The sequence below is a fragment of the Polaromonas sp. P3_B1 genome (assembly GCF_056402935.1).
Genome location: NZ_JBFUGK010000006.1, coordinates 55,268 through 168,675 on the forward strand (window position 1 = coordinate 55,268; position 113,408 = coordinate 168,675).

Consider the following 113,408-nt stretch of genomic DNA (forward strand, 5'->3'; position numbering starts at 1 on the left):
GCAGCATGGCGATTCCGCACCCCTACGGCCGCCTGCAGTTCGGCGCCGACCTGGAGCTGCACTTTCGCACGCTGATAGGCGCGGGCTGCAACCCCAACGTCGCGGCCGTGGTGGTGATCGGCATTGAAGACGGCTGGACCAAAAAAGTGGTCGACGGCATCGCCACCACCGGCAAGCCGGTGGTCGGCTTCGGCATCGAAGGCCACGGCGACCACGAGACCATCATGAAGGCCTCCAAGGCSGCGCGCGARTATGTGCAGTGGGCCAGCGAAAAGCAGCGCGAAGTGTGCGGCATCTCCGAGCTGTGGGTTTCCACCAAATGCGGCGAGTCCGACACCACCTCGGGCTGCGGCGCCAACCCCACGGTGGGCAACGCGTTCGACAAGCTCCACCCGCTGGGCAACTACCTGTGCTTCGGTGAAACCTCTGAAATCACCGGCGGCGAAAAGATCGTGGCCGACCGCTGCGCCAACGATGCGGTGCGCGACCAGTTCATGTTCATGTTCAATCGCTACCAGGACATGATCAACCGCCACAAGACCAGTGACCTCTCCGACTCGCAGCCGACCAAGGGCAACATCGCGGGCGGCCTCACGACCATCGAGGAAAAAGCCCTGGGCAACATCCAGAAGATCGGCAAGGTCTGCACGGTGGACGGCGTCATCGACAAGGCGGAGAAACCCACGCACCCGGGCCTGTGGTTCATGGACTCGTCAAGCGCCGCGGCCGAGATGGTGACGCTGTGCGCCGCGTCGGGTTATGCGGTGCATTTCTTCCCCACGGGCCAGGGCAATGTGATCGGCAATGCCATCGTTCCCGTAATCAAGATCTGCTCGAACCCGCGCACGGTTCGCCTGATGAGCGAGCACATCGACGTGGACACTTCTGGCCTGCTGCAGCGCGAAATCACACTGGACCAGGCGGGCGACAAGCTGCTCGAGAACATGCTGCGCACGGCCAACGGCCGCCTGACCGCGGCCGAAGCCCTGGGTCACCGCGAGTTCGTGCTGACGCGCCTCTTTGAATCAGCCTGAACGCGGAGGACGCATGGCGCGCATTGTCATCTGCGAGTTCATGGACGAGCGCGCCGTGGCGCGCCTCAAAGCGGCGCACGACGTGCTCTACGACCCGCAGCTGGTGGGCGACGCCGCCCGCCTGCGGGCCGAGGCGGCCACGGCCGACGCGCTGATCGTGCGCAACCTGACGCAGGTGCGCGGCGAGCTGCTGGCCGCACTCACGCGCTGCAAGGTGGTGGGCCGGCTGGGCGTGGGCCTGGACAACATCGACGTTCCGGCCTGCGAGGCCAAGGGCATCAAGGTGATCCCCGCCACCGGCGCCAACGCGCTCAGCGTGGCCGAGTATGTGATCGCCAGCACCATGCTGCTGCTGCGCGGCGCCTTTGCCTCCAGTGCCGCGGTGGCCGGCGGCAAATGGCCGCGGGCGGCGCTGGGCAACGGGCGCGAAACTGCCGGGCAGACGCTGGGCATCATAGGCTTCGGCTCCATAGGCCAGACCACGGCGCGATTGGCGCGGGGCCTGGGCATGCAAGTGATCGCTCACGACGCCATGCTGGCGCCCGATGCGCCCGTGTTCGCGCAGTCCGGCGTCCGCGCTGCGAGCCTTGATGAACTCGTGCGCAACGCCGACGCCGTCACGCTGCATATTCCCCTGCTTGACAGCACGCGCGGCCTCTTCAATGCGGCCCGCATCGCCGAAATGAAAAAAGATGCGGTGCTGATCAATACTTCGCGCGGCCACATCGTCGACGTCGATGCGGTCGCCGCCGCGTTGCGCGCGGGCCGCCTGGGCGGCGCGGCGATCGATGTGTTCGACCTGGAACCCCTGCCTGTAAGTCCTTTGTTGCAAGATTGCCCTAATCTGTTGCTAACCCCCCACATCTCAGGTGTCAGCGCGCAGTCCAATGGGCGTGTATCGGTGATGATCGCCGACAAGGTTTYGGAAAGTTTTTCGTAAATGGCGCATCTGACTCTTGAAGAAGCTCGTCGCCTGGCAACGCAGGCGCTACGCGAAGCCGGTGCCGCGGAGGCCATGGCCGCCGCCACGGCGAAGGCATTGGTTCGCGCCGACGCACAAGGCCTCGCCTCACATGGCTTGAGCCGCGTGCCGCAGTACGCCACCCATCTTCGCAACGGCCGCGCCGACGGTCAGGCCGTCGCCGTTGTGTCGCATCAAAAAGGCGCCGCCGTGCTGGTGGATGCGAAGCAGGGGCTGGCCTTTCCCGCCTGTGACCTGGCGATCTCCACGGCGATCGCAACCGCGCGCGAACTGGGCGTTTGTTTCGTCGGCATTACCAATAGCCATCATTGCGGCGTGCTGATAGACCACCTGCGCGCCGCAGCCGATGCCGGCCTGGTGGGCCTGGGCTTTGCCAACGCGCCGGCGGCCATGCCGGCCGCCGGCGGCAAGCACCCGGTGTTCGGGACCAATCCCCTGGCCGCGATCTTTCCGCGCCGCGACGCCGACCCGCTGATGATCGACCTCTCGCTCAGCGAGGTCGCGCGCGGCAAAGTCATGCTGGCCGCCAAGGAAGGCAAATCGATCCCGCTGGGCTGGGCGCTGGACACCGAAGGCCGGCCGACCACGGACGCGCAGGCGGCGCTGGAGGGCTCCATGCTGCCGCTGGGCGCGGTGAGCAGCCCCAAAGGCTCGATGCTGGCACTGGTCGTCGAGCTGCTTGTCACCGCCGTGATAGGCGCGCGCTTTTCTTTTGAGGCATCCTCCTTTTTTGTCGATGAAGGCAACCAGCCGCGCATAGGCCAGGCCTTTATCCTGATAGACCCGGGCGCCCTGGCCGGCGCCGACAGCTACTTTGAGCGTATGGAAACCCTGATCGCCGAAATGCTGCAAGATGACGGCGTGCGCCTGGCCGGCGCGCGGCGCATCGCGCTGGAGGCCAAAGCACAGCAGGCGGGGATCACCATCCCCGACGCGCTCAAGTTTCAATTGGATCAGTTAGTCAGTGAGGGATCAGTCGTCTAGTTAAAACTCAAGGAGTAAAGCATGAAGCGTCGTGACATCGTGTTGGCATCTGCAGGTGCAGCCCTGACGGGCGTTCCGGGCCTGGGTCTGGCCCAGCAAACTTTTCCCAAACCGGGCAGCACCATCAAGTATGTGGTGCCATTTACGCCCGGTGGCCTGACCGACATCATGGCGCGCACGGTCGCCCAGAAGCTCTCCGAAGCGTGGAAGACTTCGGTGATTGTCGAAAACAAGGCCGGCGGAAACGCGCAAATTGGCGCCGAGTTCGTCGCCAAGTCACCGCCCGACGGCAACACGCTGCTGGCCATCACCTTGACGCATGCGGCGAACGTATCCCTTTATCCCAACGCACCCTTCAGCTTCACCAAGGACTTGCGTCCGGTCGCCCTGCTGGCCAATTCGCCGATGCTTGTTGTGGTTCCCGCCGCCAGCCCGATCAAGGACTTCAAGGACCTGATAGCGGTATCCAAAACCAAGCAGTTGAGCGCGGGTTCGAGCGGCAACGGCACGCCGGCGCACCTGACCATGGCCTTGTTCTGTGAACTGAACAAGACCAAGATGATCCATGTCCCCTACCGCGGCGGCGCACCGTCGATGGTCGACCTGATCGGCGGCCAGCTGGACGTGATTTTTTCCAACTTTCCGGAATCGATCACCCATGTCAAGAGCGGCAAATTGCGCGCGATCGCTATCTGCAGCCTGGGCCGGCACCCGGGGGTGCCGGACGTGCCGACGGCCTTTGAAGCCGGCATGACCGGACTCTTTGTCGAGAACTGGACAGGGGCCATGCTCCCGGCCAAGACTCCGGACGATATCGTGGACAGGTATTCGCGCGAGATGATCAAGATCATGTACAGCGCTGAAGTGGAAGAGCGCGCCAAAGCGCAAGGCTTTCGCGTCTCACAAAAAGGTTCTGATGAGTTCGCCCGCTTCCTGAAAAGCGAAATCGACCGCTGGAGCCGGATTATCAAGACCGCGAAAATCACGCCGACCTGAGGCCGCACGGCCCGCCGTGGCGGCGGGTTTTGTCAATCGGCCCCAGCTGTATTAAAGTGGAAGAAAAAAAGGCGCTGATGGCGCCTTTTTTCCCAAAGGAGACAGATATGGACAATACGGCGGACGCTCCCGATACCCCCGACACGCCCGGCGCACCGGCCGGATCCCGCAAAGTCGATCAGTTGCTCGCGCACTACGGCGAAAGCCACCAGAACCCACGCAACGAGCTGATTCACTTCGTGGCCATTCCCCTGATCATGCTGAGCCTGGTCGGCATGCTGTTTGCGCTGCATCCCTATGTGGCCTATGCCTTTGTCGGGGCCAGCATGGTGTACTACGCCCGCCTGTCTGCGGTGTTCTTTGTGACCATGGCACTGTGGTCCGTGCTATTCATGACGCTGGTGTTCGCCATGGGGCCGCTGGTATTGCCGATCTGTATCGGCATTTTTGTAGGCGCCTGGATCCTGCAGTTCATCGGCCACAAGATCGAGGGCAAAAAGCCTTCGTTTTTTGAAGACATCCAGTATCTCTGGGTCGGCCCGCTGTTTGTGCTCAGCAAGCTGTTTGGCAGGTTGGGCATCCGCTGGTGATTCGTCCAGTTGCGGGTAGCTTGAAATGAAGGGGCCCGCCTCCATTTGAGGGGTTTAAACCTCCTCAAGGTGCTTCGCTTGATCGGCAAAATTCTGCGTTTTTTCCTCAAACTGCTGCTGGGCCTGTTTGCAGTGGTGTTTGCCGTCAGCCTCCTGGTGGCCGCACTGATCGTTGTGGCGCTGAGCCTGCTGAAGTCCCTGGTTACCGGTCGCAAACCGGCGCCGGCCATGGTATTTGGCCGCTTCCAGCGTTATTCGCCCCAGGGCATGTGGCCCGGCGCCAGCCGTGACGCCGGCAACCCACCCGCCAGCGACATCGTGGATGTCGAGGTCCGCGAAGTGCGCGACGACCAGCGCCTGCGCTGAACTTCGCGGCTCTCCCAACCGCCCTGTACATCGCCGTTACCCGCATTTACACCCCCGAAACCTGGGCGCTTGAACCAAGTAACCGCCGGCACGGTCATACCAAGGGTTTCTACCGATTAGCCTTGCGCTATCCGAGTCATTGAACCTATTGCTTAGCACTCACTCCAACAGAGTGCTAATATTTAGCGCTAGAGAAAAGGAGTTCTGCAGTGTCATATGCTCTTTCCCCCCAATCGCTGACCGCTGCCGTGGCCGTGCCCCAATCGGGCGCCGTCGCAGCCGTCAACCCTTGGTCGCTGGTTCCCCCGCTGGGCAACCTGGACGCTTACATTTCCGCCGTTAACCGCCTTCCGATGCTCACCCTGGAGCAGGAGCAGGAATTTGCCAAAAACCTCAAGGAAAACAACGATCTTGATGCAGCCGGCAAGTTAGTGCTCTCTCACTTGCGCCTGGTGGTGTCGATTTCGCGCAAATACCTGGGTTACGGCCTGCCCCACGGCGACCTGATCCAGGAGGGCAACATCGGCCTGATGAAAGCCGTCAAACGCTTTGACCCGGACCAGAACGTGCGCCTGGTGAGTTATGCCATGCACTGGATCAAAGCCGAGATCCATGAGTACATCCTGAAAAACTGGCGCATGGTCAAGGTCGCCACGACCAAAGCCCAGCGCAAGCTGTTTTTCAACCTGCGCTCGATGAAGCAGGGTTTCAAGGACGACGCCGATGCGGCGACGCACCGCGACACGCTGACGGAAGGCCAGATCGATTCCATGGCCAAGACGCTGAACGTCAAGCGCGAGGAAGTCATTGAGATGGAGCAGCGCATGTCGGGCGGCGATGTGCTGCTGGACCCCAGCCCCGGCGACGACGGCGAAGACGCCTTTGGTCCCATCGCCTACCTGGCCGATGCGACGCAGGAACCGACGGCGCTGATGGAGTCGCGCCAGCGCGACAACCTGGCCTCTGACGGCATCACAGCCGCACTGGAGGAACTGGATCCGCGCGCGCGGCGCATCGTGGAAGAGCGCTGGCTCAAGGTGAACGACGACGGCTCCGGCGGCATGACGCTGCACGACCTGGCCGCCGAGTACAAGGTCAGCGCCGAACGCATTCGCCAGATTGAGGTGGCAGCGATGAAGAAGATGAAAAAGGCGCTTGCAGCCTACGCATAAGGGCATAAAGGCATAAAGGCGAACGCCCGAGCCAAGGCGAACACGCTCGCCCCGGCCTCCCCCAAAGCCCGCATCCCACCAGGTGCGGGCTTTTTTGTGGAGAAATGCACGCTTCGTCCCGACTTTCCGCTGCAATAAATTGCAGTTGTGCGCGCACCACTTGGCTGGAATGCCGGCGCCAACGCAAATTTAGTACGCTTTTACTCGCGCGCAGCCGCACAATGAAAGCGTGCTGATTCCCCCTGCGCTCCCCGGCAAGCCCGGACGCTTTCGGCAGTTCGTGCGCGCCCTCCTCTGCCGCCGCGGCCTCGGGGGAGTGCTGGCAGCGTGCCTGCTGACAGGGGCGGTAGCAGGATGGGCACAACAAGGCGCCGACGCGCGGCTGCCGGTGCTTCAGCTCAACGCGCCCGACGGCCAGATCGCCCTGGCAGAACACAGCCAGTTCTGGATCGATGCGACGGGCAACGCCCTGCTTGAGCAGGTTGAGGCCTGGGAATACGACCTGCCGTTTGCGATGCGCCCGGCCGGCCACACCGCCACGCTGGGCAAGCAGGTGATGTGGGTTCGCTTCAGCACCATGCAACCCGACCTGTCGCAGCGTTGGGTGCTGGAAGTCAGCAGCGCGGGCGTGGACCGCGTGAGCCTGTACTACCGTGACGACGCCGGGAACTGGGCCGTACAAGATGCGGGCGACAAAATCCCGGTGAGCCAATGGCCGCGCCCCGACCGGGTCCCGGTTTTCGACCTGGACAGCGAGCAGGCCCAGCCGGTCACCTATTTCCTGCGCATCGAGCAGGCGCGCAGGCCGTTTTCCGCGCCGCTCTATATCTACAAGCACCCCGCCCTGCTGGCGCATCGCATGCAGGAGCAGTTCCTGCTGGGCGCCTACTTCGGCCTGGCGCTGCTGATGGCCCTGGTGGCGGCCGCCAACGCCGTGGCGTTCAGGGATCGGAGTTTCGCGGCCTATGCCGCCTACATCGCCGCGCTGGCAGCGGCCCAGGCCGCGCTGCTGGGCATAGGCGGGCAATACCTCTGGCCGGAATGGGCGGCATGGAACGATCTCTCCGCTTTCCTGCTGCCGGTGCTGGCCGCTTGCAGCGGCCTCTGGTTCGCTCGCGTGGTGACCCGGCCACGGCAGTTCCCGGCCGCACTGGACTGGCTGTCGCTCAAGATGATCATCGTGCTGCCGCTGCTGACGGCGCTGGACACCCTGTTTCCGACGCACGCGGGCTTTATCGGCATCACGGCCCTGATCATCGCGACCATCGTGCTGATCTTCGCCATGGTCTTCATCGCGTGGCGAAGCGGTGATCCCAGCATGCGCTGGATCGCGCTGGGTTTTGTGCCGATGGCGGCAGTGGCGCCCTTTCCCATACTGCGCGACCTGGGCCTGATTCCTGTCAGCTTCCTCACGCAATACGGCCTCACCCTGGGCGCGGCACTGCAGACGCCCATGCTGTTTTACGGCCTGCTGAGGCGAGCCGCGCAACGCCGTGAAGCGCGGGCGCGCGCTGCGGCACTGGCGCAAACCGAACCGCTCACAGGGCTGAACAACCTGCACACCTTCGAAGCACGGCTGCACGAAGCGCTGCTGCGCTCCGGCCGCTACCGCCACCGCAGCGCGCTGCTGATGATTGACCTGTCCAACCACGGCTGGTTCGCCAAAGAACACGGGCGGCAGATCGCTGATTACGCGCTGGTGCTCACAGGCTCCTGCCTGCGCAAGCTGACACGCGACATCGACATTGCGGCGCGTGTCGGTGACAGCGAGTTTGCCTTGCTGATCGAAGGGCCGGTGACCGCCGCGCAGGCCGTGGCCGCGGCTACGCAACTGGTGGCGCATGCGCTTCAGCCTTCGGACTTGCTACCGGTAGGCTCGCACCTCAAGCTGCATGTGGCGATCGCGATGGTGCCGGATGCGCATTGCGGAAACCAGGGCGATGCGGCGCAGCACCTGGCTTATATGCTCAACTCCCTGCGCGAGATGCCGGCCAACACGCGCAAATCCATCAAGACGGTGAACTTTTAGCCGGGAAGTGGCTGCTCAGGAGGTTTTCAATAGCAGACGAATGTCGGACGCCAGCGCCTCCGCGCCGCTGCCGTAGCGGTTGTAGAGGCGGATGCGGCCCTTGCCGTCGAAAACATAGCTGCCCGCGGAGTGGTCCATGGTGTAGCTCCCCGGCGTCTTGCCGTCGACCTTTTTGTAGTAGACCTTGAAGTCCTTGGCGACTTCGGGCAACTGGGCCATGGTAGGCCGCAGCGCCAGAAAGCCCGGGTCGAAATTACCCATGTAGGCCTTGAGCAGTTCGGGCGTGTCGCGCTCGGGGTCGACGGTGATGAAGATGGCCTGCAGCTTGTCGCCGTCAGGGCCCAGCAGCTTCTTGACCTGGGCCAACTCGGCCATGGAGGTCGGGCAGACGTCGGGGCATTGCGTGAAACCAAAGAAAACCACGACCACCTTGCCTGGGAAATCTTTGAGCGTGCGCACCTGCCCGTTGTGGTCGGCCAGCGTGAAGCCCTGCGCATAGTCGGCGCCGGTCAGGTCTATGCTTTTGAATTGCGGCTTGTCGGGCGCGCAGGCCACCAGCAGGCCGGCCGTGGCCGCAAGCGCAGCGCCGCCGGCCAGGGTTCGGATCGCGCCTCGGCGGGTGGATAACAGGGTCTTGGCGGTGTTCATGCGAGTATCAGACAAGGTAGTGGTCCAGCAGCAGGGCCGCGAACAGGACCGAAAGGTGGATCAGCGAAAAACGGAAGGTCTTGCGCGCCAGTGCATCGGAGTAACTGCGCCACAGGCGCCAGCCGTACCAGCTGAAGCCTATGCTCAGCGCCACGGCGGCCACCAGGTAAAGCCAGCCGCTCATCTTGAAGATGAAGGGCATCAGGCAGGCGGGAAACAATACCAGCGTGTAGAGGAATACCTGCAGGCGCGTGAACTCGTTGCCGTGGGTGACAGGCAGCATGGGCAAGCCGGACTTGCGGTAATCCTCGACGCGGTACAGCGCCAGCGCCCAGAAATGCGGCGGCGTCCAGAGGAAGATGATCAGGAAGAGGATCAGCGCCTCAGGGCCGACTGCACCCGTCATCGCGGCCCAGCCCAGCACCGGCGGCATGGCACCCGAAGCGCCGCCGATCACGATGTTTTGCGGCGTCATGGGCTTGAGAATCACGGTGTAGACCACCGCATAGCCGATAAAGGTGGCGAAGGTCAGCCACATGGTGAGCGGGTTCACCCACACATACAGGATCCAGGAGCCCAGCGCGCACAGCGCGGCCGAAAAGGCCAGCGTGAGCGGATTGCTGAGCTCGCCCTTGGCCGTGGGGCGCCAGGCGGTACGGCGCATGCGTGCATCGATCTGTTGTTCGACCAGGCAGTTGAAGGCCGCTGCCGCGCCAGCGACCAGCCAGATGCCGGCGCAGGCGATCAGCGCGAGTCTGATGTCGGGCCAGGTGGGCACGCCGGGAACAGCCAGCACCATGCCGATGAGTGCGCAGAACACGATGAGTTGCACCACGCGCGGCTTGGTCAGCGCATAGAACTGCGCGAACTTCGACGGGGCGTGCGGTGCGGTGGAAGCCGGGGCGGCGGACGGGGTGCTGGGGTTCATGGGGAATCGCTGGATCTTCAATTTTGACGCATGTGGCGCTGGGGCTCGCCGCGGCCGGAAAAGACCACGCCACTGAGCACAATGACCAGCGCCGCGGCGCCTCCGGTGTGCATGACGGCGGCCAACAGAGGCCAGCCCAGCACCACGTTGCTGATGCCCGTAAGGGCCTGCAGCACGATCAGCCCCGCCAGCCAGCGCGCGGACACGCGGAACGCCGGCGCGCGGTGCAGGAAAAAGGCCAGCGCAAGGAACACGGCAAACACAAGGTAGGCGGTGAGGCGGTGCACATAGTGGATGGCGGTAAGCGCCTGGAAGCTGATGTTGGCCCCGTCATGGCCCGCGCCCAGCTCACGCCACAACGTGAAACCCTGGTGGAAATCCATGGCCGGCCACAAGGAATTCTGGCAAGCCGGAAAATCGGTGCAGGCCAGCACCGCATAGTTGGTGCTGACCCAGCCCCCGAGCGCGATCTGCAGCCACAACAAGGCAAATGCGGCCAACGCGGCCAGGCGCAGGCCCTTGCCCAATCCCTGGGCCGGCAGCGCCTGCAGCTCGGCATAGCGCAGCGACTGCGCGCGCAGCAAAGCCAGCAGCACCAGGCCGCCCAGCAAATGCAGGGTGACGATGGCGGGGAATAATTTCATGGTGACGGTCAGCGCGCCGAAAGCGCCTTGCAAACACACCCACACCAAGGTGACGGTGGGCCACCAGGGTGACACGGCTATGCGCTTGCGTTCCAGCCAGCTGGTCACCGTGAGCGTGAGGATCAGCACCCCGACGCCGGTGGCCAGGTAGCGGTGAATCATCTCGATCCAGGCCTTGGAGTGCGTGACCGGCCCCGTCGGCATGGCGGTCTGCGCAGCCTCGATGTGCATTTGCGCACCGACCGGGCTCGCGCTGCCGTAGCAGCCGGGCCAGTCGGGGCAACCCAGGCCCGAATCGGTGAGCCGGGTGAAGGCACCGAAGATCACCAGGTCAAAGGTGAGGAACAGCGTGACCAGCGTCAGCACGCGCAAACGCTGCGCCCACAGCGCATTCTTGTTGTGCACCCACACCCAGGCCAGCGGCGCGAGCGCGACCGCCAGGCCCATGATCATCAGGCGCAGGGCGGGGCTCAGGTCGTAGAGGGCGGTACTTGACATGGTGCGATGTGAGAGAGACCTTAAACCGGCTTTGCGGTCTACCGTCCTTCCTTGTCCCAGCTGCTTGAGGCGCGCAGCAGGCGCTCCAGGTCGCGCTTGGCCTTGGCGGCTGCGGCGGCATCCATGTCGGCGGGGAAACGCATCATCAAATTGCCGATGGGATCGACCAGGTAGAGGTGGTCTTCCAGGCGCTTGCCCGCGGCGGGTTCCAGCCACTGCGCGAGCTCGGCCGGCGCCACGCGCAGCACGGCCGAAGAGGTCAATGCCGGCAGCAAGGCGTCGCGCACAGGCACGTCGTCGGCCACCAGCCAGACACGGTCCAGGCGGTCTTTTTCCTTGCCCAGCGACTCGCGCAGCTGCCGCTGGAAATACAGATTCTGCTCGCAACGCGCATCGCAGGCGCCGCCGGCCACGCTGACGAGCAGCCACTGGTTTTTAAGGTCCGTCAGTGTGCCGGTGCGGCCGTCGAGCGTGCGTGTGACCATTGGCGGCAGGGGTCGCTGCGGGTCAATCAACTCACCGAAATTGCGTCGGCCTTCGGGCCGGACCACGTAATAAGTGAAATAGGAGGCGATCACCGGGGCGGCGCATACCAGCAGCACGGCCAGCATCTTCCAGCGGCCGGCGACGGTGTTCGGTTCGCGCGTGCTGGACTGGTCCAGCACCGGCATGGTGTGCACGGTCAGCCCCAGGGGCTGGTCCTGCGGGGCCGGCGCGGCGGCGGAATTGGGAGAGGTGTCAGGCGTATTTGTCACGGAGGTCACGGCATTTGATCGCTGCTTTTTGGGCGGCGTGATGAGGTACGGGCGCGAAAAGGAAGAACCAGCTGAAACCAGCCGTAAAGAATAAACACCAGGGCACAGAGGCCGAACCACTGGAAGGCGTAACCGTAATGCTTGTCCACGCCAAGGTTGGGCGCGGCCCATTCACGCAACAAGCCTTCGCTGGCCGCGCCGGTCTGCAGCAAAGAGACCTCCAGCAGCGGCAGGCCGGTTTGCGCCCGGTAGGCCGGCAAGTCCAGATTTTGCCGTATCCGACCCGTCTCTACCCCCCGGAACTCATAAAGCCTGGAGGGAGCGGCGGCAATGCGGCCTTCCACTGTGACGGGACCTGTTGGCGTTGCCACCTCCGGCAGGCGGGTTCGATCGGCAAAATCGCGAGGCACCCAGCCGCGCTGGACCACGATGGCTTGCGCCGTGCCATCGAGCACCAGGGGTGTCAGCACCACAAAGCCGGTTTTGCCGGCCATGGGGCGGTTGTCGAGGTAAACCGTGTGTTCGGGTCGCCAAGTGCCTTTGAGGACGGCAGGCCGGTGGATCTCGTCCGCCATGTTCGGGTTCGCAAGCAGCGAACGCGCATCGAGCGCGGGAAGCCGTCCTTTGGACTCGACAGCGGCCTGCAGCGCTTCCTTCTGCGCGGCGCGGCGCAGTTGCCACTGGCCCAGCGAAAACGTGGTGCCGGCCACCAGCACGGCGGCCGCGGTCAGCAGCCAGAAGCGCGGGGAATGCAGGGCCGAAGTCATGCGCGGATAATCCTGTTCATGAACTACCTCGTTGCACTGGCATTTATCGCCATCCTGGCCAGCCTGGCCTCCGCGCTTTTTTTCATGCTCAGGGGCAGCGGCGGCGAGAACAAGGACGGCAAGCGCAAAGCCAGCAATATGGCGCGCGCACTGGCCTTCCGTATCGGGTTCTCGGTGCTGCTGTTCATCTGCATTCTGATTGCGTGGAAGCTCGGTTACATACAGCCCACCGGTATTCCCGCAGGCAAATAAACGTCACTCCAGGTGACGAAATAAAGAACAAAGGCCGCATCAAGCGGCCTTTGATTGAGCGGCCGTAGCCGCCATTGGTTCCAGAGACCAGGTTTTTAGAGCCAGTACACCAGGATGTACAGGCCCAGCCACACCACGTCCACGAAGTGCCAGTACCAGGCGGCGCCTTCAAAACCGAAGTGCTTTTCAGGCGTGAAGTGGCCTTTTTGCAGACGCAGCGTGATGAACAGCAGCATCAGCATGCCGACAAACACGTGGAAGCCGTGGAAACCCGTGAGCATGAAGAAGGTCGATCCGTACACGCCGGAAGACAGCTTCAGGTTCATCTCATGGTAGGCATGGAAGTACTCATAGCCCTGCACGAACAGGAAGACCACGCCGAGCACAACCGTGGCCCACATGAAAGCGATGGTGCGGGCACGCTTGCCTTCGATCAGCGCGTGGTGGGCAATGGTGATGGTGACACCGGAGGTCAACAGCAGCGCCGTGTTGACGGTCGGCAGGGAGCCCATGATGCTGGCCCAGATGCCGCCGCCAAYGGCCAGCGGCTTCATGGCGGTGAATGGCTCGATGATGTCGGCCGGCGAAGCGGTCACGCCGGCGGCCAGGCTGGGCCAGACGGCTTTGAAGTCAGGCCAGAGCAGCGCGTTGTCCAGGCTGCCCAGCGCGGGCAGCGAGTGCGCGCGGGCCCACCAGAGGGCAGTGAAGAAGGCGCCGAAAAACATCACTTCCGAGAAGATGAACCAGCTCATGCTCCAGCGGAAGGACATGTCGATCTTGCGGCCGTACATGCCGCTTTCACTCTCGCCGATGGACTGGCTGAACCAGCGGTACAGCGTCACCAGCCACCAGACCATGCCGAAGGCCAGCGACCATTTGCCCCAGTCGTGGCCGTTGATCCATTGGCTGGCGCCGAGAATGACAAAAAACAGGCCGATGGACGCCATCACCGGGTGGCTCGATGGGCTGGGGACAAAGTAGTGTGGGGTTGACCCGTGGGTTGCTGCTGACATCGCTGGACTCCTGTTTTTCTCTCGAATTTCAATAATCTCTTAATTCACACCGTGATGCGCTGGGGTGGCGCGGCCTCAGCGCGCGACCATCCACTTCGCCAGCAGCACCAGGACTGCGACAAACACCACCACGGCGACCAGCCCGACCACAATGATGTGGAGGGGGTTCAAATTTTTCACGTCTTCTTCGTAGTCGCCGCGTGCGCGCAATCCTACGAAGGACCAGGCGACGGCCTTGACCGTGCGCCAGAAGGAAGGTTTTTTCGCAGGTGCGGCTGCCATGCTGCTCATGCGCCTGCCTGCTTGTCGGCCGCCACGCCGGCCGTCGTCGCTTTAGACGTGACCGGTGCGGCCGGCGTCTTGCCGCCGACTTCAAAAAAGGTATACGACAGCGTGATGGTGCTCACGTCTTTGGACAGCTTCGGGTCGATGACAAACGCCACCGGCCACTGTTTCTTCTCGCCGGGCGCCAAGGTGTACTGGCTGAAGCAGAAGCATTCCAGCTTGTTGAAATGCGCACCGGCCTGGGCGGGCGCATAACTGGGAATGGCTTGGGCGGACATGGTCCTGTTCTGCACGTTCTGGAATTCGTACATCACCGTCGTCAATTCGCCCGGATGCACCTGCAGCGTGTTTGTCGCGGGCTTGAACTGCCAGGGGCCGCGTGAGTTCGCGTCGAACTCGACCGTGATGGTGCGCGTACGGTCCACTTGCGTGTTGGCCGGCAAGGCGGAAGTGGCCCCGGGAATCTGGCGGTCGCCCAGGGCGAGTACGTTGATGCCCGTCATTTCACAGATGGCCTTGTAGATCGGCACCAGCGCATAACCAAAACAGAACATGCCGAGCACGATCACGCCCAGCTTGCCCATCATGTTGAAGTTTTCGCGCTTGAGCCGCATCACAGTGGTATCGATTTGAACCTGGGGCCGGACAGAGTGGCTCAGTGGCCCAGGAAAATCATCTTGGCCATGAAGCCGAGAAAAAAGACCAGCGCGACCGAGGCCAGTATCAGGGCCAGCCTCAGGTTGCTCTTCTTTTGTTCAGGGGTCGTCATGGCGATTTACCGATGAAATTCGATCAACCGATCACGCGGGTTGCCGAGGCATCCAGCTTGGGCGGGGTTTCGTAGGTGTGGAAAGGCGCGGGAGACGGAACTTCCCACTCCAGGCCTTCAGCGCCCTTGCCGCCTTCGTCGACCCAGGGGTTTTGCTTGGCCGGGGCACCCTTGCCGCGCATCGTGGGCACCACGATGAACAGGAAGAAGTAGACCTGGGCGAAGCCGAAGAAGAACGCGCCCACGCTGGCCACGGCATTGAAGTCGGCAAACTGCATGGGGTAGTCGGCATAACGACGCGGCATGCCGGCCAGACCCAGGAAGTGCATCGGGAAGAAGGTCACGTTGAAGGAAATCAGCGACCACCAGAAGTGGATCTTGCCGCGGGTTTCGTTGTACATGACGCCAGTCCACTTGGGCGACCAGTAGTAGTAACCGGCGAACAGGGCATAGAGCGAGCCGGCCACGAGCACGTAGTGGAAGTGGGCCACGACGTAATAGGTGTCTTGCAGCTGGATGTCGATCGGTGCGACGGACAGGATCACGCCCGTCAGGCCACCGATGGTGAACACGAAGATGAAGCCCACTGCGAACAGCATGGGGGTTTCAAAGGTCATGGAACCGCGCCACATGGTGGCGATCCAGTTGAACACCTTCACGCCCGTGGGCACGGCGATCAGCATGGTGGAGTACATGAAGAACAGTTGGCCCGTGACCGGCATGCCGGTGGTGAACATGTGGTGCGCCCACACGACGAAGCTCAGGATCGCGATGGAGCCGGTTGCATACACCATGGAGGCGTAGCCGAACAGGCGCTTGCGCGAAAAAGCGGGAATGATCTGGCTGATGATGCCGAAGGCCGGCAAGATCATGATGTAAACCTCGGGGTGGCCGAAGAACCAGAAGATGTGCTGGTACATCACCGGGTCGCCGCCGCCGGCGGGGTTGAAGAAGCTGGTGCCGAAGTGGCGGTCGGTCAGCGTCATGGTGATGGCGCCAGCCAGCACGGGCATCACGGCGATCAGCAGGTAGGCGGTGATCAGCCAGGTCCAGCAGAACATCGGCATCTTCATCAGCGTCATGCCGGGAGCGCGCATGTTCAGGATGGTCACGATGATGTTGATCGAGCCCATGATGGACGAGGCGCCCAGGATGTGCATCGCGAAAATACCGGCGTCCATGGACGGACCCATCTGCAGCGTGAGCGGCGCGTAGAGCGTCCAGCCTGCAGCGGGCGCGCCGCCGGGCATGAAGAAAGAGCCGGCCAGCATGAGGCCGGCGGGGATCATCAGCCAGAAGCTGAAGTTGTTCATGCGCGCGAATGCCATGTCGGCAGCGCCGATCTGCAGCGGGATCATCCAGTTCGCGAAGCCCACGAAAGCCGGCATGATGGCACCGAACACCATGATCAGGCCATGCATGGTGGTGAGCTGGTTGAAGAGCTCGGGGTTGACCAGTTGCAGGCCGGGCTGGAACAGCTCGGCGCGGATCAGCAAGGCCAGCACGCCGCCGAACATCAACATGAAGAAACTGAACAGCAGGTAGAGCGTTCCGATGTCTTTATGGTTGGTCGCGAAGACCCAACGGCGCCAGCCCACCGGGGCATGGTCGTGGTGGTCGTCGTGCGCGTGGTCGTGATGGTCTAGAACTGCACTCATCTTGGCTTCCTTTGGTGGCTTTGGCCTGTAGCTTTATCTTGGCGGCCGGCGCGCATATGAATATGGCGCCGGCGAATTCTGGTCGAGGGTCGGATCGGCTTACTTGCGGGCAGCTTGCACTTCAGCGGGCTGAACGATCTGGCCGGTCTGGTTGGACCAGTTGTTCTTGGTGTAAGTGATCACGGCGGCGATGTCGGTGTCGCTGAGCGACTTCCAGGGAGGCATGGCGCCGGGGCCGCCCTTGCCGTTCAGCACGATATCGATCTGCTTGAGCTTGTCGGCGTCCAGAACCACGGGGGAGCCGTCCAGTGGCTTGATCGGGCCGGCACCCTTGCCGTTGGCCTGGTGGCAGCTTGCGCAGTTGGCATAGACTTTTTCACCGCGGGCCTTCAGGTCGACCAGGGTCCAGACCTTGGAAGGATCGTCAGCTTTGGCGGCGGCTTCCTTGGCCTTGACGGCGACCCACGCGGTGTAGTCGGCGGCGGACACGACCTTCACGTGGATGGGCATGTAGGCGTGCTCCTTGCCGCAGAGTTCCTGGCACTGGCCGTAGAAGTCACCGATTTGCTCGGCACGGAACCAGGTGTCGCGAACGAAACCGGGGATCGCATCCTGCTTGATGCCGAAGGCCGGCACGGCGAAGGCGTGGATCACATCGCTGGCGGTGGTGATGATGCGGATTTTCTTGTTGACGGGAACGACCAGCGGGTTGTCCACCTTGAGCAGGTAGTTGTCGGGCGCTTCGCCGGCCTTGGGACCGCCGTTGTCCGACATTTCGCGGTGGGTGTTGTCGAGCGTGGAGACAAAGCCGATGCCTTCGCCTTCGCCCTTGATGTAGTCATAGCCCCATTTCCACTGGATGCCGGTGGCCTTGATGGTGAGGTCGGCGCCGGTGGTGTCCTTCTGGGCGACCAGCACCTTGGTGGCGGGCAGCGCCATGCCGATGACGATGAGGAAAGGGACGACGGTCCAGGCGATCTCAACAGCGGTTGACTCGTGGAAGTTGGCCGATTTGTGTCCCACCGATTTGCGGTGCTTCAGGATGGAATAAAACATCACACCGAACACCGCCACAAAGATCACGAGGCAGATGGCCATCATGAACCAGTGCAGCCACTGCTGCTCTTCGGCGATCTTGGTCACGGCCGGGTGCAGGTTCAGCTGGTTGACGGCGGGACCGCCCTTCAGGTCGTTGACGGCGTAAGCGGCGGTGCTGACCCAGGCGGCCGCAGATACCAGAATTGCGCCTGCATGCTGCATGCCAAGCCGTGTCATTTTGCTCATGGTGTTGCTTACGTTCATCGTGATCACTTTTTCTGCTTCAATTACCGACCAAATTAACCGGCTGATTATAAAGTTAGCGGCGGGTCCCCCCGCCGCACCTGAACTGACGCGAGACTTTCAGCGCCTCTTCAACCATCCCGCAACGCCATCCGGATTTCGCGGGCCAAGGCCGGGCGCAATTCAGGCCGCACATGCCGGCCCACTCGCACCGAACGTCCCTGTCCCGACACCTCGATCAGCGAGCCGTCCCCGTCCTTGGGTTCGATGCGCACCCATTCGCGGTTGAACTCCGCGCGCTCGGTGCGCCCCGCCGTTTCGGTTTCCACCACCAGTTGCCCACCCTCGAGAACGATTTTTTCACCGTCCCCCACATGGCGGGCATACACCACAAAAGCCGCGCCCACCGCAAGCAGCTCGGCCCAGGCGAAGGGCATCACCATCGTGGCGCCCTGGGCCCAGAAAAATGCGGYGATTCCCAACGAAACGCCGCACAGCGACACGTACAACCACCCCAGTTGGGCCGGGGTGAGTGAACAGTGACGCTTGAGAAGCCACAGCACAGCACCATGGCTGTGGGCGCCCTGCGCGGGCAAGGTGGCAAAACGAAACGCTGGCGTTGGCTGCAGCATGCGGCAACCCCCCAAAAAAACAGCGGTCCATGCCAGGCAGGGGCCGCACGAGGCTTGGGAACATCCCCAAAATCTGTAGTGAATTGTAGCCGCTTTGCCCCGCCGCCCCCTCGAAAAACCCCCTAAACCATTGGCAACGGCAGGAGCGGCGGGCGCCCACGCAACAACCCGGTCTCCGGTGCAGTTCTCAGGCGCCGGGCCGCCCGCCCTGCAGCATGCTGCGCATGTCGGCCACCGACACCGCACTGAGCGCGCTGACCTTGACCTTGGGCGGCGCCTTCAGCGCGTGGCCGTAGATGACTTCAAAGGTCAGCGACAAACGCCCATCCTCGCCCTTCACAAGCTGGTGGGCCAGCGCCTCTTCAAGCCTGGCTTTCCAGGCGCGCCCGCGCAAGGCCGGGAAGCGAGCGGGATGAAAGTTGCGGCCCAGTTCGGCCAGGTCCTGCAACAGCCGCGCCGGCGTCGCGTAGGTCAGCGTGATGCGCTCCATGTCCATCACCGGCTCGGCAAAACCGGTCTGCACCAGCATGTCGCCCCAATCGTGCATGTCGGTCAGCTCATGGCCGGCTGGCGACCAGCCCAGTTGCGCATAGAGTTCGCGCAATTCTTTCGCGGTGTCGGGCCCCAGGCATGAAAACATCAGGAAACCGTTGACCTTGAGCGTCTCCCGCCATTGCGCCAGCAAGGCCTGCGGGTCGGCCGACTCGTGCAGCGCCATATTGGCCCACAGCATGTCGGCGCTGCCGGGCGGAGGCGCCTCAAAACGCACCGGGGCAGCCGTCCATCGCCGCGGCTTCCACCACGGCTCCACAATGTGCTTCATCGCCTCCTGGGTACGCTGCGGGCCGTTTTCAAGCACAAAGGCCGTGGCGCCCGGATAAGTCTTTGCCAGTTGCGCATGGGCCTGCAAGCCGCCGCGCAGCGCCCCCCAGTGCACCCAATTGCCGGGTTGCAGCTTGATCCATTGCAGCCGGTCCATCATGCGGCGCGCCACTTCCTCATGCAGCCAGGGCGAAGCCATGGGCGCGGTGCGATCCCAGCGGCCAACGGCAATCGGGTCCAGCGTGGGAGGACGCTCGGTGGGTGTCATGGGGGAAGGCGGAGAAGGCACAGGACGGCGTTCATTCAAAGGTACGCGAGTATATTGACACGGTGTTCACACGCCTGCTCGCACCCACCACATACCTGCCTCGCCTGGCCGGCTTTGCTTGCGGCTTGACCGCGGAAATCGCCAGCCAGTGCGCGGTCTGCCGCAGCTGGCCCGCGCAACAGGTGTGCCGCCCATGCGTGGCCCGCTTCGCTCAGCCAGACACCCGCTGCGCACGCTGCGCCCTCGCCTTGCCGGCCGATCTCTCCATGGGCCTGAGGACGGGCCCGCCGCTGTGCGGCGCTTGCGCCGTAGAGCCCCCGCCGCTGGACCGCGCCTTCGCCGCCGTCGCCTATGCCTACCCCTGGTCCAACCTGGTTGCGGGCTACAAGTTCGGCGAGCGGCACGGCTGGGCCGGTTTTTTTGCAGGCCTGCTGCTGCAGTCGCCCGGCCTTGCCCCCATGCTTGGCGAATTGGAGCCTGATGACTGGCTGCTTCCGATGCCGCTGTCGGCCGAGCGCCTGCAGGCTCGCGGCTTCAACCAGGCCTGGGAGCTGTGCGCCGCGCTGGCCCGGCAGGCGGCGCCCCTTGCCCGCGCAGACGCGCGGCTGCTGCTGCGCACCAGGCACACCCGCCCGCAAAGCCAGCTCAAGCGCCAGGAGCGGCTGGCCAATGTCAAAGGCGCCTTCCAGGTCGACCCGCTGCGCGCCGCGGAACTGCGGGGCCGCCGCGTGGTGCTGGTCGACGACGTGATGACCAGCGGCGCCTCGCTGTACACCGCGGCGCAGGCTTTACGTGATGCTGGCGCCGCGCATATCACCACAGTGGTGTTTGCCCGAACAGCGCCCGCCTAGAATCCCGGGCTCCGCCTCACCGCTCTCCCGCATGTTCAATATCGTCCTGGTCGAACCCGAAATCCCGCCCAACACCGGCAACGTGATCCGGCTGGCGGCCAACACCGGCTGCCGGCTGCACCTGGTGGAGCCGCTGGGCTTTTCGATGGACGACAAGCACATGCGCCGCGCCGGGCTGGATTACCACGAATACGCACAGTTGCTGCGCCACGCCAATTGGCAGGCGCTGCTCGAAAGTGAGCAACCACCCGCGGCCCGCATATTTGCCATGACCACCCGGGGTTCGGGCAGCGTCTACGAGATGCGCTTCCTGCCCGGCGACTGGCTGGTGTTTGGCGCGGAAACCCGGGGCCTTGCGCCCGAACTGCGGGAATCCTTCCCGCCCGCCCAGCGCCTCAAACTGCCCATGCGGCCGGGCCAGCGCAGCCTGAATCTGTCCAACAGCGTGGCCGTCACGGTGTTCGAGGCCTGGCGGCAAAACGGCTTCGGCGGCGCGGCGCCCCAAGGCTGACGATCGGCTGACAGCTTGGCGCCTGCCTGCCGGCGGCCGGACCAATTTCCTTGCCAGGGACTAAGTAAAAACCCTATGATTCGCGCTTCCATCTAAAGACCGATGCCGACACCCGGCGCTTTCCGGTCTTGCACCTTCCCCTTCATCGCCCAGTTCACAAGACTGGCAGGAGTCTTCAGTGAGCACGGTTATCCAACGTATTCTGGGCATTGCGGCGCCTGTCTTTTCCGATTCGCGGCGCCCGGCCGCTCGCGTGCCGATTGACCAGATCCGGGAAAGCCTGCTGGCCTTGCTGCACGACTGCAGCGACATGCGCACCCAGCGGCTCATTTACACCATCAAGGTCGCCAAGGCGCCCTCCGACCTGTGGCTGCTGCGCAGCGACCTGCACCAGTGCATCGCCCAAACGCACAGCCAAAGCGAGGCGGCCGAACGCATCAACAGCCTGATCGAGGTTTTTGAAGGCTGGCTGCCGGCCGACCAGCTGCTGCGGATTTAAGCCCGGCTCAGGGGTAGCGCCGCACCAGCGACTCGGCCACGCACACCGGCTTGGCCGACCCCTCACGCTCCACCGTCACTTCCCAGGTCATTTGCATGCCGTCATTGGCGATGGCCTCGGCCGCCAGCAGCTTCATGCGCGCCCTCAGGCGGCTGCCCACCGGCACCGGCGCGGTGAAGCGCACCTTGTTGAGGCCGTAGTTCACGCCCATGCGCGAGCCGGTGATCTCAAAGGACGACTCAAAAAAGCGCGGCAGCAGCGACAAGGTCAAAAAGCCGTGCGCGATCGGCCCGCCAAAGGGTCCGGCGTTGGCTTTTTCCACATCGACATGTATCCACTGGTGGTCGCCGGTGGCTTCGGCGAACTGATTGACCTGCTGCTGGGTGATGGTGATCCAGTCGCTGACGGCGACTTCCTGCCCGGTGCAGGCGGCCAGTTCGGCCAGGGTGGCAAAGGTTTTCATGCCGCCACTGTAGCGGCCCGGCCGCGCGGCCCTTGTCGGATCAGCGACAAGTGAAAGGCATCCCCCGCACGCAGGCGCCTAGCGGTCCAGCCACTCGCAGATGCCCTTCCACTGCTCCATGTCCTTTTCGACCCGGCTGGGCGCCACGTCGAACACCGTCAGGCCGCGCGCCGCCAGGTGGATGTAGTTCTGCGTGTCGCGCAGGTAGCCCAGCACCGGCAGCCCCAGGCCTTCGACGAAGCTGCGCAGCTTGTCGGCGGCGATGGTGCGAGCGTCCACGCGCATGCCGACAATACCGACCTGCATCTTGCCGGCGTGCTTGTGTTCGGCGAGCTGGTCCAGGAAAGTGCGCGTGGCGAAGATGTCGAACACGCTGGGCTGCAGCGGCACGATGACCTTGTCGGCCAGCTTGAGCACGTCATTGAAGCGCCAGCCGTGCAGGCCGCCGGGGGTGTCGAGCACCACATGCGAGGTGCCCTTGGGCGGCTTGACGATCAGGTCGGCATTCACGTCCCAGGTGGTGATCTGGCGGGCAGCCGGCGGGCGCAGGCCCAGCCACAGCCGCGAGGATTGCTGCCGGTCGGCATCCCCCAGCATGACCGAATGGCCCTGGCTGGCGAAATATCCGGCGACGTTGGTGGCCAGCGTCGTCTTGCCGACGCCCCCCTTCGGATTGGCGATCACAACCACGGGCATGCGAATCTCCTCGGTGTAGAACCTGTTCTGGAAACTTCTGGGCTTGCTTTTCCGCTATGGTAACGGCATGAACAGCGTTATCACAACCACTGACAAACCCACGGGCGGCACCGCCAACACTGACATTTATGTCATTGCGGCCCATCCGGCCTGGCGCGAATCGCGCGTCAACCGCCCTTTGATGGAGGCCGCGCGCACCCTGCCGCGCGTGCAGGTGCAAGACCTTTACTCGAGTTATCCCGACTACGCCATCGATGTTGCCAAAGAGCAGGCCGCCCTGGAACGCGCGCAACTGGTGGTGCTGCTGCACCCCATCCAGTGGTATTCCATGCCCGCACTGCAAAAACTCTGGCTGGACGAGGTGTTCACCTATGGCTGGGCCTACGGCGAAGGCAACGGCGACGAGGACAGCGGCCTGGGCCGGGCGCTACAGGGCAAGGATTTATGGCTGGTCGCCACCACCGGCGGCCCCGAAGCCTCCTACCACCCGCAAGGCTACAACCGGTATTTCTTTGACGCCTTCCTGCCCCCCTATGAACAAAGCGCGGCCCTGTGCGGCATGCGCTTCTTGCCGCCGCTGGTGCTGCACGGCGCCCACAGCGTCGACCGGCAGACCGTCACCGACCATATCGCCACTTTCAGCGAGCGCCTGCAAAGCTATCCCGACTGGCCCGAGCTTGAAGACCTTGAGCAATGCGCCGCCTGTGTGGTGCCGATGAAGGACCGGCCGGTCGAGCACGACCGCGCTTCCAACACCGCGAGGGCCGCATGACTGAACACACACCGGTCTGGCTGGTCAACAGCTTTATCTATCTGGCGGCGGCCGTCATCTCGGTGCCCCTGGCGAAAAAACTCGGCCTGGGTTCCATCATCGGCTACCTGGCCGCCGGCATCGCCATAGGCCCCTGGGGACTGGGCCTGGTGACCAATGTGCAGGACATCCTGCATTTCGCCGAGTTCGGCGTGGTGCTGATGCTGTTCCTGATCGGGCTCGAGCTGGAACCCAAGCGCCTGTGGAATTTGCGCCGGCCCATCTTCGGCTGGGGCAGCGCGCAGGTGCTGGGCTGCGCCGCGCTGCTCACCGGCGTGGCCATGGCCTTCGGCGTGGGCTGGCAGACGGCGCTGGTCGCAGGCCTGGGCCTGGCGCTGTCGTCCACCGCCATCGCGCTGCAGGCCATGGGCGAGCGCCACCTGCTGCCGACGTCGAGCGGGCAAGCGGGCTTTTCCATTTTGCTGTTCCAGGACGTTGCCGCCATCCCCATCCTGGCGCTGCTGCCGCTGCTGGGCGCTCTGGCCGGCGACAGCGAGGCCGCCAGCCATGGCAGCCGCGCACTCGAAGCGCTGAAAATCGTCGGCGCAATCGCCGCCATCATCCTGGGCGGGCGCCTGTTGCTGCGCCCCCTGCTGCGCTGGATCGCCAACAGCGGCACGCCCGAGATCTTCACCGCGGCCTCGCTGCTGCTGGTGGTCAGCATCGCGGCACTGATGCAATTCGTCGGCCTGTCCATGGCGCTGGGCGCTTTCCTCGCGGGCGTGCTGCTGGCGGAAAGCGAATACCGGCGCGAGCTGGAAACCGACATCGAACCTTTCAAGGGCTTGCTGCTGGGTCTCTTTTTCATCGCCGTCGGCATGAGCATTGATTTCGGCGTGTTGTGGCGCTCGCCCGGTCTCATGGCCGTCATCCTCGTGGGCTTCCTGGGCCTGAAGCTGGCCGTGATTTACGGCCTGGCCAGGCTCATGAAGCTGCCCTTCCAGGAGCGGCCGGTGTTCGCGGTGCTGCTGGCGCAGGGCGGCGAGTTCGCCTTCGTGGTGTTCCAGGCGGCCGCCGGGGCCCAGGTGTTCTCCGCCGAAACCGCCTCGCTGCTGATAGGCGCGGTGGCGCTGTCCATGCTGCTGAGCCCGCTGCTGCTGGTAGCCGTCGACAAGCTCTGGGTGCCGCGCTACGCCAACTGCAACCTGCCGCAGCTGGAGGAAATCTCCGAGCAGCAGGAAGCGCCCGTCATCATCGCCGGCTTCGGCCGCTACGGCCAGATCGTCGGCCGCATGCTGCTGGCCCAGGGCATTCAAGCCACCGTGCTGGACCACGACGCCGAAATGATAGAAACCGTGCGGGCCTTCGGTTACCGCGTCTTCTACGGCGACGCGACGCGCCTTGACCTGCTGCGCACCGCCGGTGCAGCCACGGCCAAAATCCTGGTCCTGTCGGTGGACGACATGGAGCAGTCCCTCAAGATCGTCGACATCGCGCGCGAGAACTTCCCGCAGATGCAGATCGTGGCCCGCGCGCGCGACGTGACGCACTGGAATGCGCTGCGCGACCGCGGCGTGATGCTGGTCGAACGCGAGGTTTTCGAGTCCAGCCTGCGCAGCGCACGCAGCGTGCTGGAGCTGCTGGGCCAGCCGCCGCACGAGGCGCGCCAGGCCGCCATGCGTTTTCGCCAGCACAACCTCGACCTGTTCGAACGCRTGTACCCGCATCGCAAAGACCGCACCAAGGTCATCGCGGTGGCCACGCAGGGGCGGCTCCAGCTTGAGGAACAACTGGCCCAGGAGCGTCAGCAGCAGGCGCAGCGGCGGCCCGCCGGCTGGTACGGCCAGCAGTCAACAGACCAGGAATAAATCAGGGAGGCAGGAAGCGCGCGGCCCTTTGAAGGCCAGCGCCGCGCTACCGCGCCGCCTCCCTAGCGCCTGAGCTGCTCGGCCTCGCGCCGGCGCTGCTCCATCGCGCGGCGCTCCACGCAGACCGGATGGTTGGTGAAAGCCGGCTTGGCGCACTGCTCGTTCATGCAGATCTGGAAGCCGATGAGCATGCGGTCTTCGCAGGCGTTGCGCGGATTACCGGAATTCGCGGACGGTGCCGGCGCAGGGGCATGCTCGGCAGCGGCCGCCGGCGCGGCAGTGCTACCGCCTGATTTGGCCTGGGCCGCCTGCTGCTTGGCCTGCCGCTCTTTTTCCAGCGCGGCCTTTTTGGCCGCAATGGCTTGCGCCACCGCAGCCCTGGATGCCGGAGACAGCGGTGCGGAGGCCGCCGCTGCCACCGGAGCAGCCCCCGCCGATGCCGCTGCTGGTGCAGGTGTCTGCACAGCCGCAGGCTGGGCCGGCGCGGCTTGCACAGCCGGTTGTGGTGCCGCCGCAGGTGCCGGCCCTGCCGCACCGGCATCGGCCGCCGCAGCGGCTGGTGCGGCAGTGGCGAGCACGGGTGTTGGCGCCTTGGGTTTCGTGAGCTGTCTGATGCCTACGCCCATGATGACCAAAGCCACTGCGGCAATCGCGCCCCACACCAGGTACGGGGGAGGCCCTGCTGATGCGCCCGGCTCGGTGTTGCGGCGCTTTCGCCGGGATTCGGTTTTGGCCTCGGACGCGGCGGCTGCGACAGCCGTGCCTTCGGGCTTTGCTTTTGCTTCGGCAGGCTCGGGTTGGACCGTCACGGGACCGGCATCGCTGAACACGGTCTCCGGCCACTCGGACGGCGCGCCATGCAGTTGCGCCTGCGGCTCGGCCTGCGCTGTTTTCATCGGCATTGGCACAGCCGTAACGGGTGCGCCCAGACGCGTGGCATCCGGGTCATCGGCCGCGGGGGTGGCAGGCAGAGGCGGGGGAGCCACCGGCGCCTGTGCCGCGGCTTCCTCGAGCGCCTTCCAGGCCATATCGGTCGCCGTACCGGGGTTGGTCACACCGGAATTTGTCGCACCGGGATTGGCCACGCGGGGACTGGTCACCCCCGGATTGGTCGCACCAGGGTTGGTAACGCCGGGATTGGTCATACCCGGATTGGTCGCCCCGGCGGCCCCATCCTGGCCCGCCAGACGCGGAACGATCAGCGTGCCGGTGCCCAGGCGCCTGCCGATGTCGGAATCCTCTCCCCCTGCCGTGCCCATCTTTTTGAGCCGGCGGCGGGCCAGGTCGGCATAGATGCCGGACGGGAACTTGGCAAGAAAGCCCTGGATGTCCTCGACATCCATGGACTCCTTGATTTCTTTCCAGTAAACCAGCTCCAGCTCCTGCGTCACCATCGGAATGCTGGAACTGGTACCCGACTGCAGGCCCACCAGCGCTTCACCGGCCAACAGCGTCGAAGTCCATGTCGAATTGCTGCCGGGCCCCACAGGCACGGCCGGCGGCAAAACCTTGGTGTCCGCCGCTTCGCGGGCGGCGGCTTGCAGCGCCGCGAGGAAATCCTGCGCATTCGCGTAGCGCTGGTCGCGCGACTTGGCCAGGGCCTTTGCCACCACGGCATCAATCGCGACGGGCAACTGGGGGTTGAAGCTGCTGGGCGGCGCAGGCGTATGGCCCACGATCTGCTGGATGGTGGAGAAATCGGTGTCGCCGTCAAACGGCCGCTTGCCGGTGAGCAGCTGGTACAGCACGATGCCGGCGGCGAACAGGTCGGCCCGGGCATCAATTGGGCGGCCCTGCACCTGTTCGGGCGACATGTATTTGAGCGTGCCCACCATGGAGCCCTGCGTGCGCGTGGCCTCGCCAGAATCCTGGATGCGCGCCACCCCGAAGTCGGTCAGCTTGACCCGCCCGTTGGTTTCCATCAGCAGGTTGGCCGGCTTGATGTCGCGGTGGACGATGCTCTGCCGGTGCGCGTATTCCAGCGCCGACAGCAAGTCGCCCATGATGCCCAGGGTCTGCTCCAGCGTATAGAGGTCGCCCTTGTCCAGGTGGTGCTTGAGGTCGTCGCCGTCGACGAACTCCATGACCAGGAAGGCGATGTCGCCGTCGCGGTCGGAGTCGTACACGCTGACGATGTGCGGGTGCTGCAGGCGCGCTGCCGAGCGGGCCTCGGTGCGAAAGCGCACTTCGTATTCGGCGGCGGCCTCTTCCGAGAGGTTTTCGACCTTGATGGTCTTGATCGCCACGCGCCTGTCCAGATTGGGATCGCGCCCCTCATACACCAGCCCCATCGCGCCTTTGCCGAGGACGTTGATCAGATCGTATCGGCCAAGCTTCTTGAGACTCATGAGGAGGTGGAATTGGGCGATGGGCTGAGGAGGCAAAAAAGGCGGGATGCCTGCGGGCTACCCAAGGGCCCGGCTACGTCTTGAAACAAAAACAATTCTAGCCTGCATCGCCGGACCGACCCCTCTTGGAAAGCCGTAACTTTTCCCGTAGCGCCGCGGCTGTTGCGGCCCGTACACGCGGCCAAGAACCTTGCGCGGCCCCGTTTAGGCCGTGGGCAGGTTCTCAAGTCCGGATAGCAAACGCCACCAGCGGCGCATTTTCGTCCGTTCGCTCGCAGCCCGGCACGATCTGGCCGCTGCCCACCAGGTAGCACTCGGTGCGCCGCAGCACCACGGCCTCACTCTGGTTGCCCAGGTAAACCCAGGTGCCGTAGCTGGAGGCGTCGGTCAGCACAAACTGCCCGCCGCGCCACTCCAGCGTGGCATGCATGCGCGAGACGCGCGGATCGTTCAGCGTCAGCGCCGCGTCGGCGCCCCGGCCCAGCGCCAGCTTGCTGCTTTTGGCGTCCAGCCTCAGGGTCTGCCCGGCAAAACTCAGCTCGAGGAAAGCCTGGCTGGGCGACGCGAACATGGAGCGGCCCGCCATGGTGGCATCTTCGTCGCGCCCCGTTTGCCATTCAACCCGGTAGACGTGGCTGGCTTCGGCCCGGCCGCGCAGGTACATGGGGCCCATGCTGCGCAGGGCTGCGCGTTGCACCGGCAGCAGCGCGGTCCAGACGTTTTCGGTGGTGAGGATTTGCGCGGCGCCGGCCAGGTCGGCCAGCCGGGCGGCGGAGTTCACGGTGTCGCCGAAGCAGTCGCCGTCGATCTCCACGACTTCGCCCGACTCGATGCCCATCTGCATCTGCACCGGCGCGCCGCTGCCGCCGGGCTTGATGGGCTTTTCCTGAAGCCGCTTCTGGATGCTGATGCAGGCCGAGAGCGCATCACCCTCGTTGGGAAAGACCACGAAGAGGCCGTCGCCCAGCAGCTTCACGACGCGGCCCTGGTGCTGCTCGAAGACCTGGCTGAGCACGCCTATGAGCTGCGTCACGAAACGCGACGCGGTCTCATCGCCCAGCCTTTCAAACATGCTGGTGCTGCCCACAAGATCGGCGAAAACAACAGTGGTCATGAAAGGACGGTCAGGTGCTGAGTAAGCATATTGTTCTCATGCCCGCGATTCTCACAGAAATTCGCGAATTGCAGACGGGTGAAAGCCCCGTCCCGGCCCAAAACCCGCAGGGCCGTGGGGGACGGGCTGGACGCAGCAGGCGAATCGCGCTAAGGGTCGCGCAGCGGACTCAGCGAAAACCGTCCCAGAGCAATTTGCACCCGGTGAGCAGCATGCCCACATAGAGCAGCCGGTAAAACAGCACCGGGCTGATGCTGCGGGCCATGCGCACCCCCATCCACACGCCCAGCGGCGCCAGCGGCAGCAAAGCCAGCGAGGTGGCCATGTTGCGCAGGTCCAGCAGGCCCAGCCAGGCATAGGGAATCCACTTGGACAAATTGATGACGAAAAAGAAAGCCGCCATGGTGGCGGTGAACTTCACCGGGGACAGGCGCATGGGAATCACATAAGCGCTGAGCGGCGGCCCGCCGGCATGCGACACAAAGCTGGTGAAGCCGGAAGTCACCGTCAGGATCGCACCCAGCCATCTGGGCGGCGGCGGGCTGTCGGGCCGGGGCGGGAACAGCAGGCGCTGCGCCAAAAACAACAAGGTGAATATTCCCACCAGGGCCGCGACCACCTTGGCGTCCAGCAGCTTGAACAGCAGCGCGCCCACGACAGTGCCCACCAGGCCGAAGGGAACCAGGAACTTCAAAAACCTGAAATCGAAATCTCGGCGAAAGGCCGCCAGCCCCAGCAGGTCCATCAGCAGCAGCACCGGCATCAGGATGGCGGCGGCCTGCGGCACCGTGACGGCGAGCGCCATCACCGGCACCGCCAGCGAACCGAAGCCCGCGCCGAAGCCGCTTTTGCTGACGCCCAGCATCAGCACGGCGGGAATCGCCACGGCGTAGAAGAAGGGGTCGGTGATCAGCGGGAAACTCACGGCGTGTCTTTCGGTTTACCAAAGCCCGGAACGCCGTGGCGTAAAGGCGTGGTGACAGGAGGCGCCATGTTATCCCGCAGTTTTAGACCGCGACGCCATGGGCCGGTCCGTCAGACGCGCTCGAGAATCACCGCAATGCCCTGCCCCACGCCTATGCACATGGTGGCCAGCGCATAACGCCCGCCGCCCTTGTGCAACTGGTTGACCGCCGTGGTGGCCAGCCGCGCGCCCGAGGCGCCCAGAGGATGGCCCAGCGCGATGGCGCCGCCGTTGGGGTTGACGCGCGGGTCGTCGTCTTGCACGCCCAGCATGCGCAGCACGGCCAGGCCTTGCGCGGCAAAGGCTTCGTTGAGTTCGATCACATCCATCTGCGCCATCGTGAGGCCGGTCAGCGCCAGCACTTTCTGCGTGGCGGGCGCAGGGCCAATGCCCATGATGCGCGGCGCGACGCCGGCGGTTGCCATGCCAACCACTCGCGCCTTCGGCGTGAGGCCATTCTTTGCGGCGGTGGCTTCATCGGCCAGCAGCAGCGCGCAGGCACCGTCGTTCACGCCGCTGGCATTGCCGGCGGTTACCGTGCCGTCGGGCCGCACCACGCCCTTGAGCTTGGCCAGTGCCTCGAGCGAGGTTTCGCGCGGATGCTCGTCCTTGCCGACCACGATGGGGTCGCCCTTTTTCTGGGCAATCGTCACCGGCGTGATTTCAGCGTCGAAGTAACCGGCCCTTTGCGCGGCCACGGCCTTCAGCTGGCTGGCCAGCGCCATCTTGTCCTGGTCTTCGCGGCTGATCTTGTAGTCGGTGGCCACGTTCTCGGCCGTCTCGGGCATGGCATCGACGCCGTATTTCTCTTTCATCAACTTGTTGATGAAGCGCCAGCCTATCGTCGTGTCGTACACCGCGTTGGCGCGGCTGAAGGCGCTCTCGGCCTTGGGCATCACAAAGGGCGCGCGGCTCATGCTTTCAACGCCGCCGGCGATCATCAAGGTGGCCTCGCCCGACTTGATGGCGCGCGCGGCCGTGCCCAACGCGTCCAGGCCGGAGCCGCACAGGCGGTTGATGGTGGCGCCCGGCACATCCATGGGCAGGCCGGCCAGCAGGGCCGCCATGCGCGCCACATTGCGGTTGTCCTCGCCGGCCTGGTTGGCGCAGCCGTAGATCACGTCGGTGACGGCCTGCCAGTCGACATTCGGGTTGCGCGCCATCAGCGCCTTGAGCGGGATCGCGCCCAGGTCGTCGGTGCGCACGCTGCTGAGCGCGCCGCCGTAGCGGCCAAAGGGGGTGCGTATCGCGTCGCAGATAAAAGCTTGGTTCAAAATTTTCTCCGGTAAATCCGTTCGCACTGAGCTTGGCCTGTCCTGAGTCTATCGAAGGGCGAAGTGCTTTGCGCTTGGCTGAAAGGCTTCGACCCTTCGACAAGCTCAGGACAGGCCGAGCTCAGCCCGAACGGGGGTTAAACAAAGGCCGGGTTCAGGCGGCGGCAATCGGCAGGCCGACCAGTTTTTCAAGCTCCGCATGCGTGAGGCCGTCGACGGTGTCTATGAGCTTCAGGCCCTGCGGCGTGCATTCGAGCGTGGCCAGGTCTGAATACACCCGCTTGACGCAGCCTATGCCGGTCAGCGGATACGTGCACTCCCGCACCAGCTTGCTGGCGCCCTGTTTGGTCAGCAAGTCCATCATGACCCAGGTCTGCCGCGCGCCTATGGCCAGGTCCATGGCACCGCCCACGGCCGGAATCGCGCCGGGTTCGCCGGTGCTCCAGTTGGCCAGGTCGCCGGTGGCCGAGACCTGGAAGGCGCCCAGCACGCAGATGTCGAGGTGGCCGCCGCGCATCATCGCGAAGCTGTCGGCGTGGTGGAAAAACGCGCCGCCCTTGAGCAGCGTGACCGGCTGCTTGCCGGCGTTGATCAGGTCGTAGTCTTCCTGGCCCTCGGCGGGCGCGGGGCCCATGCCCAGGATGCCGTTCTCGCTTTGCAGGATGACCTCGCGCCCGGCCGGCAAATGGTTGGCCACCAGCGTGGGCTGGCCTATGCCGAGGTTCACGACGGCCCCGTCAAAAATATCCTGCGCGACGCGGGCGGCGAGCTGGTCCTTGCTGCGGCGTTGGTAAGTCATGGTCATGCCGCTTTCTTGAAACCGCCGGCCTGGGTGGCCGTACGTTGAATCTTGACGATGTGATGGACAAAGATGCCCGGTGTCACGATGGTCTCGGGGTCCAGTTCCCCAAGCTCAACGATCTCATGCACGGTGGCAACGGTTTTTTTCGCCGCGGTCGCCATCACCGGGCCGAAGTTGCGCGCCGCCATGCGGTAGGTCAGGTTGCCCCAGCGGTCGCCGCGCTCGGCCTTGATCAGGGCCACGTCGCCGTGGATCGGCATCTCGAGCACATACTGCCGGCCGTTGATTTCGCGGGTTTCCTTGGCGCTGCCGTCGGCGTTCAGGGCCAACTCGGTGCCGTAGCCCGTGGGGCAAAAGAAAGCACCTATGCCCGCGCCCGCGGCGCGAATGCGTTCGGCCAGGTTGCCTTGCGGCACCAGTTCCAGCTCGAGCTTGCCGCTGCGGTACAGGCCGTCAAACACCTGGCTGTCCGCCTGGCGCGGGAAGCTGCAGATGATCTTGCGCACGCGCCCGGCCTTGAGCAACGCGGCCAGGCCCACTTCGGCATTGCCCGCGTTGTTGTTCACCACCGTGAGGTCTTTCGCGCCCTGCTCTATCAGGCCGTCGATCAGTTCATTGGGAATGCCCGCGGTGCCGAAGCCGCCTATCAGCACCGTGGCGCCGTCTTTCACATCCGCCAGCGCGTCGGCGACGGAAGCGGCAATCTTGTTGATCATTGAATGGTCTCCAGGAACGGCGGCCTGAGCATCCCTCAAGAAAAGGGCGAAAGGCCGTGTTGATTTTTGTTCGACATTAGAACAAGAGTTCGTATAATGAATTTTAGGAGATTTCACGCACCATGGCAAACGCCGCATCCACGCCCACCACAGCCCACAAGCCGGGCGACGGCTATGTGCAATCCTTCGCGCGCGGGCTGGAGGTCATACGCTCCTTCAGCGCTGACGCACCGCGCCAGACGCTGACCGAAGTCGCCGGCCGCAGCAGCCTGAGCCGTGCGGGCGCGCGCCGCATTTTGCTGACGCTGGAAACGCTGGGTTATGTCAGCAGCGACGGCAAGCTCTTCAGCCTCACGCCGCGCATCCTCGACCTGGGCTTTGCCTATTTGTCGTCCATGCCGATCTGGAACCTGGCCGAGCCGGTGATGGAAGCGCTGGTCGGTGAGGTCAAGGAATCCTGCTCGGCTGCGGTGCTCGACGGCACGGACATCGTTTATGTGTTGCGCGTGCCCACACACAAGATCATGAGCATCAGCCTGGGCGTGGGCTCGCGCCTGCCGGCTTATTGCACCTCCATGGGCCGCATGCTGCTGTCGGCCCTGCCCGAGGCCGAACTCATGAAGTGCCTGCAGGCCTCCACCTTGACGGCGCGCACCAAATACACCGTGACCGACGTCAAGGAACTCGCGGCCAAGGTTGCCCAGGCGCGCAAGCAGGGCTGGTCGCTGGTCAACCAGGAACTGGAAGAAGGCTTGGTGTCCATGGCGGCGCCGATTACCAACCGCGCCGGCCAGACGGTCGCCGCCCTCAACATCAGCGGCCAAGCCAACCGCACCAGCGCCAAGGCCATGCAGGAGACCATGCTGCCGCAACTATTAGCTGCTGCGCATGCGATCTCGCGTTTGCTCAGCGTTCAACGCAGTTGAGGCGGGTCAGGACTTCTTGAAGCCAATGACCAGGACAACAGCACCCAGCACGACGGCCCCCAGGCTCAGCCACTGCGGAATATTGACCGACTCTTTTTCTTTCACCGTCAGCTGGATGGGCCCCAGCTTGGCGGCCGTGGTGTCCTTGGTAAAGCTGAAGCCGCCGGTGAAAAAGCCGGCCAGGCCCAAAACAATCAGGACGATGCCTGTGATGCGTGCTGCGTTCATGGTGGTGATCTCCTCGCCGGGCTGTGAATGATGGGAGTGGCCCTACCCCGGTACTGCGCCACTCACTGCGTAAGAGCTTAGGCAGGGGTGCCAAAACTGTCTGTAGGACGCCATCGGCCAAGCCTGTGGCACAGGCGCTGAAAACAGACCCACACCGGCAACGGAAAACACCCGCGTGATACGCTTTCCCCATGTTCACGCCCTCGCAAGCCGACGTCCGGCGCTTCTTCTGTTCCGTCTATGCCAAAGCCCGCGCCGGCCAGCCCATGGAAGCGATTGAAACCATCGCCAGCCAGTGGATTGAAGAGCACCCCGAATACCACGCGGATTTTGCCGATGCCGACGCCGCGCTCGAAAAAATGTACGACGTGGAAGCCGGCAAGACCAACCCGTTCTTGCACCTGTCCATGCATTTGTCGATCAGCGAGCAATGCTCCATCGATCAGCCGCGCGGCATACGCCAGGCCGTGGAACTGCTGACGGCCAGGCGCAACTCCCTGCACGACGCCCACCATGAAACCATGGACTGCCTGGGACAGATGGTGTGGGAAAGCCAGCGCGCGGGGCGGCCGCCCGATGGCGCGGCTTACATTGATTGTGTTCAGCGCCGCGCTACGCGGGACTAGCCCCCATCCCGTTCGCCCTGAGGTATCGAAGGGCCGGCCAGGCCGGTGAAATCCAGAGCATAAAAAAAGCCGCTTGATGAAGCGGCTTTTTTGTGTGCGAGAGATTCCAGCTTAGCGGAATTTCTTCTGCGGAATGGTCTTCAGGTCGCCGTCGATCGAGGCCAGGTAGTTGGCCAGCAGCTTCAATTCGGTATTGGTGTAAGGCTTGACCATACCGCCCATGATGGCAYTGCCGCGGCCGACCTTGGGATTCTTGTCGCCGACGTTGTAGGCCTTGAGCGCCACAAACAGGTAGTCGGCATGCTGGCCGCCGAGCTTGGGGTAAGCCGGGTCGGTTGGTGTGCTGAAGTTGCTGCCGTGGCAGGACGCGCAATTGGATTTGCTCAGCAAAGCCTGGACTTCGGCGCTGGGCTCTTTGCTGGGCTTGACCGGTTCCGACGCAGCCTGGGCCGGTGCCGCAGCGGCCTTGACCGTGGCGGCGGTCAGGCCGTCCGCGCTGTAGTGGGCGGCGAGGTCGGCGATGTCCTGGTCGGTCAGGGAGTCGGCGATGGCGCGCATGGTGGGGTGCTTGCGCTCGCCTTTTTTGTATTCATTGAGTGCGGCGACGATGTATTTGGCGCCCTGGCCGGAAATTTTCGGGACCTTGTAGACCTCGGGGAAGGAGGCCTGGTAGCCCTGGATGCCGTGGCAACCGATGCACATGGCATTCTTGGTTTCGCCGGCCTTGGCGTCGCCCTTGATCTCCTGGGCCAGGCTGGCAGCCGTCGCACAAGAGACAGCAACGGCGAATATCGTGGTGAACAGCTTATTCATTTTGCGCGCACAATCAGGTGGGGATTCATCGTATAAAACAACCTCTGATTATATCTGGGCCCGCCGCGGCCAGGCACCTGTTGCCGGCCGGCCCCGCAAAAGCCGCTCCACCAACACCTCCCTGACCCAAGAACATGAAATTTCAAGGCTCAAAAAACTACGTCGCCACCCAGGACCTGATGCTCGCCGTCAACGCCGCCGCCGCCCTGAAAAAGCCGTTGCTGGTCAAGGGCGAGCCCGGCACCGGCAAGACCATGCTGGCCGAGGAAGTGGCCCAGTCCCTGGGCCTGCCGCTGTTGCAATGGCACATCAAGTCGACCACCAAGGCGCAGCAGGGCCTCTATGAATATGACGCGGTGTCGCGCCTGCGCGACTCGCAGCTGTCCACCGTCGACGGCGGCGAAAAAGTCAAGGACATCCACAACTACATCGTCAAGGGCGTGCTGTGGCAGGCCTTCACTTCGGAAACGCCGGTAGCCCTGCTCATCGACGAGATCGACAAGGCCGACATCGAATTCCCCAACGACCTGCTGCGCGAGATCGACCGCATGGAGTTCTACGTCTACGAGACACGCGAGCTCATCAAGGCCAGGCACCGCCCGCTGGTGTTCATCACCTCCAACAATGAAAAAGAACTGCCCGACGCGTTTTTGCGCCGCTGCTTTTTCCACTACATCAAGTTCCCCGACGCCGACACCATGAAGCAGATCGTGGACGTGCACTTCCCCGACCTCAAGAAAGAGCTGCTGACGGCCGCGATGAAAACGTTTTACGACGTGCGCAACCTGCCCGGCCTCAAGAAAAAGCCCTCCACCAGCGAGCTGCTCGACTGGCTCAAGCTGCTGGTCGCCGAAGACATCCCGCTGGACGCCCTGCAAAGCAAGGACGACAAGGTTGCCGTGCCGCCGCTGGTGGGCGCGCTGCTCAAGAACGAGCAGGACGTGACCCTGTTCGAGAAACTGGTTTTCATGCAGCGCAACAACCGCTGAAACACAGGATCCGCTCATGAACCAAAAATCCCTGCTGCTCGAAGGCCTGTCCGACGCTGTCGGTTTTGTCGGCGGCGCCTTGCTGGGCTTCTGGATAGGCCGCCTGCTGGGCCTGGATATTTTTGCGGACGGCTACGGCAACGCCGCCATTGGCGGCATCGTGCTGGTGGGCCTGGGCGGTGGCGGCGGCCTGCAGCTTGCGCGGGCCTGGCGCGCCCGCCGCAAGAAAGCCGATTGACCCGCGGAGACTTGACTCGGAGAACCCGATGCAACGCCCCATCACACCCTCGCGCCGCGTAGCCCTGTACAGCACTGGCCTGGCCGCATTGCTGGCCCTGGCACTGCTCCCCGCCCCGTCTTATGCCTTCTGGGGCCTGCTCGGCAAGCTCGGCTCCGCTGCGGGCAAGGGTGCCGGCGCGGCAGGCGCCGCAGGCAAAGGCGCGGCCGGCGCAGCGGGCGTGGCCGGTGCCGTCGAAGTGGCGCAGGGCGCCAATACGGCGGCGAAGGCAGCCAAGGTCGCCGGCGCGGCGGAGCTGGGCGCCGGCGACGTGGCGGCTGCGGCCGGCGCCGCCGAACGCAACACGGCGGCCGGCGTGATGAGCGCCGACGAGCTGTCACGCGCATCAGGCCTGGGCAAGGCCGTGCCCGACGAAGTCGCCGCGATGATGGCGGCGCCCGGCCGAAAACTCAGCGACGTGCCTGACGCCGGCACACGCTCCTGGCTGTCGCTCCCGCGCAAGCAGCTCACGGCAACGGATGCCGACCTGATGGTCCACGACTACGTGAAGCTGCTGGAAGGCCGGCCCGCCGCCGGGCCGCCGCCCCGGCGTGCCAAGGCCTCCATTGAATCCGAGAAGGTCGCGGCCGCGAAACCGATGCCGCCGCACCGCCCGGCCACGGACGTTCCCTGGCATGCGGTCGAACTGCTGGTGCGCGCGGCCCATGCCGGCCACGCCGGCGCCAGGGACGAACTCAACAAGCTGTGCCGGGACAACCCGCGCGGCCAGGCCGCCGAAGCCTGCGCCAGGCTGCGGTCCACCTGAGCACGCCAATCAACAAAAAAGGATTGCTGGAATGGCCTTTGTAGAACCCGTCACTCTCACGGCGCGTGGCGTCAAGCTGGTCCCGCTGGCGCTTGAGCACGAAGCCGGCCTCAAGGCCGCGGCCGCCGACGGCGAGCTCTGGAAGCTGCGCATCACCTCTGTGCCCGAGCCGCATGAAACCCGCGGCTACATCGAGACCGCACTGGCCACCGCCAACCGCTTTGCCTTCGCGGTGACCGATGCCGCCAGCGGCGAGGTGCTGGGCTCCACGAGTTACCACGACATCGTGCCCAACCTCAAGCGCGTCGAGATCGGCTACACCTGGTACGCAGCGCGCTGCCAGCGCACCCATGTCAACACCACCTGCAAGCTCCTGATGCTCACACACGCCTTCGAAACCCTGGGCTGCAACATCGTGGGCTGGCGCACCGACAACTTCAACCACGCCTCTCAGCGCGCCATCGAGCGCCTGGGCGCGCGCAAGGACGGCGTGCTGCGCGGCCATGCGCTGCGCCGCGACGGCACCATACGCGACACCGTGATGTACAGCCTGGCCGCCGGCGAATGGCCGGAAGTAAAAGCCCAATTGCTGTACCTGCTCGACAAGCCAAGAACCTGAAGCGCACGCCGCCAAGGAGTTTTCCATGCTCATCGATTTCTTCTACACCCTGCGCTCGGCCAAGCTGCCGGTCTCCGTCAAGGAATATCTGATGCTGCTGGAGGCGCTGGAGGCCGGCGTGGTCGGGCCCAACAGCGACAAGCTCGAGGTGCATGCGGGTGAAGGCGCCTGGAAGATAGACGACTTCTATTACCTGAGCCGCTGCGTGCTCGTGAAGGACGAAAAAAACTACGACAAGTTCGACCGTGCCTTCGCCGCCTACTTCAAGGGCGTCGAGATGATCGCCGACTTCACGAAAGAGATCCCGCTCGAATGGCTGCGCAAAAACCTCGAACTCGAACTGAGCCCCGAGGAAAAAGCCAAGATCGAAAAAATGGGCTGGGACGAGCTCATGGAAACGCTCAAAAAGCGTTTTGAAGAGCAGAAAGAGCGCCACGAAGGCGGCAGCAAATGGATAGGCACGGGCGGCACCTCGCCCTTCGGCGCCAACGGCTTCAACCCGCAAGGCATACGCATAGGCCAGGAAAAAAGCCGCAACAAGAGCGCGGTGAAAGTCTGGGACCAGCGCGCCTACAAGGACTACGACGACACGCAGGAACTGGGCACACGCAACATCAAGGTCGCGCTGCGCCGCCTGCGCAAGTTCGCGCGCCAGGGCAATGTCGAAGAGCTGGACCTGGACGACACCATACGCTCCACCGCGGCGAACGCCGGCTGGCTGGACATCAAGATGGTGCCCGAGCGCCACAACAACGTGAAGGTGCTGCTGCTGATGGACGTGGGCGGCACCATGGACGAGCACATCCACCGCGTCGAGGAAATGTTCTCGGCCGTCAAGGCCGAGTTCAAGCACCTGGAGTTTTACTACTTCCACAACTGCGTCTACGACTTCATGTGGAAGAACAACCGCCGCCGCTTCAGCGAAAAATTCCCGACCTGGGACATCATCCGCAAGTACAACAAGGACTACAAACTCATCTTCGTCGGTGACGCGACCATGAGCCCTTACGAGATTTTGCAGCCCGGCGGCAGCGTGGAATACAACAACGAGGAAGCCGGCGCCGAATGGATGCAGCGCCTGACCAACGCCTTCCCCAAGTTCGCCTGGATCAACCCCGAGCCGCAAGGCGTCTGGCAATACCGGCAAAGCATTGCCGTGATCCAGCAGCTGGTCAACCAGCGCATGTATCCGCTGACCATTAAAGGTCTCGAAGAGGCGATGCGCCTGCTCTCCAAATAGCGTCCGCCTCCTACGCTTGAGCGCGGCAACGCTCAAGTAAACTGCCCCCGTGACCCCTCCCAGCCCCCACAGTAGCCACTGCGCACAGAAGGCAACCCCGGGCGCTGCTCTCGCCCTCTTTGCGATCCTGCTGGCGCCCCTGGCCGGCGCGCAGACGGCCGCGCCCGCAACCAGCAGCACGGCGCCGCCCTCTACCGTCACACAAACCGCCCCCGCCCCGCCACCCCCGCCTGAAAAAGTCACGCCCGGCCCCACGCCTGAGGGCGCGACGGGCCCCACCAGCGCCCAGCCCGAGGTCACGGCCTTCGACATCGCGGTGCGCGCGCCGCAGCCCATCAAGGACCTGCTCGAAAACCACCTGGAGCTGCAGCGCTACCGCGCCGTGACCGACCTCGACGAGGCAGAGCTCGCACGCCTCATCGTGCTGGCCGAGCGCAATGTGCGCAACCTGGTCGGCACCCTGGGCTACTTCAGCCCCGGCATCACCATCACGCGCGAAGGCGCAGCCAACCAGCACCCCACCATCGTGGTGGCCGTGGAGCCCGGCGAGGCCACCACCGTAGGCGCGGTGGTCGTCGATTTCGCGGGCGACATCGCCGAATCACCCGACCCCGACGCGAAAGCCCAGCGCGCCGAGATCGAGCACGACTGGCGCCTGCCCGTGGGCCAGCGCTTCACGCAAGACGCCTGGGACGGCGCCAAGACGCAGGCCCTGCGCGAGCTGGTCGCGCGCCGCTACCCCGCCGGCAAGCTGGCCGGCAGCCTGGCCGACGTCGACGCGCCCGCACACAGCGCGGCCCTCAGCCTCAGGCTGGACTCCGGCCCGCTGTACCGCCTGGGCCCGCTGCAGGTCAGCGGCGTGGAGCGCTACGACCCGGTGCTGGTGCCCCGCCTGGCACGCCTGACCCCCGGCACGCCCTACGACCAGAACCGGCTGGCCGAGGCGCAGCAGCGCCTGGCCTCCAGCGGCTACTTCGATTCGGCCTATATCTTTGTCGACCCCGAAAGCGACCCGCAGGCCGCGCCCGTGCAGGTGCAGGTGCGCGAGGCCAAACTGCAAAAAATCATCCTGGGCGTGGGCGTGACCACCGACAGCGGCCCGCGCGCCTCCGTCGAGCACACGCACCAGCGCGTGCCCGGCACCAACTGGCGCGCCGTCACCAAGCTGCAGCTTGAAAAAAAATCCCCCTTCGCGCAAACCGAGTGGACCTCCATCCCCGATGAATCCAACTGGCGCTGGGTGGCGCTGGCGCGCGCCGAACGCACCGATGACGACGACCTCATCACCCGCTCCAGCCGCCTGCGCTTCGGCCGCACCCAGGCCGGCGAGCGCATAGACCGCAATATGTACGTGCAGTACGACAGGGCCAGCGTCAGCGGCAGCGGGCAGATCAACAGCTCCGCGGCCGACATCGGCGACGGCTCGGCCCTGACGGCCAACTACGTCTGGACGGGCCGCTACTTCGACAGCCTCATCGCCCCCAACAAGGGCTACGGCCTGGGCTTTGAAGTGGGCGGCGGCAGCACCATGGGATCGCAGCACCTGCCCCTGGCCCGCGCCGTCGGCCGCTGGCTGGGCATCGTGCCGCTGGAGCGCGGCCGCATCGCCATGCGCGCGGAAGGCGGCGCGGTGCTGGCCAAAGACTCGGCCCGCATCCCCGGCACCCTGCTGTTTCGCACCGGCGGCGACACCACGGTGCGCGGCTACGGCTACCGCGACATCGGCATCAAGCTGCCCAACGGCGTCACCGGCCCGGGCCGCTATGTGGCCGTGGGCAGCGTCGAATACCAGCGCCCCATGATGCGTGACGGCCGCCCCAGCGAATGGGAGAACACCTTCTTCATCGACGCAGGCGCCGTCGCCGACAACCCCAAGGACATGAAACCCTCCGTCGGCATAGGCACCGGCGTGCGCTGGAAAAGCCCCATAGGCCCGCTGCAGATGGATGTGGCTTATGGCGTCAAGGCCAAGCAATTGCGCCTGCACGTCAGCGTGGGATTTGTTTTCTGATTTCCTGATGGACACGCCAGACACACCCACCCCGCCCACACCGCCGGCCCCCTCCCGCGCGCCGCGGCGCTGGCTGCRCGCCACGGCCTGGGCCGCGGGCAGCGTCGTCACGCTGGCCGTTGCCGCGACGGGCGGCGCTTGGTGGTGGGCCGGCACCGACGGCTCGCTGGCCACCGCGCTGGGCTGGATCGCGCGCTCGCAACCGCTGGGCGCCGAAGGCGTCACGGGCTCGCTGCGCGGCGGCGGGCATGTCGACCAACTTGTGTGGCAACAAAACGGCCTGCGCGTGGACCTGCGCGACCTCACCCTCGCCTGGCAGCCCTGGTCGCTGCTGCAGGGCACGCTCAAGGTCAATCGCCTGGCCGCCGCGAGTGTGCAGGTCGACGACCAGCGACCGCCCTCCACCGAGCCCTCGGTGCCGCCCTCGGCGCTCGGCTTGCCGCTGCCGGTGCTGCTCGAAGGTTTCTCCATCGGGCAATTTCAATGGCGCGGCGGCGCGGAATTTTCCGCATCGGGCATACGCGGAAATTATTCATTCAACGGCTTTTCGCACCAGCTTGAACTGCTGGGCGCACAAATCGCGCAAGGGCGTTACAGCGGCAAGGCCACGCTGGCCGCGCACGGCGCGCTGCAACTGGACGCGACCCTCAACGGCGCCCTCGATGCGCCCCTGCCCGGCAGCAAGACCAAGGTGCCGCTGGCCTTCAAGGCCACAGCCAAGGGCCCGCTCACCGAGTTGCTGCTCAATGCCGAGCTGCAGATACAAAACGCCCCCGCGCAAAAGACCCAAGCGCAGCCCCAGGCCAAGGCCACGGCCCGCGTGATGCCCTGGGCCGCGCAGCCCTTGCCGCAGGCCGATGCGACTTTCCGCGACCTCGACGTCGCCGCCTTCTGGCCCCAGGGCCCGCAAACCCAGCTGACCGGCAGCGCCGGCGTGCGGCCGGCGGACAGCGCACCCGCGTCAACAAAGGCCGCCTGGGGCCTGCAACTGCAACTCGCCAATGGCCAGCCCGGCCCCTGGGACCAGCACAAGCTGCCGCTGGAGCGCCTTGAAGCCCAGGGCGAATGGCGCGACGGCGCAGCCCTGGTGCGCACACTCAAAGCCAGGCTGGGCGGCGGCGAACTGCTGGCCAGCGGCGAATGGGCCGATGCACCAGCCGGGGCCGCCGCGTCAAAAACACCCGCCTGGAAACTCCAGGCCAGCCTGCAGCAAATCAATCCCGCCTTGCTGCACAGCCAGCTCGCGCCGCTGCCGCTGGACGGCAAGGCCCAGGTCCATAGCCAAGGCCCCGCCATTGCGTTTGAGACCAACCTGCAGGCGGCGCGCAACGATGCGGCAAGCGGCAAGAACAACCCGCTCGGCGCACTGCGCCTGCGCGACGCCAGCGCCACCGGCAGCTGGAATGGCGAGCAAGCCGGCGGCACCCTGCTGCTCTCGGCCCTGCGTGTGCGCAGTGACGACGCTGAACTCAGCGGCAAGCTTGAAGCCCAACCCGCCGCCCAAGCCGGCAAAGGCCAGCTCACACTCACCGCCCCCGGGCTGGACGCGCAAGTGCAAGGCGAGCTGCGCCCCACCAGCGGCAAGGGCGACATCAGCCTGCGCGGCCGCGACATGGCCCAGGCCCTGCGCTGGCTGCAAAAGCTGCCCGGCATGCCCGCCTCACTCAAGTCCGCCTCGGCCACCGGCAGCGCCGAACTGCAAGCCAGCTGGCAAGGCGGCTGGCAGGACCCGGCCCTGCAAGCGCGGCTGGACTTGCCCTCGCTGGACTGGCGCATGGGAAGCCCAACGCCCACCACTGCGACGACGACAAGCACCACGGCAGACGCCGGGCTCATCAAGATCCGCGCCTTCCAGGCCACACTCTCGGGCCGCTTGAGCCAGGCCCAGCTCAACACCCAGGGCCGCGCCGAAGCCGGCGCGCGCCGCTACACGCTGCAACTCGCGGCCCAGGGCGGGCGCGGCAATGCGGCGCGCAACACAGCACTCGCCGAATCGCCCTGGCAAGGCCTGCTGCAGCAACTGAGCCTCAGCGTGCAAGACCCCGCACTCGGCAAGGGCGCCTGGCAACTCACAACACGCGCAGGTGTGCCGCTCAAATGGACGCCCGCACGCAACGGCGGCATGCTGGAAAGCGGCACCGGCGAAGCACTGCTGGTGGCGCCGCCCTCCTCCACCGCCACGGCGTCACAAGCCACACTCGCCTGGCAGCCGCTGCGCTGGCGGCCGGGCCGCGAACTCATCACCGCCGGCAAGCTCAGCGGCCTGCCCCTGGCCTGGATAGAACTGTTCGCCGGCCCGCAAATGGCCGGCACCGGCCTGGGCGGCACCTTGCTGCTGGACGGCGACTGGGACGCCACGCTGGGCGACAGCTTGCGCCTCAAGGCGAATCTCGCGCGCAGCAGCGGCGACATCACGGTGCAGGCCGAAACCGCGCAAGGCACCTCGGCGCGCGTCGCGGCCGGCGTCAAGGAAGCGCGGCTCTCGCTGCAAAGCGAAGGCGAGGCCGTCACCGTGGCGCTGCGCTGGGACAGCGAACGCGCCGGCACCGCAGACGGCCAGCTGCGCACACGCCTGGCGCGCGCGCCCGCCGCGACCGGCGGCGGCTGGCTCTGGCCCGACTCGGCACCCCTGACCGGCCAGCTGCGCGCCCAGCTGCCGCGCATAGGTGTGTGGTCGGTGCTGGCGCCGCCCGGCTGGCGGCTGCGCGGCTCGCTGGGCGCCGACGTCGCCATCAGCGGCACACGCGCCGCACCGCAACTGGCCGGTGACCTGCAGGCCGACGACCTGGCGCTGCGCTCCGTGGTCGACGGCATTGAATTCGGCAACGGCAAGCTGCGCGCCAAGCTCGACGGCACCCGCATGCGCATCAACGAATTCACGCTGCAAGGCGCGGGCGACAAAGGCACCGGCGGCATACTCACCGCCCAGGGGGAAGCCGGCTGGGTCGACGGCAAACCGCAAGTGCAGCTCAGCGCGAAGATTGAACGCCTGCGCGCCAGCATACGCACCGACCGGCAGATCACGGTCTCCGGCGAAATCCAGGCCGGCCTCAAAGGCATACAAAGCGAACTCACCGGCAAGCTGCTGGTCGACCAGGCCCGCATCATCCTGCCCGACGAAGGTACGCCGCAGCTCGGCGACGACGTGGTGGTGCGCAGCACGCGCGGCACCGCCGCCGGCCAGAAAGCGCCCGCCCAGGCCGGCGCCGACACCGCCGACCAGGCGCCGCGCCCCGTGAAGCTCGCCGTGGAACTTGACCTGGGCCGCGACTTCCGCGTCCAGGGCAAAGGCATAGACACCCGCGTGCGCGGCATACTGGCCCTGAGCGGCGACAGCCTGCGCGAGCCCCGGCTCAACGGCACCATCAACACCGCGGGCGGCCAGTACCGCGCCTACGGCCAGCGCCTGGACGTCGAGCAAGGCATGCTGCGTTTTACCGGCGCCATCGACAACCCCGCGCTCGACATCCTGGCCATACGTCCCAACCTCACCCAGCGCGTGGGTGTGCAGATCACCGGCACCGCCCTGCTGCCGCGCGTGCGCCTCTACGCCCAGCCCGAATTGCCCGACGCCGAAAAACTTTCCTGGCTGGTGGTGGGCAGGTCCTCCGCCTCGGGCGGTGCTGAAGCCGCCATGCTGCAGCAAGCCGCACTGGCCCTGCTCGGCAGCAAAAGCGGCAAAGGCATGTCAGGCGGCCTGGCCGCCTCGCTGGGCCTCGATGAGCTGTCCTACCGCGGCGCATCGAGCAACACCGACGGCAGCACCACCGAAAGCGCCTTGACCCTGGGCAAACGCTTTTCGCGCAACTTCTACGCGGCCTACGAACGCACCATCTCCGGCGCGCTCGGCACGCTGTACGTGTTCTACGACCTGTCGCAACGCTTCACCGTGCGCGCCCAGGCCGGCCAGCAAAGCGCGGTGGATTTGATCTTCACCGTGCCTTACGACTGAGACAAAACCCAGGCGCCGGGAAGGCATCCGCCACCGAATACAATCACGGCTTCTCCAAGAGAAGTGCCGCCATAGTTCAATGGATAGAACGAGTGCCTCCTAAGCGCTAGATACAGGTTCGATTCCTGTTGGTGGTACCAAGCCTCAGCTCGGTCCTCCTCCCCTTGCTCGGGTCAGACTTCAGCGGAAGTCAACACCCGGACCACAACCCTCGCGGCGAAGCCGCTTCCTGCACTTGTGGGTTCGTGTCGAGCGACCTGTCAGGACTCAAGCGAGCTATTACTCACGCTCCAATACAGTGAAGGCATCGCCTTCAATTCCAGCAATGTCTTCGTCGTGTCTAAAGCCGATGATTGACTTACTCAGATCCGCCGGCACGTCGAAGAGGTAGTCGGCGCCATGCTTGTCCCTTTTCAATTCGTCCACCAACCTGTCGCGAACCGCAAAGAACGAAGGCGGCAAGGATCCCTCGATCTGAAGGTGCTCGCGTCCATTGTTCGAGTCATGAACAACTTCCCAGATCTGTCGACCTTCGGCGTAGCCCTGCGCAACGGAGACCATCGAGGCCTCCTCTACCAGGAACGTCATGAGCTCCGCGCCACGCGAAAGGGAGGCAAGAGTTTCCGCCTCAAGCTCCTTGCATAACAAGTCATTGCAGAACACCATGTACCACCCTGACGGCAGCTCAACTCCCGTCAGTTCCGACTCGGGCAAAAACTCACGTGAGTCGGTTTCCACCAGACCCAGCTCCGACCGGACCGCGGATGGGGTCTTCCCGCGCACCGCAAACCACCCGACATGAAATCCCATAGCGTTTCCTCTGAGTCCTAACGTTGAAGCTGACGGGCGGGTAACATTTGCCGCGAAGCGGCCTTCTGCGATTGCCTGTTCGTGACGAGCAACCAATTAAAGCGGTTCATGCGAAAAACCCTGCGATGGAGCCAGCGGCGCATACCAGCGCAAGGATGGTCCATAGCAAAACTGTCTGACTTAGATCTCCTAGGCCGTAGCGAGAATTCCAATTCTTTCGCCTTTCTTGCTCCTGCAAGGGCACGCCGTCGACACTTTGCCCCAAACCTTTTGCTGTGGCTGAATAAGGCACTTCAGCCGCCGGGACTGCTATCTTCCATGCATCGTAGGCAAGCCATGCGAAGACTAAGGCGGCCGAAAGGAGGAGCCAATTCATATGAGCTTTAACGTCGGCGCTGTCCGGCACGCAGCAATCGCCGCGAAGCGGCATCCTGCTGCTGTGTGTCCGTGACGAGCAACATACTAGACGTCATCCGGCGGTCTTTTGAATCTGTATGAAGACATATGCCATTGCCGCCAGTCCAACAATGACAAATACGACAAGCGCCCATTTCCGAGTGAGATCCTGCTTGGTTGTGACTTTCGGTTCGATGTTGTCGGGATGTTTGTCTTTGAGCTTCAGTAAAACGACCAACCCTACGATATTTAGGAATGGAAGGACTACGCCAAGCCAACCCGAATAACCCTTCGCCTTGGCGTATGCCCAAAATGTAAAAAGAATGGCAAACACCGTCGCATACATCAGGATAGGCGGCGCGCCACCAGGCCCCCAGACATTCCCGGTCGTCGAGCCTTTGCCAAGTATCACTATTGCTGCAAAACAAACAGCTGATGCTCCGAGCGCAGTATTTCCGGCTTTCTTATAACTTGCGAGCATGAATTCTCCTATGCCGTGTAACGTTGAAGCTGAGCGCGAGCGGCGGCTTGCCGACGCGAGTCGGCTCGAGCGACTGGTTAAGCCTCATGGAAGACTCGCTCGGCAATTTGCTGCGCCCGTGATACGGAGATTCCATGGACTTGATCATTGACGAGGGGGTCGCTTTCGGGATCGCCTCTATGCAGCACCACCTTCGGACGCCGGCCGTCCAGCTGCACCACTACGTCGGCAGCGCGTGAACCCTCGAATGGATAGGCTGGAATGTCGTTGCAAACCCAGCCGAAGAAGCCATCGCCTTCAACCGGGGAATCGTAGGTTTCGACGTAGCGGCCAAAGCTCTTCTCGCTCAATGACACCCATACACCCCAAAGAAAGGGCTCTTCAACCCCATGAATTGGGATCTCCAGGACGGCACGGATGAAATGGTCAGTACCCCCGTCGTGCGTGATGGTGCAGAAGTCGCTACTGATCTTGCCCATCGCCTCACGCTGCTCTTCAGACAGGCAGGCATATTGATCGGGCATTCGATATCCAACACTCGGCGACCCTTCATGGGTTGCGCCGCAGCAGGTGCATTTGAAAGCGAAGATGGCGGCCATTCTTGTGACTGAGGCTTAACGTTGAAGCTGAGCCGCGAGCGGCAACCTGCCGACGCGAGTCGGCTCGAGCGACTGCTCAGGCGGCTGAACCAGTTGAATCGGCATTGAGCTTCCTGAGCTGGGCTCTCGCCCTGATGAGCTGATAGACACGGGTACAAATTGCGGCACAAGCATAGGCGGCTACAACCTTAGGGCCAAGCCTTCGATGGAGCAGGTCAAGAACCCAAGCGACCGCAACATAGGACAAGGGAACAAAGGGAATATTCGGAAAGAGCACAGCTCCGGCATTAGGCAGTCGACCATTCTTGACGTGATTGATGTTGCCCCACGCGATCTCAACAGCAAAGCCGATAGCGCACGAAACCAGAGCCAGCATCACGATTAAAACGTACATTGCCACAGCCTCCTAACGTTCGACGTAAGGGGCGGCTTGCGCCTTGGCGCAAGACGTCCCCTTGACGGAGGTGTTGGGCGTCATGTTTGAGGCACCTCGGCGCTGACGAGGATAGCCAACTCGAATGCCGCTGCAACTATTGCCTTGAGCTCGGCAAGACTGTGAACAAACGGACGAGGATAGGCTGGTGTCGGCGCAGGTGCCCCTACTTCGGCGTTTGCCGAGAAGGCGAGAACTGCATAGTTTGTGCCCGACCGGATGTCGTTCTCGATGAGGCCGAGACAGGGCTCGACCACACCGCCAGCCCCCTTGATGATGAACGAGAAACGAACGGAAGGCGGCAGCTTCGGAGCGGCAATGTCATAGACGCGTCCGGGGCCCTTCAACTTTGAGACGTTTCCAATCTCGGCGAGCGTTGCTAAGACCTCGGCATTCGTGCACTTCAGCGAAGGTGCGTCCCGAATGGGATGCTTGGCACAAAGCTCGTAGTACTGCTTGGCGAAGCCAGACGCAACTAAGGCACTTTGAAGAGTGGCGGAGATCATGGGTTCAATGACGCCTAACGTAACGCATACCGCAAGGTCTGCGACATAACATCGCCCCTGCGGCATAACCTGGCCGCTGAAAACCCAACCAAGTGCTTATGATTAAAAGACCCATTGTCCATTTCGAGTTTCGCTCAGATCGATCAAAACGGGACCCAACCCCGCAAATCAATTCTAGGCGGACAGTGCGGTTGCCGCCTCCTCACTATGAACGAGCACAGGCTGTTGAATTCCGTCGAATCCTGTATTCGTACGAATACATGAACTGCCTCCCGGTAATCCAGGTCTTTATCCGCCCCCAGCGTGATTCAGCCCTCCCGGCCCGGCAATTCGCCCGCCATGCCTGCTCCCTCTCAGGGATAACCAGAAGACAACCAGACCCGACATCATGTCGGATTTGAGCAAGTGTGCGTCTGCCGGGCGCAAGTTCGCGCATCTGGGAAATCCAACAATGAGCGCAGATTCATTGGACCTTCCCACAAGCGACTATGCGCGGCCAAAACTACTCTCTCTGGAGCCTGCTCAAGCATGGCTTCAAAAACCACCAGACCTGGGAACCCGCCTGGGAACGGGTGGCCTTAAAGCCGTCCTACGACGTGGTGATCGTCGGCGGCGGCGGGCACGGCCTGGCCACGGCCTATTACCTGGCCAAAAACCATCCCCAGGTCGGGCGCATCGCGGTGCTGGAAAAGGGCTACCTGGGCGGCGGCAACACCGCGCGCAACACCACCATCGTGCGCTCCAACTACCTGTGGGACGAGTCGGCGGCAATCTATGAACATTCGCTCAAGCTGTGGGAAGGCCTGACCGAGGACCTGAACTTCAACGTGATGTTCAGCCAGCGCGGCGTGTTCAACCTGGGCCACACCCTGCAGGACATGCGCGACATCGAGCGCCGGGTCAATGCCAATGCGCTGCAAGGCATAGACGCCCATGTGCTGAACGCGCGGGAGGTGAAAGAAAAGATTCCCCAGCTCGATTGCAGCCGCAGCCGCCGCTACCCGGTGCTGGGCGCCAGCTGGCAGCCGCGTGCGGGCATTGCCCACCACGACGCTGTGGCGCGCGGTTTTGCCCGCGCCGCCAGCCGGCTGGGCGTGGACCTGATCGAGGGCTGCGAAGTCACCGGCATGGACATCTCCGGCGGCAAGATCCGCGGCCTGCAAACCAACCTGGGCATGGTGAAAACCGAGCGCGTAGGTTGCGTGGCCGCCGGCCATTCATCGGTGCTGGCCAAAATGGCCGGCCTGCGCATGCCGCTGGAAAGCCACCCGCTGCAGGCCTTTGTGTCCGAATCCATGCAGCGCGTGATCGACACCGTGATCATGTCCAACGCGGTCCACGGTTACCTGAGCCAGTCGGATAAAGGCGAGTTGGTGATAGGCGCCGGCATCGACAGCTACCTGGGCTACGGCCAGCGCGGCAGCCCGCATGTGATAGAGCACACAGCCGCCGCCATCATCGAGCTGTTTCCCCAGTTCTCCCGCGTGCGCATGAATCGCCAATGGGGCGGCATTGTGGACGTGACGCCCGATGCCTGCCCCATCATTTCCAAGACGGCAGTCCAAGGCCTGTTCTTCAACTGCGGCTGGGGCACTGGCGGCTTCAAGGCCACGCCGGGTTCGGGCCATGTCTTTGCCGACATGCTGGCCAAGGGCGAGCCCAATGCGCTCGCCAGATCCTTCTCCGTGGACCGCTTCCACACCGGCCACCTCATCGACGAACACGGCGCCGCAGGCGTCGCCCACTGATATGTTTTTATTGCACTGCCCCCACTGCGGCGAAACGCGGGACGAAGAAGAGTTCAGCAATGCCGGTGAAGCCTATATCCCCCGCCCACTCCAGCCTGAAGCTGTGGACGACGCCACCTGGGGCGACTATGTGTTCATGCGCCGCAACACCAAGGGCTGGTTCTGGGAGCAGTGGCAGCACACCGCGGCCTGCCGCAAGGTATTTGCCGTGAAGCGCAACACCGCCACCTATGAAATCGCCGGCACCTGGACCCTGGCCGAAGGCAAGGCGCTGTTTCTGGCCGACATGGCCAAGGAGCAAACCCAATGAGCGGCTCCAGGGTTCCCCAGACCGGCACGCGCATCGACAGCGCGCGCACGGTCAACTTCACTTTTGACGGCCGCGACTACACCGGCCACCCCGGCGACACGCTGGCCTCCGCCCTGCTGGCCCACGGCGTGCGCCGCATGGCGCGCAGCTTCAAGTACGGGCGCCCCCGCGGCATCATAGGCGCGGGCGCGGAAGAGCCGAACGCGCTGGTGCAGCTGGGCACGGGCGCGCTGACCACACCCAACGTCAAGGCCACCCAGGCCGAGCTTTACGAGGGCCTGAGCGCCCGCTCCACCTCGGGCTGGCCCTCGCTGGACTTCGACCTGAAGTCGGTGCTGGGCCAGGGCTCGCGCTTCATGCCGGCCGGCTTTTACAGCAAGACCTTCAAGTGGCCGCAAAAGCTCTGGCCGCTGTATGAAACCGTGATCCGCAAGTTCGCCGGCTTCGGCGACGCACCGGCCGAACCCGATCCCGAGGACTACGACCACCTGCACCACCATGTGGACGTGCTGGTCGTCGGCGGCGGCGCCTGCGGCCTGCTGGCCGCGCTGCAGGCCGGCCGCGCCGGCCTCAAGACCCTGCTGCTGGACGAGCAGAACGAACTCGGCGGCTGGCTGCTGTCCGACCCCAACGCGCAGATCGACGGCCGCAGCAGCGACGCCTACATCCGCTCGGTGCAGGCCGCCCTGGCCGAGATGCCGCATGTGACGGTCCTGGTGCGCACCACCGCCTTCGGCATGTATGAGCAGAACCTGGTGCAGGCCGTGGAGCTGCTGCAGGACCACATCGCGCCCGGGCAGCGCCAGGCCCACCTGCCGCGCCACCGCATGCACAAGATCCGCGCGCACCAGGTGGTCCTGGCCACAGGCGCCATCGAACGCCCCCTGGTGTTCGGCAACAACGACCTGCCGGGCGTGATGACGGTTTCCGCCGGCCAGACCTTTTTGCACCGCTACGGCGTGCGCGTCGGCCAGCGCGTGGTGATCTGCGGCACCAGCGACCTGATCCACGACTGCGCCGAAAGCCTGGCCAAGGCCGGCGCCCAGGTCACGGTGGCCGACGTGCGCCACAGCGCGGTGGCGCGCAACAGCAGCTACAAGGTGATGGCGGGCCACTGCATTGCCGAAGCCACCGGTGGCGGCGAAGTCAAGGGCGTCAGGCTTGTGCCCCTGCACCCCACGCGCGATGAAGCGACCGGCGCCGGCAGCTTCCTGGCCTGCGACGTGGTGCTGAGCTCCGGCGGCCTGTCGCCCACGGTGCATCTGTTCTGCCACGACGGCAGCCGCCCGCAGTGGGACGAATCGCTCGCGGCCTTTGTGGCGCCGCACACGGGTCGCAAAGGTGTTGCCTGCGCCGGTTCGGTCACCGGCGCTTTCGAGCTGGCCGACGCACTGGCGCAAACCACCCAGGCGATGCAGCAGGTGCTGGCCGCCTGCGGCAAGACCGACACCTTGCCGGTTCCGTCCTGCCCCCAGCCCCGCCGCCTGCAGCCGCGCCCCATGTTCCGCCTGCCCGACGGCAAGGTTGAAGGCGCGGGCGCCAAGGCCTTTGTCGACTACCAGAACGACGTCAGCGCCGCCGACATCGAACTGGCGGTGCGCGAGAACTACCACTCGATCGAGCACGTCAAGCGCTACACCGCGCTGGGCTTCGGCACCGACCAGGGCAAGCTGTCCAACGTCAACGGCTTTGTCATCACCGCCCGCGCGCTCAAGCGCCCGGTCAGCGAGGTCGGCACCACCACCTACCGCCCGGCCTACACGCCGGTCAGCCTGGGCGCTTTGGCCGGCACCATGTCCGGGGAGCTGTTCGACCCGAATCGCTACGGCGCCATCCATGCCTCGCATGTGGCGCGCGGCGCGGCACTGGAGCCGGTCGGCCAATGGCAACGTCCCTGGTACTTTGCCAAGCCCGGTGAAGACCTGCATGCCGCGGTTGCCCGCGAATGCCTGGCCGCCCGCAACGGCGTGGCGGTGATGGACGCCTCCACCCTGGGCAAGATCCAGATCGACGGCCCGGATGCGCGCGAATTCCTCAACCGCATCTACGCCAATGCCTGGACCCAGCTGGCCGTCGGCAAATGCCGCTACGGCCTGATGCTGGACGAAAACGGCATGGTGATGGACGACGGCGTGACCGCCTGCATCGAGCAAAACCAGTTCTACATGACCACCACCACCGGCGGCGCGGCCCGGGTGCTGAACTGGCTGGAGCGCTGGCACCAGACCGAATGGCCCGAGCTCAAGGTCTGGATGACTTCGGTGACCGACCATTGGTCCACCATCGCGCTGGTCGGGCCCAAATCACGCGCGGTGCTGGCCAAGCTCTGCGCCGATATCGACCTCTCGCCCGACAGCTTCAAGTTCATGGACTGGCGCGCGGGCACGGTGCACGGCCTGCCGGTGCGCGTGTTCCGCATCAGCTTCTCGGGCGAACTGTCTTATGAACTCAATGTCGAGTCCGGCTACGGCCGCGCGCTGTGGGAGGCGGTGATGGCCGCCGGCGCCGAGTTCGACATCACGCCTTACGGCACCGAGACCATGCACGTGCTGCGCGCCGAAAAGGGTTTCATCATCGTCGGCCAGGATACCGACGGCTCCATGAGCCCGATGGACCTGGACATGGCCTGGGCCGTCGGCATGAAAAAGCCCTTCAGCTTCCTGGGCAAGCGCTCGCTGTCGCGCAGCGACACGGCCCGCGAAGGCCGCAAGCAGCTGGTGGGGCTGTTGCCCGAAGACCCGGCCAGCGTGCTGGTCGAGGGCGCGCAGATCATGGAGAGCCCCACCGCCGGCGCAAGCAACCAGATGCTGGGCCATGTGACTTCCAGCTACCACAGCGCCTTCCTGGGCCGCTCCATCGCCATGGCCGTGGTCGCCGGCGGCCTGCAGCGCAAGGAGCAGACCCTGTATGTGCATGCCCACGGCAAGGTCACGCCCGCCAAGGTCGGCTCCAGCGTATTCGTGGACGTGAAAGGCGACCGCCAAAATGTTTAACCCCCCCAACGTCATGCTGGAATCCCCCCTGCACGCCTTCGGCCTGCCCGCCCGCGCGGCAACGCCCGCCCAAGAAAACCGCGTGGCCATGAGCGAGCTGCCCCACCTGGGCTACATCGTGCTGCGCGGCAAGGCCGACGACACGGCCTTCATGCAAGGCGTGGCCGGCGTGCTGGGCCAGGCCCTGCCGACCCGGCCGATGTCGGTCGTGGCCACCACCGCCGGCGCGGTGCTGTGGGTCTCGCCCGACGAATGGCTGCTGGCCTGCAAGCGCTCGGCCCGCGATGCCCTGCTGGCCGCGCTGACCACTGCGCTGCAGGGCGTGTTCGCCCAGGTGGTGGACAACAGCGGCGGCCTGACGGCGCTGCGCATCAGCGGCCCCGACCACCTGCTGCTGCTGCGCCAGCTCGGCCCCTACGACTACGAAAGCCTGGCCGTGGGCCGCTGCGCCAGCACCGTGGCGTCCAAGACCGGCTTCACCGTGGTGCGCACCGACACCGAGGGTGTGGTGCTGGTGTTCCGCCGCAGCTTCGCCGACTACACCTGGCGCCTGCTGGAGCGCACCGCCAGGCCTTACCGCCTGTGCATCACCAGCCCGGCGCACTGCGCCGACCCGATATTCACCCCCTTGTTAGAAATCGTTTGAAAGAGCGTCCCCATGCAAACTGAAGCTTTCTTTTCCACAGGCGTGGCCCAGGCCGACCCGGCCGTCAGCCTGGCCATGGACCACGAGCTGCAGCGCCAGCGCGAGCAGATCGAGTTGATCGCCTCGGAAAACATCGTCTCCCAGGCCGTGCTGCAAGCCCAGGGCTCGGTGCTGACCAACAAGTATGCCGAAGGCTATCCCGGCAAGCGCTACTACGGCGGCTGCGAACACGTGGACGTGGTCGAGGCCCTGGCGATTGAACGCCTGTGCAAGCTGTTCGGCTGCGAGTTCGCCAATGTGCAGCCCCACTCCGGCGCGCAGGCCAACACCGCGGTGATGCTGGCGCTGGTGCAGCCCGGCGACACGGTGCTGGGCATGTCGCTGTCGGCCGGCGGCCACCTGACGCACGGCGCCAAGCCGGCGCTCTCGGGCAAATGGTTCAAGGCCGTGCAGTACGGCGTGCGCCGCGCCGATTCGCTGATCGACTATGACGAAGTCGAAGCCCTGGCCCTGGAGCACAAGCCCAAACTCATCATCGCGGGATTTTCCGCCTACCCCCGCACCATCGACTGGGCGCGCTTTCGCGCGATCGCCGACAAGGTCGGCGCCTTCCTGATGGTGGACATGGCCCATGTGGCCGGCCTGGTCGCCACCGGCGTCTACCCCAGCCCGGTGCCGCACGCCCACGTCACAACCTCCACCACCCACAAAACCCTGCGCGGCCCGCGCGGCGGCGTGGTGCTGACCAACGACGCGGAGATCGCCAAGAAGATCAACTCCTCCGTGTTCCCCGGCTCGCAAGGCGGCCCGCTGATGCACGTCATCGCCGCCAAGGCCGTGGCCTTTGGCGAAGCGCTGCAACCGGGCTTCAAGGCCTACACACAACAGGTCGTGGCCAACGCCAAGGCCTTGGGTGCGGTGCTCAAGGCCGGCGGCCTGGACCTCGTGACCGGCGGCACCGACAACCACCTGCTGCTGGTCGACCTGCGCCCCCTGGGCCTCAAAGGCAATACCACCGAGGTGGCGCTGGAGCGCGCCGGCATCACCTGCAACAAGAACGGCATCCCCTTCGACGACGAGAAACCGACCATCACCTCCGGCATACGCGTGGGCACGGCCGCCGGTACCACACGCGGCTTCGGCGTGGCCGAGTTTGAAGAAGTCGGCCGGCTGATGCTGGAAGTCTTCAACAGCCTGAAGACCAACCCCGCCGGCGACGCCTCCGTAGAAGCTTCGGTCTATGCCCGCGTCAAAGCATTGACCACCCGTTTCCCTCTGTACGCCTAAAGGACAAACGCCATGAGCACGCTGCATCAAGACTCCCTCATCATCGATGGCCTGATCATCTCCAAGTGGAGCCGTGAGGTGTTCGAGGACATGAAAAAAGGCGGCCTCAGCGCCGCCAATTGCACCGTCTCGGTGTGGGACGACTTCAAGAGCACGGTGCACAACATCGCCGAGATGAAGAAATCCATCCGCGAAAACAGCGACCTGCTGTCGCTGGTGCGCACCACGGCCGACATCGAGCAAGCCAAAAAAGACGGCAAGACCGGCATCATCCTGGGCTTCCAGAACGCCCACGCCTTTGAAGACCAGCTCGGCTACATCGAAGCCTTTGCCGACATGGGTGTGCGCGTGGTCCAGCTTTGCTACAACACGCAAAACCTGATTGGCACCGGCTGCTACGAGCGCGACGGGGGCCTCTCCGGTTACGGCCGCGAAGTCATCGGCGAGATGAATCGCGTCGGCATCATGGTGGACTTGTCACACGTAGGCGCCAAGACGTCGGAAGAAGCCATCCTCGAATCCAAGAAGCCCGTCACCTACAGCCACTGCCTGCCGGCCGGCCTGAAGGAACACCCGCGCAACAAGAGCGACGAGCAGCTCAAATTCATCGCCGACCGCGGCGGCTTTATCGGCGTGACCATGTTTCCTCCCTTTCTCAAGCGCGGCCCCGAAGCCACGGTGGAGGACTACGTCGAAGCCCTGGACTATGTGATCAACATCGTGGGCGAAGACTGCGTAGGCGTGGGAACCGACCACACCCAGGGTTACGGCAAGGAATTCTTCGACATGCTGACCCACGACAAGGGGCAGTTCCGCCGCCTCACCAATTTCGGCACCGTGCAAAACCCGCTGGGCATACGCACCATCGGCGAAATGCCCAACCTGACAGCCGCGATGGAACGCGCGGGCTGGCCGGTGGCCAAGATCACAAAGGTCATGGGGCGCAACTGGCTCCGTGTTTTTGGTGAGGTGTGGGGCGTGTAGTTGACACTCCCGACAGGTTAGGTTGTTCTTTGTTTGCCTTGTTTGCCTTCTTAGCTTTCGTTGCCTTCTACTAATCAATCAGGAGTGTTCGTACCATGATGAAACCGCAAAAAAATATCTCCCTCGGCCAGCGCCGCAAATTCCTGGCGCAGACACTGGGTGCCTCGGCCCTGGCCGCCACGGGCATGGGCGCCTTTGCCCAGGCCAAACCCACGATCAAGATCGGTTTTGTCGACGGCTGGTCCGACAGCGTGGCCACCACCAACCTCGCCGCGGCCATCATCCGCAGCAAGCTGGGCTACCCGGTTGAGCTGGTGCCGCTGGCGGCCGGCATCATGTGGCAAGGCGTGGCGCGCGGCGACCTGGACATGACGCTGTCGGCCTGGCTGCCGGTGACGCACGAAGCCTACCTGACCAGCTTCAAGGACAAGGTCCAGATCCTGGGCGCCAACTACCCCGGCGCCAAGATCGGCCTGATCGTGCCCGACTACGTCAAGGCCACCAGCCTGACCGACCTCAACAACTTCCGCGCCGATTTCGACAACCGCATTGTGGGCATCGATGCCGGCGCGGGTGTGATGCGCAAAACCGAAGAAGCCATCAAGGCCTACGGCCTGGACATGCGCCTGCTGCCCAGCTCCGGCCCGGCCATGGCCGCCGAACTCGACCGCTCCTACCGCGCCAACAAATCCATCGCCGTCACAGGCTGGATTCCGCACTGGATGTTCGCCAAGTACAAGCTGCGCTTCCTGGCCGACCCGAAAAACATCTACGGCGCCGAAGAGCACGTGGACAGCGTCATCAACCCGGCGCTGAACACCAAGGCGCCGGCTGTCGTGTCTTTCCTGAAGAAATTCTCGTGGAAGCCGGAAGAAATCGGCGCCGTGATGCTGGCCGTCGAAGGCGGCTCCAAGGCGGACGCGGCAGCCGAGAAGTGGATGAACGACAACGCCGCGCGTGTTTCGAGCTGGCTCGGCTAAAGCGCCGCAAACACCGGGCGCAGATAGCGGCCCGGTGGTCCCAGCCGGCCTGGGACCACCGGCCGCCATCGGATCGGGGGTGAAGCCTTCCCCTGCCCCGTGGTTTGACCTTTGCTTTCCGCCAGACACAAACAGGCCGTGTTCCAGGCCGTGTTCCGACATCCATAACGAGACTCCCAAGATGAATCCGCAACTCCCCATTGAAGTTGATGCCCAGACCGGGATCTGGACCACCGACGGCCTGCCGATGATTTATGTGCCGCGGCACTTCTTCGTCAACAACCATGTCGAAACCGAGGCCGTGGTGGGCCGCGAGGTGTACGCACCCGCGCTCTACAAGGCGGGGCATCGCTCGGCGTATTTCTGGTGCCAGAAAGAGGCGGCCACGCACGGGCTGTCCGGCATGGCGGTTTACGAGCACTACCTCAAGCGCCTGTCGCAACGCGGCTGGGGCCTGTTCTCCTTCATCGAATCGGACGCCGCCACCGGCCGCGCAAAGATCAAGCTCGAGCACTCGGTATTCGTGCTGGCGCAAGGCATTGCCGGCGTGCCGGTGAACCACAGCAAGGTCTGCTACCTGTTCGCCGGCTGGTTCTCGGGCGCCATGGACTGGGTGCTGGAGACCAGCGGCTCGGCCGTGCGCACCACCAGCGCCGAAACCCAGTGCGCGGCCGAAGGCCACAAGCACTGCGTGTTCACCGTCAGCCCCCTCTAGAGATTCGCCATGCGCTACCCGCATTTGTTTGAGCCCATCCGCCTGAACCAGGTCCTGCTGCGCAACCGCATCGTCAGCACCGCGCATGCCGAGGTGTATGCCGAAGGCGGCAACCCGACCGAGCGCTACATCCGGTATTACGAGGAAAAAGCCAAGGGCGGTGTGGGCCTGGCAATCTGCGGCGGCTCCAGCCCGGTGTCGCGCGACAGCCCCTGGTCCTGGTGGAGTTCCGTCAACCTGGCGAAGAACTCGGTGATCGAGCCCCTGGCCAAGCTGGCCGACACCATGCACAAGCACGGCGCCAAGCTGATGATCCAGGCCACCCACATGGGCAGGCGCAATGCCTGGCACGGCTTCGACTGGCCGCACCTGGTCAGCCCCTCCGGCATACGCGAGCCGGTGCACCGCGGCAACGCCAAGACCATAGAGATCGAAGAGATTCGCCGCATCGTGGCCGACTACGGCCGGGCCGCCAAACGCGTGAAGGACGCGGGCCTTGACGGCATCGAAATCTCCGCCGCGCACCAGCAACTGGTCGACCAGTTCTGGAGCCCGCGCGTGAACCACCGCACCGACGAGTACGGCGGCAGCCTGGAAAACCGCCTGCGCTTCGGCATGGAAGTGCTGCAGGCCGTGCGCGAGCAGGTCGGCGCCGATTTCTGCGTCGGCATGCGCATGTGCGGCGACGAATTCCATGAAGACGGCATCAGCCACGAGATGGCCAAGGAGATTGCCCAGGCCATGTCGGAAAGCGGCCTGATCGACTTCCTGAGCGTGGTCGGCTCCGGCGCGGATACGCACAACACCCTGGTCAACTGCATGCCGCCCATGGCGCTGCCGCCCGAGCCCTTTGTGCACCTGGCCGCCGGCATCAAGTCGGTGTCCAAAGTGCCCGTCATGCACGCGCAAAGCATTCGCGACGCCTCGCAGGCCGAGCGCATCCTGGCCACCGGCATGGTCGACATGGTGGGCATGACCCGCGCGCAGATCGCCGACCCGCACATGGTTATCAAGATCCGCGACGGCCGGGAAGACCAGATCAAGCAGTGCGTGGGCGCCAACTACTGCATAGACCGCCAGTACAACGGCCTGGACGTGCTGTGCATCCAGAACGCCGCCACCAGCCGCGAAGAAACCATGCCGCACACCATTGAAAAAACCACCGGTGTCCGCCGCAAGGTGGTGGTGGTCGGCGCCGGCCCGGCCGGCCTGGAAGCCGCGCGCGTGGCCCGCGAGCGCGGCCACGAGGTGGTGCTGTTCGAGAAAAACACCGTCGTCGGCGGCCAGGTCAACCTGGCGGCCAAGCCGCCCAAACGCGAGCAGATGGCCGGCATCATCCGCTGGTTCGACATGGAGACCCAGCGCCTGGGCGTGCAGCGCCGCCTGGGCGTGGCGGCCACGCAGGAAATGATCCTGGCCGAGCAGCCCGACATCGTGGTGCTGGCCACCGGCGGCACACCGCACATGGGGCAAACGCCCGCCTGGGGCGCGGACCAGGGCCTGTGCGTCAGCAGCTGGGACATCCTGTCGGGCGCGGTTGCGCCCGGCGAAAACGTCCTGGTGTATGACAGCATCAGCACCCATGCGGGTACCGGCGCGGCCGACTTCATTGCCGCGCGCGGCAAGCTGGTGGAGATCGTGACGCCCGACGTCAAGGTCGCCGACGATGTGGGCGGCACCACCTTCCCGATCTTCTACCGCCAGCTGTACGCCAGCGGCGTGATCCAGACGCCCAACTTCTGGCTGGAGCGCGTTTACCGCGAAGGCGACAAACTGATCGCCGTACTGAAGAACGAATACACCGAAGCGCTGGAAGAGCGCGCGGTCGACCAGGTGGTCATCGAAAACGGCATCCTGCCCAATGACGGCCTGTACTGGCAGCTCAAGCCGCTGTCGCTCAACAAAGGCCAGACCGACATCGAGGCCCTGTACGACGCGCAGCCGCAACCCGGCTTGAGCCAGGCCACCGGCAAGGGGGACTTCCTGCTCTACCGCGTCGGCGACTGCGTCTCCATGCACAACATCCACGCCGCGATCTACGACTCGCTGCGCCTGTGCAAGGACTTTTAAGATGCTGCCGCAGCTTGTAAGCGCCGTGTTCTGGCTTGCCGTCCTGGGCCTGGCCTGGGGCATGGGCCGGCGCGCGCTTATCTGGAAAACCGGCCGGCAGGCCAGTGTGGACCTGCGCGGGCTGTTTCAAATACCCAAGCGCTACTTTGTGGACTTGCACGACGTGGTGGCGCGTGAGCCGTTTGTGGCCCGCGCCCACGTCGGCGTGGCCGGCGGCGCCATCCTGGCCCTGGCATTGGTCGCGCTGAACTACGGCCTGGGCCTGTACTTGCGGGTACTGGATGCGGCGCTGCTGCTGGCCGGGCTGATGATGCTGACCGGCGCCATCGCCATGGCTTCGCGCCGCCGCAACGCACCAGCGCGCCTGTCCAAAGGCCCGTGGAGCCGCCTGCCCTATTCGCTGATGCTGTTCGCGGCCGCCGTGGCCCTGGTCGGTGCAGTGGCCTTCACCGGCACCGCACTCGCGCCCTGGCTGGCCGGCTTGATCAGCCTGGCCTTTGCCGCCGGCGCTGCGGAACTGGCGCTGGGCATAGGCCTGGGCGGCCCGATGAAACATGCCGTCGCCGGCCTGCTGCACCTGGGCCTGCATCCGCGGCCCGAGCGTTTTGGCAACAAACGCTTCGCCACCGCCCTCAAGCCGTTGCGCCTCACCGCCGACGACATGGGCGTGGGCAAGCCCGCCGACTTCGCCTGGAACAAGCTGCTGTCCTTCGATGCCTGCGTGCAGTGCGGCAAATGCGAAGCCGCCTGCCCGGCCTTCGCGGCGGGCCAGCCGCTGAACCCGAAGAAGCTGATCCAGGACCTGGTCGTCGGCATGAGCGCCAAAACCGACGCCGGCTACGCAGGCAGCCCTTACCCAGGCCAGCCCATAGGCCAGCACGGCGGGGCGCCCGGCCTGCCCATCGTCAACGGCCTGATCAACAGCGAGACGCTCTGGTCCTGCACCACCTGCCGGGCCTGTGTGCAGGAATGCCCCATGCTGATCGAACATGTGGACGCCATCGTCGACATGCGGCGCCACATGACCCTGGTGGACGGCGTGGTGCCCAACAAGGGCATGGAAGTGCTGGAGCAGCTGCGCGACACCGACACCGCCGGCGGTTTCCCGCTCACGGCGCGGCACCACTGGGCGGCCGACCTGAATGTGCCGGTGCTCGACGCCGGCGGCCGGACCGACTGGCTGGTGCTGGTGGGCGAAGGCGGCTTTGACATGCGCTACCAGCGCACCCTGCGCGCCTTCATCAAAACGCTGCAGAAAGCCGGCCTGCAGATCGCCCTGCTGGGCGCGGCGGAAACCGATTGCGGCGACCTGGCGCGCCGCCTGGGCGACGAGCATGGCTTCCAGCGCCTGTCCCGCCAGCTCATCGCCACGCTGAAGGCGCGCAGCTTCCAGCACATCGTGACACCCGACCCGCATATCTTCCATTCGCTGAAAAACGAATACCCCGCCATGGGTGGTGACTTCGACGTCTGGCACCACACCCAGCTGCTGGCCGACCTGCTGGCCAAAGGCAAGCTGCAGCCCACACGCGCCGGCAGCGTGGAGGCAGTGACCTACCACGACCCCTGCTACCTGGGCCGCTACGGCCGCGAAGTGGACGCGCCACGCGCCGTGCTCAAGGGCATTGGCATCAAGGTCGTGGAGATGGAACGCAACCGCGAGCGCGGCCGCTGCTGCGGCGGCGGAGGCGGCGCGCCGTTTACCGACATTCCCGGCACCACCCGCATTCCCGATATCCGCATCGCCGATGCAAAAATTGCCGGCGCAGGCGTGGTGGCCGTGGCCTGCCCCAACTGCACCGCCATGCTCGAAGGCGTGGTGGGGCCTCGGCCCGAAGTGCTCGACGTGGCCGAACTGCTGGCCCATGCATTGGAGGTCGCATGAGCACCGCACACGCCCCCCAAGGCCAGCTGCGCCGCGTGGACCCGCGCCGGCCCGCCATCATCACACCCGCGGGCCTGCGGCGCATCGTGCTGGGCAGCAGCGAAGGCGAACGCATCAGCGCAAACCGCCTCGATGCGCCGGTTGCCAAGGCGGTGCGCAGCAAGGGCCCTTTCAGCCACGCCACCATGGTGGTAGCCCGCGCGGAGCGCGGCGCACTGAGCGACGCGGCACGCCAGGCGGTTGCGGCGGCGGCGATCCTGGCCTCGGCCGATACCGAAGTCATCCTGGCGGTGCTGGGGCCTTGCCATGACGATGTGGCCGCACTGGGCGCGGACCGCTTGCTGACGGCCGAGGATTTTGATGCGAATCGCTACCAGCCCGCAGCCTGCGTGCAATGGCTGCAAGGCCTGCAGGCCGCCTGGGCGCCCCAACACTGGCTGTTCGCCGACACCGGGTTTGACGGCCAGCTGGGCCGCCGCTTTGCCGTCCAGGCCGGCCTGGGCCTGGCCTGCGGCGTGGTCGAGCTGGGGGCGGACAGCCTGCGCGTGCCTGCCGGCGCCGGCCAGGACTGGCTGCGCCCGCATGCCCAGGTCATGTTGCTGGCCAAGGGCGTGGCCAGCACCAAACTGCCCTTTGTCGGGCTCGGCGTGCGCGACCCCGCGCTGCCTATGCCTGTCGTTTCCGAGCGCGGCATCGAGGACCTGGGTGTACAGGCCGGTGACCCCACAACGCTGGCACTCGAGGAAGCCGACTTCATCCTGGCCGCGGGCAACGGCGTCACCGACCTGCCGCTGTTCCACTCGCTGGCGCTGGAAGTGGGCGCCGCCGTCGGCGCCTCGCGCGTCGCGGTGGACGATGGCCGTTTTGCGCGTACCCAGCAAATCGGCGCCACGGGAAAAACCGTCTCCGCCTCGGCTTACCTGGCGCTCGGCATCTCCGGTGCGGTGCAGCACCTGCAAGGCATCAAGGATTGCCGCCACGTCATTGCGGTGAACCTGGACGCCTCAGCGCCCATCGCGCGCCGCGCCGACCTGACCGTGGTGGAAGACAGCGCCGCCCTGATGCAGGCGCTGCTGGAACTGGTGCGCCAACACAAGGAGGCCGCATGAGCGACATCACCGTACTCGTGGCGGCGCGCAACCACGCGGTCAGCGGCCGGCCCGTGCGCAGCCGCGCCGATGCGGCCGCAGCCGCCCTGGCCTTGGGTGTGTCGGGCACTGTGCGGCTGCTGACGGCGGGCCCGCTGCCCGATGCGGTCGCCCGCGATTACCTGGCCCTGGGCGCGCCGCTGCTGGAGGTGCGGGAATGCGGCGAAGACGCCGACATCGCGGCACGCCTGCTGCCGGCCTTGCGCGATGTGCCCTGGGTGTTGGCGGGAACCCGCTCCGAAGCCGAACACGGCACCGGCAGCACAGGAATATTGCCCTATGCCCTGGCGGCCGCGCTGCAGCGCCCCGTGGTCGCCGATGTCCTGGGCATACAGGCCGAAGGTTCCGCCTGGATCGTGACCCAGGCCCTGCCCAAGGGCGCGCGGCGCCGCCTGCGCGTGCATGCACCGGCCGTGCTGGTGGTCAGCGCCGCCGCATCGCCCACATTGCGCCATTCGCTGGCGGACGCCATGGCGGGACGCATCGTGCGCAAGCCGCTTCAGGCGACCAAGCCCGCAGCCGCAGCCACATCAGCACCCGTAGGCCAGCGGGTTGCCGGCAGCAAGCGCCGCAAGCTGCTGGAGGCCCGCACCCAGCAAAGCGGCCACGCCCGCATGCTGGGCGCGATCGAATCACCCTCGACGGGCGGCGCCGTGCTGCAAACAGGCGATCCACACACCAAGGCGCAGGCCGTATTGGACTACCTGCGCACCCATTCTCTTGTTCATTTTTGACGAAACGCCCACTATGACAAAGACCCTTTCCGCGCAAACCCTGCTGACCCGTGAGTTGCTGGCCCGCCGCCGCCCAGGCTACAGCCTGGAGGCGCCGTTCTACCTCAGCGACACGGTGCTGCAGGCCGACATGGAACACATCTTCGGCAAGCACTGGATCTTCGTCGCCGTCGAACCGCAGATCGCCGAAGCCGGCGACTACATCACCGTGGACTTCGACAAGAACTCCATCCTGATCGTGCGCGACGACGACATGCAGATCAGGGCCTTCCACAACGTCTGCCGCCACCGCGGCTCGCGCCTGTGCGCCAGCCGGCAAGGCGTGGTGGGCAACATCGTCTGCCCCTATCACCAATGGACCTACGACCTGACCGGCAAGCTGATCCACGCCAAGCACATGGGTGATGATTTCGATGCCACGGGTTCAGGCCTGAAGCCCGTGCATGTGCGCAGCCTGGCCGGTCTGATCTTCATCTGCCTGGCCGAAGATCCTCCGGAAGACTTCGAGCAGATGGTGTCCGAGATGACGCCTTACATTGCGCCCCACCAGCTGAGCCAGTGCAAGGTCGCGGCCCAGGTCGACATCGTGGAAGACTGCAACTGGAAGCTCACCATGGAAAACAACCGGGAGTGCTACCACTGCATGAGCAACCACCCCGAGCTGACCATCTCCCTGTACGAATACGGTTTCGGCTACAAGCCGGACGAGCACAACGCCGCCGGGCAGCAACAGTTCCAGGACATCATGGACGCCAGCCACAAACGCTGGGAAGCCATGGGCCTGCCCTCGGCGGAGATCGACACCCTGGACGACCGCGTGACGGGCTTTCGCACCCAGCGCCTGCCGATAGACCGCTCCGGCCAGTCGCAAACCATGAATGCCGAAGTCGCCTCCAAAAAGCTGCTGGCCGACTTTGTCGATCCGGCGCTGGGCGGCCTGTCGTTCTGGACGCAGCCCAACTCGTGGCACCACTTCATGAGCGACCACATCGTCAGCTTCTCCGTGCTGCCCATCTCGGCCACCAAGACCCTGGTGCGCACCACCTGGTGCGTGCACAAGGATGCGGTGGAGGGTGTGGACTACACCGTGGAAAACCTGACCGCCGTGTGGAATGCCACCAATGCCCAGGACCGCCGCCTGGTGGAAGAGTCGCAAATCGGCATCGCCACCGGCGCCTACCAGCCCGGACCGTATTCACCGTACACCGAAGGCCTGGTCGAAAAATTCTGCAACTGGTATGTGAACCGCCTCAGTGCACTGACCCGGTAGATCCCGGTAAACATCCACCGACATTTCCAGCGTTCTGGCCCATCCCCATGTCCACCTCTCTTCACGTTCCTGATTTCGCGGCGCCCGCCTCCCCGCCCTGGTCCTCCGACCGGGACGAAACCCTGCGCTGTGTCCAGGTGCGCCAGGAGACGCACGACGTCAAAACCTTTGTGCTGGCGGCGGACGGCCCTCGCAGCTTTCGCTACCTGCCGGGCCAGTTCATCACGCTGGAGCTGGACATCGCAGGCAGCAAGATCAACCGCTGCTACACGCTGTCCAGCACGCCCACCCGCCCCGACCTGGTCAGCATCACCGTCAAGCGCGTGCCGGGCGGGACCGTGTCCAACTGGCTGCACGACAATCTGCGGCCCGGCATGTCATTGGGCGTGATCGGACCGGCCGGGGAATTCAGCTGCTTCAAGGCGCCGGCACAGCGCTACCTGTTCCTGTCGGGCGGCAGCGGTGTGACGCCCTTGATGTCGATGACCCGTGCACTGCACGACCTGGGCAGCGATGCCGACATCGTGTTTGTGCATTGCGCGCGCACGCCCGCCGACGTGCTGTTCCCGGAAGAGCTCACCCTGATGGCGCGCAACATGGCGCAACTGCGATTGGCCACCGTGTGCGAGCAGCACACAGCCGGCAGCGCCTATGCCGGGCATATCGGACGCATGGATGCGGCGCGGCTGGCGCATATCGCGCCCGACTTCCTGCAGCGCGATGTCTACACCTGCGGCCCAGCGCCTTTCATGGCGGCCGTGCGCCAGTTGCTGGCGACCGCGGGCTACGACATGCAGCGCTACCGCGAAGAAAGTTTTTCGTTCGCCGATCTGGAAGCAGCCCCCGCGCCGCAGGAAACGGCCGAGGGCGGCGCTTCCACTTACAGAATTCAACTGCAGAAGATGGGCCAGAGCTTTTCGTGCCGCAGCGACCAGACGATTTTGCAGGCCGCCACGGCCGCGGGCTTTCGCCTGCCTTCCTCCTGCAGCAGCGGCCTCTGCGGCACCTGCAAAACCAAAAAAATCTCCGGCCAGGTAGAGATGAAACACGCCGGCGGCATTCGCCCGCGCGAGATCGACCAGGGATGGATCCTGCCTTGCTGCAGCAAACCCGTGAGTGATGTTGCACTGGATCGGTGAATTCAAAAGCGTGCATGCACCGATTCAAGAGTCACTTTGGAATCACTTCGAACTCCTCTCGGCAACCATGAAGATCTTTTCGTATTTAACGGCAGAAATCGAGGTCCTCCATGGACAAACCCTATAGCTTGAAACATATTCGCCCGAGAGAATCGTGGCACGCTGCTTGCTCATAAAAATAACCGAAACATGCAGTGAAAAATCCCCGGAGACATACGATGACAAAACCCAAGATCAGTGTCCGAAATCTTTACAAGATTTTCGGAAGCAATATTTCCGAAGCCGTGAAGTTGCTGGGGGAAGGCCTGAGCAAGGACGAAGTGTTTGCCAGGACCGGGCACGTCGTCGGCGTCAACAAAGTCAGCTTCGACGTCATGCCGGGCGAGATTTACGTGCTCATGGGTTTGTCGGGCTCGGGCAAGTCCACCCTGATCCGGCTCATCAACCGCCTGGTCGAACCGTCCTCAGGCTCCATCAACATCGACGGCGAAGACATCACCGCCCTGCCGCAATGCGACCTGGTCAAGTGGCGGCGCAAGCGGGTCGCGATGGTGTTCCAGTCCTTCGCGCTCATGCCGCACCGCAATGTGCTGGACAACGCCGCCTTCGGCCTCGAAATGGCGGGCACGCCGCGCAAGGCGCGCGAGGACCGGGCCATGGAAGTGCTGAGCCAGGTGGGCTTGCAGACCTACGCGGCGAAGTATCCCTCGCAACTGTCGGGCGGCATGCAGCAGCGCGTGGGGCTGGCGCGCGCCCTGGCGGTGGACCCCGACATCCTGCTGATGGATGAAGCCTTCTCGGCGCTGGACCCGCTCAAGCGCGTCGAGATGCAAGGCCTGATGCTGGACTTGCAGCGCGAGCAGCAGCGCACGGTGCTCTTCGTCTCGCACGACCTGGAAGAAGCCCTGCGCATCGGCACCCGCATTGCCATCATGGAAGGCGGCAACCTGGTGCAGGAAGGCACGCCCCACCAGATCATCACCCAGCCGGCCAACGACTATGTGCGACGCTTTTTCGAAGGCGTGGACACCTCGCGCTATTTGACCGCGGCCGACCTGCTGGACCCCGGCTTGAACGGCCACTCCTACAACGGCGGGCCGCGCCTGGCGTCCCACACCACCTTGCCCGAAGCCATGAAGATTGTGCTGGGCATGGACCAACCGGTGGGCGTGTTCGACGCCACCGACCAATTACTGGGCTGCATCTCCGCGCGCAGCCTGCTCGTCCGAATGGCTCAAGAGGCTCGCCATGTCTAATCTTCTCTCGCAAATCACCGAAGCCTCCCACGACGTCCTGCCCCTGGGCAAGTGGGTCAACGCCGGGGTGAAACACCTGCTGGACAACGGCGCCGCCGTCTTCGATTCCATCGGTGTGGTGGTCGAAAAATTTGCTACGTGGGTCGAGATCGGCACCCTGGCCGTTCCCTTCTGGGCGGTCATCCTGGTGGCCACCGTCGTGGGCGTGCGCCGGCTGGGCTGGAAATTCGGCGTGTTTGTGGCGCTGGCCCTGACGCTGATTGTGGTCACCGGCTTCTGGCTGCAGACCATGGTCACCCTGGCGCTCACACTCTCAGCCACCTTGATCAGCCTGTTCTTCGGCATACCGCTGGGCATCTGGTGCGCCCGCGCGCCGCGCGTGAACGCCACCATACGGCCCATGCTGGACTTCATGCAGACCATGCCCGCCTTTGTCTACCTGATCCCCGCGGCCATGCTGTTCGGCCTGGGCCGGGTGCCCGGCATCATCGCCACCGTGATCTTCGCCATGCCGCCCGTGGTGCGCCTGACCAGCCTAGGCATACGCCAGGTGAGTTCCGAACAGGTCGAAGCGGGCAATGCCTTCGGCTGCACCTCCACCCAGTTGCTGTTCAAGGTGCAGCTCCCCATTGCCCTGCCCACCATCATGGCCGGCGTCAACCAGACTATCATGATGGCGCTGTCCATGGTCATCATCGCCTCCATGGTGGGGGCGGGCGGCCTGGGCAACGACGTACTCGCCAGCATCCAGCGACTGGACATCGGCCTGGGGTTTGAGAGTGGGCTGGCGGTGGTGTTGCTGGCCATCATCCTCGACCGCCTCACCGAGAGTTTTGGCGTGGCCCGCGAGAGCAGTGACTAGGAGCATCCATGCCACGCGTTCCGGTTGAACCTCCCCCGCCCACAGCCGCAGCTGCCGGCGCCGGTGAGGGCAAGCCTAAAAAAGACGGCACCCACGTCGGCTTCATCCTGCTGCACGACTATTCGATGATCGCGTTTGCCAACGCCGTGGAAACGCTGCGCATGGCCAACTACATCAGCCGCCGCCCGCTGTACCGGTGGACCGTGGTGAACCCCGAACAGGCCAGCGCGGTGGCCAGCAACGGCCTGGCGCTGGCCACGACCGGGGAGCTGGCCGAGCTGGCCGGCTGCGACATGATTTTTGTCTGCGGCGGCGTCAACATCCGCAGCGTCACGAACGACGGCGTGCGCCAGCTGCTGCGCCGCTGCGCCGCCGGCGGCGCGGTCATGGGCGCGCTGTGCACGGGCTCTTTTGCCCTGGCCAGCGCCGGGCTGCTGGACGGCTACCGCTGCGCCATCCATTGGGAAAACCTGGCCGCCATCAGCGAGGAGTTTCCCAAGGTGCGCTTCGCGCCCGAGGTCTTCATCCTCGACCGCGACCGCATGACCTGCTCCGGCGGCACGGCCCCCCTGCACCTGATGCTGCACCTGATACGCGGCGCCCACGGCGCCAAGCTGGTGATGGACATCTCCGAACAATTCATCGTGGAGCGGCTGCGCGCCAGCAACGACCGCCAGCGCATCCCGCAGCCCGAATGCATAGGCCCCGGTTACCAGCATCTGACGGAGGCCGCCGAAATCATGGCGGCCAACATTGAAGACCCTCTGCCCCTGGCCGAGCTGGCCGGCGCCGTCGGGCTCTCGCTGCGCCAGCTGGAGCGCCTGTTCCACCGCTACTTCAGCATCAACCCGGCGCAGTACTACATGAACCTGCGGCTGCGCCGCGCGCAGGAGCTGCTGACACACAGCAGCCATCCCATCATGCAGGTCACCGTGGCCTGCGGCTTCCAGTCGTCCTCGCATTTCTGCAAGGCCTACCGCAGCCTGTTCGGGCACGCGCCCAGCGAGGAGCGCCGCGGCAAGGTGGGCGAGAGCGAAGCGCGCACCAGGGTCTCGCGCAAGCGCGTGGTGCCTCTGAAACGCGCCGCCTGAAGCGCGCGGCCGCGGCCGCATACCTGCCGCTGCGGGACAACTCCGCGTCGCTCCCAGCAAAGTTGCGCAGCCTCAACCTGTAAAAGTGCAGTGGTGCCGTAGCACCGCGCGATTTCACGTTGACAAGGAACGGGGCATGAAGCTGCCAGCAAGGACGCCCCCTGCCTTTGAGATGCGACGCGCCGGATGCGGCAGCCGGACAAGCCATTCCATACCAATACAAGGAGACCCAGAATGTCAGCTAATCGCGGTGTCGTCTACCTGCGCCAGGGCCAGGTTGAAGTCCAGTCCATCCCGTTTCCCAAACTGCTCAACCCGCTGGGCGGCAAGGCCGAACACGGCGTGATCCTGAAGGTGCTCACCACCAACATTTGCGGCTCCGACCAGCACATGGTGCGCGGCCGCACCACGGCGCCGGCCGGCCTGGTGCTGGGCCATGAGATCACGGGCGAGGTGCTCGAAGTCGGCCGCGACGTCGAAACGCTGCAGCGCGGCGACATCGTGTCGGTGCCCTTCAATGTGGCCTGCGGGCGCTGCCGCACCTGCAAGGAGCAGCACACCGGCGTGTGCCTCAGCGTGAACCCATCGCGCGCGGGCGGGGCCTATGGTTACGTCGACATGGGCGGCTGGATAGGCGGTCAAGCCGAGTACGTGATGGTGCCCTATGCCGACTTCAATTTGCTGAAGTTCCCCGACCGCGCACAGGCCGTTGAAAAGATCCGCGACCTGACCTGCCTGTCCGACATCCTGCCCACCGGCTACCACGGCGCGGTGACGGCCGGGGTCGGCCCGGGCAGCACGGTGTATGTGGCCGGTGCCGGCCCGGTCGGCCTGGCCGCCGCCGCCTCGGCGCGATTGCTGGGCGCTGCGGTTGTCATCGTCGGCGACATCAACCCGGCTCGCCTGGAACATGCGCGCAAGGTCGGCTTCGAGACGGTCGACCTGTCCAAGGATGCCCCCCTGGGCGAGCAGATCGCGCAGATCCTGGGCACACCGGAAGTCGACTGCGCCGTGGATGCGGTGGGCTTCGAGGCGCGCGGTCACGGCCATGCGGGCTCGCAGACGGAAGCCCCGGCCGCGGTGCTCAATTCGCTGATGGAAGTCACGCGCGCGGCGGGCAAGATCGGCATTCCGGGCCTGTATGTCACGGAAGATCCCGGCGGCGTCGACAAGGCCGCAAAGACCGGCTCGCTCAGCCTTCGCCTGGGCCTGGGCTGGGCCAAATCGCACAGCTTCTTCACCGGCCAGACACCCGTCATGAAATACAACCGCGCGCTGATGCAGGCCATTTTGTGGGACCGCATCAAGATCGCCGACGTGGTGGGCGTCCAGGTGATATCGCTGGACGAAGCGCCCTCGGGCTATGCCGAGTTCGATGCCGGCGCGCCCAAGAAATTCGTCATTGACCCGCACAGGCAGCTGAAGATGGCGGCCTGACTGGCAGGGATACGAGGCGGCGCCTCGTATCCCTGCAAGAACCCAAACTCCAAAACTTTCCTTGTTCATGACGCCGGATACCAACACCCACTACTGCCTGAATCTGGCCTGCGGCAGCGCCCAGGGACAGGTCGCGGCCATCTCCGCCTTGTTAAACCAGCATGGGGCTTACATCGAGCAGTTTTCCGTGTTTGACGACCACACGACCGAGCGCTTTTTTGTGCGCGGCGTGTTCAGCCTGAGCAGCCCGGTGGAAGTCCTGCGCGGCGCCTTTGCCGAACTGGCGAACAGCTTTCCGCAGGCGCAGTGGCAGGTGCATGACCTGGCGCAGCCCACCCGCGTGCTGGTCATGGTGTCCAAGTTCGACCATTGCCTGCGTGAGCTGATCGCGCAGTGGCGGCGCGGTGAACTGAAGATGGACATTGTGGCCATTGCCTCCAACCATGCCGACCTGGCGCCCCTGGCCGAGGCCGAGGGCCTGCCCTTTCACCACCTGCCGATCAGCGCCGAAACCAAACCCGCGCAGGAAGAAAAGCTGCGCCAGCTGATCACCGACACCGGCGCCGAATTCGTCGTGCTGGCCCGCTACATGCAGGTCTTGTCGGAGGACTTGTGCCGGGAGCTGCATGGCCGCGTCATCAATATCCACCATTCCTTCCTGCCTGGCTTCAAGGGCGGCAAGCCCTACCAGCAGGCCCACGACCGCGGCGTCAAGCTGATAGGCGCGACCGCCCACTTCGCCACCACCGACCTGGACGAGGGCCCCATCATCGAGCAGTCGGTCGAGCGCGTGGACCACGCCGATACACCGCAACACCTGTCACAGGCGGGCCGTCTGGTGGAAAGCCTGGTGCTGTCGCGGGCCCTGCGTTTTGTACTGGACCGGCGGGTGTTCATCAACGGCATGAAAACCGTGGTGCTGCGCTAGGGCCCTAAGGCATTAAGGCACACTGGCCCCACGCGGACGAATTGATTCATCCATTCCCTCTATTTTTTTACCAAGGCGCGCAGCGCCAGACAAGATCCCCCACCATGGCTGTCAGTGTTTTTGATATTTTCAAGATTGGCATAGGCCCGAGCAGCTCGCACACCGTGGGCCCGATGCGGGCGGCCCACCTGTTCACCGAGCGCCTGGCGCATCAGGGCCTGCTGGCCTCCTGCGCGCGCGTGGAGGTCAAGCTCTACGGCTCGCTGGGCTCGACCGGCAAAGGCCACGGCACCGACAAGGCCGTGCTGCTGGGGCTGCAGGGGCATGACCCGGAAAACGTCGATGTGGAAGCCATTCCGGCGATGCTGGAGGCGATTCGCAGCACGGGCCAGCTGCAGCTGGGGGGCCGGCACGCGGTGGCCTTCCGGGAGAAAGATCACCTGGCGTTTTACCGCCGCGAGACCCTGCCCTTTCACCCCAACGGCATGCGTTGCGTCGCGTACGACGCCGCAGGGGAGGAGCTGCTCAATCGCTGCTACTACTCGGTGGGTGGCGGCTTTGTGGTCAGCGATGAAGTCGCGGCCGACGGCAGCAAGCAGAAGGTGCTGGCACCCGATGTCACCGTGCTGCCCTACCCTTTCCACAGCGGCGACGAGCTGATGCAGCAATGCAAAAGCGCCGGCATCTCGATTGCCGAACTCATGCGCCGCAATGAACGCCATTGGCGCAGCGATGCCGAGATCGACGCCGGCCTGCACAGGATCTGGGACGTGATGCAGGCCTGCGTGGAACGCGGCTGCCGCACCCAGGGCGTCTTGCCCGGCGGCTTCAAGATCAAGCGCCGCGCCGCCGAGCTGCACCAGCGGCTGCGCTCCAACCCGGAGGCTTCCCTGCGCGACCCGCTGCAGGTGCTGGACTGGGTCAACCTCTATGCCCTGGCGGTGAACGAAGAGAACGCCGCGGGCGGCCGCGTCGTCACGGCGCCCACCAACGGCGCGGCGGGCATTGTGCCGGCCGTGCTGCACTACTACACACGCTTCGTCGCCACGGCCACGCCCGGCGGCGTGATCGACTTCCTGCTGACCGCCGCCGCCATCGGCATGCTGTACAAGGAAAACGCCTCCATCTCGGGTGCCGAAGTGGGTTGCCAGGGCGAAGTCGGCGTGGCCTGCTCCATGGCGGCGGCCGCCTTGTGCGCCGTCATGGGCGGCACACCCGAGCAGGTGGAAAACGCGGCCGAAATCGGCATGGAGCACCACCTGGGGCTGACCTGCGACCCGGTCGGCGGGCTGGTCCAGATCCCCTGCATTGAACGCAACGCCATTGCCTCGGTCAAGGCCATCAAYGCGGCCCGCATGGCCTTGCACGGCGACGGCACCCACCATGTAAGCCTGGACAAGGTCATCAAGACCATGCGCGAAACCGGTGCCGACATGATGACCAAGTACAAGGAGACCGCGCGCGGCGGGCTGGCGGTCAATATTGTTGAATGCTAGTGTTTGAGAAAAGCATGGGTGAACCGTCCATGGCGCCGCGCTCCCGATGGACGGCCCGTGTCGAGTCGCTGGAGACCCGGCTGCGCGTCGGCGTGTACGCGCATGAACACGAGCCCCAGCCCATCCTGGTGAGCCTGCGCATCAGCGGGCTGGCCGAAGCATCCCCTTCTACTTTGGCGCAATGCTTTGACTACGAGCCGATCTGCCGCTGGATGCTCGACGAGTGGCCGCTCAGCGCGCACACGCCCTTGCTCGAAACACGCCTCAACGAGTTGGTGAGCCGTGTATTTGCCGACAGCCGGATCACCGATGTCTGGGTAGGTTTGTACAAAACGCAAGCCATCCCCCAGGCCAGTCGTGTGGGGCTGGAGCGCGACATCACGCGGCTTCAGTTCGAGGAACAGCAGCAGCACCTGCAGGCTATGGCGACCCGGCCTTAGCGTCGCGCGCCTGGTCGAAGCAACAGGCCGCCATAGCGGCCGCGCTTCCCGTTTCACTTTCCCCTTCGCCTTCCTGCTCCGTGCCGCTGTCGCGTTTGGACAAATTCGCGTCCACCCCGCACCACTGCGCCTGCCAAGGCCGCCGAACAATGGGCGCGGGCTCACAAATTTGTAATCTTTTGTGTTCATTGATGGTAGAGCCCGAGGAGTTTTTATGAATCCTATTTCGTACTCTCTGGTGGCTCGCGCAACCTGGACAGCTTGCGCCGTGACCGCCTTGACCACGCTGAACTGCCACGCGCAGACAAGCTTTGCCACCCCCGGGGCGCCCACCGCCAAGGTGATGCGCCTGGCCACGCTGGAATGGCCGCCCTACAACGGCCAGCTGCTGCCGCAGGACGGGCTCTCGACCCGGGTTGCCACCGTGGTGGCAAAGAGCGCCGGCTACCGCTTGATGAGCGCCTCCTCGGATTGGGCCACCACCGTGGAAAGGGGCGAGAAAGATCCCAATTACGAGGGCTACTTTCCCGTCTACTTCAACACCAAGCGGGAGCAAGCTTGCCACCTGTCCCAATCCATAGGCACCAGCCTGCTGGGCGTGGCGACATTAAAAGGCGCGCCCATCACCTGGAACACCATCTCTGACCTTGAACCCTACAAGCTCGGTGTGGTGGAAGGCTATGTCAACGGCGAAGCCTTCGACAACGCCATCAAGGAAAAACGCCAGGTCGTCGAGGCCGGCGCCAGCGATGCGCAAAACGTGAAGAAGCTCAGAGAAGGCAAGATACGCGGCATCGTCATCGACAAAAACGTGCTGAACTACACCCTGTCACGCCTGGGCGGCGCAGAGCAGGTGGTGTTCAACCCCAGGCCCATCGCGCAGCTGACACTGCATGTCTGCTTCAAGCGCAGCCCCGCGGGTCTGGAGATGCGCGATGCGTTTGATGCGGCGCTCAAGAAGCTGGACCCGGCGCTGTTGGAAGCGGAGTACTTTCGGACTTTTCCGTTGATACGGTAGGTGGCGCTGGTCCCGGCTATTGGCTCTCAATCCGCGTGGAATTAAGCAACGTGTCCAGCCGGGCGGCCCGCTGGGTCAGCTGCTGGAGCGTTGCGCTGAAATCGCCGCCGTCCTGGGGGCTGCCCATCGCCTTGGTCAGCGCCTGGAACAATGACAGGTCCGCCACGGGCCGCAGCTGGTAGTTCGACGAAGCCTTGAACGCCGACAGGTCATACATATTCTTCAGCGTGGCCCTTTCGGCCTCGTCGCGGCCGTAGGCCAGGAAGAATTTTCTGATGCGTTGCTGCGTGGCCGCCGGCAGGTCCTTGCGGTACAGGATCGGATCGTTGGGAATCAGTGGGGACTCCCAGATCACTTTCACGCGCGCCATCTTGTCGGGGAACTCCACCTGGTAGCGCAGCATGTCCGCGGTGTTGTTGGTCGCCAGGTCGACCTGCCCGCCGGCTACCGCGAGAAAATTGTCGCGGTGGCTGGTGCGGTTGATCTTCTTGAAGTGTTTCTCAGGATCGATCTTGTTCTTGGCGAACACATAGTAGTTGGGCGCCAGGAAACCCGAGATGGACTCCTTGTTGCCGGCGCCCAGCGTGTAGCTGCCCGGTCGGCTGATCACCTCCGCCAGGGTCTGGGGCGCGCCGTCCTTGCGGGCCAGCAAGACCGAGCTGTAGCCGCGCGTGCCATCCAGCCCGACCATCTGCGCGAACACCAGCGCCTGGTCGGCTTCCACCAGTTCGATCGCCAGCTTGTTGTTGACCCAGGCCACCTGCACTTGCCCACTCTTCAGGGCACCGGAAATTTCGGCGAAGTCTTTCGAAGCCAGAACCTGCACCGGCCGCTGCATCTCTTTGGCCAGCGCGTCGGTGAAAGGCTTCCAGTTCTCCACCATCTTCTCCACGGTATCGCCCGTGACAATGAGCCCCAACGTCAAAGGCGCCGGGCTGTTGGCCGCGTGAACGGGGAACAGCCCCATCCCGACCACGAAGGTCATGCACAAGGCCGCGCACAGGGCGCGCCGGACCCGGGAGGGCATCCCGGGGCAGAGACGATCAGGCTTCATTGAACACCTCCTGGCGGATGGGATGGATGAGGAGACTTACTTGTTTCCGGCGGGCAGCGRATGAATGTCTTCCGGCTTGACGACGATCCAGTTCTTGTCGGCCGTGACGGGCAGGCCCAGCTCCTTCTGGCGCGCCGCGTTCTTGGTCCACATGTCGGTGATCTGCGTCATGTATTTGGCTTTGCGATTGACCCAGATGCGCACGCCGCCACGGTCGATGTCCGTCCCATGGAACAGCATGTAGCCGTCGCTGGTCGGTGTGTCGCCGGCCACCAGGATGGGTTTTTTCCACTGGTCGATGTAGGTCAGGATGGCCGCGTACTTGCCCGCCATCCAGGTGTTCGGCGTCCACAGGTAAGGATGCATTTGCAGATCCATGTTTTTGGCGGGATCGTATTTGCCTTTCTGGATCTGCAGGCGGGACGAGGTGAGTTCCTGGGTTTTTCGGTCTTTCAGCATGGTCGCCACGCCGATCACGTTTTGCGGCTTGACGTTGTAGCCGTACCGGGGGTCGGATGCCACCATGCGCACCAGTTCTTCATGCGCGGCGGTCATGATGTAGACCTCGATGCCGTTTTCCATCAGGTGATTCATCAGCTCGCGCTGGCCCTGGTAGATGCGCGGCGGCTGGATGTCGATGGTCTTGACCGTGTCGCCTTCATAGTAGGTCGCCGGAATCGGTTTGCCGTAGGCCATCAATTCATCAACGAAGCCTTTCAACTCCTTGAGCGTGTAGCCCGAGAAAATCTGCGCCACCCAGGGGTAGCAAACCATGTCGTCGATTTCGCACAGCCGGTAGTAATAGCTGTTCAGGCTTTCCTTGTTGCCGTTGACATCCTTGAACGGGATCAGCTTGAGCGAAGGGTCCATGTTCTCGCGCGTCAGCAAGCCCTTCATTTCCATGTAGGGCAACAGGGACTCTTCCAGGTCGAAGTTGTAGCTCGTGTTGTCCATATCGAACACGGCGTACTCCCCTTTGTTCGCATGCGTCTTGACCAGCGCATTGAGTTTGGCCGCGGCATCGGCGGGCCAGTGTTTCAATTCGACGGCTGAACAGCCGAGGGCGACACCGGCAAGCAACAAGCCGGACAACAGCTTTTTAACCATATTCATACCAACCTCCAGAGTTTTTTTGATGAGACTTCCGCAAACTTTTCAACAGCTTCGCGATAACGTTCCGATAACTCCCCGATAACTTTCTTTTTCAGCGGCGAGGCGATCAAAGCCCCAGGTGTTTTTTGACCGCCGCCAGCCCATCCTTGCCGTCAAAGGTGCTGACATCGGCCAGCCACTTCTTGAGCACATCCGGGTTTTTCTTCAACCAATCGCGGGCCGCGTCATTGGGCTTGACCTTGTTGGTGATGGGCACCATCACCTGGTTTTCCAGGTCGGTCGTGAATTGCAGGTTGCCGATCAGCCTGGCCGCGTTCGGGCAGCGCGTCTGGTAGTCGGTGGCGGTCGCGGTGTACACCTTGGCCTCGCCGAAGTTCGGGCCGAACACGCTGTCGCCGCCCTCCAGGTATTTCATCTTCAGCTGCACGTTCATCGGGTGCGGCTCCCAGCCCAGGAACACGGCCCATTTTTTCAGGCGCGACGCGCGCTGCATTTCGGCCAGCATGCCGGCTTCGCTCGACTCGACCATCTTGAAATCTTTCAGGCCGAATTCGTTCTTGTCGATCATGCGCTGGATCAGAAGGTTGCCGTCGTTGCCGGCTTCGATGCCGTAGATCTTTCCGTCGAGCTCTTTGCGGAATTTCGCGATATCGGCAAAGGTCTTCAAGCCGCCTTCAAAGGCGGTGCTGTTGACGGCCAGCGTGTATTTGGCGCCGACCAGGTTGGGCTGGTCCAGCACCTTGATCTGGCCCGCCTTGACGAAGGGCTCGATCATGGGCGTCATGCTCGGATTCCAGTAGCCCAGGAAAACGTCGAGCTGCTTGCTCTTGATGCCTGCGAAGGTGATCGGCACCGAAGCCAGCGTCGTCTTCGGCTGGTAACCCAGGCCCTCCAGGACCACCGATGCCAGCCCGGTGGTGGCGGCGATGTCGCTCCAGCCCACATCGCCAAAACGCACCGTGCGGCAGCTTTCCGCCTCTTTGGCGCCGGCGGGCGATTTGCTTTGCGCGCTTGCGGGGCCGGCGCAAAAGGTGAGGGCAAGAACCGCAAGCGAGCCGAGTATGTGCAGAGACCTCATGTCACGTTTTCCTGGTTGGATAGCGCATTTACAGGGACTGAAACAGGCCTGCCCGCCGCATGCTTTTCTTGCCGTTCCCGCCGCAAGGCGAGTGGTGCATGCCGGTAAGCAGTGCTCTTCCGTTGACGAACTATAGGTTTAGGAAAACGGCCGATATTGACGTAATACGACTAACATATGTCGTATTACGTCAACCGGCCAACAGCTGCCCCAAATACCTTATAGGCTGTTCATCAACGCATGGCGGGTCTCTATGAGGGAAGAAAACCGGGAGCGCATGTCGCCCAAAACCACACCTGCGGCGCGCAAGATCGGCTTGCTGCTGATTCCGCAGTTTTCCAACCTGGGCCTGGCGCTGGTGATGGAACCGCTGGTGCTGGCCAACTGGCTGATGCAGCGCACACTGTTCGAATGGACCACGCTGTCGGTCGACGGTGACCCGGTGGTCGGGACGCACGGCATGCAGGTTCCGGTCGATGCGGAGTTGTCCGATGACATGGAGTTCTCCGCGGTTTTTGTGATCGCCAGCTTCGAGGCCAAGAAGTATGCGAAGAACCGCAAGATCAAAAACTGGCTGAGGCGGCAGGCGGCATTCGGCGCGGAACTCGCGGGCATAGAGACCGGCGCCGAAATCCTGGCGGCGGCCGGCTTGCTCGATGGCTATAGCGCGGCGACTCATTGGGACAACCTGGAGGGCTTCCAGGAGCTGTACCCCAACGTCAACGCGAAGGACCAGTTTTACACGATAGAAAGGCGTCGCCTGACCTGCGCGGGCGCCACGTCAACGCTGGACATGATGCTGCAATGGCTGGGCGAGCGCGAAGGCGCCGACCTGGCGCACGAGGTTTCGCAGCACATGCAGTACACGCAGGTTCGCTACCCGACGGACTCCCTGCTGAGCAGCGCCAACAAGCGCCCCGGCGAGGGCAGCAGGCACGTCCAGGCGGCGATCAACCTCATGCAGGAAACCGTGGGCGACCCCGTGTCCTGCGACGATATCGCCGCCAGGGTCGGGCTGTCGCGGCGCCAGCTGGAACGCCTGTTCCAGCACTACACGTCGATGCCGCCCCTGAAGTACTACATCAACCTGCGGCTGGCGCGCGCGCACAAGCTGCTGCAGCAAACCGACCTGAGCGTGGCGCAGGTGGGGGTCGGCGCCGGCTATTCGTCGCTGGAGCATTTCTCGCGCGTCTACCGGGACAAGTTCGGCTGCCCGCCCAGGGCGGACCGGCTGCAGTCCGTGCAGGCGCCGGTGATGCGGCGGGCCGTTTCACCGGCGCGCAAATAACTTTTCCGCCCTTGCCGGGCCTTCGACGGTCCGGAAATTTGCGCCATCGCGTGGTCGTAATACATCAAGAGCGCCGGGCACCCTGAACCTATAGTGAGCCGTCAAGGCAATCGGAGGCCATCGAAGGCCATCCACGATTGCACGGCAAAACATCGGAACAAGGTGAGCTCGTGACAACCCAGACACTACGCAACTACATAGGCGGCGCTTACCACGCCAGCACCGCCTCGGAAACACTGGCCAACCTGAATCCCGCCACGGGCGAAGTGTTGTGCCGGGTCGAACTGGCGCTGGCGCCGGAAGTCGAGCGCGCGATCGAGGCGGCACAGGCCGGGCTGGCCACATGGTCGGCAATGACCGGCGCGGAGCGCGGCCGCATCCTGTACCGGGCGGCGCAACTGCTGCGCGCGCGCAACCGCGAACTGGCCGAACTGGAAGTCGCGGATTGCGGCAAGCCGATCCAGGAAGCCGAAGTGGTCGATGTCGCCAGCGGCGCCGATTGCATCGAGTACTTTGCCGGCCTGGCGCCGACGATTCACGGCCACCATTACGGGCTCAAGAACGCTTTTGCGTACACGCGGCGCGAACCACTCGGTATTTGCGTCGGCATAGGCGCCTGGAACTATCCCCTGCAGATCGCCTGCTGGAAATCAGCGCCGGCCCTGGCCTGCGGCAATGCCATGATTTTCAAGCCTTCCGAACTGACGCCGCGCAGCGCCGCCAAGCTCGCGGAGATTTACACCGAGGCCGGTGTGCCGGACGGCGTGTTCAATGTGTTGCAGGGCGATGCCCGCACCGGCCAATTGCTGGTGGCGCACCCGGCGGTGGCCAAGGTGTCGCTCACGGGTTCGGTCGGCACCGGCAAGGCCATCATGGCCGAAGCCGCCAAAACCCTGAAGCGCTCAACCATGGAGCTGGGCGGCAAATCGGCGCTGCTGGTGTTCCCCGATGCCGACCTGAAGCAGGCGGTGTCCGCCGCGATGCTCGGCAATTTTTATACGCAGGGCGAGGTCTGCACCAACTGCACGCGCGTCTTTGTGCATGAAGACATCCACGAGGCGTTTCTGGAGCAGCTTGAGGCGCGTACCCGGAAACTGCGCATCGGCGACCCCATGGATCCGGCGACGCAGGTCGGCGCGCTGATTTCACGCCCGCACATGCAGCGCGTGCTCGGCTACATCGACAAAGGCGTGGCCGAAGGCGCGCGGCTGGTGGCCGGGGGCAAGCAGCTCAAGACCGGCAAACTGGCCGAGGGAAATTTTGTTGAACCGACCATTTTTGCGGAGTGCCGCGACGACATGAGCATCGTGCGCGAAGAGATCTTCGGGCCTGTGATGTCGGTGCTTAGCTTCAGTGACGAAGCGGAAGCAGTGAAGCGTGCCAACGACACGCGCTTCGGCTTGGCGGCCGGTGTGTTCACCGGCGACCTGGCGCGAGGACACCGGGTGGCGGCGCAACTGCAGGCGGGCGTGTGCTGGATCAACAACTACAACATCACGCCCATCGAGATGCCGTTCGGCGGTATCCGTGAATCGGGCATCGGCCATGAAAACAGCATGGTGACGATTGACTATTACACGCAGCTGAAGAGCGTGTACGTCGAACTGGGCGCAGTGGCTTGCCCTTATGAATAGGACTTCGCGGCAAGCCGACTCCCGATCAGGAACTCCGGAATTCACATGAGACAAGAACAATACGACTACATCATCGTCGGCGCCGGCTCAGCTGGCTGCGTCCTGGCCAACCGCCTGGGCGAGGACGAAGGCGCGCGCGTCCTGCTGCTGGAAGCCGGCCCGGCGGACCACAGCATCTTCATCCACATGCCGTCGGCCTTCGCTTATCCGCTGGCCAACGACAAGTACAACTGGTTCTACGACACCGAGCCGGAACCTTTCATGAACAATCGCCGGATGCACTGCCCGCGCGGCCGCGTGCTCGGCGGCTCGTCGTCGATCAACGGCATGGTCTACATCCGCGGGCATGCGTTCGACTATGACGCCTGGGCCGGCATGCCCGGACTGGAGCACTGGTCTTACGCACACTGCCTGCCCTACTTCAAGAAATCCGAAACCCGGCTGAAAGGCGGCGACGCCTATCGCGGCAAGGACGGCCCCTTGTATGTCTCCACCGCGGCCTGCAAGAACCCGCTGTACCGCGCGTTCATCGAGGCGGGGCAGCAGGCCGGCTACCCCTACACCCACGACATGAACGGCTACCAGCAGGAAGGCCTCGGCCCCATGGACATGACGGTCTACAAGGGCCGCCGCTGGAGCACCGCGCAGGCCTACCTGCGCCCGGCGGCCAGGCGCGGCAACCTGCGTGTGGTGACACGCGCGCGCGTCACGCGGGTCCTGTTCGAGGGCACGCGCGCGACCGGTGTCGAATACGCGCGGGGTTCGCAACTGCATCAGGCCCATGCGTCGCGTGAGGTGATTCTGTCCGGCGGCGCGATCAATTCGCCGCAGCTGCTGATGCTGTCCGGGATCGGCAAGGCGGAGGAACTGCGCGCCCTGGGCATCCAGCCGCGGGTCGATCTGCCGGGTGTCGGCCAGAATCTGCAGGACCATCTCGAGGTCTACGTGCAGTACGCCAGCAAGCAGCCGATTACCCTGTACAGCGCGATGAACCCGCTGGCCAAACTGAAAATCGGTGTGCAATGGCTGTTCGCCGGAAAAGGCCTGGGCGCGACCAATCATTTCGAATCCGGCGGCTTTATCCGCAGCGCGGCGGGGGTGGCACACCCGGACCTGCAATACCATTTTCTGCCCATGGCCGTCAGCTATGACGGCAGCGCACCGGCCACGCAGCACGGCTTTCAGGCGCACGTCGGGCCGATGCGCGCGACCAGCCGCGGCCACATCACGCTGCGCTCGGCCGACCCCAAAGCGCATCCGCGCATCCTGTTCAACTACATGCAGACCGAGCAGGACCGCAAGGAAATGCGCGCGGGTGTGCGCCTGACGCGCGAGATATTTTCCCAAGCGGCCTTCGAGCCTTTCCGCAATGGCGAAATCTCGCCGGGTGCCAAGGTCCAGACCGATGCCGAGATCGACGCCTTCATCCGCGACAAGGCCGAAAGCGCCTTTCATCCGTCCTGCAGTTGCCGCATGGGGACCGACCCCATGGCGGTGGTGGACGGCGCCGGCCGCGTGCACGGCGTCCAGAACCTGCGCGTGGTGGACGCCTCCATCATGCCCAATGTCGTCAGCGGCAACCTGAATGCACCGACCATCATGATCGCGGAAAAAATCGCGGACTTGATCCGGGGCAAGTCACCGTTGCCGGCGCAGGCGGCGCCGGTCTATGTGGCGGCAAACCACGCAACCCACCAGCGTTAACCACGCCGCCCTCCCCCCAAGTTCATCGCCAGGCGAGCCAGCACTCGCGTAATATGGAAAAGGCAAAAATCCCCGCACCCCAAAAGCCATTCCATGAACCCACTGTCCCAACCCGGCGTGCTGGCCACCCTCCTCGCCGCAACCCTGTTCGGCGCGGGCACGCCGCTGGCCAAGCTTTTGCTGGCGCAGGCCAGCCCCTGGCTGCTGGCGGCTTTGCTTTACCTGGGTTCAGGCATCGGCTTGTTTTTGCTGCGGCGGCTGCGCCGGTCAGCGCCTGTGCGCATGCCTCGCGCGGAATGGAAATGGCTGGCCGGCGCCGTGCTTGCGGGCGGCATGCTGGGTCCGGTCTTGCTGATGGTGGGGCTTTCGGGCATGCCGGCTTCGGGCGCTTCGCTGCTGCTGAATGCGGAGGGCGTGTTGACGGCCCTGATTGCCTGGTTTGTTTTTCGCGAGAATTTTGACCGCCGCATCGCGCTGGGCATGCTGGCCATTGTGGCGGGCGGTGTGATTCTTTCCTGGCCCGGTGAGGCGCGCTTTGGCGAGTTGTGGCCGGCCCTGGCCGTGGTGGGCGCCTGCCTGGCCTGGGGCGTGGACAACAACCTGACCCGCAAGGTGTCCTTGTCCGACGCTTCGTTTATCGCCATGGTCAAGGGCCTGGTGGCCGGCGCCACCAACCTGGTGCTGGCGCTGTCCCTCGGCGCCGCGTGGCCCGCGCTACCTGTTGTGCTGGCAGCGGCGCTGCTGGGTTTTGCGAGCTATGGCGCGAGCCTGGCGCTGTTTGTGCTCGGCTTGCGCCACCTTGGGACAGCGCGCACGGGCGCGTATTTTTCGATCGCGCCGTTTGTGGGTGCGGCCCTGGCGATTGCCGTCCTTGGCGAGCCCGTCACGCTACCCTTGCTGATCGCGGCGGCGCTGATGGCCTGGGGCGTCTGGCTGCACCTGACCGAGAGCCACCAGCATTCACACACCCATGAACCGCTGGAGCACAGCCACGAACATGCGCACGGCCTGGGTGACGAGCACCACGAGCATGCGCACGAAACGCACGGCACGACGGTGGCGCCCGGCACGCGCCACACGCATGCGCACAAGCACCTGCCTATCTCCCACAGCCATGCGCATTTCCCGGATGCCCACCACCGGCATTCGCATTAACGGCCTTCAGGGAAGTTTCCGCCCCCTCAATATGCCGCCAGCACGTTCAAGAACCACCCGCGGCTGCGGTAAGACAGATCGGTCAAATCATCCGAGTACTTCGTGAAGTTGTAGCCCACACCCACCTTCACGCCCTTGCCGAGGTGGCGGTAGACACCCAGCAGTGCGCCGGCTTTCGCGTCCTGCGCTTCGGTGGCGCGCAGGTTGCGCAGCTCTATCAGTGCGTCCCATTCCTTGACCAGGTGCAGGTCGGCGCGCAGGATCAAGAGGTCTGCGCGGCTGGAGAACCATTCGCCGGTGGCCACCGGCATCTTGAGCTCGCCGATGCGGAAGGCGTATTTGGCGCCGACTGAAAGCCATGGCTTCACGTCGTAAATCGTGTCGACGGAGAAGACCTGGCTGCGCTGCGCGTAATCGGCCGACTGGCCCGAAGGCGTGAGCTGGCCGGCGGTGGGGACGTTGTTCAAATTGGTGTACTTGAACAAGGTGTTCCAGCGGTCGTTGTCGACGGGCCGGTAGGCGCTGCCGATCACGAACTCGTGGTAGTTGCCGTCGACGAAGGCGCCCTGGCTGTTGCTGGAGCGCGAGACGTTGAGCTTGCCCAGCAAACGCCACGCGGGGTCCACCTGCAGGCCGACGGTGTTGCGCATGAGCCAGGTGGTGCGTTCACCGGAGATGTTGCCTTTGTCCTTGCGCCACTCGATGTTGCCGCCGTATTTGAGGCCGTCTTTTTTGTAGCCGATCGAGCCGCCCAGTGCGCGGCGTTTGAGGTCGCCGGCCAGCGGGTCGGACACGGTGCCGAATTCGACCTTGGCGCCGAAGTTCCAGCGGTCGTTGGGCGACCAGTCGGTGCCGAAGGCTTGCGTGAGGCTTTGCGGACCGGCGCCGTTGACGGAGCGGCCTTCGCCGAACACGCGCAACTGGTCGGACACGCGTGTGCTCGCGCCGGAGACCAGCGTGCCCTGCCGGCCGCGCCAGGCGACGTCGGGGCTTTCGGTTTCCACGGTGTAGGCCAGGTAGGCATTGCTGCGGTCGGAGATGCGGTAGTCGGCGCCGAGCTTGCCGCCCGCGCCCATGCTGCCGCCGGAGGCTTCGCCGCTGAGCTTCACGCGCTCGCTGACCTGCCATGCGCCGCCCAGGCCCGCGCGGTTGTTGGGGTCGCGGGTGTCGTCGCGCTCCAGCGTGCCCTGCACGTAACCGTAGGCTTCCCAGTTTTCTTTTTCGCCGGGCTTGCCGCCTTCGCGGTCGGGACGGTAGTCGGCGCGCAGCTGCGCATCGGTGCGCGAGCCGGTTTGCGAGAGCAAGGTGCTGGCGTTGGGCGTGACCTTGGAGCGGTCGTCGGCGCGCACGCCGGCGGCCACTTCCCATTCGCTGTTCAGCGTCTGCCGCACCGCGACTTCGGCGTTCTGGCTGTCCTGCAGGTCGCCCTCGCGCCTGTCGGCCTTGAGCAGCACGCGTGTGCCCGGCCGCACTTCCACGTCGGCCGACGCACCGGCTTGCCGGACGGCCTCGCCGCCTATGCCGATCTGCCCGGGGGCCGAGTAGCCGCGGTCGCGGTTCTGCGCATACGCGGTGACCTTGCCCTTCATGCTGTCGGTCACTTCGGCCAGGTCGACCGAGGCTTCGAGGCGTTCGGCGCCGGCCGACTGGATGGCGCCGCTGCTCAGGGTGTTGAAGCCGAAGCCGCCGTCAATCGAGGTCTGCGCGCCGTTGCCCGGGCCTTTGGAGCGGGCCGCTTCGAACTTGAGCCAGGTACCGGGCTTGTAGCGCAGCGTGCCGTCCACGCCTCTGAGCGTCTGGCTGGAGCCGGTTTCGCCCTGGTGGTAGGTGCTGGCGCCCAGCTGGAAGTGGTCGTTGATCCACTGGCTGGCGCGCAGGCCGGTCGAGAGGTTGCTGATGGCAGTGACGCCGGGCGCAAACTCATACGTCGTGACGAGGTAGGTGGGCTGGCCGCCGACGGCCGAAGTCATGATCAGGCCGGCGGCGCCACCGCTGGAGGACAGCGGCGATTGCAACAGGATGCGGCCCTGCAGGTAGTTGATCTCGTAGTCCTGCGTGGGCGCGAGCTCGCGGCGCTCTATCACCATGCCGGAGTCCTTGTCGCGCACTTCTATCCACACACGCTCCGAGCCCTGGGTGATGTCCAGGTGGCGCAGGTAATAAATGGAGCCGCCGGTGCCGCGGAATTCTTCGCGCGAAGCCAGGGTGCCCGGGTCGGCCGCGAAGGCGTCGATCTGCGTCTGCTTCTCGCCGTAGGTCGTGGCCTCTTCCGAGCGGTAGCGCAGCTGCGCACCGTAAAGGCCGCGCGAGTATTGCATCAGCTCGGTGCCGCTCCAGGAGGTCTGGAAGTTGCCCCACATGATGTGCGAGTCGCCTTTTTGCAGCTTGACGAAAAACTTGCCCTGCGTGGGCGCGTCGTCCACCGTCGTGCTGTCGTCGCCGTAGACCGGGTAGTACAGGTTGGGGTCTATGCTGCGCAGCAAGTACTTGGGGTCCTTGCTGGAGAAGTTGGAGAACAAATCTTCGATGGGGCCTTCGCGCGTGTCGGCGGAAGCCGTGAGCAGCCACTCGCCCTTGATCTTGCCCTTGAGGTAAAACGCGGCGCGGCCGTCGACGTAGACCTTGTCTTCATAGTGGCTCAGGTCGCCGGTCACGAGTTTGGCAGGGCCGGAGACATTGTTCTTGCCGACCGTCAAATCGCCGAGTGCGAGGTAAAACCAGTCATCGGACGCGATGTTGAGGTTGCGGCGGAAGGTGCTGGCGCGGCCGTCGGCTTCCTTGAGCGTCACTTCCACCGACTGCGGGCCGGCCGGCATGATCTGTTTCATCGCGAACTTGCCCTGCGCGTCTATGGGCAACTCCAGGCCCAGGGCTTCTATGCGCTGGCCGGGTTTGAGGTTGCTGCCGTTGACGGTGATGGTGCCGCCCGTCACCGGGATGTTGCGCAGGGCCAGGCTGTTCTCGCCGTAGCCGGTGAGGCGCTCGCGTTCCAGCTTGTCCTGGTCTTCATTGGCGGGCATGGCGCGCGCCAGCAGGTTCAACTGCTTGAGGCTGGTTTCGTCAAAGCGGCCCTGCGCATCGTACACACGCAGCAGGTAGAACACCTGGTCGCCCGCGGTGTTGGCGGGCACCGTCCAGCGGGTCGCACCCGTCCAGCTGACGGGCACGATCTCAAACGGCTGCTCCTGGGTTTTTTGCCCCGGGCGGAAGAGGCGCAGCTCGGCCTTCTTGATCCACGGAATGTAGTTGGACCAGGCGCGGAACTCCACAGCTTCACCCTTGACGGCCGTGCCGGGTGTTGCCCAGGCATTCATCAAGGGCACGGCGGCCAGGCTGTCGTAGCGGACCTGGATGTCGGCCCGCTCCAGCGCGACGTCGGCGCAGCGCTGGCCGTCGGCTTCGTTGGGGATCTCGGCCGTGTTGATGGGCTCGCCGTCTATGGTGATACGGAAAGGCACATTCGATTGGCCAACCGATTGCGGCGTGCACGGCGCCAATGGAGCGGGCACGGCCACAGGCGCCACTGCCGGGACCGCAGGCTGGAACCACACGCGCAGCTCGACGCGGCGGTTGCGGCTCATGCCTTCGGGTGTTGCATTGGATGCCAGCGGTTTGTTCTCGCCCTCGCCCTGTATCGAATACGTGATCGAAGGGTTGTTCAGCAGCTGCTTGAGGTAAGCGGCCACGGCCAGCGCGCGCGCTTCAGACAGGCCCTGGTTGTCCTTGAAGAGGCGTTTGGTGTCGGGGGCCAGGCGTTGGTTGTCGGTATGGCCGACCACGGCAATGCGCATGCCGGCGGAGGCCGCGCCCTTGCTGCGGATTTCGGCGGCCAGCGATTCAATCGCGGCCTTGGCCGAAGGTGTGAGCTCGGCCTTGCCCGACACAAACAGGCTGAGGCCGCCGGCTTCTTGCAGCGCCTTGTCGACGGCGGCGGCCGCCTTGGGCGTCTGCGCCGCGCGGGCCCGCATGCCGACCGCTTCTTCGCGCGTCACGCCCGAGGGCATGGGGTAGTCGATGGCCGGCTGCACTTCCGCCGGCGGTGGCGGCACGCTGAACAGGTCAATACGGCCGTTGTCGATTCGTTTGCCGCTGACTTCGGTCGCGGCCCAGGTCGGCGCGCCCGCGCAAAGCAGGCCGGCGGCGACGGCTATCGCATGTGTACGGAAATTCATTTCGCCGTCTCCAGCTCGGTTTCAATCATCAGGGGGTGCAGGGGTTCGCTGTCGGCGGCCTCATTCCCGTCGTTCTCTTTCTTCTTGCGCCTGGCCTTCCACAAGTCCTGTATTCGCTCGCTGATGGCCGCCACGCGTTTTTCGGCGAGGCCGGCCGCCTCTGCGCCGCGGCGGTAGGCGATGCGCAGCACGGAGGGCCGCGCGGCGAGCTGCTCGGGCAGCTTTTGCAGGGTGGCCAGGTAGGCGGGCTGCAGTTCGGTGCCGTCGCCGTTGCCGGTGAAGGCGGCACCCGAGAGCTCAAGCCGGACCACGCGGTGCACGGTGGCGCCGAAGTTGAGCTTGACCATCTTGCCGCGCGTGACGCGCACGTCGCGTGGGTTCTCGGTGGTCAGGCGGTAGCCGGAAGGCAGGGTGCGCTCGTCGACCTTCATCACGAAGTTGGAACCGCGGTCGGCGTTCGGTATCGCCGCGCAGGCGACGTGAAAGCGCCCGTCGTGGTCGCTGGTGACCAGCAGGCCGCGCGCCGTGGCAATGCGCACGTTGGGGATGCCGGGCTCGTCCTGGTCCTGGTAGCCGTTGGCGTTCTTGTCGTCAAAGACCTTGCCGATGATGTCGGAGCAGTCAAAGGTCGGGTCGGGCACCACACGCACGGCGGCCGTGGCGGTGTTGGAGATCTGCGCATTGACCAGGGCGTTGCGGGCGGCGACCTGGTTGATGTAGGTGCCTTCGGACACGCCGGAGCCGACCACCAGCAGCATGCGCCAGGTCTTGCGCTCACCGCCGGCGAACGACAGGTTGGGCCAGGTCAGGTTGCGGCCGCTGATGGTGGGCTCCAGCGCCACGCCGTTGAGCGAGGCCGAGCCGGTGCGGTAGCGGAAGCCCGCGGGGATCAGGTCCACCACGCTGACGTTGCCGAGCACGGCGTTCAGCGTGTTGGTGGCGGTGATGGTGTAGGGCACCAGGTCACCGCGCACCACATTGACCAGCGGTGTGCTCTTGGTCATCACGATGGCGCCGCCCAAAATCGGGTCCAGCGGGATGTGGTTGTTCAGCACGTTCGCGGAGCCTGGAATCGCGGCGAAGGTGAAGGTGAAGAAGTACTGCGTGGTGCCCGCGCCGCCCGCCAGGGCCAGCGTGCTGTTGGGACAGGCCGCGGGGTTGTGCAGCGGCACAGCGGTGCCGGGCGCGAAGTTGCTGGTCTGCACCAGCGCCGGATCGGGGCTGGGCGGGGCCAGGCCGACACCCAGGGTGGCCGTGCAGGCAGGAATCATGGCCGAGGGGCCGGGCAGGTAACCGGCCGGCGAGGTCACGGTGAGCGTGTACAGCGTGCCGCCCACAGGCGCGCCGCCCAGCAGCAGGAACTGGTAGGCGCCGTCCGCGCCGGTGGTCTGCGTGAGGCTGCCGCCAATCACGTCGGCCGCGGTGAGGCCGGGCGCGGAGAGCGTCACCACGGCGCCGGGCACGGGCTGCCGCGTCACGGCGTCGTAGACCACACCGCTGGGATCCAGCGGCAGGCTTTGCGCCACCGTCGTGGTGCCGGCGGTCAGGGTCAGGCCTTGCAGCGTGCCGTCGGTGTTGTTGGCGCCGCCGGGGTTGGCGTTCACGTTGACCGTGCCATTGGTGTACGGCAGGCCGACTTCATTGGGAACCGGGCGGCCGTAGATGCGCCCGCTGGTCGGTTCGCGGAAACGGATCTGGTAGCCCGAGCCGGGTGCCACGCTGTTGAAGGCGTAAGCACCGTTTGCGTCGGAGGTGGTGGTGCCGACGACGACACCGCCCAGCGTGAGTTCCACGATCCAGCCGGGCACCAGCGGCTCGCCGGGGTCCTTGATGCGGTCATGGTTGAGGTCGCGCCACACCGTGCCGCGCACCGCGGCCACGTCGGAGATCACCGTGGGGTCGGTGGCGGTGTTGTTGCCGTTGAAGCCGGCGGGTTCATTGCCGCCGGAGACCACGGCCGTGTTCACCAGCACCTGGCCGGCCAGGCCCGCACCCACCGCCACGCGCACCGTGAAGACAGGCGCCGTGCCGCCCGCGGCGATCACGCTGTTGGTGGTGCAGGTGACCGTGGTCACCGCGCTGCTGCAGGACCAGGTGGCGCCGCCGGCCACGGCGGCTACCGTCATGCCCGCGGGCAGGGTGTCGACCACCGTGATGGTGCCGGAGGTCGCGACCGTGCCGACGTTGGAGACGGTGATGGTGTAGAAGCCGGTGCTGGAGCCCTGCGCGAAGCTGACGGGCGAGTGCGTCTTGGCAATCGCGAGGTCGGGCGCGGCGCCGGGAATCTCGGCGAAATTGTTGTCGGCCGACACGGCGTTGGCGCTGGCCAGCGGAATCGCCGAGATCGACGAGACAGGGTTGGCCGGCAGCGTTGCCACACCGCCGGTGCTGCCGGCGACGGTCTTGCCGTTGGTCGTGCCGGTTGCCTGCGGCAGCGGCTGCGTGACGGTGTAGGTGCCCTGGGCCAGGCCGGTGAAGCTGTAGCTGCCGTCGGCCGCCGTGGTGGTGGTTTTGGAGACGGCCAGGCCGTTCACGTCGGTGCCGGTCAGGTTGATGGTCTGCCCGCCTATGCCGTGGTCGCTGCCGTTGACCGTCCCGCTGTTGTCATAGTCGAGGAAAACCCGGCCGGAGATTGTTCCGCCGTTCGGCACTTCGGCGAAGTTGTTGCCGCTGGAGGTGGTGTTGGGCGGCAGCACGATGCTGCTGATGCGGCTGGGCGTGACGGCTGGCACGGTGGCCGTGCCCGGCGTGCCGCCATTGGGCACGGCGCCGGCGGTGGTGATGCCGTTGGAGGTGCCGGCGGGCTGCGTGGGTTCCACCACGGTGTAGGAGCCTGGCACCAGGGCGGCGAAGGTATAGCCGCCCGTGGCATCGGTCACCGTGGTTGCCAGCAAGGCGTTGGTGCCGGGGTCACGCAGCTCAATGGTCACGCCGGCCAGCGGGTCGTCCGCGCCGTCCTGCACGCCGTTGTTGTTGACGTCCTTGAAGACCTTGCCGCTGATGGACGACAGCACGACTTCGGCGAAGTTGTTGCCGGTCGAGCCCGAGACCTCACCGCCCCCGCCATTGCCGTTGAGCGTGATGTTGGTGACCTGGCTGCTGCTGATGGTGGGGTTGGAGGCGACACCGGCCGTGCCGGTGCTGCCGTTGATGCCGCTGATGGTGCCGGCCGTGGTGATGCCGTTCACGGTGCCCGAAGGCTGCGTGGGCTGGCACACGGAGTAGCTGCCGGCCGCCAGGCCCGGGAACAGGTAGTTGCCCAGCGCGTCCGTCGTGCCGGTGGTGACCAGGGCGCCGCTGCAATTGGCGCCGCTGCGCAGTTCGATAGTCACGCCCGGGATCGGCGTGTCGACACCGTTCTGGAAGGTGCCGTTGGGCGTGGGGTTGTTGTCCTTGAAGACCTTGCCCGAGATATAGCCCAGGGTGCTGATGGTCAGCGGCGCATTGGCGGGCGACTGGTTGTTGCCCAGGTTGGTCTGCAGCGCGCCGGCCGGGATGTTGTTGGTGTGCACACCGGCGGTGAGGCCGGTCACGTTGACGTCAATCGTGCAACCGCCGGCGGGAATGGTGCCGCCGTTGTTGAGCCTCACGCTCGTCGCGTTGGCCGCGGCCACCACGGTGCCGCCGCAGGTGGTCGCCATGGCGGGCGTGGCGGTCAGCTGGATCTGTCCGGGCGCGGTGGGCAGCACGTCGTCGAAGTTCGCGCTCAGCGTCATCGCGGTGCTGTTGCTGTTGCCCAGCACGATGCTCAGGCGCGAGACGCCGCCCGGCGGGATCACGGCCGGCGTGAACTGCTTGGCGACGGTGGGCGGCGTCGAAATGATCAGCTGCGCGCTGGTGGGTTCCTCGTTGCTCACGCCTTCATTGGTGGTGATGCTGGCGGTGGGAACCGTGTTGGTGTACACGCCGGAGGTGTTGCTGAGCACGTTCACCGTGACGGTGCAGGAACCGGCGGCCGCGAGCGTCGCGCCGGTCAGGCGCACGCTGGTTGCCGAGGCGGCCGCGACGACGGTGCCGCTGGTGCAGGTGGTGGCTGCGGCCGGCGTGGGCGCGACCACCAGCCCCGAGGGCAAGGCGTCGCTCAGGGACAAGCCGGTGAGCGGCGTGTTGTTCGGGTTGTCAAAGCGCAGCGTCAGCACGGCCGGCGCGCCGGGCGCCTTGCTGTCGGAGCCGGTGGTGAAGCCCACGGGATTGCCCGCGTCCAGGGTACGGGCGCTGAAGGCCTTGTGCACCACGACCGGCGCTTTGGCGCGCAGCGTGTCGCTGGTGGGCTGTGTGTTCGACAAGGCCGTGCCGCCCGCGCTGGCGGTCAGCGCGTTGGTGGGAATGGTGTTGACGTAGTCGCCCTGGGCCGCGACGAGCACGTCGATTTCAGCCTGGCAGGTCGCGGGCACGTTGCCGGCCGCGGCGGGGATGGTGCCGCCGGAAACCTGCACGCTGTTGACGGTGGAAGAGACCGTCGCGCCCTGGCAGGTGGTGGTCGGGTTGGCGCCGCTGGGCACGGTGACGCCGGCCGGCAGGGTGTCGGTGACGGCCAGCGCACTGACGGGCTGCGACAGCGGGTTGTAGAAGGTGATGCGCAGGCGCGAACGCTCACCGGGCTTGACCACGTTGGGCGTGAACTGCTTGACCAGGCCGATGTTGGTGCTGATGGCCAGGCTGGTGGTTGCCGGGGTGTTGTTGCTGAGGTTCTGGTCGGTGGTGATGGCACCGGCCGGAATGGTGTTGGTGTTGCCGCCCGTCACCGTGGAAGTCACATTGACGGCGAGCTGGCAGCTGGCATTGGCCGCGAGGGACACGCCGGCCAGGCTGACCGAGCGCGTGTTCGCCACCGCGGTCACCACGCCGCCGGGGCAGGTCGTGGAGGGCGCGGGGTTGGGCGTGAGCACCCAGCCGTTGTTGGTGCCGCCCGCCGTGCCGCCCACGGTGAAGTAGTCGGTGAAGCCCAGGTTGCTGACCGCCTGCGTGCCGTTGGCGATGTTGATGGTCAGGCGGCTGACCTGGCCGGGGAAGGTCAGCGAGCTGATGGAGGTGGCCTTGCTGACCGCGATGCCGTTGGGCGGCGTGAACAGCAAGGTGGCGCTGACCGGTGCGACGTTGCGCACGCCGCCGTCGGCCAGGATGGAATCGGGCGGGAGGGTGTTGACCCAATTTGCCGCGCCGGTGGCAACCACATCAAACAGGAAGGCGCAGTTGCCGTTGCCCGCAATGCTGGCGCCCGTCAGCGTGATGCTGCCGGCCCCGGCCGCGCCGGTGATGGACGTTGCGCCCGCGCAGGTGGTTTGCCCGTTCGGCGGATTGGCCAGCACCATGCCCGCGGGCAGCGGATCGGTCACGCTCACATTGGTCAGGGCCAGCGCGCTGGCGTTCAGCAGCTGGACGGTGACGGTGGACTTTCCGCCCGAGGACACGTTGGCCGGGTTGAAGCTTTTGTTGGCGCTCAGGGCCGAGGTGTAGGTGAGCGTAGCCGTGTTGGTGGTGACGGGAGTCAGCGTCTGGGTGGTGCCGTTGCCGTAGGTCTGCGTGCCGCCCACGGTGGCGGTGTTGGGGTAGACACCGGCCGGGCCGACCACGTCGACCTGCAGCACGCAGCTGCCGTCGGCGCCCAGGCCGTTGCCGGCGCGCGCGGGCACGGTGCCGCCGTTCAGCCCCACCGAGGTGGCGCCTGCAACCGCGGTGATGGTCGGGCTGCCGCAGGTGCTGGCGGCGTTGGCCGGATTGGCGATGCGCAGTTGCCCGCCGCCGCTGTTGGCCAGCTGCAGCGTGTCGGAAATCGACACGTTGGTCAGCGGGTTCGCCGACTTGTTCGTCAGCGTGATGGTCATGCGGACGATGGTGCCTTCGGCAAAGGTGCTGACGCCGGGGGACGACTGCGCGAAAGCCTTGGTGGCCGCCAGCACGGCGGCGTTGGACGTCACGCCGGTGGCGTTGGATGCGCCGCCGTTGCAGGTAGCGCCGGCGTTGTAGCAGACGCCGCCGGCCGCGATGGTGTTGGCCGACGACGCGACCGCCGCGGTGGACGTCATGGCCCACATCGTGATGACGCAGGCGCCCGGCACGCTCACGCTGGCGCGGGCCGGCAGGGTGTCCACCGTCAGGACCGCCGTGGTGCTGCCGAGGGCGCTCGCGGAATTGACGTTGCCGCAGGCCGCGGTCACGGTCGGCGTGTAGTTGATGCCGCCTATCGTGCCGGTCAGAAAGGTCTGGCCATTGGTGAAGTTGTCGGTCACCGTGAAGTTGTTGATCGCCCCGGCGCCGTAGTTCTGCACCGTGACCTGGTACTGGATGGGGTTGCCGGGTGCGACGGAGCTGGCCGGCAGCGCCGACTTGAGCACGCGCAGGTCGTCGGCCACGAGGATGGTGGCCGAGGCGCTCTGGCTCTTGATGGCCGCGTTGCCCACGTCGACCGCGGCTTGCGGAATGTTGTTGGTGTAGGTGACCGGCACGCCCGAGGTCTGCACGAAACCGTCGTAGTTGATGGTGACCGTGCAGCTGCCGTTGGCGGGGATGGTGCCGCCTGTGAGCCGCACGCCCTTGTTGCTGTTGATGGCGGCGGCCGCGCCGCCGGCGCAGCTGGTGGCCGCCGAGGTGACGTTCAGGCCCGTCGCCGGGTTGACGCCGCCCAGGCCGTCGATCGGGCTGTCGTCGAAGGTCGTGACGTTGAGCGGCGTATTGCCGCTGTTGGTCAGGGTGATGGTGAGGCTGCCGGCGGAGCCGCTGGACAGCGAGCTGGCGGAAAACGCCTTGGCCACGCTGAGCGGCGACCTGACGGTGATGTTGGCCTGCGCATTGGCCTGCGCGGGAATGCCCAGTGCGTTGCTGAAATCGCTGCTGCGGTTGATCAGGTTGCTCTGCGCGTTGGTGGTGTACTGGCCGTTGGTCTGCGAGGCTTCCACGGCGACCACGAAGCTGCAGCTGCCGTTGGCGGGAATGTCGCCCGTACCCGTCACGCTGGTGTCGCCCGCGGCGGGCGCCGGGTTGAAGGCGGGTGCGGGGCCGCTGGTGCAATTGGCGCTGGCGCCGGGCACAGCCGCGACCTTGATGATGGCGCTGCCGCCCAGCTGCGGAAAGTTGTCGGTGATGCTGAAGCCTTCAATCGCCACCGGGTTGGGATTGGTCAGCGTGATGGTCAGCGAGCCGGTCGCGCCGCCCAGCACCAGGGTGGAGCTGCCGAAGGCCTTGGAGATTTGCGGCTGCTGCAGCGCGCGGATGTTGAAGGTCTGCGAAACGTCGCCGCTGTTGCTGCCCGCGCTGCTGGTGACCGCGCCGTTGAGGATCTGGTAGGCGTACGAAGTCGCGTTGCCGGTCGAAGTGCCGGCGGTGACGGGGATGTCGATCACGCACTGGCCGTCGATGCCGCCGGCAGCGGCCGGAACGCTGCCGCCCGTCAGGTCCAGCGACTGCGACCCGAGCGCCGCAGTGAACACGCCGCCGCAACCGTTGGTGACCGCCCCGGCCACTTTGAGGCCGTTGGGCAGCACGCCCGGCAGGCTGTTGCTGAACGCCACGTTGGTGGCCGGAACCGGGTCGCTGTTGGAAAAAGCGATGCGTAAAGTGGCTATTTCACCCGGGTAAATACCTTGAGCCGGTATCACCGCCGTTACCGAAGCTGTCAGGGCAAAAGCGGCAACAGGTAACAAACTGAAACCGAAAACGAACACCGGCCGGATCAGGGAGGCCGGCTTCGGCAGCTTGGAGACAAGTTTCGCGCAGCGTCGCAGATAATCGAGCATAGGTGTGACAGGAGGTAAAAGGTACTAGCGCGGCGGATCATAGGGGGCCTACTGGAAACAAAGGGTAAATCCTTGTTTACACTTACGAATTACCAACAGTCGAGGGGTGCAGGGGTGGTCAGAGAGTTGTCAGACCACTAAACTCGGTTGCCCAAGACGGTCCTATTCGTAACCATAAGTAACAAAGCCTGCCAGACCGGTCTCCCGAACCCGTATGCCCCACACTTCCGCCCCCCGAATCGCCTACCTGGAGGACGAGCCCGAAACCGCCGAAGCGATATGTGGATGGATCAAGGAAGCCGGCCTCGAGGTGGACCTGTTCAACCGCGGCGCCGACTGCGCGCGGGCGGTGGAACGGGGGCAATACGCGGCCTGCCTGCTGGACTGGCTGGTGCCGGACATGTCGGGGCCTGAAGTGCTGGCGCGGCTGCGGCTGCAGCTCAAGGAAGCCTGCCCCCCGGTGATTTTTCTGACGGCGCGCGACGGCGAAGACGACGTGGTGCAGATGCTGTCGGCCGGTGCGGTCGATTACCTGGTCAAGCCGGTGTCCAGGCCCATCCTTTTGGCGCGCCTCAACGTCGTGCTGCACCGCTCCGGCGTGAAACAGGAAACACGGCGACGGGCCTGGGGTGCGCTTGAAGTGGACTTCGCCAACCGGCAGTTCTTTGTGGAAGGCCGGCGCGTGGAGCTGACCGAGCTTGAAACCGATTTCGCGCTGTACCTGCTGCAGAACGTGGGACGGCTCCTGACGCGCTCGCACCTGTTGCTGACGGTGTGGGGACACAACACCGATGTGGAGTCACGCAAGGTGGACGTGCAGGCCAGCGCCTTGCGCAGAAAGCTCAAGCTGTCTCCCGAATCGGGCTGGCGCCTGGTGTCGGTGTACGGCCAGGGCTACCGGCTCGAGTGGCTGCATGATTGAGGTCCACCCACCGCCCCATCCTTTTTGCCCTTGCCCATCCGGGCCGGGCCGGCAGCACGCCAGGCCGCCACGTTCTGGAAAATTCCCCATGTACAAATGCATCGCCGCGGCCTGCCTCCTGTCGCTGGGCATCGCCGCGCAGGCCCAGACGCCGACTCCCGCCGGCGTGACCGGCAACGCATCCGGCGTGCCGGCATGGCTTTACAGCGTCCGCCCCGGGGACACGCTGATCAGCCTGGGCCAGCGCCACCTGGTGGATCCGCAGCGCTGGGACGTGGTGCAAAAGCTCAACCGGATTGCCGACCCGCATCGCATCCCGCCGGGCACGGTGCTGCGCATTCCGGCCTCCCTGCTGCGCGCCAGCCCCGGCCAGGCCATCCTGAAAACCGTGCACGGCAGCGCGCGATGGCGCGAGGCCGACGGAAGCTGGAAAACCGCAGCCAGCGGGCAGGCGCTGCCCGCCGGCGCCGAACTCCAGACCGAACCCCTGGCCAGCGCCACGCTGGAACTGGCCAACGGCACGCAACTGCGCATCCACCCCGGCTCGACGCTGGTGCTGGACACCCTCAGCCTTTACGGCGGCGGGCTGATGGCCGATACGCGGGTGCGCCTGCTGCGCGGCCAGACGGAAATCACCGACAACCCGGGGCGGCGCACGCAGCAAAACCTGCGCGTGCTCACGCCCAGCGCCCAGGCGGTGGTGCGCGGCACGGTGTTTCGCGTCGGGGTGGAGGACGGCCTGACGCGCGAAGAAACCCTGGAAGGCTCCGTGGGTGTGGACGCCACCGGAAAAACCGTGGTGGTGGGGCCTGGCTTCGGCACGCTGGCGCGCGAGGGCCAGGCGCCTGTGCCGCCACGCGCACTGCCCCGTGCGCCCGATGTGTCGGCCCTGCCGGCGCGGCTGGAGCAATTGCCGCTGCGGTTTTCATTGCCTGCCGCGCGCGGTGAGCAGAACGCGACGCTCTGGGGCCAGGTTTCCCAGGACAGCAGCTTTGACGCCATCCTGGCGGAAAGAACCTCGAACGCCGGTGTGCTGAGTTTTGCCGACCTGCCCAACGGCCGCTACATCCTGCGCGTGCGCGCCGTCGATGCGCTGGGCCTGCAGGGGCTGGAAGCGCGCCACAACTTCACCGTGGCGGCACGCCCCTTCGCGCCCGCGCTGCAGGCGCCGGGCCGCTCCGCCACGGTGCGCTCACCGCGCCCCACCCTGCGCTGGACCAGCGCGGTGGACGCCGCGCGCTACCGCGTGCAGGCCTCGCAATCCGAGAACTTCGCGCAAATACTGCTGGACCAGCCCCTGGCCCAGACCGAGTGGCAGCCGGCCGCCGACCTCCCCGAGGGCAAGCTGTACTGGCGTGTCGCCAGCATCACGGCCCAGGGTGAACAGGGGCCGTGGTCCGCGGCATCGCCCTTCAGCTACAAGCCCGCGCCGGGCCAGCCCGACCTGGGCCAGGCCGCGCTGCGTTACGAAACCGATGCCTTGCTGCTCGATCTGCCCGCACCGCCGGCGGACCATCACTACAGGGTTTCCGTGTCGGCCACGGCAGGCATGGCGCCCGAAGACCAGCAACAGGATTCTTCCGATGGCACGGTCCGCCTGCCACGCCCTTCCGGCGGCGCGCATTACCTCGGTGTGCGCCTGGTCGACAACCAGGACGGCACCGCCGGCCCGCCCATGCTGCAAAAGATAGACGTGCCTTCGCGCCATCCGTATATGTGGATGCTGGGCTTGCCGCTGTTGCTGCTGTAAGCCGCCGCCGGCGCACGCGCACATCAACCCCACCATGCAAGACACTCGCCCGCCCCGCAGCGCGCACAGCCTGCGCGAACGCCTGGGCATGGGCCTGGTGCTGGCCGCGCTGGCGCTGGGGGTGAGCGCCAGCGGCTGGCTCGCGCGCCTGGACCACTTCGTGTTCGACGTGTCGCAACGCCTGGGCGGGCAACCCCCGCCCTCGGGCGTGGTGATCGTGGCGATCGACCAGGCCAGCCTGCAGGAGCTGGGCCGCTGGCCCTGGCCGCGCGGCCTGCACGCCGAACTGCTGCAGCAGATCTGCGGAGCCTCCCCGAAAGCCGTGGCGATGGACATCGCCTTCAATGAGGCCGGCGACGACCCCGCAGGCAACGAGGCCCTGGCCAAAGCCATGCGCGCCTGCGGCAACGTGTCGCTGCCCATCGTGATGGAAAGCGCCCGCATTGACGGCCAGTTGCTGGAGTCGCCGCCCATCCCCGAACTCGCGCGGTCCGCGGCCGGCCTCGGGCGTGTGAGCGTGCGCCTGGACGACGACGGCGTGGCGCGCGGCGTGCACCTGTGGGAAGGTGTGGGCAGCGCTGCCTGGCCCTTGCTGGCGCAAACCACGCTGCAGACCAGCGGCTGGCAAGCACCCGCCGACGCCGCCTACCTGCAGCCCGCGGACGCGGCCCCGCAGTCCGGGCAGGCGCCCACGCTGGTGCGGCGCGAGCCCCGGCTGCTGCGCTTTGCCGGCCCGCCCGGAACCATTCCCAGCATTTCGGCGGCCGAGCTCCTGCGCCCCGGCGAACCCGCGCAGGCCCTGCGCGGCAAGATCGTGTTCGTGGGTGCGACGGCGGCCGGCATGGGCGACATCCTGTCGACCCCGGTCAGCACCAACGGCGCCGCCATGCCGGGGGTGGAAGTGCTGGCCAACGTGCTGCTGGACCTGCGAGACGACCGCTTTATCGTGCCGCTGGGACGCGCCTGGACGCTGGCGCTGAGCGTCGCACTGGCGCTGGTGCCCCTGCTGTGGGCGACCCGCTTCATGCCCCTGCCGGGCCTGCTGGTCAGCGCGTCCTGGTTCGCCGTGCTCGCCGGGCTCAGCGTGGCCCTGCCCCTGGTGTCGGGGCGCTGGTTTGCTCCTTCGGGCGCCCTGGTCGCGGCCATCGCGGCCTACCCCTTGTGGAGCTGGCGCCGCCTCGAAGTGGCCAGGCGTTACCTTGACTGGCAACTGCAGCAGTTGACCGGCGCGACGGCGGACAGCCCTTTCCACAAGCTCAGGTTCGAACAGCGCATCGAGTACGTCAAGCAGGCACAGCAGCGCTTTCACAACCTGCACAAGGAACGCGAGGAGACCCTGGCTTTCCTGTCACACGACATCCGCGTCCCGCTGGCCGCCGCCGTGCAGCAACTGGGCGGGGGAACGCTCGATGAGGCCAATCAGCACCGCCTCTTCCAGCAACTGCGCCGCGCGCACAAGCTGGCGCAGTCGTTTCTCTCGCTGGCCCGCGTGCAAAGCCTGGAACAAAAAGACCTGCGCGAGATCGACCTCGGCAGCGTCGCGCACCAGGCCACCGATGCGGTCTACGAAGCAGCCCAGGCCAGATCCGTGCGCTTGCTGCGGCACATCCCCGATGAGCCGGTATGGATACGCGGCGACTTCCACCTGCTGGAGCGCGCGCTGGACAACCTGCTGCACAACGCGCTGCGCTTCTCGCCCGAGGGTGGCGCCGTCACCGTGACCCTGGCCTTGCAGGGCGGAAAAGCCGAGCTGTCCGTAGCCGACCAGGGGCCGGGCGTCAGCGCGGAAATGCTGCCTCATTTGTTCGAACGCTTCAGCACGCAAAAGGCCATGCAGCGGCCCGCGCACGGCACCGGCCTGGGCCTTTACTTTGTGCACAACGTGGCGGAGCGGCACGGCGGGCAGGCGGGTTATGAGGCCCTGGCGCCCGTCGGCGCGCGCCTGTGGATCCGGTTGCCGCTGCAGTAAGCGCCCAGCCGCGCTCAGGCCCGCCGCCCCAGCCGCACCGTGGTGACCCCAGGGCGCAATTGCCGCAGCGAGGGCATGACCAGCACGCAATCGTCGTAAGGCGTCACCACCTCGCGGCCCGCATCGGTGGCGATCACGGTGCCCGCCCTGGCAATGACTTCGCCGCCGGTGTAGCTTTCGCTGAAACTGAAATCCATGGACGCGGCGACCACGCGATCCGTCACCACCACGGGCGCGGGCGGCGACCTGTCGGGCAGCAGCCAGCCCATGGGCGCCTCGCTGCGCGCCAGTGCGCCGGCCTGCACCAGAAAACGCATCAGCGTGTCGCGTGCCGCGCTGACGGCGCGCGGGTCCCAATGCTGGCCGGCTTCGAGCAGCAGCGCGATGCGATTTCCTTGCGCATCGGCGAAATCACCGTAGTCGCGCATGCGCACACCGTCGGCATGGCCGCTGTCGACCACCACCTGCGCCGAAGTGCGCAAGGCCTGGGCAAAGGCAATGTTGCGCGCCAGGGTGCCGGTGACCAGCAGGGGTGTGCAGGGCTCATGCATGGAGTGCAAATCGAGCAAGTGTGTGGCGCGGTCCACGAACGGCCTGAGCTGGCGCGCGCGGTCCAGCTCGGCGCTGCGGCGCGGGCCGTCCAACACACCGGCCGCCCAGACGCGGTTGAAATCTTCGTCGATGAAGCGTGAAGCATCGGGCCGTGCGGCATCGAAGCGTTCAAACGCGGCGACATTGCAGAACGCCAGCGTGAGCCGCCCGCGCGCGGGCGCCCAACCAGCGGCGAGCAGTTCGGCCAGCGCGATGGCGCCCGAGTATTCATTGCCGTGCACCAGGGCCGTCACCAGGATCTCGGGGCCGGGCGCCGCGCCGCTTCGTTCATGCACGTGATGCACGCCGGTGTTGGAAGCCGACCAGCGCGACAGATTCGGCGGCAGGGTATGGACTGGATGGTGACCGGGCATTTCAATACTTCCAGAAAATCTTCTGCAGCTCCCTGGTGTCCTTTGTTTTCGTCAAAGCCAGGGCCATCAGGATTCGCGCCTTCTGGGGATTCTGGTCGTCGACAACAAGCCAGTCATTGGCGTCATCCTTGACCGAGTTGTTCCGGATCACCACACCGCTGCCGGTGCGGGTGGCTCGAACGACAAATACCCCTTTCGCGCGAATCTCGTTCAGCGGGCCGGCGATGTATTCAGGCACACTCCCTGCACCGACACCGGCATGAATGACGGCCTTGGCCCCGGATGCGACAAGCGCGTCGTATGCCGCACGGTTCATGTCCTGATAACCATAGGCAATGTCTACCTGCGGCAGAGCCTGGATCTTGTCAATATCGAATTCACTCTGCACCGTATGCGGACGGATTGGTGCACGATAGAACCTGGCTTGGCCTTCGACCACAAGGCCTAGCGGCCCGTAGGGAGATTTGAAGGTATCAACCCTGGTGGCATTGGTTTTGGTGGCGTCGCGAGCGCTGTGAATTTCGTCGTTCATGACCACCAAAGTCCCTTTCCCCGCCGCTTCTTTACTCGCAGCCACTGCCACCGCGTTGTAAAGGTTGAGCGGTCCATCCGCGCTGAGCGCCGTGCCGGGCCGCATGGATCCGAGCATCACGACCGGCTTGCTGCTTTTGACGGTGAGATTGAGGAAGTAGGAGCTCTCTTCCAGGGTATCGGTGCCGTGGGTAATCACAATACCGTCGACCTCCGGCGACTTGAGGAGTTCGGACACGCGTCGGGCAAGTTGAAGCAGGCGTTCGTTGGTGACGTTGTGCGAGCCGATCTGAAAAATCTGCTCGCCTTTGACGTTGGCAAGGTTCTGGATTTCCGGCACGGCCGCCATGATCTTGTCGACAGCGACCACGGCCGCCTGGTAGGCGCCGGTGTTGGCACTGGAGGCCCCGGCGCCGGCAATCGTGCCACCGGTGGCGATGAGCACCACGTTGGTTTTTTTCGCTTCCTGGGCCAGCGCTGAAGCCGAAAGGGCCATCGGCAACAGCAGGCCGCAGGCGATCCTGCGCAACATCGGTATGACGGATATGTGCATGACAACTCCTCTAGTGTCGAGTTATAAAAATTGCGCAGCATCGCGCTGCAGCTGTATCACAAGAGCTTTGACCAATCCCACTCTCACGAAGCCGCCCCGGTGCTGACCGCCTTGTTGACCACCGTGCGCACCCGCTGCGTTTCAGCGCGGATAAAGGCCGTGAGCGCCTGGGGCGTGCCGCCTTCATTGGTGATGCCGGCCTTCTGCAATTTTTGCCAGACGGCTTCCTCGCGCAGGATCTCGTTGAGTTCGCGGTTCAGCCGCGCGACCATGGGTGCGGGCAGTTTCGCGGGGCCGAAGAGGCCGAACCAGACGTTCATGTCATAGCCCTTGAGCTTGGGGTTCTCGGCCAGCGCGGGGATTTGCGGTGCAGCGCGCGAGCGTGTGGGCGTGGTGACGCCCAACGGAACCATCTTGCCGGACTCGATATGCGGCAGCGCCGATGACAGCACCGACACGCTGAACTCGATATTGCCGCCCAGCAGGTCCTGCAATTGCTGGCCCGCGCCGCGGTAGGGCACATGGCGAAAGGTGGTGCCGGCCATCAGGTTGATGAGCTCGCCCGAAACATGCAGCGGCGTGCCTATGCCGGAGGAGGCAAAGCTCAGCTGGTTGCGTTCGCGTTTTGATTTGGCGATGGCTTCGTCCATGGTCTTGACGCCGGTCTTGGTGTTGGTCACAAACACCATGGGCGTGATGCCGATCAGGCCGATCGGGCTCAGGTCGGTTTCGCCGTTGTATTTGATGGCGGCGTTGTAAAGCCTGGCGATGGACACCTCGCTGCCGGAACCGAGCAGCAGCGTGTAGCCGTCGGGGTTGGCGCTCACGACTTTCTGCGCGCCTATGGTGCCGCCGGCGCCGCCCACGTTCTCGATCACGACGGGCGTGCCCAGGCGCTTGGCCAGCGGCTCGGCGATGATGCGCGCGACCAGGTCCACGCTGCCGCCGGCGGGGTAGCCCACCACCAGCGAAATCGGTTTGGCCGTGGGCCAGCTTTGGGCCTGCGCGGCCGGGAAGGCAATAAGGCTGAACGCAGCCAGCAAGGCGGGCGCGGCACTGCGCAGGGCGCGGCCGAGCCGGGATGAACGAACGGGGGAAGGTGTGGGCATGGCTGTCTCCTTTTGTGGGTGGAGGCAGTCTAGGAAGCGGCACCCGCGGGCCGCATGCGCATCACGCATGGACGTATGCGGATGCTTGTTCAGGCACGGGTCAGGCGCTGGTGGCGGCCCAGATCCGCTGCACCAGCTCGTTGCGCGGGCTGCGGTTGCGGTACAGCCGGATTTCAAAGCGCACGGCAAGCCCCTGCGGGTCGGCCGCGACAAGGCGGCCGCTGCGCAAATCATCGCCCACCAGGCCGCGCGGCAGCCAGGCCAGCCCCACGCCCTGCAGGGCCTGCTCATGCAGGGATTCGGCGAAGTCGGACTCGGTCACCGTGTGCAGGAAGAACTCCCGGGCGTCGCGGCTCAGCCCGTCCTGCAGCACCTGGCTGAGCGCCAGGGTGGGCGCGTAACCGAGTACGCGCACCGGCTCGCGCGCCGTGCCGGGCAGCGCGTGCAGCGCCTGCCCATCGGGACGCGGCGCGCTCACGGCCACCAGTTCGTCGGTACCCAGGGTCAGCCCCTCGAAGGCCTGGCCGTCCAACAGCATGGGCAGGCGCGGGTGGGTGAAGGACAGCAGGAAGTCAGCCGCGCCCTGCTCCAGCGCGGTGGCGCCCTCGTGGATGGAGCCCGTGAGGATGCGCAGGCGGAATTCGCCGGCGCCGCGCTTGACGCGCGCCAGCCACCCAGGCACGGCGGTGCGCGACAGCGTGCGGCCGGTGGCCAGCGTGACCCAATCGAGCCCGCCCTGGGCGTGGCGTATGCGGGCACGCACGTCATTGAGGCCTGCCACGGCGCGACGCGCCACCGGCAGCAGCTCTTCCCCGGCCGCGGTGAGCCCCAGCGGCACGACGGCCCGGTTGACCAAGTCGGCGCCCGCCCAGAGTTCCAGCGCGCGCACCCGGCGAGAGAACTGCGGCTGGGTCACATGGCGCAGCTCCGCCGCGCGCGAAAAGCTGCGTTCGCGGGCCAGGGCAATGAAGTCTTCCAGCCATTTATGGTCCATCGCGGCGCCTTGTGGGGAAAAAGAAACGATGGTAGCGCCTGAAAAACACCCCCATTTCGCCGTTTTTACCTCGACAAGTCCCCCAATCGGAGGAGGCTGCGCACCTCGTAACAGAGGGATGGCGCGGCCTTCGCACGTGTAAAATCGCGCAAAACATAAAAAGGCCCTGATCACCCAGGGCCATCGGGGGGCCCCGCTGCACGATGAAATGGTTTGTGATCGGCCCGATCAGTCATTGAGGTCATCAACCAACGAGTCAGTTTTGCGATTCGAATTCATCATTCTCGAATGGTCGGCGTACGCCGACGGCCTGACCAGTCGCGAAGACTGGCTCGGGTGGGCCCGGGCTTTTCCCCGGCTTCCCCAGTCGACGGTGCAAACCGTCCCCCCACTCACGGAAATGCCCGCCATGATGCGCCGCCGCGTCGACCGCCTGGGCCGCCTGGCCTGCCAGGTAGCCTATTGGTGCCAGCCCGCCGCCGAGGCGCCCATGGTGTTCGCCTCGCGTTACGGCGACGCCACCCGTTCCCTGGCCTTGCTGGGTGACCTGGTGCGGGGCGAGCCGGTCTCTCCGGCCGGATTCGGCCTCTCGGTGCATAACGCCATTTCAGCCCTGTATTCCATTGCGCAAGGCCATACCGGCAACACCGTGGTGGTGGCCGGCGGCCGCGCCAGCGTCGCGGCGGCACTGGCCGAGGCCGCCGCCCTGCTGGCCGACGGCGCGCCCGAGGTGCTGGTGGTGTATTACGAAGCGCCCCTGCCCGCCGGCTATGCGGAATTTGAAGACGAGCCCGCCTGTGAATACGCCTGGGCCTGGCGCGTGGCATCTCCGGGCCGTTCGGGGGATCCAGGACAAGACGCACAGTCGCTGAGGCTGGAACTGAGCGTCGATGAAACCGGCGGCATCGCCCACCCCAATACGGCCGACACCGCCGGCTGGCCCGCAGGCCTGGCCGTGCTGCGCCATGTGCTGCAGGCCGCTACCGCGCGCGAAGCCGCCGCACCTGCGGCGCTGCTGCGCCACGATCGCGCCGGCGCGCACTGGACCTGGAGCGCCGCCCATGCTTAGGCGCCTGAATTACGCCTGGCGGCTTTTCGCCACCGCACTGAGCTTCAGCTGCTTCGGGCTGGGCGGCCTGTTGCTGTGGGTCGTGGTGTTTCCGGCCTTGTCGCTGTTCGTCCGCGACCGCCGGCGCCTGTCGATCGTCGCGCGCTGGATCATCCACCAGGCCTTTCGCGCCTTCGTGGGCCTCATGCACGGGCTGGGCATCTTCAGCTATGAAACGCACGGCCTCGAAAAGCTCAATCGCCGGGGGCTGCTGGTGCTGGCCAACCACCCCTCGCTGATCGACGTGGTCTTCCTGATCTCTTTCATCGCCCGGGCCGATTGCGTCGTCAAGGCCGCGCTGGCGGCCAACCCCTTCACGCGCGGGCCTGTGCTGGCCGCCGGCTTCATCTGCAACAACGGCGGCCCGGCGCTGGTCGAAGACAGCGTGGCCTCGCTTCGCGCGGGCAACAACCTGATCATCTTTCCGGAAGGCACCCGCACCCCGGTGAACGGCGCGCCCGGCAAGCTCCAGCGCGGCGCCTCCAACGTGGCGGTGCGCGGCAAGGTCGACGTGACGCCGGTGCTGATCCAGTGCAACCCGTCCATGCTCGCCAAAGGCGTGCCCTGGTGGCGGATTCCGGAGCGCCGCCCGCATTTCCGCATCGAGGTGCGCGACGACATGCCCATCGCCTCCCTGGTGGACAGCTGCGGCAGCGAAGCCCTGGCCGCGCGCCGGCTGACCGAACACCTGGCCGACTATTTCACCACGGAGACCCGCAGGGGCCCAAGACATGACCCAAGACACGCAAACGCTTGAAGGCGAAATCAAGGACCTCATCATCAGCGCGCTCGCGCTGGAGGACCTCACGCCCGGCGATATCGACCCGGCCGCACCGCTCTTCGTCAAGGGCCTGGGGCTGGACTCGATCGACGCCCTCGAACTCGGGCTGGCCCTGCAAAAGCGCTACGGCGTCAGCGTATCGGCCGATTCCGAGGAGACGCGCAACCATTTTTCCAGCGTGCAGGCGCTCGCGGCCTTTGTCGGCTCGCAGCGCACACGTTAATCCAGCCCTTTGCAAGGACACCATCATGACCAAAAACGACATATTCCAGCGCATCGTGTCCATTCTTGTGGAGACCTTCGGCATCGAGGCCGAACGCATCGTGCCTGAAGCCCGGCTTTACGACGACCTGGACATCGACAGCATCGACGCGGTCGACCTCATGGTGCAGCTCAAGCCGCTGGCCGGCCAGCGGCTGCAGCCCGAGGCCTTCAAGACGGTGCGCACCGTGAGCGACGTCGTCGATGCCCTGCACCGGCTGACGGCAGGGCACGAGGCGGCCGATGCCTAAATGGAAATGGCCGGTGGCCGGCGTGTTGCTGGCGCTCGTCACGCTGGCCTACCCGCTGATCGTCTACCTCAGCCTGGGCCGGCTCGAGCCGCGCTGGCTGGCCTTGCTGCTGCTGGGCCTGGCGCTGATGCGCCTGATGGTGAACCGCACGGCCGCGACCCTGGGTTTTGCCGCGGGCGCCCTGCTGCTGGCCGCCTTCAGCTGGGCCGGCAATGCATGGATGCCGCTCAAGCTGTATCCGGTGGTCGTCAGTGCCGTGCTGCTTGCGCTGTTTGCCGCCAGCCTGGCCTATCCCCCCAGCGCCATCGAGCGCTTCGCGCGCCTGCGCGAGCCCGACCTGCCGGCTGAAGCCGTGGCTTACACCCGCCGCGTGACGCAAGTGTGGTGCCTGTTTTTCATCTTTAACGGCGCCGTCGCCTTTGCCACGGCGCTATGGGCCAGCGATGCGCTCTGGACGCTGTACAACGGCCTGCTCTCCTACTGCCTCATTGGCACGCTCATGGCCGGCGAATGGCTGGTCAGGCGCCGGGTGCGGGCGCGCATCGCCCTGGCGAATACCAACACCGCGCGAGGCTAGGCGATGGCCGAGTGGTGGTCCCTGAACGATCTCGCCTGCCGACCGCCTGATGCGGGCCGCAAGGTGGCGCTGCGCAGTGACGGCGGTGACGGCAGTGACGATGGCAACGGCCGGTATTTGTCCCATGCCGACCTGCTGCAAAGAATCGACTGCTGGCAAGTCGCGTTTGCCGCGCGGCCGGAGTCCCATTGCGCCATCTACCTCAATGATCCCTTTGAGTTCTCCGCCGCTTTGCTGGCCGCCTGGCATGCGGGAAAAACCGCGGTGCTGCCGGGTGACGACCTGCCCGGCACCCTGCAGGTCATGGCGGAGGCCGGCTACCTCCTGGCCGGCGACCTGCCGCATGCACTGCAGCCCGCCGCCGGATCGCAACCAGGCAAGCGCCAGCCCCTGGACCCGGCCCAGGCGCGGATGCGGCTTTACACCTCAGGGTCGCAAGGCCGGCCCGAGGCCATCGACAAAGGCCTGTACCAGCTTGCGTCCGAAGTGCAGGCGCTCGAAGAAGCCTTCGGCCGCCGGCTGGAGGACGGTGCGCCCACGATTTGGGCGACGGTGTCGCACCAGCATATTTACGGCCTGCTGTTCCTGGTGCTGTGGCCGCTGGCGGCGGGCCGCCCCTTCGGCCTGCGCAGGTTGCTGTACCCCGAAGACATGGCCGCCAGCCTGGGGGCGCAGGCCTCCATCCTGGTGTCCACCCCGGCCCACCTCAAGCGCCTGGCCGAGCCGCCGGACTGGCGGCAGGCCAGGCAGCAACTGCGCGCGGTGTTTTCGTCGGGCGGACCCTTGCCTTTCGAAGTGGCCCAGTCCGCGGCGGTGATCCTCGGACACACGCCCATCGAGGTCTTCGGCAGCTCGGAAACCGGCGGCATCGCCTGGCGCCAGAGCACCACCGCCGACCAGGCCTGGCAACCGTTTTCCGACCTGAACTGGCGCCTCGACGGTGAATGCCTGGCCGTGCAGTCGCCGCGCCTGCCTGACGACGCCTGGTGGGTCACCAGTGACCGCGCAGCGCCCGCCGGCGGCGGCAGTTTTCGCCTGCTCGGCCGCGTGGACCGCATCGCCAAGATCGAAGAAAAGCGCGTATCGCTCAGCGCGGTTGAACAGCAATTGCTGAAGACGCCCTGGGTGCAGGAAGCCAAAGCGCTGGTGGTCGACACCCCCGTGGGCGCCCGCGTGGGCGCGGCGGTGGTGCTCACGCCGGCGGGCCGGGCGCAGGAGGCCCAGGGACGGCGCGGCCTGATCGACCTGCTGCGCGAGGCCCTGGCCGGCGGGATGGATCCGCTGGCAATTCCAAGGCGCTGGCGCTTTGTCGAAGCCCTGCCGATCAACGCGCAGGGCAAGCCGACGGAAGCCTTGCTGACGGCACTGTTCGCCGCGCAGCCCCAGGCGGCGCGCCCCGAGATGCCGGCGGTGCAATGGCTGGAGCGCGGCGACACCGATGCGCTGGCCACCCTGGACATTCATGCGGGCCTGACGGTATTCGAGGGCCACTTCGAGGTGGCGCCCATACTGCCGGGTGTCGCGCAACTCGACTGGGCGATCACGCTGGGCCGCGAATGCTTTGCCCTGCCGCAACACTTCGTGCGCCTGGAAGCGCTCAAGTTCGTGCGGCCGGTATCTCCCGGCACGGCCTTGCGTGTGGCGCTGCAGTTCAAGCACCAGTTGGCCGACCCCAAGCTGTGCAGCCTGGGCTTTCGCCTGTATTCGCAAGAGGGCGCGGACGTTTCCGAGCACGCCAGCGGCCGCGCCATCTGGTCGCATGAAGCGGGAGGCCCCCATGCATAAACCCGTGGCCGTGATCCCCTGCTACAACCATCCGCAGACCATAGGCCTTATGGTGGATGCGGTGCGCGCCCATGGGCTCAAGGTGGTGGTGGTCGACGACGGCAGCGACGCGGCCTGCGCCCAGGTGCTGGACGAACTCGCCGCCGTGCACGGCGCCGGCATGGCGCTGCTGAGGCTGGACCACAACCAGGGCAAGGGCGGCGCAATGATGGCCGGCCTGCGGCACGCGCTCGCGCTGGGTTACACCCATGCGCTACAGATCGACGCCGACGGCCAGCACGATGCGGCCGACATTCCCAAATTTCTCGCGGCTTCGGCGCTACAGCCCGATGCCGTGGTCTGCGGCGTCCCGATTTACGACGACTCCGTGCCCAAGGCCAGGCTGTATGGGCGCTATGCCACCCACGTCTGGGTGTGGATCAACACACTGTCGCTGGACATCGCCGATTCCATGTGCGGCTTTCGCGTCTACCCGCTGGAGCCCGTCGTCAGGCTGTTCAACGAGGCCCGCCTGGGACGGCGCATGGACTTCGATTCCGAGCTGCTGGTGCGCCTGCACTGGCGGGGCGTGCGCATCGTCAACCTGCCGACGCGGGTCCGCTATCCCATCGATGGGGTGTCGCACTTCCAGCTGGTGCGCGACAACGTCCTGATCTCGGGCATGCATGCGCGCATGCTGGCCGGCATGCTGCTGCGCCTGCCGCTGCTGCTGTGGCGCAAGGTCGCGCCGTGACGCAACCCTCCATCATGCCGCCGGCCGCGCCGCACTGGGCCAGCCTGGGCGAACACACCTTCGTCGCCGGCGTGCGGCTGCTGTTCTGGGTTTACCGGGTGCTGGGCCGCCTGCCTTTTCGCCTGTGCCTTTACCCGGTGGTGACGTACTACTGGGCAACTCGCGGCGATGCGCGCCGCGCCTCGCTCGATTACCTGCAAAAACTCGAGGCGGCCACCGGCAACCTCGGCCGTGCCCCCGCATGGCAGGACACGCTGCGGCATTTCCTGGCCTTTGCCGACACCATCCTCGACAAGTTGCTGGCCGTCAGCGGCGCCATCGCGCAAAGCGCCCTGCGCACGGAGGGCGAGCAAGGCCTGCTGGCTTTGGTCGCCCAGGGCCGCGGCGCGGTGATCGCCACCGGCCACATCGGCTGCATGGAGCTGTGCCGCATCAGCGCGGAGCGCCATCGCGGCGTGAAGCTCAACGTGCTGGTGCACACACGGCACGCGGAACGCTTTAACCGCATCCTGCGGCAGTTGCACCCGGACAGCGAGGTGCGTTTCATCCAGGTCACCGACGTCAACCCGGCCACCGCCATGCTGCTGGCCGACAAGGTGGCGCAAGGCGAGTTTGTCGCCATCGCCGGTGACCGTGTGCCGGTGCGCCAGAGCATGTCGGTGCCGGCCCGCTTCCTGGGCCATGAGGCGCAATGGCCGGTCGGGCCCTATGTGCTTGCCTCGCTGCTTAAATGCCCGCTGTATGCCATGGCCTGCGTGAGGGAAGGCAGCGGCTACGTGCTGCGCGTGCACTGTCTGGCCGAAGAAGTGACCCTTCCCCGCCATGCCAGGCGCGAAGCACTGGCCGCGCATGCGCAGCAATTCGCCGGCTGGCTGGAAACGCTGCTGGCCCGCGCGCCACTGGCCTGGTTCAATTTTTTTCCTTTCTGGGCGCAGGGGCTTGAGCCTTCTCGCACCGCACAACCTCCTGAACGCAACCATGACCGCTGAACATTTGGACCCCGTGATTTTTGATGGCCGGCGCCTGGACGTGAACGACGTCGTGGCCCTCTCAACGCGCGCCCGGCCGGCAACGCTGGGCCAGGCCCCGGCCTTTCGCGAGCGCATCATGCGCGGCGCCGCCTTCCTGGACCGCCTGCTGCGCGAGGACGGCGTGGTCTACGGCGTCACCACCGGCTACGGCGATTCCTGCACCGTCAGCATCCCGCCCGAGCTGGTCGCCGAATTGCCGCACCACCTCTACACCTTTCACGGCATAGGCGCAGGCCGCTGGCTCACGCCGGAAGAAACACGCGCCGTGCTGGCCGCACGCCTGGCCTCGCTGTGCCAGGGAGTGTCGGGCGTGAGCTGGGAGCTGCTGGTGCAACTGGAACAACTGCTGGTGCACGACGTGCTGCCGCTGATACCGTCCGAAGGTTCGGTGGGCGCCAGCGGCGACCTGACGCCGCTGTCCTATGTGGCTGCGGTGCTGTGCGGCGAGCGCGAGGTGCTGTTCGAAGGCAAGCGCCTGCCTGCCGCCGAGGCCCTGGCCCGCATCGGCCTCACGCCGCTGCGCCTGCGGCCCAAGGAGGCGCTCGCGCTGATGAACGGCACCTCCGTCATGACGGGGCTTGCCTGCCTGGCCTGGGAGCGTGCCGACGGCGTGGCGCGCCTGGCGACCCGGATCACCGCCTGCAACGTCTGGGCCGGCGACGGCAACGCCCACCATTTCGACGAAACGCTTTTTTCGCTCAAGCCCCATGCGGGGCCGCAATTGGTGGCGCGCCGCTTGCGCGAAGACCTGCTGTCGGACCGCCCCGCGCGCAACGAAAGCCGCCTGCAGGACCGCTATTCGCTGCGCTGCGCGCCGCACGTCATCGGTGTGCTCGAAGACGCCCTGCCCTGGCTGCGCCAGCAGATCGAGAACGAGCTCAACAGCGCCAACGACAACCCGTTGATAGACCCCGATGAAGAGCGTGTGCTGCACGGCGGGCATTTTTACGGCGGGCACATCGCACTGGCCATGGACACGCTCAAGAACGTGGTGGCCAACGTGGCCGACCTACTGGACCGCCAGCTCGCGCAACTGGTGGACACGCGCTTCAACCACGGCCTGCCGGCCAATCTTTCAGGGGCCACGGGGCCGCGCGCGGCCATCAACCACGGCCTGAAGGCGCTGCAGATCAGCGTCTCGGCCTGGACCGCCGAGGCGCTCAAGCAGACCATGCCGGCCTCGGTGTTCTCGCGCTCGACCGAATGCCACAACCAGGACAAGGTGAGCATGGGAACGATCGCGGCTCGGGATGCATTGCGTGTGCTGGAGCTGACGGAGCAAGTGGTTGCCGCGCTGCTGATCGCCGCGCGCCAGGCATTGGCGTTGCGCCTGCCGCTGAGCAAGCTGCCGCTGCCCGCGCCGCTGGCCGGCTTCCTGGAACGCCTGTCCAACGAGATCGCGCTGGTGGAAGAAGACCGCGCGCTGGATGCCGACCTGCAGCGCCTGCTGGCCGGCATGCGCGCGGGGCGCTGGAGTCTTTACCATGACTGATTCGACTCGTCCCGGCCCCGACCTCAGCCACGAGATCGAGCTGAGCCCGGCCTTCCATGACCTGGACCCGATGAACATCGTCTGGCACGGCAACTACGTCAAGTACCTGGAGATCGCGCGCAATGCGCTCATGGCGAAGTTCAACTACGACTACCCGCAGATGCACGAATCCGGCTACGCCTGGCCCATCGTCGACCTGCGCGTGAAGTACGTCGGCTCGGTGCAATACGGCCAGCGCCTGCGCATACGCGCGCGCATCGTCGAATGGGAAAACCGCCTCAAGATCGAGTACCTGATCCTCTGCGCTGAAACCGGCAAGAGGCTCAACAAGGCCAGCACCATCCAGGTGGCGCTGGACGTCAGCACCCTTGAAATGTGCTGGGTCTGCCCGCCGGTGCTGTGGGAGCGGCTGGGCGTAACCGGCCCGGGGGCGCCGGGTACCGTGCCGGGTATTGCGCCAGGCAAGGGACAGGGCGCATGAAGCGCCGCGAGCTCCTCACACTGCTGCCGGCCGGCCTGGGCCTGGCCGCCGCTGGCGTGCATGCACAAAGCGCGCCCGAACTGCTGGCCGACATCAGCCGCCGGCTGGAAAACCCCGCCGTGCTGCGCGGCGAGTTCGAGCAGACCAAAACCATCAAGGGCTTCAAGCGACCGCTGGTTTCGAAGGGAACGTTCGTCATGGCGCGTGACAAGGGCGTGCAGTGGATCACTGCCCAGCCTTTCGCGTCGACCGTGGTGGTGACGCGCGAGCGCCTGCTGACGCTGGGCGAAAGCGGCGCCAGCCGGCAGATCGACACGCGCCAGGAGCCCGGCCTGAAAGCCGTCAATGAAATGCTGATGGCGCTGCTGGCCGGCGACGTCAAAGCCCTGGCCGAGCGCTTCCAGGCCGAAGGCGCGCTGCAGGGCGCGCAGGGCTGGCGCCTGGCGCTCAAGCCGCGCGACGCCGCCCTCGCCGCATTCATCACACGCATCGAGCTCGAAGGCGGCCGCCACGTCGACAGCGTGAACCTGCACGAGGCCTCGGGCGACGCCAGCCGCATCCGCTTTTTCAACCATGCGGCGTCCAGCCTGAGCCCGGTTGAGGCCGGGCGCTTCGGGCCATGAAATTACCCACCCGTCCGGGCAACTGGGGCACACCGCAATGGCTGGCACTGGCCTGGCTGCTGGTGGTGGCCGCCATAGGCTGGCACCAGTGGCAGTTCTGGCAAGCGCCGCGCCTGGACACCGACGTCTTCGCGCTGCTGCCGCAAGACGAAAAGGCCCCGGTCGCGCAGCGCGCCATGCGCCAGCTCGGCGAACAGGGCGAGCGCCGCGTGGTGGTCATGC

Annotated in this window: 101 protein-coding genes and 1 tRNA gene (1 of these 102 cut by a window edge); 65 read left to right on the forward strand and 37 right to left on the reverse strand. The window is 65.3% G+C overall.

Annotated elements, in window-relative coordinates:
* From AC1DXS_RS05125 to AC1DXS_RS05160, 8 genes are all read left to right on the forward strand, one after another.
* On the forward strand, positions 1 to 1,034 hold the 3' portion of the coding sequence (locus tag AC1DXS_RS05125) for a UxaA family hydrolase (RefSeq protein ID WP_477736484.1). It extends 142 nt beyond the left edge of the window; only the last 1,034 of its 1,176 coding nucleotides appear in the window; the start codon falls outside the window, past its left edge; its stop codon occupies positions 1,032 to 1,034.
* Positions 1,035 to 1,047: 13 nt separating this feature from the next.
* Positions 1,048 to 1,974 carry a hydroxyacid dehydrogenase gene (locus AC1DXS_RS05130; protein WP_477736485.1) on the forward strand — a complete coding sequence of 309 codons (927 nt, stop codon included), beginning with the start codon at positions 1,048 to 1,050 and terminating at the stop codon, positions 1,972 to 1,974.
* Positions 1,975 to 3,000, forward strand: a complete 1,026-nt coding sequence (locus tag AC1DXS_RS05135; RefSeq protein ID WP_477736486.1) for an Ldh family oxidoreductase — start codon at positions 1,975 to 1,977, stop codon at positions 2,998 to 3,000.
* 21 nt (positions 3,001 to 3,021) lie between these two features.
* On the forward strand, positions 3,022 to 3,996 hold the full coding sequence (locus AC1DXS_RS05140) for a Bug family tripartite tricarboxylate transporter substrate binding protein (protein ID WP_477736487.1): 975 nt from the start codon (positions 3,022 to 3,024) through the stop codon (positions 3,994 to 3,996).
* 107 nt (positions 3,997 to 4,103) lie between these two features.
* On the forward strand, positions 4,104 to 4,586 hold the full coding sequence (locus AC1DXS_RS05145) for an Mpo1 family 2-hydroxy fatty acid dioxygenase (RefSeq protein WP_477736488.1): 483 nt from the start codon (positions 4,104 to 4,106) through the stop codon (positions 4,584 to 4,586).
* Positions 4,587 to 4,664: 78 nt separating this feature from the next.
* On the forward strand, positions 4,665 to 4,952 hold the full coding sequence (locus tag AC1DXS_RS05150) for a hypothetical protein (protein WP_477736489.1): 288 nt from the start codon (positions 4,665 to 4,667) through the stop codon (positions 4,950 to 4,952).
* A 236-nt stretch (positions 4,953 to 5,188) separates the two neighbouring features.
* Positions 5,189 to 6,124 (forward strand): RNA polymerase sigma factor RpoH, encoded by a 936-nt coding sequence (gene rpoH / locus AC1DXS_RS05155; RefSeq protein WP_477736577.1) that lies wholly within the window; start codon positions 5,189 to 5,191, stop codon positions 6,122 to 6,124.
* Between the two features lie 229 nt (positions 6,125 to 6,353).
* Entirely contained in the window at positions 6,354 to 8,153 is a 1,800-nt protein-coding gene (locus AC1DXS_RS05160) for a 7TM diverse intracellular signaling domain-containing protein (RefSeq protein WP_477736490.1), read from the forward strand.
* Between the two features lie 15 nt (positions 8,154 to 8,168).
* On the opposite strand, the gene AC1DXS_RS05165 is transcribed toward AC1DXS_RS05160, so the two are convergent.
* From AC1DXS_RS05165 to AC1DXS_RS05185, 5 genes are read right to left on the reverse strand one after another with little or no spacing between them, the layout of a single operon-like run.
* On the reverse strand, positions 8,169 to 8,801 hold the full coding sequence (locus AC1DXS_RS05165; RefSeq protein WP_477736491.1) for an SCO family protein: 633 nt from the start codon (positions 8,799 to 8,801) through the stop codon (positions 8,169 to 8,171).
* Between the two features lie 7 nt (positions 8,802 to 8,808).
* Positions 8,809 to 9,729 (reverse strand): heme o synthase, encoded by a 921-nt coding sequence (gene cyoE, locus AC1DXS_RS05170; RefSeq protein WP_477736492.1) that lies wholly within the window; start codon positions 9,727 to 9,729, stop codon positions 8,809 to 8,811.
* Positions 9,730 to 9,746: 17 nt separating this feature from the next.
* Positions 9,747 to 10,871, reverse strand: coding sequence for a COX15/CtaA family protein (locus AC1DXS_RS05175; RefSeq protein WP_477736493.1), 1,125 nt, complete (start codon positions 10,869 to 10,871; stop codon positions 9,747 to 9,749).
* A 38-nt stretch (positions 10,872 to 10,909) separates the two neighbouring features.
* Positions 10,910 to 11,626: a hypothetical protein gene (locus tag AC1DXS_RS05180; protein ID WP_477736494.1), complete on the reverse strand. Its 717-nt coding sequence runs from the start codon at positions 11,624 to 11,626 to the stop codon at positions 10,910 to 10,912.
* A gap of 5 nt (positions 11,627 to 11,631) precedes the next feature.
* Positions 11,632 to 12,393, reverse strand: coding sequence for an SURF1 family protein (locus tag AC1DXS_RS05185; RefSeq protein ID WP_477736495.1), 762 nt, complete (start codon positions 12,391 to 12,393; stop codon positions 11,632 to 11,634).
* A gap of 18 nt (positions 12,394 to 12,411) precedes the next feature.
* Here AC1DXS_RS05185 and AC1DXS_RS05190 point away from each other — a divergent pair, with 18 nt between their 5' ends.
* On the forward strand, positions 12,412 to 12,645 hold the full coding sequence (locus AC1DXS_RS05190; RefSeq protein WP_477736496.1) for a twin transmembrane helix small protein: 234 nt from the start codon (positions 12,412 to 12,414) through the stop codon (positions 12,643 to 12,645).
* A 95-nt stretch (positions 12,646 to 12,740) separates the two neighbouring features.
* Here the strand turns inward: AC1DXS_RS05190 and AC1DXS_RS05195 are convergent, their stop codons facing one another.
* The 8 genes from AC1DXS_RS05195 to AC1DXS_RS05230 all read right to left on the reverse strand — a co-directional run bounded on the left by AC1DXS_RS05195 (position 12,741) and on the right by AC1DXS_RS05230 (position 19,373).
* Positions 12,741 to 13,658 (reverse strand): cytochrome c oxidase subunit 3, encoded by a 918-nt coding sequence (locus AC1DXS_RS05195; protein ID WP_477736497.1) that lies wholly within the window; start codon positions 13,656 to 13,658, stop codon positions 12,741 to 12,743.
* Between the two features lie 75 nt (positions 13,659 to 13,733).
* Positions 13,734 to 13,949 carry a DUF2970 domain-containing protein gene (locus tag AC1DXS_RS05200; RefSeq protein WP_477736498.1) on the reverse strand — a complete coding sequence of 72 codons (216 nt, stop codon included), beginning with the start codon at positions 13,947 to 13,949 and terminating at the stop codon, positions 13,734 to 13,736.
* Positions 13,946 to 14,557, reverse strand: coding sequence for a cytochrome c oxidase assembly protein (locus tag AC1DXS_RS05205; RefSeq protein ID WP_477736499.1), 612 nt, complete (start codon positions 14,555 to 14,557; stop codon positions 13,946 to 13,948). The genes AC1DXS_RS05200 and AC1DXS_RS05205 overlap by 4 nt, the downstream gene beginning before the upstream one ends.
* 41 nt (positions 14,558 to 14,598) lie before the next feature.
* Positions 14,599 to 14,712 (reverse strand): cytochrome oxidase small assembly protein, encoded by a 114-nt coding sequence (locus tag AC1DXS_RS05210; protein ID WP_477736500.1) that lies wholly within the window; start codon positions 14,710 to 14,712, stop codon positions 14,599 to 14,601.
* A 23-nt stretch (positions 14,713 to 14,735) separates the two neighbouring features.
* On the reverse strand, positions 14,736 to 16,370 hold the full coding sequence (gene ctaD / locus AC1DXS_RS05215) for a cytochrome c oxidase subunit I (protein ID WP_477736501.1): 1,635 nt from the start codon (positions 16,368 to 16,370) through the stop codon (positions 14,736 to 14,738).
* Positions 16,371 to 16,469: 99 nt separating this feature from the next.
* Entirely contained in the window at positions 16,470 to 17,645 is a 1,176-nt protein-coding gene (coxB, locus tag AC1DXS_RS05220) for a cytochrome c oxidase subunit II (protein ID WP_477736578.1), read from the reverse strand.
* 137 nt (positions 17,646 to 17,782) lie between these two features.
* The gene (locus AC1DXS_RS05225) at positions 17,783 to 18,283 is read right to left on the reverse strand and encodes a DUF2244 domain-containing protein (protein WP_477736502.1); all 501 of its coding nucleotides are present in this window, start codon (positions 18,281 to 18,283) and stop codon (positions 17,783 to 17,785) included.
* Between the two features lie 187 nt (positions 18,284 to 18,470).
* Positions 18,471 to 19,373 carry a methyltransferase domain-containing protein gene (locus AC1DXS_RS05230; protein ID WP_477736503.1) on the reverse strand — a complete coding sequence of 301 codons (903 nt, stop codon included), beginning with the start codon at positions 19,371 to 19,373 and terminating at the stop codon, positions 18,471 to 18,473.
* 62 nt (positions 19,374 to 19,435) lie between these two features.
* Between AC1DXS_RS05230 and AC1DXS_RS05235 the strand changes: the two genes are divergently transcribed.
* From AC1DXS_RS05235 to AC1DXS_RS05245, 3 genes are all read left to right on the forward strand, one after another.
* Positions 19,436 to 20,224 carry a ComF family protein gene (locus AC1DXS_RS05235; RefSeq protein ID WP_477736504.1) on the forward strand — a complete coding sequence of 263 codons (789 nt, stop codon included), beginning with the start codon at positions 19,436 to 19,438 and terminating at the stop codon, positions 20,222 to 20,224.
* Positions 20,225 to 20,255: 31 nt separating this feature from the next.
* The gene (locus AC1DXS_RS05240; protein WP_477736505.1) at positions 20,256 to 20,735 is read left to right on the forward strand and encodes a tRNA (cytidine(34)-2'-O)-methyltransferase; all 480 of its coding nucleotides are present in this window, start codon (positions 20,256 to 20,258) and stop codon (positions 20,733 to 20,735) included.
* Positions 20,736 to 20,913: 178 nt separating this feature from the next.
* A complete protein-coding gene (locus AC1DXS_RS05245) occupies positions 20,914 to 21,234 on the forward strand; it encodes a hypothetical protein (RefSeq protein ID WP_477736506.1) in 321 nt (106 codons plus the stop codon).
* A 7-nt stretch (positions 21,235 to 21,241) separates the two neighbouring features.
* Here the strand turns inward: AC1DXS_RS05245 and AC1DXS_RS05250 are convergent, their stop codons facing one another.
* Both AC1DXS_RS05250 and AC1DXS_RS05255 read right to left on the reverse strand, forming a co-directional pair.
* On the reverse strand, positions 21,242 to 21,697 hold the full coding sequence (locus AC1DXS_RS05250) for a MaoC family dehydratase (RefSeq protein WP_477736507.1): 456 nt from the start codon (positions 21,695 to 21,697) through the stop codon (positions 21,242 to 21,244).
* A 78-nt stretch (positions 21,698 to 21,775) separates the two neighbouring features.
* Positions 21,776 to 22,393 carry a nucleotide-binding protein gene (locus AC1DXS_RS05255; protein ID WP_477736508.1) on the reverse strand — a complete coding sequence of 206 codons (618 nt, stop codon included), beginning with the start codon at positions 22,391 to 22,393 and terminating at the stop codon, positions 21,776 to 21,778.
* 67 nt (positions 22,394 to 22,460) lie between these two features.
* Between AC1DXS_RS05255 and kefF the strand changes: the two genes are divergently transcribed.
* The gene (kefF, locus tag AC1DXS_RS05260) at positions 22,461 to 23,165 is read left to right on the forward strand and encodes a glutathione-regulated potassium-efflux system oxidoreductase KefF (RefSeq protein ID WP_477736509.1); all 705 of its coding nucleotides are present in this window, start codon (positions 22,461 to 22,463) and stop codon (positions 23,163 to 23,165) included.
* Complete coding sequence (gene kefC / locus AC1DXS_RS05265; protein WP_477736510.1) at positions 23,162 to 25,012, forward strand: glutathione-regulated potassium-efflux system protein KefC; 1,851 nt, start codon at positions 23,162 to 23,164, stop codon at positions 25,010 to 25,012. The genes kefF and kefC overlap by 4 nt, the downstream gene beginning before the upstream one ends.
* Positions 25,013 to 25,074: 62 nt before the next feature.
* On the opposite strand, the gene AC1DXS_RS05270 is transcribed toward kefC, so the two are convergent.
* From AC1DXS_RS05270 to AC1DXS_RS05295, 6 genes are all read right to left on the reverse strand, one after another.
* The gene (locus AC1DXS_RS05270; protein ID WP_477736511.1) at positions 25,075 to 27,360 is read right to left on the reverse strand and encodes a serine/threonine-protein kinase; all 2,286 of its coding nucleotides are present in this window, start codon (positions 27,358 to 27,360) and stop codon (positions 25,075 to 25,077) included.
* 223 nt (positions 27,361 to 27,583) lie between these two features.
* Positions 27,584 to 28,474, reverse strand: coding sequence for an adenylate/guanylate cyclase domain-containing protein (locus AC1DXS_RS05275; RefSeq protein WP_477736512.1), 891 nt, complete (start codon positions 28,472 to 28,474; stop codon positions 27,584 to 27,586).
* Positions 28,475 to 28,643: 169 nt separating this feature from the next.
* On the reverse strand, positions 28,644 to 29,399 hold the full coding sequence (locus tag AC1DXS_RS05280; protein ID WP_477736513.1) for a sulfite exporter TauE/SafE family protein: 756 nt from the start codon (positions 29,397 to 29,399) through the stop codon (positions 28,644 to 28,646).
* 110 nt (positions 29,400 to 29,509) lie between these two features.
* Positions 29,510 to 30,715, reverse strand: a complete 1,206-nt coding sequence (gene pcaF / locus AC1DXS_RS05285) for a 3-oxoadipyl-CoA thiolase (RefSeq protein ID WP_477736579.1) — start codon at positions 30,713 to 30,715, stop codon at positions 29,510 to 29,512.
* 151 nt (positions 30,716 to 30,866) lie between these two features.
* Positions 30,867 to 31,517, reverse strand: a complete 651-nt coding sequence (locus AC1DXS_RS05290) for a 3-oxoacid CoA-transferase subunit B (RefSeq protein ID WP_477736514.1) — start codon at positions 31,515 to 31,517, stop codon at positions 30,867 to 30,869.
* On the reverse strand, positions 31,514 to 32,230 hold the full coding sequence (locus AC1DXS_RS05295; RefSeq protein WP_477736515.1) for a 3-oxoacid CoA-transferase subunit A: 717 nt from the start codon (positions 32,228 to 32,230) through the stop codon (positions 31,514 to 31,516). Before AC1DXS_RS05295 ends, AC1DXS_RS05290 begins: the two co-directional genes overlap by 4 nt.
* A gap of 122 nt (positions 32,231 to 32,352) precedes the next feature.
* Here AC1DXS_RS05295 and AC1DXS_RS05300 point away from each other — a divergent pair, with 122 nt between their 5' ends.
* Positions 32,353 to 33,156: an IclR family transcriptional regulator gene (locus AC1DXS_RS05300; RefSeq protein ID WP_477736516.1), complete on the forward strand. Its 804-nt coding sequence runs from the start codon at positions 32,353 to 32,355 to the stop codon at positions 33,154 to 33,156.
* A gap of 6 nt (positions 33,157 to 33,162) precedes the next feature.
* Here AC1DXS_RS05300 and AC1DXS_RS05305 read toward each other — a convergent pair whose 3' ends face one another.
* Positions 33,163 to 33,384, reverse strand: a complete 222-nt coding sequence (locus AC1DXS_RS05305; RefSeq protein WP_122953962.1) for a hypothetical protein — start codon at positions 33,382 to 33,384, stop codon at positions 33,163 to 33,165.
* A 191-nt stretch (positions 33,385 to 33,575) separates the two neighbouring features.
* Between AC1DXS_RS05305 and AC1DXS_RS05310 the strand changes: the two genes are divergently transcribed.
* The gene (locus AC1DXS_RS05310; RefSeq protein ID WP_074576501.1) at positions 33,576 to 34,010 is read left to right on the forward strand and encodes a DUF1841 family protein; all 435 of its coding nucleotides are present in this window, start codon (positions 33,576 to 33,578) and stop codon (positions 34,008 to 34,010) included.
* Positions 34,011 to 34,121: 111 nt separating this feature from the next.
* Here AC1DXS_RS05310 and AC1DXS_RS05315 read toward each other — a convergent pair whose 3' ends face one another.
* Positions 34,122 to 34,823, reverse strand: a complete 702-nt coding sequence (locus AC1DXS_RS05315; RefSeq protein ID WP_477736517.1) for a c-type cytochrome — start codon at positions 34,821 to 34,823, stop codon at positions 34,122 to 34,124.
* Between the two features lie 134 nt (positions 34,824 to 34,957).
* Here AC1DXS_RS05315 and AC1DXS_RS05320 point away from each other — a divergent pair, with 134 nt between their 5' ends.
* From AC1DXS_RS05320 to AC1DXS_RS05355, 8 genes are all read left to right on the forward strand, one after another.
* Positions 34,958 to 35,812 carry an AAA family ATPase gene (locus AC1DXS_RS05320; RefSeq protein WP_007863108.1) on the forward strand — a complete coding sequence of 285 codons (855 nt, stop codon included), beginning with the start codon at positions 34,958 to 34,960 and terminating at the stop codon, positions 35,810 to 35,812.
* 16 nt (positions 35,813 to 35,828) lie between these two features.
* A complete protein-coding gene (locus AC1DXS_RS05325; RefSeq protein WP_477736518.1) occupies positions 35,829 to 36,050 on the forward strand; it encodes a hypothetical protein in 222 nt (73 codons plus the stop codon).
* A 28-nt stretch (positions 36,051 to 36,078) separates the two neighbouring features.
* Complete coding sequence (locus tag AC1DXS_RS05330) at positions 36,079 to 36,855, forward strand: hypothetical protein (protein ID WP_477736519.1); 777 nt, start codon at positions 36,079 to 36,081, stop codon at positions 36,853 to 36,855.
* A 31-nt stretch (positions 36,856 to 36,886) separates the two neighbouring features.
* Positions 36,887 to 37,474 carry a GNAT family N-acetyltransferase gene (locus AC1DXS_RS05335; RefSeq protein ID WP_477736520.1) on the forward strand — a complete coding sequence of 196 codons (588 nt, stop codon included), beginning with the start codon at positions 36,887 to 36,889 and terminating at the stop codon, positions 37,472 to 37,474.
* Positions 37,475 to 37,499: 25 nt separating this feature from the next.
* Positions 37,500 to 38,714, forward strand: coding sequence for a vWA domain-containing protein (locus AC1DXS_RS05340; protein ID WP_477736521.1), 1,215 nt, complete (start codon positions 37,500 to 37,502; stop codon positions 38,712 to 38,714).
* A gap of 49 nt (positions 38,715 to 38,763) precedes the next feature.
* A complete protein-coding gene (locus AC1DXS_RS05345; protein WP_477736522.1) occupies positions 38,764 to 40,725 on the forward strand; it encodes an autotransporter assembly complex protein TamA in 1,962 nt (653 codons plus the stop codon).
* Positions 40,726 to 40,732: 7 nt separating this feature from the next.
* Positions 40,733 to 44,677 carry a translocation/assembly module TamB domain-containing protein gene (locus AC1DXS_RS05350; RefSeq protein ID WP_477736523.1) on the forward strand — a complete coding sequence of 1,315 codons (3,945 nt, stop codon included), beginning with the start codon at positions 40,733 to 40,735 and terminating at the stop codon, positions 44,675 to 44,677.
* Between the two features lie 65 nt (positions 44,678 to 44,742).
* Positions 44,743 to 44,817 (forward strand) — tRNA-Arg (locus AC1DXS_RS05355).
* 139 nt (positions 44,818 to 44,956) lie between these two features.
* Here the strand turns inward: AC1DXS_RS05355 and AC1DXS_RS05360 are convergent.
* From AC1DXS_RS05360 to AC1DXS_RS05380, 5 genes are all read right to left on the reverse strand, one after another.
* A complete protein-coding gene (locus AC1DXS_RS05360; protein ID WP_477736524.1) occupies positions 44,957 to 45,487 on the reverse strand; it encodes a hypothetical protein in 531 nt (176 codons plus the stop codon).
* Positions 45,488 to 45,956: 469 nt separating this feature from the next.
* The gene (locus AC1DXS_RS05365) at positions 45,957 to 46,364 is read right to left on the reverse strand and encodes a hypothetical protein (protein ID WP_477736525.1); all 408 of its coding nucleotides are present in this window, start codon (positions 46,362 to 46,364) and stop codon (positions 45,957 to 45,959) included.
* Between the two features lie 77 nt (positions 46,365 to 46,441).
* Positions 46,442 to 46,963, reverse strand: coding sequence for a DUF2199 domain-containing protein (locus AC1DXS_RS05370; protein ID WP_477736526.1), 522 nt, complete (start codon positions 46,961 to 46,963; stop codon positions 46,442 to 46,444).
* 76 nt (positions 46,964 to 47,039) lie between these two features.
* Positions 47,040 to 47,357, reverse strand: coding sequence for a hypothetical protein (locus tag AC1DXS_RS05375; protein ID WP_477736527.1), 318 nt, complete (start codon positions 47,355 to 47,357; stop codon positions 47,040 to 47,042).
* Positions 47,358 to 47,437: 80 nt separating this feature from the next.
* Positions 47,438 to 47,902: a hypothetical protein gene (locus tag AC1DXS_RS05380; protein WP_477736528.1), complete on the reverse strand. Its 465-nt coding sequence runs from the start codon at positions 47,900 to 47,902 to the stop codon at positions 47,438 to 47,440.
* 488 nt (positions 47,903 to 48,390) lie between these two features.
* Between AC1DXS_RS05380 and AC1DXS_RS05385 the strand changes: the two genes are divergently transcribed.
* The 22 genes from AC1DXS_RS05385 (at position 48,391) to AC1DXS_RS05490 (ending at position 74,339) form a co-directional block, all read left to right on the forward strand.
* The gene (locus AC1DXS_RS05385; RefSeq protein WP_477736529.1) at positions 48,391 to 49,650 is read left to right on the forward strand and encodes a sarcosine oxidase subunit beta family protein; all 1,260 of its coding nucleotides are present in this window, start codon (positions 48,391 to 48,393) and stop codon (positions 49,648 to 49,650) included.
* Between the two features lies 1 nt (position 49,651).
* On the forward strand, positions 49,652 to 49,960 hold the full coding sequence (locus AC1DXS_RS05390) for a sarcosine oxidase subunit delta (protein WP_413325329.1): 309 nt from the start codon (positions 49,652 to 49,654) through the stop codon (positions 49,958 to 49,960).
* The gene (locus tag AC1DXS_RS05395) at positions 49,957 to 52,953 is read left to right on the forward strand and encodes a sarcosine oxidase subunit alpha family protein (protein WP_477736530.1); all 2,997 of its coding nucleotides are present in this window, start codon (positions 49,957 to 49,959) and stop codon (positions 52,951 to 52,953) included. The genes AC1DXS_RS05390 and AC1DXS_RS05395 overlap by 4 nt, the downstream gene beginning before the upstream one ends.
* Positions 52,946 to 53,599: a sarcosine oxidase subunit gamma gene (locus AC1DXS_RS05400; RefSeq protein ID WP_477736531.1), complete on the forward strand. Its 654-nt coding sequence runs from the start codon at positions 52,946 to 52,948 to the stop codon at positions 53,597 to 53,599. Before AC1DXS_RS05395 ends, AC1DXS_RS05400 begins: the two co-directional genes overlap by 8 nt.
* Before the next feature lie 12 nt (positions 53,600 to 53,611).
* Entirely contained in the window at positions 53,612 to 54,886 is a 1,275-nt protein-coding gene (gene glyA, locus AC1DXS_RS05405) for a serine hydroxymethyltransferase (RefSeq protein WP_413325336.1), read from the forward strand.
* A gap of 12 nt (positions 54,887 to 54,898) precedes the next feature.
* Entirely contained in the window at positions 54,899 to 55,870 is a 972-nt protein-coding gene (locus AC1DXS_RS05410) for a dipeptidase (RefSeq protein WP_413325338.1), read from the forward strand.
* Between the two features lie 98 nt (positions 55,871 to 55,968).
* Entirely contained in the window at positions 55,969 to 56,850 is an 882-nt protein-coding gene (locus AC1DXS_RS05415) for a glycine betaine ABC transporter substrate-binding protein (RefSeq protein ID WP_413325673.1), read from the forward strand.
* 181 nt (positions 56,851 to 57,031) lie between these two features.
* Complete coding sequence (locus AC1DXS_RS05420; protein ID WP_477736532.1) at positions 57,032 to 57,565, forward strand: DUF5943 domain-containing protein; 534 nt, start codon at positions 57,032 to 57,034, stop codon at positions 57,563 to 57,565.
* A 9-nt stretch (positions 57,566 to 57,574) separates the two neighbouring features.
* Entirely contained in the window at positions 57,575 to 59,635 is a 2,061-nt protein-coding gene (locus tag AC1DXS_RS05425; RefSeq protein ID WP_477736533.1) for an oxidoreductase, read from the forward strand.
* Position 59,636: 1 nt separating this feature from the next.
* On the forward strand, positions 59,637 to 61,520 hold the full coding sequence (locus AC1DXS_RS05430) for a (Fe-S)-binding protein (protein ID WP_477736534.1): 1,884 nt from the start codon (positions 59,637 to 59,639) through the stop codon (positions 61,518 to 61,520).
* The gene (locus AC1DXS_RS05435; protein WP_477736535.1) at positions 61,517 to 62,629 is read left to right on the forward strand and encodes an electron transfer flavoprotein subunit alpha/FixB family protein; all 1,113 of its coding nucleotides are present in this window, start codon (positions 61,517 to 61,519) and stop codon (positions 62,627 to 62,629) included. Before AC1DXS_RS05430 ends, AC1DXS_RS05435 begins: the two co-directional genes overlap by 4 nt.
* Complete coding sequence (locus AC1DXS_RS05440; RefSeq protein WP_477736536.1) at positions 62,626 to 63,402, forward strand: electron transfer flavoprotein subunit beta/FixA family protein; 777 nt, start codon at positions 62,626 to 62,628, stop codon at positions 63,400 to 63,402. The genes AC1DXS_RS05435 and AC1DXS_RS05440 overlap by 4 nt, the downstream gene beginning before the upstream one ends.
* Positions 63,403 to 63,415: 13 nt before the next feature.
* Complete coding sequence (locus AC1DXS_RS05445) at positions 63,416 to 64,672, forward strand: aromatic ring-hydroxylating oxygenase subunit alpha (protein ID WP_477736537.1); 1,257 nt, start codon at positions 63,416 to 63,418, stop codon at positions 64,670 to 64,672.
* Between the two features lie 47 nt (positions 64,673 to 64,719).
* A complete protein-coding gene (locus AC1DXS_RS05450) occupies positions 64,720 to 65,811 on the forward strand; it encodes an FAD-binding oxidoreductase (RefSeq protein ID WP_477736538.1) in 1,092 nt (363 codons plus the stop codon).
* Positions 65,812 to 66,029: 218 nt separating this feature from the next.
* Positions 66,030 to 67,067, forward strand: coding sequence for a quaternary amine ABC transporter ATP-binding protein (locus AC1DXS_RS05455; RefSeq protein WP_477736539.1), 1,038 nt, complete (start codon positions 66,030 to 66,032; stop codon positions 67,065 to 67,067).
* The gene (locus AC1DXS_RS05460) at positions 67,060 to 67,929 is read left to right on the forward strand and encodes an ABC transporter permease (RefSeq protein WP_413325357.1); all 870 of its coding nucleotides are present in this window, start codon (positions 67,060 to 67,062) and stop codon (positions 67,927 to 67,929) included. The genes AC1DXS_RS05455 and AC1DXS_RS05460 overlap by 8 nt, the downstream gene beginning before the upstream one ends.
* An 8-nt stretch (positions 67,930 to 67,937) precedes the next feature.
* On the forward strand, positions 67,938 to 69,020 hold the full coding sequence (locus tag AC1DXS_RS05465) for a GlxA family transcriptional regulator (RefSeq protein WP_477736540.1): 1,083 nt from the start codon (positions 67,938 to 67,940) through the stop codon (positions 69,018 to 69,020).
* A gap of 234 nt (positions 69,021 to 69,254) precedes the next feature.
* Entirely contained in the window at positions 69,255 to 70,457 is a 1,203-nt protein-coding gene (fdhA, locus tag AC1DXS_RS05470) for a formaldehyde dehydrogenase, glutathione-independent (protein WP_477736541.1), read from the forward strand.
* Between the two features lie 67 nt (positions 70,458 to 70,524).
* Complete coding sequence (purU, locus tag AC1DXS_RS05475; protein WP_477736542.1) at positions 70,525 to 71,385, forward strand: formyltetrahydrofolate deformylase; 861 nt, start codon at positions 70,525 to 70,527, stop codon at positions 71,383 to 71,385.
* Positions 71,386 to 71,489: 104 nt separating this feature from the next.
* Positions 71,490 to 72,881, forward strand: a complete 1,392-nt coding sequence (locus AC1DXS_RS05480) for an L-serine ammonia-lyase (RefSeq protein WP_477736543.1) — start codon at positions 71,490 to 71,492, stop codon at positions 72,879 to 72,881.
* A gap of 14 nt (positions 72,882 to 72,895) precedes the next feature.
* The gene (locus tag AC1DXS_RS05485; protein WP_477736544.1) at positions 72,896 to 73,321 is read left to right on the forward strand and encodes a dihydroneopterin aldolase; all 426 of its coding nucleotides are present in this window, start codon (positions 72,896 to 72,898) and stop codon (positions 73,319 to 73,321) included.
* Between the two features lie 214 nt (positions 73,322 to 73,535).
* Positions 73,536 to 74,339 (forward strand): substrate-binding periplasmic protein, encoded by an 804-nt coding sequence (locus AC1DXS_RS05490; RefSeq protein WP_477736545.1) that lies wholly within the window; start codon positions 73,536 to 73,538, stop codon positions 74,337 to 74,339.
* Positions 74,340 to 74,355: 16 nt separating this feature from the next.
* On the opposite strand, the gene phnD is transcribed toward AC1DXS_RS05490, so the two are convergent.
* The 3 genes from phnD to AC1DXS_RS05505 all read right to left on the reverse strand — a co-directional run bounded on the left by phnD (position 74,356) and on the right by AC1DXS_RS05505 (position 77,584).
* Positions 74,356 to 75,393: a phosphate/phosphite/phosphonate ABC transporter substrate-binding protein gene (gene phnD, locus AC1DXS_RS05495; protein WP_477736546.1), complete on the reverse strand. Its 1,038-nt coding sequence runs from the start codon at positions 75,391 to 75,393 to the stop codon at positions 74,356 to 74,358.
* Between the two features lie 36 nt (positions 75,394 to 75,429).
* On the reverse strand, positions 75,430 to 76,506 hold the full coding sequence (locus AC1DXS_RS05500; protein WP_477736547.1) for an HAD family hydrolase: 1,077 nt from the start codon (positions 76,504 to 76,506) through the stop codon (positions 75,430 to 75,432).
* 106 nt (positions 76,507 to 76,612) lie between these two features.
* Positions 76,613 to 77,584, reverse strand: a complete 972-nt coding sequence (locus tag AC1DXS_RS05505) for a choline ABC transporter substrate-binding protein (protein WP_477736548.1) — start codon at positions 77,582 to 77,584, stop codon at positions 76,613 to 76,615.
* A 277-nt stretch (positions 77,585 to 77,861) separates the two neighbouring features.
* On the opposite strand from AC1DXS_RS05505, the gene AC1DXS_RS05510 reads away from it, so the two are divergent.
* The 4 genes from AC1DXS_RS05510 to AC1DXS_RS05525 all read left to right on the forward strand — a co-directional run bounded on the left by AC1DXS_RS05510 (position 77,862) and on the right by AC1DXS_RS05525 (position 83,365).
* Positions 77,862 to 78,872, forward strand: coding sequence for a GlxA family transcriptional regulator (locus AC1DXS_RS05510; RefSeq protein WP_477736549.1), 1,011 nt, complete (start codon positions 77,862 to 77,864; stop codon positions 78,870 to 78,872).
* 170 nt (positions 78,873 to 79,042) lie between these two features.
* The gene (gene betB / locus AC1DXS_RS05515) at positions 79,043 to 80,506 is read left to right on the forward strand and encodes a betaine-aldehyde dehydrogenase (RefSeq protein WP_477736550.1); all 1,464 of its coding nucleotides are present in this window, start codon (positions 79,043 to 79,045) and stop codon (positions 80,504 to 80,506) included.
* 45 nt (positions 80,507 to 80,551) lie between these two features.
* Complete coding sequence (betA, locus tag AC1DXS_RS05520; protein ID WP_477736551.1) at positions 80,552 to 82,210, forward strand: choline dehydrogenase; 1,659 nt, start codon at positions 80,552 to 80,554, stop codon at positions 82,208 to 82,210.
* 93 nt (positions 82,211 to 82,303) lie between these two features.
* Positions 82,304 to 83,365: a DMT family transporter gene (locus AC1DXS_RS05525; protein ID WP_477736552.1), complete on the forward strand. Its 1,062-nt coding sequence runs from the start codon at positions 82,304 to 82,306 to the stop codon at positions 83,363 to 83,365.
* 26 nt (positions 83,366 to 83,391) lie between these two features.
* Here the strand turns inward: AC1DXS_RS05525 and AC1DXS_RS05530 are convergent, their stop codons facing one another.
* Together AC1DXS_RS05530 and AC1DXS_RS05535 are read right to left on the reverse strand one after the other, a co-directional pair.
* Positions 83,392 to 87,537 (reverse strand): OmpA family protein, encoded by a 4,146-nt coding sequence (locus tag AC1DXS_RS05530; protein WP_477736553.1) that lies wholly within the window; start codon positions 87,535 to 87,537, stop codon positions 83,392 to 83,394.
* A complete protein-coding gene (locus AC1DXS_RS05535) occupies positions 87,534 to 95,270 on the reverse strand; it encodes a DUF7933 domain-containing protein (protein WP_477736554.1) in 7,737 nt (2,578 codons plus the stop codon). The genes AC1DXS_RS05530 and AC1DXS_RS05535 overlap by 4 nt, the downstream gene beginning before the upstream one ends.
* Positions 95,271 to 95,484: 214 nt before the next feature.
* Between AC1DXS_RS05535 and AC1DXS_RS05540 the strand changes: the two genes are divergently transcribed.
* The 3 genes from AC1DXS_RS05540 (at position 95,485) to AC1DXS_RS05550 (ending at position 99,911) form a co-directional block, all read left to right on the forward strand.
* The gene (locus AC1DXS_RS05540) at positions 95,485 to 96,192 is read left to right on the forward strand and encodes a response regulator transcription factor (protein WP_477736555.1); all 708 of its coding nucleotides are present in this window, start codon (positions 95,485 to 95,487) and stop codon (positions 96,190 to 96,192) included.
* Between the two features lie 88 nt (positions 96,193 to 96,280).
* Positions 96,281 to 97,942 (forward strand): FecR family protein, encoded by a 1,662-nt coding sequence (locus AC1DXS_RS05545; RefSeq protein WP_477736556.1) that lies wholly within the window; start codon positions 96,281 to 96,283, stop codon positions 97,940 to 97,942.
* 34 nt (positions 97,943 to 97,976) lie between these two features.
* Positions 97,977 to 99,911, forward strand: coding sequence for a CHASE2 domain-containing protein (locus AC1DXS_RS05550; RefSeq protein WP_477736557.1), 1,935 nt, complete (start codon positions 97,977 to 97,979; stop codon positions 99,909 to 99,911).
* Positions 99,912 to 99,925: 14 nt separating this feature from the next.
* On the opposite strand, the gene AC1DXS_RS05555 is transcribed toward AC1DXS_RS05550, so the two are convergent.
* The 4 genes from AC1DXS_RS05555 to AC1DXS_RS05570 all read right to left on the reverse strand — a co-directional run bounded on the left by AC1DXS_RS05555 (position 99,926) and on the right by AC1DXS_RS05570 (position 104,063).
* The gene (locus AC1DXS_RS05555) at positions 99,926 to 100,876 is read right to left on the reverse strand and encodes a M14 family metallopeptidase (protein WP_477736558.1); all 951 of its coding nucleotides are present in this window, start codon (positions 100,874 to 100,876) and stop codon (positions 99,926 to 99,928) included.
* Position 100,877: 1 nt separating this feature from the next.
* Positions 100,878 to 101,960 (reverse strand): asparaginase, encoded by a 1,083-nt coding sequence (locus tag AC1DXS_RS05560; protein WP_477736559.1) that lies wholly within the window; start codon positions 101,958 to 101,960, stop codon positions 100,878 to 100,880.
* 83 nt (positions 101,961 to 102,043) lie between these two features.
* Positions 102,044 to 103,069, reverse strand: coding sequence for a Bug family tripartite tricarboxylate transporter substrate binding protein (locus tag AC1DXS_RS05565; protein ID WP_477736560.1), 1,026 nt, complete (start codon positions 103,067 to 103,069; stop codon positions 102,044 to 102,046).
* A 100-nt stretch (positions 103,070 to 103,169) separates the two neighbouring features.
* Positions 103,170 to 104,063, reverse strand: a complete 894-nt coding sequence (locus tag AC1DXS_RS05570; RefSeq protein WP_477736561.1) for a LysR substrate-binding domain-containing protein — start codon at positions 104,061 to 104,063, stop codon at positions 103,170 to 103,172.
* Between the two features lie 262 nt (positions 104,064 to 104,325).
* Here AC1DXS_RS05570 and AC1DXS_RS05575 point away from each other — a divergent pair, with 262 nt between their 5' ends.
* The 12 genes from AC1DXS_RS05575 to AC1DXS_RS05630 form a co-directional block, all read left to right on the forward strand.
* On the forward strand, positions 104,326 to 105,132 hold the full coding sequence (locus AC1DXS_RS05575) for a beta-ketoacyl synthase chain length factor (RefSeq protein WP_477736562.1): 807 nt from the start codon (positions 104,326 to 104,328) through the stop codon (positions 105,130 to 105,132).
* Complete coding sequence (locus AC1DXS_RS05580; protein WP_477736563.1) at positions 105,125 to 105,928, forward strand: lysophospholipid acyltransferase family protein; 804 nt, start codon at positions 105,125 to 105,127, stop codon at positions 105,926 to 105,928. The genes AC1DXS_RS05575 and AC1DXS_RS05580 overlap by 8 nt, the downstream gene beginning before the upstream one ends.
* A complete protein-coding gene (locus AC1DXS_RS05585; RefSeq protein WP_477736564.1) occupies positions 105,903 to 106,175 on the forward strand; it encodes a phosphopantetheine-binding protein in 273 nt (90 codons plus the stop codon). The genes AC1DXS_RS05580 and AC1DXS_RS05585 overlap by 26 nt, the downstream gene beginning before the upstream one ends.
* Before the next feature lie 25 nt (positions 106,176 to 106,200).
* Positions 106,201 to 106,464 (forward strand): acyl carrier protein, encoded by a 264-nt coding sequence (locus AC1DXS_RS05590; RefSeq protein ID WP_477736565.1) that lies wholly within the window; start codon positions 106,201 to 106,203, stop codon positions 106,462 to 106,464.
* Complete coding sequence (locus AC1DXS_RS05595) at positions 106,457 to 107,041, forward strand: COG4648 family protein (RefSeq protein ID WP_477736566.1); 585 nt, start codon at positions 106,457 to 106,459, stop codon at positions 107,039 to 107,041. Before AC1DXS_RS05590 ends, AC1DXS_RS05595 begins: the two co-directional genes overlap by 8 nt.
* A 3-nt stretch (positions 107,042 to 107,044) precedes the next feature.
* Complete coding sequence (locus tag AC1DXS_RS05600; protein WP_477736567.1) at positions 107,045 to 108,826, forward strand: ApeI family dehydratase; 1,782 nt, start codon at positions 107,045 to 107,047, stop codon at positions 108,824 to 108,826.
* Positions 108,819 to 109,559 carry a glycosyltransferase family 2 protein gene (locus AC1DXS_RS05605; protein WP_477736568.1) on the forward strand — a complete coding sequence of 247 codons (741 nt, stop codon included), beginning with the start codon at positions 108,819 to 108,821 and terminating at the stop codon, positions 109,557 to 109,559. The genes AC1DXS_RS05600 and AC1DXS_RS05605 overlap by 8 nt, the downstream gene beginning before the upstream one ends.
* Positions 109,556 to 110,548 carry an LpxL/LpxP family acyltransferase gene (locus AC1DXS_RS05610; RefSeq protein WP_477736569.1) on the forward strand — a complete coding sequence of 331 codons (993 nt, stop codon included), beginning with the start codon at positions 109,556 to 109,558 and terminating at the stop codon, positions 110,546 to 110,548. The genes AC1DXS_RS05605 and AC1DXS_RS05610 overlap by 4 nt, the downstream gene beginning before the upstream one ends.
* Entirely contained in the window at positions 110,538 to 112,082 is a 1,545-nt protein-coding gene (locus AC1DXS_RS05615) for an HAL/PAL/TAL family ammonia-lyase (RefSeq protein WP_477736570.1), read from the forward strand. The genes AC1DXS_RS05610 and AC1DXS_RS05615 overlap by 11 nt, the downstream gene beginning before the upstream one ends.
* A complete protein-coding gene (locus tag AC1DXS_RS05620) occupies positions 112,075 to 112,563 on the forward strand; it encodes an acyl-CoA thioesterase (RefSeq protein ID WP_477736571.1) in 489 nt (162 codons plus the stop codon). The genes AC1DXS_RS05615 and AC1DXS_RS05620 overlap by 8 nt, the downstream gene beginning before the upstream one ends.
* Positions 112,560 to 113,186, forward strand: coding sequence for a LolA family protein (locus AC1DXS_RS05625; RefSeq protein ID WP_477736572.1), 627 nt, complete (start codon positions 112,560 to 112,562; stop codon positions 113,184 to 113,186). Before AC1DXS_RS05620 ends, AC1DXS_RS05625 begins: the two co-directional genes overlap by 4 nt.
* Positions 113,183 to 113,408 (forward strand): hypothetical protein (locus AC1DXS_RS05630; protein ID WP_477736573.1); only part of this gene is annotated, 226 nt, incomplete at its 3' end. The genes AC1DXS_RS05625 and AC1DXS_RS05630, both read left to right, overlap by 4 nt.

Coding starts and splice junctions, on each gene's coding strand:
- AC1DXS_RS05175 (WP_477736493.1), bottom strand. CDS start 10,871: ATGTCAAGTACCGCCCTCTACGACCTGAGCCCCGCCCTGCGCCTGATG.
- AC1DXS_RS05540 (WP_477736555.1), top strand. CDS start 95,485: ATGCCCCACACTTCCGCCCCCCGAATCGCCTACCTGGAGGACGAGCCC.
- AC1DXS_RS05145 (WP_477736488.1), top strand. CDS start 4,104: ATGGACAATACGGCGGACGCTCCCGATACCCCCGACACGCCCGGCGCA.
- AC1DXS_RS05605 (WP_477736568.1), top strand. CDS start 108,819: ATGCATAAACCCGTGGCCGTGATCCCCTGCTACAACCATCCGCAGACC.
- AC1DXS_RS05560 (WP_477736559.1), bottom strand. CDS start 101,960: ATGCACATATCCGTCATACCGATGTTGCGCAGGATCGCCTGCGGCCTG.
- phnD (WP_477736546.1), bottom strand. CDS start 75,393: ATGAAGCCTGATCGTCTCTGCCCCGGGATGCCCTCCCGGGTCCGGCGC.
- fdhA (WP_477736541.1), top strand. CDS start 69,255: ATGTCAGCTAATCGCGGTGTCGTCTACCTGCGCCAGGGCCAGGTTGAA.
- glyA (WP_413325336.1), top strand. CDS start 53,612: ATGCAAACTGAAGCTTTCTTTTCCACAGGCGTGGCCCAGGCCGACCCG.
- AC1DXS_RS05535 (WP_477736554.1), bottom strand. CDS start 95,270: ATGCTCGATTATCTGCGACGCTGCGCGAAACTTGTCTCCAAGCTGCCG.
- AC1DXS_RS05435 (WP_477736535.1), top strand. CDS start 61,517: ATGAGCACCGCACACGCCCCCCAAGGCCAGCTGCGCCGCGTGGACCCG.
- AC1DXS_RS05445 (WP_477736537.1), top strand. CDS start 63,416: ATGACAAAGACCCTTTCCGCGCAAACCCTGCTGACCCGTGAGTTGCTG.
- betA (WP_477736551.1), top strand. CDS start 80,552: ATGAGACAAGAACAATACGACTACATCATCGTCGGCGCCGGCTCAGCT.
- AC1DXS_RS05570 (WP_477736561.1), bottom strand. CDS start 104,063: ATGGACCATAAATGGCTGGAAGACTTCATTGCCCTGGCCCGCGAACGC.
- AC1DXS_RS05190 (WP_477736496.1), top strand. CDS start 12,412: ATGAACTACCTCGTTGCACTGGCATTTATCGCCATCCTGGCCAGCCTG.
- AC1DXS_RS05425 (WP_477736533.1), top strand. CDS start 57,575: ATGCGCTACCCGCATTTGTTTGAGCCCATCCGCCTGAACCAGGTCCTG.
- AC1DXS_RS05555 (WP_477736558.1), bottom strand. CDS start 100,876: ATGCCCGGTCACCATCCAGTCCATACCCTGCCGCCGAATCTGTCGCGC.
- AC1DXS_RS05240 (WP_477736505.1), top strand. CDS start 20,256: ATGTTCAATATCGTCCTGGTCGAACCCGAAATCCCGCCCAACACCGGC.
- AC1DXS_RS05545 (WP_477736556.1), top strand. CDS start 96,281: ATGTACAAATGCATCGCCGCGGCCTGCCTCCTGTCGCTGGGCATCGCC.
- AC1DXS_RS05335 (WP_477736520.1), top strand. CDS start 36,887: ATGGCCTTTGTAGAACCCGTCACTCTCACGGCGCGTGGCGTCAAGCTG.
- AC1DXS_RS05210 (WP_477736500.1), bottom strand. CDS start 14,712: ATGACGACCCCTGAACAAAAGAAGAGCAACCTGAGGCTGGCCCTGATA.
- AC1DXS_RS05310 (WP_074576501.1), top strand. CDS start 33,576: ATGTTCACGCCCTCGCAAGCCGACGTCCGGCGCTTCTTCTGTTCCGTC.
- AC1DXS_RS05205 (WP_477736499.1), bottom strand. CDS start 14,557: ATGCGGCTCAAGCGCGAAAACTTCAACATGATGGGCAAGCTGGGCGTG.
- AC1DXS_RS05305 (WP_122953962.1), bottom strand. CDS start 33,384: ATGAACGCAGCACGCATCACAGGCATCGTCCTGATTGTTTTGGGCCTG.
- AC1DXS_RS05140 (WP_477736487.1), top strand. CDS start 3,022: ATGAAGCGTCGTGACATCGTGTTGGCATCTGCAGGTGCAGCCCTGACG.
- AC1DXS_RS05395 (WP_477736530.1), top strand. CDS start 49,957: ATGAGCGGCTCCAGGGTTCCCCAGACCGGCACGCGCATCGACAGCGCG.
- AC1DXS_RS05385 (WP_477736529.1), top strand. CDS start 48,391: ATGCGCGGCCAAAACTACTCTCTCTGGAGCCTGCTCAAGCATGGCTTC.
- AC1DXS_RS05370 (WP_477736526.1), bottom strand. CDS start 46,963: ATGGCCGCCATCTTCGCTTTCAAATGCACCTGCTGCGGCGCAACCCAT.
- AC1DXS_RS05485 (WP_477736544.1), top strand. CDS start 72,896: ATGGGTGAACCGTCCATGGCGCCGCGCTCCCGATGGACGGCCCGTGTC.
- AC1DXS_RS05420 (WP_477736532.1), top strand. CDS start 57,032: ATGAATCCGCAACTCCCCATTGAAGTTGATGCCCAGACCGGGATCTGG.
- AC1DXS_RS05565 (WP_477736560.1), bottom strand. CDS start 103,069: ATGCCCACACCTTCCCCCGTTCGTTCATCCCGGCTCGGCCGCGCCCTG.
- AC1DXS_RS05185 (WP_477736495.1), bottom strand. CDS start 12,393: ATGACTTCGGCCCTGCATTCCCCGCGCTTCTGGCTGCTGACCGCGGCC.
- AC1DXS_RS05320 (WP_007863108.1), top strand. CDS start 34,958: ATGAAATTTCAAGGCTCAAAAAACTACGTCGCCACCCAGGACCTGATG.
- AC1DXS_RS05340 (WP_477736521.1), top strand. CDS start 37,500: ATGCTCATCGATTTCTTCTACACCCTGCGCTCGGCCAAGCTGCCGGTC.
- AC1DXS_RS05595 (WP_477736566.1), top strand. CDS start 106,457: ATGCCTAAATGGAAATGGCCGGTGGCCGGCGTGTTGCTGGCGCTCGTC.
- AC1DXS_RS05165 (WP_477736491.1), bottom strand. CDS start 8,801: ATGAACACCGCCAAGACCCTGTTATCCACCCGCCGAGGCGCGATCCGA.
- ctaD (WP_477736501.1), bottom strand. CDS start 16,370: ATGAGTGCAGTTCTAGACCATCACGACCACGCGCACGACGACCACCAC.
- AC1DXS_RS05505 (WP_477736548.1), bottom strand. CDS start 77,584: ATGAGGTCTCTGCACATACTCGGCTCGCTTGCGGTTCTTGCCCTCACC.
- AC1DXS_RS05600 (WP_477736567.1), top strand. CDS start 107,045: ATGGCCGAGTGGTGGTCCCTGAACGATCTCGCCTGCCGACCGCCTGAT.
- AC1DXS_RS05525 (WP_477736552.1), top strand. CDS start 82,304: ATGAACCCACTGTCCCAACCCGGCGTGCTGGCCACCCTCCTCGCCGCA.
- AC1DXS_RS05275 (WP_477736512.1), bottom strand. CDS start 28,474: ATGACCACTGTTGTTTTCGCCGATCTTGTGGGCAGCACCAGCATGTTT.
- AC1DXS_RS05550 (WP_477736557.1), top strand. CDS start 97,977: ATGCAAGACACTCGCCCGCCCCGCAGCGCGCACAGCCTGCGCGAACGC.
- AC1DXS_RS05255 (WP_477736508.1), bottom strand. CDS start 22,393: ATGCCCGTGGTTGTGATCGCCAATCCGAAGGGGGGCGTCGGCAAGACG.
- AC1DXS_RS05200 (WP_477736498.1), bottom strand. CDS start 13,949: ATGAGCAGCATGGCAGCCGCACCTGCGAAAAAACCTTCCTTCTGGCGC.
- AC1DXS_RS05530 (WP_477736553.1), bottom strand. CDS start 87,537: ATGAATTTCCGTACACATGCGATAGCCGTCGCCGCCGGCCTGCTTTGC.
- AC1DXS_RS05300 (WP_477736516.1), top strand. CDS start 32,353: ATGGCAAACGCCGCATCCACGCCCACCACAGCCCACAAGCCGGGCGAC.
- AC1DXS_RS05510 (WP_477736549.1), top strand. CDS start 77,862: ATGTCGCCCAAAACCACACCTGCGGCGCGCAAGATCGGCTTGCTGCTG.
- AC1DXS_RS05390 (WP_413325329.1), top strand. CDS start 49,652: ATGTTTTTATTGCACTGCCCCCACTGCGGCGAAACGCGGGACGAAGAA.
- AC1DXS_RS05460 (WP_413325357.1), top strand. CDS start 67,060: ATGTCTAATCTTCTCTCGCAAATCACCGAAGCCTCCCACGACGTCCTG.
- AC1DXS_RS05365 (WP_477736525.1), bottom strand. CDS start 46,364: ATGCTCGCAAGTTATAAGAAAGCCGGAAATACTGCGCTCGGAGCATCA.
- AC1DXS_RS05230 (WP_477736503.1), bottom strand. CDS start 19,373: ATGACACCCACCGAGCGTCCTCCCACGCTGGACCCGATTGCCGTTGGC.
- AC1DXS_RS05620 (WP_477736571.1), top strand. CDS start 112,075: ATGACTGATTCGACTCGTCCCGGCCCCGACCTCAGCCACGAGATCGAG.
- AC1DXS_RS05415 (WP_413325673.1), top strand. CDS start 55,969: ATGAAACCGCAAAAAAATATCTCCCTCGGCCAGCGCCGCAAATTCCTG.
- AC1DXS_RS05625 (WP_477736572.1), top strand. CDS start 112,560: ATGAAGCGCCGCGAGCTCCTCACACTGCTGCCGGCCGGCCTGGGCCTG.
- AC1DXS_RS05590 (WP_477736565.1), top strand. CDS start 106,201: ATGACCAAAAACGACATATTCCAGCGCATCGTGTCCATTCTTGTGGAG.
- AC1DXS_RS05490 (WP_477736545.1), top strand. CDS start 73,536: ATGAATCCTATTTCGTACTCTCTGGTGGCTCGCGCAACCTGGACAGCT.
- purU (WP_477736542.1), top strand. CDS start 70,525: ATGACGCCGGATACCAACACCCACTACTGCCTGAATCTGGCCTGCGGC.
- AC1DXS_RS05580 (WP_477736563.1), top strand. CDS start 105,125: ATGCTTAGGCGCCTGAATTACGCCTGGCGGCTTTTCGCCACCGCACTG.
- AC1DXS_RS05400 (WP_477736531.1), top strand. CDS start 52,946: ATGTTTAACCCCCCCAACGTCATGCTGGAATCCCCCCTGCACGCCTTC.
- AC1DXS_RS05440 (WP_477736536.1), top strand. CDS start 62,626: ATGAGCGACATCACCGTACTCGTGGCGGCGCGCAACCACGCGGTCAGC.
- AC1DXS_RS05135 (WP_477736486.1), top strand. CDS start 1,975: ATGGCGCATCTGACTCTTGAAGAAGCTCGTCGCCTGGCAACGCAGGCG.
- AC1DXS_RS05375 (WP_477736527.1), bottom strand. CDS start 47,357: ATGTACGTTTTAATCGTGATGCTGGCTCTGGTTTCGTGCGCTATCGGC.
- AC1DXS_RS05325 (WP_477736518.1), top strand. CDS start 35,829: ATGAACCAAAAATCCCTGCTGCTCGAAGGCCTGTCCGACGCTGTCGGT.
- AC1DXS_RS05250 (WP_477736507.1), bottom strand. CDS start 21,697: ATGAAAACCTTTGCCACCCTGGCCGAACTGGCCGCCTGCACCGGGCAG.
- AC1DXS_RS05615 (WP_477736570.1), top strand. CDS start 110,538: ATGACCGCTGAACATTTGGACCCCGTGATTTTTGATGGCCGGCGCCTG.
- AC1DXS_RS05430 (WP_477736534.1), top strand. CDS start 59,637: ATGCTGCCGCAGCTTGTAAGCGCCGTGTTCTGGCTTGCCGTCCTGGGC.
- AC1DXS_RS05410 (WP_413325338.1), top strand. CDS start 54,899: ATGAGCACGCTGCATCAAGACTCCCTCATCATCGATGGCCTGATCATC.
- AC1DXS_RS05270 (WP_477736511.1), bottom strand. CDS start 27,360: ATGAGTCTCAAGAAGCTTGGCCGATACGATCTGATCAACGTCCTCGGC.
- AC1DXS_RS05585 (WP_477736564.1), top strand. CDS start 105,903: ATGACCCAAGACACGCAAACGCTTGAAGGCGAAATCAAGGACCTCATC.
- AC1DXS_RS05330 (WP_477736519.1), top strand. CDS start 36,079: ATGCAACGCCCCATCACACCCTCGCGCCGCGTAGCCCTGTACAGCACT.
- AC1DXS_RS05455 (WP_477736539.1), top strand. CDS start 66,030: ATGACAAAACCCAAGATCAGTGTCCGAAATCTTTACAAGATTTTCGGA.
- coxB (WP_477736578.1), bottom strand. CDS start 17,645: ATGACACGGCTTGGCATGCAGCATGCAGGCGCAATTCTGGTATCTGCG.
- AC1DXS_RS05360 (WP_477736524.1), bottom strand. CDS start 45,487: ATGGGATTTCATGTCGGGTGGTTTGCGGTGCGCGGGAAGACCCCATCC.
- cyoE (WP_477736492.1), bottom strand. CDS start 9,729: ATGAACCCCAGCACCCCGTCCGCCGCCCCGGCTTCCACCGCACCGCAC.
- kefF (WP_477736509.1), top strand. CDS start 22,461: ATGAACAGCGTTATCACAACCACTGACAAACCCACGGGCGGCACCGCC.
- AC1DXS_RS05450 (WP_477736538.1), top strand. CDS start 64,720: ATGTCCACCTCTCTTCACGTTCCTGATTTCGCGGCGCCCGCCTCCCCG.
- AC1DXS_RS05465 (WP_477736540.1), top strand. CDS start 67,938: ATGCCACGCGTTCCGGTTGAACCTCCCCCGCCCACAGCCGCAGCTGCC.
- AC1DXS_RS05380 (WP_477736528.1), bottom strand. CDS start 47,902: ATGATCTCCGCCACTCTTCAAAGTGCCTTAGTTGCGTCTGGCTTCGCC.
- AC1DXS_RS05295 (WP_477736515.1), bottom strand. CDS start 32,230: ATGATCAACAAGATTGCCGCTTCCGTCGCCGACGCGCTGGCGGATGTG.
- AC1DXS_RS05290 (WP_477736514.1), bottom strand. CDS start 31,517: ATGACCATGACTTACCAACGCCGCAGCAAGGACCAGCTCGCCGCCCGC.